This window comes from Sunxiuqinia indica, from assembly GCF_009847015.1.
GTDB classification, from domain to species: Bacteria; Bacteroidota; Bacteroidia; order Bacteroidales; family Prolixibacteraceae; genus Sunxiuqinia; species Sunxiuqinia indica.
Map to the genome: position 1 here is coordinate 576,715 of NZ_WVEM01000001.1, position 115,343 is coordinate 692,057.

96 protein-coding genes (2 of these 96 only partly in view) are annotated in these 115,343 nt (G+C 40.5%); 42 read left to right on the plus strand and 54 right to left on the minus strand.

Annotated elements, in window-relative coordinates:
• Both GR929_RS02315 and GR929_RS02320 read left to right on the plus strand, forming a co-directional pair.
• On the plus strand, positions 1-169 hold the 3' portion of the coding sequence (locus GR929_RS02315) for a DUF4270 family protein (protein ID WP_159517296.1). Its footprint begins 1,157 nt before the window's first position; only the last 169 of its 1,326 coding nucleotides appear in the window; its start codon lies off the left edge, out of view; it ends in the stop codon at positions 167-169.
• Between the two features lie 7 nt (positions 170-176).
• Positions 177-1,430 carry a type IX secretion system membrane protein PorP/SprF gene (locus tag GR929_RS02320; RefSeq protein WP_159517297.1) on the plus strand — a complete coding sequence of 418 codons (1,254 nt, stop codon included), beginning with the start codon at positions 177-179 and terminating at the stop codon, positions 1,428-1,430.
• A gap of 106 nt (positions 1,431-1,536) precedes the next feature.
• Here GR929_RS02320 and GR929_RS02325 read toward each other — a convergent pair whose 3' ends face one another.
• Entirely contained in the window at positions 1,537-2,265 is a 729-nt protein-coding gene (locus GR929_RS02325; RefSeq protein ID WP_159517298.1) for a LytR/AlgR family response regulator transcription factor, read from the minus strand.
• A gap of 52 nt (positions 2,266-2,317) precedes the next feature.
• The gene (locus tag GR929_RS02330) at positions 2,318-3,298 is read right to left on the minus strand and encodes a sensor histidine kinase (RefSeq protein WP_159517299.1); all 981 of its coding nucleotides are present in this window, start codon (positions 3,296-3,298) and stop codon (positions 2,318-2,320) included.
• A 532-nt stretch (positions 3,299-3,830) separates the two neighbouring features.
• On the opposite strand from GR929_RS02330, the gene GR929_RS02335 reads away from it, so the two are divergent.
• Positions 3,831-4,220 (plus strand): hypothetical protein, encoded by a 390-nt coding sequence (locus tag GR929_RS02335; RefSeq protein ID WP_159517300.1) that lies wholly within the window; start codon positions 3,831-3,833, stop codon positions 4,218-4,220.
• A gap of 68 nt (positions 4,221-4,288) precedes the next feature.
• Here the strand turns inward: GR929_RS02335 and GR929_RS02340 are convergent, their stop codons facing one another.
• The 19 genes from GR929_RS02340 to GR929_RS02430 form a co-directional block, all read right to left on the minus strand.
• On the minus strand, positions 4,289-6,424 hold the full coding sequence (locus GR929_RS02340) for a glycoside hydrolase family 97 protein (RefSeq protein ID WP_159517301.1): 2,136 nt from the start codon (positions 6,422-6,424) through the stop codon (positions 4,289-4,291).
• 25 nt (positions 6,425-6,449) lie between these two features.
• A complete protein-coding gene (gene treF, locus GR929_RS02345; protein ID WP_159517302.1) occupies positions 6,450-7,955 on the minus strand; it encodes an alpha,alpha-trehalase TreF in 1,506 nt (501 codons plus the stop codon).
• A 140-nt stretch (positions 7,956-8,095) separates the two neighbouring features.
• Positions 8,096-9,646: a RagB/SusD family nutrient uptake outer membrane protein gene (locus tag GR929_RS02350; protein ID WP_159517303.1), complete on the minus strand. Its 1,551-nt coding sequence runs from the start codon at positions 9,644-9,646 to the stop codon at positions 8,096-8,098.
• Positions 9,647-9,665: 19 nt separating this feature from the next.
• Positions 9,666-12,962 carry a TonB-dependent receptor gene (locus GR929_RS02355; RefSeq protein ID WP_159517304.1) on the minus strand — a complete coding sequence of 1,099 codons (3,297 nt, stop codon included), beginning with the start codon at positions 12,960-12,962 and terminating at the stop codon, positions 9,666-9,668.
• Positions 12,963-13,054: 92 nt separating this feature from the next.
• On the minus strand, positions 13,055-14,065 hold the full coding sequence (locus GR929_RS02360; RefSeq protein WP_159517305.1) for a FecR family protein: 1,011 nt from the start codon (positions 14,063-14,065) through the stop codon (positions 13,055-13,057).
• Between the two features lie 79 nt (positions 14,066-14,144).
• Positions 14,145-14,729 (minus strand): RNA polymerase sigma factor, encoded by a 585-nt coding sequence (locus GR929_RS02365; RefSeq protein WP_159517306.1) that lies wholly within the window; start codon positions 14,727-14,729, stop codon positions 14,145-14,147.
• Between the two features lie 208 nt (positions 14,730-14,937).
• The gene (locus tag GR929_RS02370; RefSeq protein ID WP_159517307.1) at positions 14,938-16,179 is read right to left on the minus strand and encodes a tetratricopeptide repeat protein; all 1,242 of its coding nucleotides are present in this window, start codon (positions 16,177-16,179) and stop codon (positions 14,938-14,940) included.
• Positions 16,180-16,231: 52 nt separating this feature from the next.
• The gene (locus tag GR929_RS02375) at positions 16,232-17,728 is read right to left on the minus strand and encodes a M56 family metallopeptidase (protein WP_159517308.1); all 1,497 of its coding nucleotides are present in this window, start codon (positions 17,726-17,728) and stop codon (positions 16,232-16,234) included.
• Positions 17,721-18,107 (minus strand): BlaI/MecI/CopY family transcriptional regulator, encoded by a 387-nt coding sequence (locus GR929_RS02380; protein WP_159517309.1) that lies wholly within the window; start codon positions 18,105-18,107, stop codon positions 17,721-17,723. Before GR929_RS02380 ends, GR929_RS02375 begins: the two co-directional genes overlap by 8 nt.
• Positions 18,108-18,487: 380 nt before the next feature.
• The gene (locus GR929_RS02385; protein WP_159517310.1) at positions 18,488-19,285 is read right to left on the minus strand and encodes an amidohydrolase; all 798 of its coding nucleotides are present in this window, start codon (positions 19,283-19,285) and stop codon (positions 18,488-18,490) included.
• A 68-nt stretch (positions 19,286-19,353) separates the two neighbouring features.
• Positions 19,354-20,037: a B3/B4 domain-containing protein gene (locus GR929_RS02390; RefSeq protein WP_159517311.1), complete on the minus strand. Its 684-nt coding sequence runs from the start codon at positions 20,035-20,037 to the stop codon at positions 19,354-19,356.
• An 81-nt stretch (positions 20,038-20,118) separates the two neighbouring features.
• Positions 20,119-20,769 carry a ferredoxin--NADP reductase gene (locus GR929_RS02395; protein ID WP_159517312.1) on the minus strand — a complete coding sequence of 217 codons (651 nt, stop codon included), beginning with the start codon at positions 20,767-20,769 and terminating at the stop codon, positions 20,119-20,121.
• 12 nt (positions 20,770-20,781) lie between these two features.
• A complete protein-coding gene (gene lipA / locus GR929_RS02400; RefSeq protein ID WP_159517313.1) occupies positions 20,782-21,645 on the minus strand; it encodes a lipoyl synthase in 864 nt (287 codons plus the stop codon).
• A gap of 115 nt (positions 21,646-21,760) precedes the next feature.
• Positions 21,761-22,642, minus strand: coding sequence for a fructosamine kinase family protein (locus GR929_RS02405; RefSeq protein ID WP_159517314.1), 882 nt, complete (start codon positions 22,640-22,642; stop codon positions 21,761-21,763).
• 98 nt (positions 22,643-22,740) lie between these two features.
• On the minus strand, positions 22,741-23,166 hold the full coding sequence (locus GR929_RS02410; RefSeq protein ID WP_159517315.1) for a DUF5606 family protein: 426 nt from the start codon (positions 23,164-23,166) through the stop codon (positions 22,741-22,743).
• A 101-nt stretch (positions 23,167-23,267) separates the two neighbouring features.
• Positions 23,268-24,155, minus strand: coding sequence for a tetratricopeptide repeat protein (locus tag GR929_RS02415; protein WP_159517316.1), 888 nt, complete (start codon positions 24,153-24,155; stop codon positions 23,268-23,270).
• A 211-nt stretch (positions 24,156-24,366) separates the two neighbouring features.
• Entirely contained in the window at positions 24,367-25,971 is a 1,605-nt protein-coding gene (locus GR929_RS02420; protein ID WP_159517317.1) for a fumarate hydratase, read from the minus strand.
• Between the two features lie 156 nt (positions 25,972-26,127).
• Positions 26,128-26,958 carry an aminotransferase class IV gene (locus tag GR929_RS02425; RefSeq protein WP_159517318.1) on the minus strand — a complete coding sequence of 277 codons (831 nt, stop codon included), beginning with the start codon at positions 26,956-26,958 and terminating at the stop codon, positions 26,128-26,130.
• Between the two features lie 245 nt (positions 26,959-27,203).
• Entirely contained in the window at positions 27,204-28,469 is a 1,266-nt protein-coding gene (locus GR929_RS02430; RefSeq protein ID WP_159517319.1) for a DEAD/DEAH box helicase, read from the minus strand.
• Between the two features lie 514 nt (positions 28,470-28,983).
• On the opposite strand from GR929_RS02430, the gene GR929_RS02435 reads away from it, so the two are divergent.
• Complete coding sequence (locus GR929_RS02435) at positions 28,984-29,583, plus strand: ClpP family protease (protein WP_159517320.1); 600 nt, start codon at positions 28,984-28,986, stop codon at positions 29,581-29,583.
• A gap of 79 nt (positions 29,584-29,662) precedes the next feature.
• Here the strand turns inward: GR929_RS02435 and GR929_RS02440 are convergent, their stop codons facing one another.
• Positions 29,663-29,833 carry a DUF362 domain-containing protein gene (locus tag GR929_RS02440; RefSeq protein WP_082326626.1) on the minus strand — a complete coding sequence of 57 codons (171 nt, stop codon included), beginning with the start codon at positions 29,831-29,833 and terminating at the stop codon, positions 29,663-29,665.
• 191 nt (positions 29,834-30,024) lie between these two features.
• Positions 30,025-30,681, minus strand: coding sequence for an endonuclease III (nth, locus tag GR929_RS02445; RefSeq protein ID WP_159517321.1), 657 nt, complete (start codon positions 30,679-30,681; stop codon positions 30,025-30,027).
• Between the two features lie 147 nt (positions 30,682-30,828).
• Here nth and GR929_RS02450 point away from each other — a divergent pair, with 147 nt between their 5' ends.
• Positions 30,829-32,697: an ABC-F family ATP-binding cassette domain-containing protein gene (locus GR929_RS02450; RefSeq protein WP_159517322.1), complete on the plus strand. Its 1,869-nt coding sequence runs from the start codon at positions 30,829-30,831 to the stop codon at positions 32,695-32,697.
• Between the two features lie 145 nt (positions 32,698-32,842).
• Here GR929_RS02450 and GR929_RS02455 read toward each other — a convergent pair whose 3' ends face one another.
• Positions 32,843-34,990, minus strand: coding sequence for a response regulator (locus GR929_RS02455; protein WP_159517323.1), 2,148 nt, complete (start codon positions 34,988-34,990; stop codon positions 32,843-32,845).
• A gap of 257 nt (positions 34,991-35,247) precedes the next feature.
• A complete protein-coding gene (locus GR929_RS02460) occupies positions 35,248-35,625 on the minus strand; it encodes a RidA family protein (RefSeq protein ID WP_159517324.1) in 378 nt (125 codons plus the stop codon).
• Between the two features lie 128 nt (positions 35,626-35,753).
• Here GR929_RS02460 and ligA point away from each other — a divergent pair, with 128 nt between their 5' ends.
• The 4 genes from ligA (at position 35,754) to nspC (ending at position 40,622) form a co-directional block, all read left to right on the plus strand.
• Positions 35,754-37,760 (plus strand): NAD-dependent DNA ligase LigA, encoded by a 2,007-nt coding sequence (gene ligA, locus GR929_RS02465; protein WP_159517325.1) that lies wholly within the window; start codon positions 35,754-35,756, stop codon positions 37,758-37,760.
• Between the two features lie 147 nt (positions 37,761-37,907).
• Entirely contained in the window at positions 37,908-38,426 is a 519-nt protein-coding gene (locus tag GR929_RS02470) for a DUF6913 domain-containing protein (protein WP_159517326.1), read from the plus strand.
• A 10-nt stretch (positions 38,427-38,436) separates the two neighbouring features.
• Positions 38,437-39,318, plus strand: a complete 882-nt coding sequence (dapA, locus tag GR929_RS02475) for a 4-hydroxy-tetrahydrodipicolinate synthase (protein WP_159517327.1) — start codon at positions 38,437-38,439, stop codon at positions 39,316-39,318.
• A gap of 161 nt (positions 39,319-39,479) precedes the next feature.
• A complete protein-coding gene (nspC, locus tag GR929_RS02480) occupies positions 39,480-40,622 on the plus strand; it encodes a carboxynorspermidine decarboxylase (RefSeq protein WP_159517328.1) in 1,143 nt (380 codons plus the stop codon).
• Positions 40,623-40,655: 33 nt separating this feature from the next.
• Here nspC and GR929_RS02485 read toward each other — a convergent pair whose 3' ends face one another.
• The 4 genes from GR929_RS02485 to GR929_RS02500 form a co-directional block, all read right to left on the minus strand.
• A complete protein-coding gene (locus GR929_RS02485; protein ID WP_159517329.1) occupies positions 40,656-42,287 on the minus strand; it encodes an ABC-F family ATP-binding cassette domain-containing protein in 1,632 nt (543 codons plus the stop codon).
• A 152-nt stretch (positions 42,288-42,439) separates the two neighbouring features.
• The gene (gene nqrF / locus GR929_RS02490; RefSeq protein WP_159517330.1) at positions 42,440-44,707 is read right to left on the minus strand and encodes an NADH:ubiquinone reductase (Na(+)-transporting) subunit F; all 2,268 of its coding nucleotides are present in this window, start codon (positions 44,705-44,707) and stop codon (positions 42,440-42,442) included.
• A gap of 339 nt (positions 44,708-45,046) precedes the next feature.
• Entirely contained in the window at positions 45,047-46,030 is a 984-nt protein-coding gene (locus tag GR929_RS02495) for an aldo/keto reductase (RefSeq protein WP_159517331.1), read from the minus strand.
• A gap of 202 nt (positions 46,031-46,232) precedes the next feature.
• The gene (locus GR929_RS02500; protein WP_201300876.1) at positions 46,233-46,712 is read right to left on the minus strand and encodes a hypothetical protein; all 480 of its coding nucleotides are present in this window, start codon (positions 46,710-46,712) and stop codon (positions 46,233-46,235) included.
• 1,092 nt (positions 46,713-47,804) lie between these two features.
• On the opposite strand from GR929_RS02500, the gene GR929_RS02505 reads away from it, so the two are divergent.
• Positions 47,805-48,554: a DUF6261 family protein gene (locus GR929_RS02505; RefSeq protein WP_159517333.1), complete on the plus strand. Its 750-nt coding sequence runs from the start codon at positions 47,805-47,807 to the stop codon at positions 48,552-48,554.
• 114 nt (positions 48,555-48,668) lie between these two features.
• Here the strand turns inward: GR929_RS02505 and odhB are convergent, their stop codons facing one another.
• Positions 48,669-49,946, minus strand: coding sequence for a 2-oxoglutarate dehydrogenase complex dihydrolipoyllysine-residue succinyltransferase (odhB, locus tag GR929_RS02510; RefSeq protein WP_159517334.1), 1,278 nt, complete (start codon positions 49,944-49,946; stop codon positions 48,669-48,671).
• Between the two features lie 6 nt (positions 49,947-49,952).
• Positions 49,953-52,685 carry a 2-oxoglutarate dehydrogenase E1 component gene (locus GR929_RS02515; protein WP_159517335.1) on the minus strand — a complete coding sequence of 911 codons (2,733 nt, stop codon included), beginning with the start codon at positions 52,683-52,685 and terminating at the stop codon, positions 49,953-49,955.
• Between the two features lie 336 nt (positions 52,686-53,021).
• Between GR929_RS02515 and GR929_RS02520 the strand changes: the two genes are divergently transcribed.
• Entirely contained in the window at positions 53,022-54,026 is a 1,005-nt protein-coding gene (locus GR929_RS02520; protein ID WP_159517336.1) for an alpha/beta hydrolase, read from the plus strand.
• On the opposite strand, the gene GR929_RS02525 is transcribed toward GR929_RS02520, so the two are convergent.
• The 4 genes from GR929_RS02525 to GR929_RS02540 all read right to left on the minus strand — a co-directional run bounded on the left by GR929_RS02525 (position 54,027) and on the right by GR929_RS02540 (position 58,445).
• Positions 54,027-54,782, minus strand: a complete 756-nt coding sequence (locus GR929_RS02525) for an FkbM family methyltransferase (RefSeq protein WP_159517337.1) — start codon at positions 54,780-54,782, stop codon at positions 54,027-54,029.
• A 308-nt stretch (positions 54,783-55,090) separates the two neighbouring features.
• On the minus strand, positions 55,091-56,386 hold the full coding sequence (gene rimO / locus GR929_RS02530) for a 30S ribosomal protein S12 methylthiotransferase RimO (RefSeq protein WP_159517338.1): 1,296 nt from the start codon (positions 56,384-56,386) through the stop codon (positions 55,091-55,093).
• A gap of 254 nt (positions 56,387-56,640) precedes the next feature.
• Complete coding sequence (gene ftsY, locus GR929_RS02535) at positions 56,641-57,591, minus strand: signal recognition particle-docking protein FtsY (protein ID WP_159517339.1); 951 nt, start codon at positions 57,589-57,591, stop codon at positions 56,641-56,643.
• Between the two features lie 95 nt (positions 57,592-57,686).
• The gene (locus GR929_RS02540; protein WP_159517340.1) at positions 57,687-58,445 is read right to left on the minus strand and encodes an XRE family transcriptional regulator; all 759 of its coding nucleotides are present in this window, start codon (positions 58,443-58,445) and stop codon (positions 57,687-57,689) included.
• 96 nt (positions 58,446-58,541) lie between these two features.
• Here GR929_RS02540 and GR929_RS02545 point away from each other — a divergent pair, with 96 nt between their 5' ends.
• A complete protein-coding gene (locus GR929_RS02545) occupies positions 58,542-59,840 on the plus strand; it encodes a putative DNA modification/repair radical SAM protein (RefSeq protein WP_159517341.1) in 1,299 nt (432 codons plus the stop codon).
• Positions 59,841-59,851: 11 nt separating this feature from the next.
• Positions 59,852-60,616, plus strand: coding sequence for a TIGR03915 family putative DNA repair protein (locus GR929_RS02550; RefSeq protein WP_159517342.1), 765 nt, complete (start codon positions 59,852-59,854; stop codon positions 60,614-60,616).
• 191 nt (positions 60,617-60,807) lie between these two features.
• On the opposite strand, the gene GR929_RS02555 is transcribed toward GR929_RS02550, so the two are convergent.
• From GR929_RS02555 to rpmB, 3 genes are read right to left on the minus strand one after another with little or no spacing between them, the layout of a single operon-like run.
• Positions 60,808-60,960 (minus strand): DUF4295 domain-containing protein, encoded by a 153-nt coding sequence (locus tag GR929_RS02555; protein WP_159517343.1) that lies wholly within the window; start codon positions 60,958-60,960, stop codon positions 60,808-60,810.
• Between the two features lie 8 nt (positions 60,961-60,968).
• Positions 60,969-61,151 (minus strand): 50S ribosomal protein L33, encoded by a 183-nt coding sequence (gene rpmG / locus GR929_RS02560; protein WP_053180834.1) that lies wholly within the window; start codon positions 61,149-61,151, stop codon positions 60,969-60,971.
• A gap of 11 nt (positions 61,152-61,162) precedes the next feature.
• Positions 61,163-61,405: a 50S ribosomal protein L28 gene (gene rpmB, locus GR929_RS02565; protein ID WP_159517344.1), complete on the minus strand. Its 243-nt coding sequence runs from the start codon at positions 61,403-61,405 to the stop codon at positions 61,163-61,165.
• 294 nt (positions 61,406-61,699) lie between these two features.
• Between rpmB and GR929_RS02570 the strand changes: the two genes are divergently transcribed.
• The 3 genes from GR929_RS02570 to GR929_RS02580 all read left to right on the plus strand — a co-directional run bounded on the left by GR929_RS02570 (position 61,700) and on the right by GR929_RS02580 (position 63,747).
• Positions 61,700-62,344 carry a peroxiredoxin gene (locus tag GR929_RS02570; protein ID WP_159517345.1) on the plus strand — a complete coding sequence of 215 codons (645 nt, stop codon included), beginning with the start codon at positions 61,700-61,702 and terminating at the stop codon, positions 62,342-62,344.
• Positions 62,345-62,444: 100 nt separating this feature from the next.
• Positions 62,445-63,260 (plus strand): CPBP family intramembrane glutamic endopeptidase, encoded by an 816-nt coding sequence (locus GR929_RS02575; RefSeq protein ID WP_159517346.1) that lies wholly within the window; start codon positions 62,445-62,447, stop codon positions 63,258-63,260.
• Positions 63,261-63,270: 10 nt separating this feature from the next.
• The gene (locus GR929_RS02580) at positions 63,271-63,747 is read left to right on the plus strand and encodes a DUF456 domain-containing protein (RefSeq protein WP_159517347.1); all 477 of its coding nucleotides are present in this window, start codon (positions 63,271-63,273) and stop codon (positions 63,745-63,747) included.
• Positions 63,748-64,021: 274 nt separating this feature from the next.
• On the opposite strand, the gene GR929_RS02585 is transcribed toward GR929_RS02580, so the two are convergent.
• From GR929_RS02585 to proS, 7 genes are all read right to left on the minus strand, one after another.
• Complete coding sequence (locus tag GR929_RS02585; RefSeq protein ID WP_159517348.1) at positions 64,022-64,957, minus strand: aldo/keto reductase; 936 nt, start codon at positions 64,955-64,957, stop codon at positions 64,022-64,024.
• 219 nt (positions 64,958-65,176) lie between these two features.
• The gene (locus tag GR929_RS02590) at positions 65,177-65,701 is read right to left on the minus strand and encodes an FMN-binding protein (protein ID WP_159517349.1); all 525 of its coding nucleotides are present in this window, start codon (positions 65,699-65,701) and stop codon (positions 65,177-65,179) included.
• A complete protein-coding gene (locus GR929_RS02595) occupies positions 65,692-66,852 on the minus strand; it encodes a hypothetical protein (protein ID WP_159517350.1) in 1,161 nt (386 codons plus the stop codon). The genes GR929_RS02590 and GR929_RS02595 overlap by 10 nt, the downstream gene beginning before the upstream one ends.
• 164 nt (positions 66,853-67,016) lie before the next feature.
• Complete coding sequence (gene tilS, locus GR929_RS02600) at positions 67,017-68,342, minus strand: tRNA lysidine(34) synthetase TilS (RefSeq protein ID WP_159517351.1); 1,326 nt, start codon at positions 68,340-68,342, stop codon at positions 67,017-67,019.
• Positions 68,326-69,561 carry a peptidase T gene (gene pepT, locus GR929_RS02605; protein WP_159517352.1) on the minus strand — a complete coding sequence of 412 codons (1,236 nt, stop codon included), beginning with the start codon at positions 69,559-69,561 and terminating at the stop codon, positions 68,326-68,328. Before pepT ends, tilS begins: the two co-directional genes overlap by 17 nt.
• A 3-nt stretch (positions 69,562-69,564) precedes the next feature.
• Positions 69,565-70,251 (minus strand): hypothetical protein, encoded by a 687-nt coding sequence (locus GR929_RS02610; protein WP_159517353.1) that lies wholly within the window; start codon positions 70,249-70,251, stop codon positions 69,565-69,567.
• 76 nt (positions 70,252-70,327) lie between these two features.
• The gene (proS, locus tag GR929_RS02615) at positions 70,328-71,803 is read right to left on the minus strand and encodes a proline--tRNA ligase (protein WP_159517354.1); all 1,476 of its coding nucleotides are present in this window, start codon (positions 71,801-71,803) and stop codon (positions 70,328-70,330) included.
• Between the two features lie 94 nt (positions 71,804-71,897).
• Between proS and GR929_RS02620 the strand changes: the two genes are divergently transcribed.
• The 5 genes from GR929_RS02620 to GR929_RS02640 all read left to right on the plus strand — a co-directional run bounded on the left by GR929_RS02620 (position 71,898) and on the right by GR929_RS02640 (position 78,040).
• The gene (locus tag GR929_RS02620; RefSeq protein WP_159517355.1) at positions 71,898-73,352 is read left to right on the plus strand and encodes a hypothetical protein; all 1,455 of its coding nucleotides are present in this window, start codon (positions 71,898-71,900) and stop codon (positions 73,350-73,352) included.
• 48 nt (positions 73,353-73,400) lie between these two features.
• Positions 73,401-74,846 carry an OmpP1/FadL family transporter gene (locus GR929_RS02625; RefSeq protein ID WP_159517356.1) on the plus strand — a complete coding sequence of 482 codons (1,446 nt, stop codon included), beginning with the start codon at positions 73,401-73,403 and terminating at the stop codon, positions 74,844-74,846.
• A 165-nt stretch (positions 74,847-75,011) separates the two neighbouring features.
• Positions 75,012-75,281 carry a hypothetical protein gene (locus GR929_RS02630; RefSeq protein WP_159517357.1) on the plus strand — a complete coding sequence of 90 codons (270 nt, stop codon included), beginning with the start codon at positions 75,012-75,014 and terminating at the stop codon, positions 75,279-75,281.
• Positions 75,282-75,312: 31 nt separating this feature from the next.
• Positions 75,313-76,017: a class I SAM-dependent methyltransferase gene (locus GR929_RS02635; RefSeq protein ID WP_201300877.1), complete on the plus strand. Its 705-nt coding sequence runs from the start codon at positions 75,313-75,315 to the stop codon at positions 76,015-76,017.
• A 10-nt stretch (positions 76,018-76,027) separates the two neighbouring features.
• Positions 76,028-78,040 (plus strand): DUF4954 family protein, encoded by a 2,013-nt coding sequence (locus tag GR929_RS02640; protein ID WP_159517359.1) that lies wholly within the window; start codon positions 76,028-76,030, stop codon positions 78,038-78,040.
• Between the two features lie 62 nt (positions 78,041-78,102).
• On the opposite strand, the gene GR929_RS02645 is transcribed toward GR929_RS02640, so the two are convergent.
• The 5 genes from GR929_RS02645 to GR929_RS02665 form a co-directional block, all read right to left on the minus strand.
• Positions 78,103-79,098 carry a hypothetical protein gene (locus GR929_RS02645; RefSeq protein WP_159517360.1) on the minus strand — a complete coding sequence of 332 codons (996 nt, stop codon included), beginning with the start codon at positions 79,096-79,098 and terminating at the stop codon, positions 78,103-78,105.
• The gene (locus GR929_RS02650) at positions 79,098-79,508 is read right to left on the minus strand and encodes an ExbD/TolR family protein (RefSeq protein ID WP_159517361.1); all 411 of its coding nucleotides are present in this window, start codon (positions 79,506-79,508) and stop codon (positions 79,098-79,100) included. Before GR929_RS02650 ends, GR929_RS02645 begins: the two co-directional genes overlap by 1 nt.
• A gap of 5 nt (positions 79,509-79,513) precedes the next feature.
• Positions 79,514-80,221 (minus strand): MotA/TolQ/ExbB proton channel family protein, encoded by a 708-nt coding sequence (locus GR929_RS02655; protein ID WP_159517362.1) that lies wholly within the window; start codon positions 80,219-80,221, stop codon positions 79,514-79,516.
• Between the two features lie 90 nt (positions 80,222-80,311).
• Entirely contained in the window at positions 80,312-81,688 is a 1,377-nt protein-coding gene (nhaD, locus tag GR929_RS02660) for a sodium:proton antiporter NhaD (RefSeq protein ID WP_159517363.1), read from the minus strand.
• Positions 81,689-81,884: 196 nt separating this feature from the next.
• Entirely contained in the window at positions 81,885-86,069 is a 4,185-nt protein-coding gene (locus GR929_RS02665) for a translocation/assembly module TamB domain-containing protein (RefSeq protein ID WP_159517364.1), read from the minus strand.
• 297 nt (positions 86,070-86,366) lie between these two features.
• Here GR929_RS02665 and tsaD point away from each other — a divergent pair, with 297 nt between their 5' ends.
• Positions 86,367-87,404 (plus strand): tRNA (adenosine(37)-N6)-threonylcarbamoyltransferase complex transferase subunit TsaD, encoded by a 1,038-nt coding sequence (gene tsaD / locus GR929_RS02670; protein ID WP_159517365.1) that lies wholly within the window; start codon positions 86,367-86,369, stop codon positions 87,402-87,404.
• Positions 87,405-87,463: 59 nt separating this feature from the next.
• On the plus strand, positions 87,464-88,444 hold the full coding sequence (locus GR929_RS02675; RefSeq protein ID WP_159517366.1) for a CobW family GTP-binding protein: 981 nt from the start codon (positions 87,464-87,466) through the stop codon (positions 88,442-88,444).
• Here the strand turns inward: GR929_RS02675 and GR929_RS02680 are convergent.
• From GR929_RS02680 to GR929_RS02690, 3 genes are all read right to left on the minus strand, one after another.
• Positions 88,421-89,347 carry an AEC family transporter gene (locus GR929_RS02680; protein WP_159517367.1) on the minus strand — a complete coding sequence of 309 codons (927 nt, stop codon included), beginning with the start codon at positions 89,345-89,347 and terminating at the stop codon, positions 88,421-88,423. The genes GR929_RS02675 and GR929_RS02680 overlap by 24 nt on opposite strands.
• A gap of 63 nt (positions 89,348-89,410) precedes the next feature.
• Positions 89,411-90,001: an HAD-IA family hydrolase gene (locus GR929_RS02685; RefSeq protein WP_159517368.1), complete on the minus strand. Its 591-nt coding sequence runs from the start codon at positions 89,999-90,001 to the stop codon at positions 89,411-89,413.
• A gap of 315 nt (positions 90,002-90,316) precedes the next feature.
• Positions 90,317-90,925: a histidine phosphatase family protein gene (locus tag GR929_RS02690; RefSeq protein ID WP_159517369.1), complete on the minus strand. Its 609-nt coding sequence runs from the start codon at positions 90,923-90,925 to the stop codon at positions 90,317-90,319.
• A 247-nt stretch (positions 90,926-91,172) separates the two neighbouring features.
• Here GR929_RS02690 and GR929_RS02695 point away from each other — a divergent pair, with 247 nt between their 5' ends.
• From GR929_RS02695 to GR929_RS02710, 4 genes are all read left to right on the plus strand, one after another.
• A complete protein-coding gene (locus tag GR929_RS02695) occupies positions 91,173-94,424 on the plus strand; it encodes a S41 family peptidase (RefSeq protein WP_159517370.1) in 3,252 nt (1,083 codons plus the stop codon).
• Positions 94,425-94,615: 191 nt separating this feature from the next.
• Complete coding sequence (locus tag GR929_RS02700) at positions 94,616-95,113, plus strand: RNA polymerase sigma factor (RefSeq protein ID WP_159517371.1); 498 nt, start codon at positions 94,616-94,618, stop codon at positions 95,111-95,113.
• A 4-nt stretch (positions 95,114-95,117) separates the two neighbouring features.
• On the plus strand, positions 95,118-95,723 hold the full coding sequence (locus GR929_RS02705) for a hypothetical protein (protein WP_159517372.1): 606 nt from the start codon (positions 95,118-95,120) through the stop codon (positions 95,721-95,723).
• A 189-nt stretch (positions 95,724-95,912) separates the two neighbouring features.
• Complete coding sequence (locus GR929_RS02710; protein ID WP_159517373.1) at positions 95,913-96,494, plus strand: PhnA domain-containing protein; 582 nt, start codon at positions 95,913-95,915, stop codon at positions 96,492-96,494.
• Positions 96,495-96,515: 21 nt separating this feature from the next.
• Here the strand turns inward: GR929_RS02710 and GR929_RS02715 are convergent, their stop codons facing one another.
• A complete protein-coding gene (locus GR929_RS02715) occupies positions 96,516-98,159 on the minus strand; it encodes a DUF5060 domain-containing protein (RefSeq protein ID WP_159517374.1) in 1,644 nt (547 codons plus the stop codon).
• Positions 98,160-98,383: 224 nt separating this feature from the next.
• Between GR929_RS02715 and ribB the strand changes: the two genes are divergently transcribed.
• The 15 genes from ribB to GR929_RS02790 all read left to right on the plus strand — a co-directional run.
• Positions 98,384-99,010, plus strand: coding sequence for a 3,4-dihydroxy-2-butanone-4-phosphate synthase (gene ribB / locus GR929_RS02720; RefSeq protein WP_159517375.1), 627 nt, complete (start codon positions 98,384-98,386; stop codon positions 99,008-99,010).
• A gap of 26 nt (positions 99,011-99,036) precedes the next feature.
• Positions 99,037-99,798, plus strand: a complete 762-nt coding sequence (locus tag GR929_RS02725) for a DeoR/GlpR family DNA-binding transcription regulator (protein WP_159517376.1) — start codon at positions 99,037-99,039, stop codon at positions 99,796-99,798.
• Positions 99,799-100,000: 202 nt separating this feature from the next.
• A complete protein-coding gene (gene glpK, locus GR929_RS02730; RefSeq protein WP_159517377.1) occupies positions 100,001-101,497 on the plus strand; it encodes a glycerol kinase GlpK in 1,497 nt (498 codons plus the stop codon).
• Positions 101,498-101,527: 30 nt separating this feature from the next.
• On the plus strand, positions 101,528-102,943 hold the full coding sequence (locus GR929_RS02735) for an L-fucose/L-arabinose isomerase family protein (RefSeq protein ID WP_159517378.1): 1,416 nt from the start codon (positions 101,528-101,530) through the stop codon (positions 102,941-102,943).
• Between the two features lie 11 nt (positions 102,944-102,954).
• Positions 102,955-103,830 carry a transketolase gene (locus GR929_RS02740; RefSeq protein ID WP_262886033.1) on the plus strand — a complete coding sequence of 292 codons (876 nt, stop codon included), beginning with the start codon at positions 102,955-102,957 and terminating at the stop codon, positions 103,828-103,830.
• 41 nt (positions 103,831-103,871) lie between these two features.
• Positions 103,872-104,822, plus strand: coding sequence for a transketolase family protein (locus GR929_RS02745; RefSeq protein WP_159517380.1), 951 nt, complete (start codon positions 103,872-103,874; stop codon positions 104,820-104,822).
• 18 nt (positions 104,823-104,840) lie between these two features.
• Complete coding sequence (locus GR929_RS02750) at positions 104,841-105,788, plus strand: D-ribose ABC transporter substrate-binding protein (RefSeq protein WP_159517381.1); 948 nt, start codon at positions 104,841-104,843, stop codon at positions 105,786-105,788.
• A 6-nt stretch (positions 105,789-105,794) separates the two neighbouring features.
• Complete coding sequence (locus GR929_RS02755) at positions 105,795-106,436, plus strand: DUF2291 family protein (protein ID WP_159517382.1); 642 nt, start codon at positions 105,795-105,797, stop codon at positions 106,434-106,436.
• Positions 106,417-107,952: a sugar ABC transporter ATP-binding protein gene (locus GR929_RS02760; RefSeq protein ID WP_159517383.1), complete on the plus strand. Its 1,536-nt coding sequence runs from the start codon at positions 106,417-106,419 to the stop codon at positions 107,950-107,952. The genes GR929_RS02755 and GR929_RS02760 overlap by 20 nt, the downstream gene beginning before the upstream one ends.
• Positions 107,953-107,962: 10 nt before the next feature.
• The gene (locus GR929_RS02765) at positions 107,963-108,937 is read left to right on the plus strand and encodes an ABC transporter permease (RefSeq protein ID WP_159517384.1); all 975 of its coding nucleotides are present in this window, start codon (positions 107,963-107,965) and stop codon (positions 108,935-108,937) included.
• A 45-nt stretch (positions 108,938-108,982) separates the two neighbouring features.
• Positions 108,983-110,437: a nucleoside hydrolase-like domain-containing protein gene (locus GR929_RS02770; RefSeq protein WP_159517385.1), complete on the plus strand. Its 1,455-nt coding sequence runs from the start codon at positions 108,983-108,985 to the stop codon at positions 110,435-110,437.
• A gap of 13 nt (positions 110,438-110,450) precedes the next feature.
• On the plus strand, positions 110,451-111,788 hold the full coding sequence (locus GR929_RS02775; RefSeq protein WP_159517386.1) for a pectate lyase family protein: 1,338 nt from the start codon (positions 110,451-110,453) through the stop codon (positions 111,786-111,788).
• A gap of 21 nt (positions 111,789-111,809) precedes the next feature.
• Entirely contained in the window at positions 111,810-113,255 is a 1,446-nt protein-coding gene (locus tag GR929_RS02780; RefSeq protein WP_235934021.1) for a nucleoside hydrolase-like domain-containing protein, read from the plus strand.
• Positions 113,256-113,260: 5 nt separating this feature from the next.
• Positions 113,261-114,583 (plus strand): DUF1593 domain-containing protein, encoded by a 1,323-nt coding sequence (locus tag GR929_RS02785; RefSeq protein ID WP_159517387.1) that lies wholly within the window; start codon positions 113,261-113,263, stop codon positions 114,581-114,583.
• Positions 114,584-114,802: 219 nt separating this feature from the next.
• Positions 114,803-115,343 carry the 5' portion of a hypothetical protein gene (locus GR929_RS02790; protein WP_159517388.1) on the plus strand. Its footprint extends 5 nt past the window's final position, so 541 of the gene's 546 nt are visible here — the first part of the coding sequence; it begins with the start codon at positions 114,803-114,805; the stop codon falls past the right edge of the window.

Sequence of the window (115,343 nt, forward strand, 5' to 3'; positions counted from 1 at the left end):
GTTTATCTCTTCTGCATTAGCAGGAGCTTATTACGATACAAATAATGGCTTATTAGTTACGGTTCCCTATTCCGATCTACTTTCAAAGGCTGACCAATTAATTTTAGAAGGAGAAAGTAGTAGCCGAAATAATCCAACCTTGAATCTCTATTTTTTAACTTTTGAATAATCAACCGATGCAAAAATATATCACTCAAACCCTATTAATTGGCTGTTTCGCATGCATTAGCTTTAACGGATCCAGTCAGAACAATACCAATTCACCTTACTCAATGTATGGCTTAGGTGAATTAAAATCACAAACGAATGCTCATACCTCTGCGATGGGTAACGCTGGAATAGGTATGCAATCGGATAATTTTTTGAATACGCTAAATCCAGCTTCTTACACGGGCATCGACAGCCTATCGTTTATTCTTGAAATAGGTATTAATGGAGAGTACTCCAATTATGACAATAGTCGCCATAAAGCCAACACTTTCAATGGGAATTTAAGCTATTTGGCTATGGGATTGAAAATTACTCCATGGCTAGCTACTGGATTTGGTCTTAATCCATACAGTTCTATCGGCTACGAAATAAATACAACGGGGTTAGTCGAAGGTGTTCAATTAGCATATCCGTTGGATATTACCGGATCGGGAGATTTAAGTCGAGTCTATTTTTCGACAGCAGTTCGTCCGTTGAAAAATTTGTCGCTGGGAATTGAGTCTTCCTTCATATTTGGAAATAAGAAACAAACACAGTATCACGATTTAACCAACCTGGGGATTACTTCGGTTTATAATGAGACAACAAATTACTTTCACAATTTCTATTTTCAGTTCGGGGTGCAATACCAACTTTTACTGAATAAAAATAATTCATTGAATTTTGGACTGATCTATTGTCCGAAACAGGAACTGGTCACCCACCGAGAAAACACCTCATATGACGAGAATGACATAATAATCGACTCAGAGGATGAATCAGAAGAGATGTTCCCAATTCCAGAAGAATATGGTCTTGGCGTGACTTGGCAAAAAAATGAGAAATTCCAATTATCTGTGGACGCCGGGCTTCAGCTGTGGTCAAACGAATCGTATAATACTGTTGGTGCTGACCTAGAAGACACGTATTATATAAACGGTGGATTTGAGTACAAACCAACCACTAATGTTTTAGCTGACTATTTTAAAAGAGTTAGCTATAGAGCCGGTTTTCAATACAATAAGTCGTATCTCAAATTAAGAGATATTCAGCTAGACGAAAAAGTCTTTTCTTTTGGACTAGGATTGCCGATTCAAAAGCAAAAATCAACGATTGATTTCAGTGTTGAGCTTGGGCAATACGGTACTAGTAATAAAAACCTGATCAAGGAAAGATTTGTCCGGTTAAAAGTCGGTTTCTCATTAAAAGACAATTGGTTCGTTCGAAGAAAATACAACTAGTAGCAAGCAAGTTGTCGCGCTATTTTCAGCGCAATACAAGTAAGCCCGGAAGAAATCTCCCGGGCTTTCATTTTGCTTTTCACTAAAACGTGAGCAGTTCGTTAAGCTACAATGCAAACTTATTAATTACCGAATTTTGAAAGTCACTCTTGTAACTCTCTCCTACGGGAATCCAGCGATCGTGAATAATAATTCTGTTTTTTGTGACTGATTTTATTTTGTTAGTATTCACTATAAATGATTTATGGACACGTAAAAATTTTCCGTCAGGTAAATTTTCGCTCATTCGTTTTAATGAGTTCAGCGTGATAACAGGCTTATCTTCATTCTGCATGTAAATCTTAACGTAGTCTTTTAAGCCCTCGATGTATAGAATTTGGCTCAATTTAATTTTAACTGATTTATAATCAGACTTTACCAAGATATACTCTTGATCGTTTTCTTGTAACGTAACATGATCATCTTCTTTTTGAGGACTATTTGTGGAGTAAATAGAATAAGCTTTATTAGCAGCTTTTAGAAACCGTGTAAATGAAATTGGCTTTAATAGATAATCTAATGCATTTAAATCAAATGCTTCCAAAGCGTGCTCCGAATGGGCCGTTGTAAAAATGAACATGGGCCTGTTTTCAAGGCTGTTTATAAATTCAATTCCCGAAACAGTTGGCAGATGTATATCAAGAAATATTAAGTCAATCGACGTCCTCTGAATAATATCCAGTGCTTCAAAAACTGAGTTGCATTTTTTCTCCAGTTTCAGAAACGGTATCATCTTAATATAATCTTCAACAATCTGCTGCGCCAAGGGCTCATCATCTATAATTAGACATTTCATTTTTTATTGATTTTAAAAGTGTAATCGATGTATATCTATATTCCGAAAAGAACTATGCTTCAGATAGCGAAAGTTTAAGTTCTACAGTATATTTATTGTCATTTGTAGTGATTGTTAACTCATGTCGACGTGGATAAACGAGATTCAGTCTTTTTTTGATATTTTTTAGGCCAACTCCATTATTTCCATTAGTTGATTTTGGCACTCTTTTAGCAATGGGGTTCTGAATAAAAAAAATCAATTCATCATCTCTAATCTCCAAGTTAATCATTATCTCTCCAGGCTGGGTATAATCAACTCCATGCTTAAATGCGTTTTCAAGAAACACTGAAAATAATAGAGGTTCAATTTGTTTTAACCCAGTATTTCCCTTAACATTAAATGACACATCAAACATTTCATTTAGCCTTATTCTTTGTAGTTCGATGTAGTTTTCTATATGAGCAACCTCTCTGCTTAGTAGCACCTTAACTGTGTCTGCCTCATAAATAATGTAGCGCATCAATTCCGATAATTTTAAAATGATTTCCGGTGTTTGATCCGACTTTTTCCTTGCCAACGCATAAATTCCGTTGAGTGTATTAAAGAAAAAGTGGGGATTTATTTGAGCCTTTAGAAATGAAAGCTCAGCGCTTAATTTCTGGTTTTCAATTTCTTTTAGCTGATTTTCATTTACAAACCACTCTTTTGTTCCATATATACTGGTACTCACAGCAATTGAAATTGTACTTAAAATAAGTATGCCAAAGTCAAAGAATCTATGCTTTCGCGCCGGTTTCACATCGACAAACGCCATTGAATTCTCTCGAATGGGAGGAGGTATGAATTCCTTTTTAAATCGAATGGGAGGAGGTATGAACTCCTTTTTAAATTCAGAGGGCTTAGGTTGGTTTAAAGTAGATAAACAATAAACAATTATTAATACGCCAATAACAGTGCCGGCGTATTCCTTAAATTTTCTGTTCGATAAAAATTGAGGAATTAATAAATAGTAATTCAAGTAAAAGATCGACACCAGTATTACTGCGGTCAATATCATATGCTTAACATCGAAAAAATCATTCAGATAGAAGAGTAACCATGGAAATACGAGCACAAACACGACACATATAAATAGGTGAAGTAATATTCTAAAATAATTATTTTTCAGAAGTCGTAACATGTTGATGGTCGTGATTATTTTCTTGGCAAAAATTGCTCTTTTCAACCTGTTAAAAAACTGTTTTAAGATTTTTTAAGGATGTTTGTTTTAATTAAACAATCCATAGCAATTCAGCTTCTTCGACTATGGTATTAGCTGACTAAGTTGTGAGAATTTGGGGAAATAGTCGAGATATAAGTATGTTTTCAATAACAGGGAATGAGATAAATTTAGAATATTAAATCTATAATATATTACAAAAATCGCCAAAGATCAATTTTCAGCTTACGTTAAGTGTACAACAATATCCGTGGTTAATTCATACCATTTAAATTTACTGCTAACTTTGCGCGCAATATTTAAAAATTATTCGAACAGCTTATTCTTCGAATTGTTATTATGAGATCAGTTAACAAATAAAAGTATGCTTGTTTTAGTAGGAATTTTAGTGGGATTGTTTTTGCTTTTAGCGCTAGGCACCTGGTTATCCAACCGTTTTGGGAAACAAACATCAGAACCGGAGGAAAAAACGAATATTTCTCTCGATTGCTGTGGCGCCCACGAAATATGCGACTTTGAAGAAATGCTCAATAACCCTGATGAGATTGTTTATTTTGAGGACGAAGAATTGGATCGATATAAAGGAGTCAATCCGAATGAGTATGAGGATGAACAAATTGATGAGTTTCGTGACGTACTTTACACCTTAGATGGTGAAGAAGTGAGAAAATGGCTATTAAGCATTGAGCGACGTAAAATTCAATTACCATCGGTACTAAAACAGGAAGCCATTCAACTGCTGGCTGAAGCATAAAAAAAGCATCGACCAGTTAACCGGTCAATGCCTTTGAAATCAAATTCTATTTTAGCTACATAATTTCGTTACATTTTTTTCATCTTCTTAGTTGACATCGTATCATCAACTTCAATTAAACTGATTGCATATCCCCCGCCCGGTGCGCAATATTGAGATAATTTACTCTTGCTATCAACTAAGTATTTCATAATCTGGTAAGCTTTCGGATTATCGCGATAGTGACTATCCTTTCGATCAGAATAAATTGTTGCGATGTATTTTTTCTTTGCTGGCAGAAAATCAAACGAAATAGTTGATTCCCGGGCATTTTCATCATTTGTTCGTCCAATAAACCAATTATCTGTCCCTTTTTCTTTCCGTGCATAAGTGATGTAATCGCCGGGTTCTGCCTCCAACACCTTGGTGTTGTCCCAATCAACCGGGACATCTTTTATAAATTGAAAAGCGTCCAGGTGCTTTTTATAATTTTCGGGCAAATCGGCAGCCATTTGCAACGGACTATACATGGTTACATACAGCGCCAGTTGACGTGCAATAGTTGTATTTACTTTCGATGTGTTATCGGGGTTTAACTGGCTGATATCCGTTTCAAATATACCTGGAGTATAATCCATTGGGCCACCAATCAGGCGGGTAAATGGCAATATGGTCGTGTGATCCGGATCATTGCCACCAAACGCTTCATATTCGGTGCCACGAGCTGATTCATTACCAATCAGGTTCGGATAAGTGCGGCATAAACCCGTTGGACGAACTGCTTCGTGCGCATTAACCATGATTTCATACTCCCCAGCTTTTTTAATCGCATACAAATAATGATTGACCAACCATTGTCCGTAATGTGTTTCGCCGCGCGGAATCATGTTACCAACATAGCCACTTTTTACAGCATTGTACCCATTATCAACCATAAACTGATATGCTTGATCCATGTGGCGTTCATAATTCCGAACAGATCCGGAAGTTTCATGATGCATCATCAATCGAACACCTTTGCTTTGAGCATAGCTTTGTAATTTTTTCACATCAAAATCGGGGTATGGCGTTACAAAGTCGAATACATAATCTTTCGACTTTCCGAACCAGTCCTCCCATCCTTCATTCCATCCTTCAACCAAAACGGCATCGAAGCCATGTTTTGCAGCAAAATCGATATACTCCATTACGTGCTCATTGTTTGCAGCGTGTGTTTTATTAGGAACCGTTTTTGAATAATCCGTTTCGCCTAATTTTACGCTTGGTAAGTCAGTGTATGCCCAGGTACTTTTCCCGGTAATCATTTCCCACCAAACGCCAATATATTTCACGGGCGTAATCCACGAAGTATCATCATAAGCACATGGCTCATTCAGGTTGAGCGTGATGTGAGACATTAGAATATCAGCGGCCTTATCGCTGGCAATAACGGTACGCCAGGGCGAATGGCAAGGTGCCTGCATGTATCCTTTATTTCCAACAGCATCCGGTGTCAAAAATGACTCAAAAATCATATTTTCATCATCCAGATTGAGGTGCATGCATGAATATTCGACTAAGGCTGCTTCGTGTAAATTGATGTATAAACCATCTTCGGTTTTCATCATTAAAGCGGTTTGCACTCCAGTTGGTGAAAAGGTTTGCTGTGAGACATTGTCTGTTACAGCATCAGTCATGACACCTCTGATTTCGGACAGTTTTGACTCTGTGTAATTATACTCCTGTGTATCAAAATCGCCAGGAATCCAGAAGGCTGTATGATCACCAGCCATCGCAAATTGCGTACGCTCTTCTTTTATAACAAAATAAATCAGGCTATCCTGCTCCGGGAACTCATAACGAAAACCAAGCCCATCATCGAATAAACGAAACCGGACAATAAGCTTACGATCAGATGTGGTCTGGTTTAAGTTGACTGCCATTTCATTATAATGATTTCTAATCTCACTCACCTCCCCCCAGACTGGTTTCCATGTTTCGTCAAACGTTGATCGGTTAACACTCGCAACTTCGAAGTTAGAGAGCAGCGATTCTGCATCTTTCAATTCAAGTCCTAATTTACTTTCCGTGATTACAGGCTTTTCTTTATAGTCTAATGCATAAGTAGGGATTCCTTGATCAACTGCAAATGTCAAAACGAAATTTCCACTTGGAGATTCCAGTTTCTCTGCTTTCAGGCTCCCTGAAATCAGTATTAATAAAATTGGGATTATTAGTTTTTTCATTATTTCGGATTAAAAAAATTAATTGTTACTCTTTTGTTTCACTCCAAAGCTTCAGAAAGACTCCGTTGGTCCAGCCGAAGCCATCTTGAGTTTCATATTCGCCACCACCACCACGACGACTCAGATCAACGACATCGTATTTTTCCATCATTTTCCCTGTTTCGAAATAGACTTTGATGTTTAGGTTTATCCAACGTTTTGCAATCTGTTTCGCTAAGTCGTCATAGCCATATTTTTGCAATCCGCGGTAAGCAACCCATTGCAATGGCGCCCAGGCATTTGGGTAGTCCCATTGCTGACCAGCTCCTTCAACCAAAGTTGTAACCACACCTCCAGGTTTCAGGAAATTAGCTTCAATTTTGTCTTTTACCAGCTCAGCCTGCTTTTTTGTAGCTAGATTGAAATAAAGGGGAAACATACCTGCCAACGTATGTTGTTTCGAAAATGATGCTGTTTTAAAATTGTAATCAACAAAGAAATTGGCCTGTTCGTCCCAACAATATTTCAAGATGAGATTTTTTCTGTTTTCAGCACGCTCTGCATAATCGTTCGCCTTTCGTAGTTCCATATTTAACTCATAAGCCTGCGAAATTGTCGATTCTAACTTGTACAATAAACAATTCAGGTCGACTGGTAAAAAATTGGTTGTTACGATAGTTTTCATGTGTTTGCCATCTTCAAACCAGCGGGTCGAAAAATCCCAACCCGATTCGGCGGCAGAACGGATATCGCGATACATGGATGAATCCCTACCCGCTTCTTCAAACAACACCACATCGTGTTTAAAGGATTCCGGTCGCGGCGTGTTCAATTCATCCCAGTACCGATTCAAATGGCCGCCTTCAACTTTCACTACTTTTTCACCTGTCATCCAATAGGTGTATTCTTTCTCTATAGCCGATAGGTAGTGCACCAGAATAGTTTCATCATTTAGTGTTTCGGCTAGCAACTGAACCATTAACGCAAAAAACGGCGGTTGCGAACGACTCAAATAATAGGTTCTGTTTCCATTGGGGATGTGTCCGTAATTCAGGATCAAGTATTCGAAGTTATCCACCATATTTTGAATCATTTCCACCTGATTATCCTCTTGTAAACCCAACATGGTAAAATAACTATCCCAGTAGTAAATTTCCTTAAAGCGCCCACCCGGAACAATGTACGCATGCGGCAAGCTGATCAACGACGAATACTGTTTGTGGCTTTTAGGTTGCTTTGTCAGGTTGTTCCACAGGTAGTGGATGTGCTGCAACATGGCTGTGGTGTCATGCTGAAGCGTATCAAAATAATGACCGACAAAATCCTTCAATTTAAAGTGTGATTGATCTTTTAATTCAGCATAGGCCCGTTTTACAGAATCGGGATCAACTTTCGCTGGACAATCTACAAATCGTTTTTGATCCTGAAAGATTTCTTCCATCTGAACAGCTTCAAACAAATCCGGGTATTTTTCGGTCGGGTTGATTTGTGAAAGTGCAGCCTGAGTTGTGAAAAGGATTATAACAACAGAATATTTCAAATTTAATTTCATTGTATTTGATTCAAGTGAAGACATGAAACGAGTATGTAAAAGCGAATACCCCCAGAAGAGCGATTACGAGTTCCATATGAAAATCGAAAACAGGCTGCTGTGCTATTCGATTCTCAGCAGCCTGTTTCTAATTATGTCATTTATTGATTTCCTAGAGTCGCGTCCAGGTTTTCGTTAACATCAGCAGCTGATGTTGGAACAGGGAATATTGTTCTAAAAGCTTCAGATGCTTCTTTTTCCTGATAAGCATTGGTAAATTTACCAAAGCGGATTAAGTCCTGACGACGCAGCCCTTCCCAATACAATTCGTAGCCTCTTTCGTCCAAAATGTCATCCAGAGTCAGTGAAGTTAACAATGGCAATGTTTTACCATCCATGTTTCTTTTAGCTCGTATATAATTGATGTCTGCTAATGCGCCGTCTTCGTCATCGCTTCTGAATTTGGCTTCAGCACGAATCAGATAAACATCTGAAATTCGCATGATTGGCACATCGTTTGGCGAACGGAACTGGTCAACGGTATTTGGATCAGGAGCAAACTTCATGACTCGAATACCTGCATTTTCAGGTGCACTTTGTATATCAATTTCAGGTACAAATACCAATGGTGTTGTATTATCTCGAAGGAATAATTCTGATCCATCAACAGCGAATTGTTGACCAACTAAGAAACCTTGATTAAACCCTGTAACGCTCTTAATTCCATCATCTTGAAAGCGTGCATCATTTTCAGTATCCCAAGTATTGAAAAAGGTTGATGTGGTTGATGGGCCATTCCAAATACTATTGAAATTACCAAATTCTTGACTGTAATGCAACGCAAAATTAGTCCATTGAACATCGCCGCCATAGTCAACCGCATCACTCATTGGCACTCTCAAAATAAATTCTGGGTGCTCAGCTACATCAAATTGAAACATGGACCAATAGTCATCAGCCACTGCATAATCTGAAGAACTTATTAATTGGTCGCAATAGCTAATGGCGTCGTTCCATTTTGCTTCTCCGGTGTACACTTCGTAATTCAAATATACTTTAGCCAGCAGTGTTTGTGCAGCACCAACGGTTGCCCGGGTTGATCCAACTTCTGATTTTGTTTTAAGGTTTGGTAGAATTGCTTTCAGCTCATCAATAATGTAATCAGCAGCCTCTTTACGGCTAAGCACTTCCGGAGAAGCAGAATAGTCAGTTTCGTCAGCAGCTCTAAAAGGAACTTGTCCAAAAAGGTCGTTGATTAAGTACATGTAGTAAGCACGAAGAAAACGAGCCTCAGTAATGAATAAATCGTTTGTTGTGCTTTGAGGAAATTGACTGATATAGTTTATGGCCGTATTGGCACGCGAAACTCCTTGAGTTAAATGATTCCAAACATTTTGGAAACGCATGTGATCTGAGTTCCAGGTATGCAAATGAAGTTGTTGCCAAGCACCGTTATCATACCAGTCGGTTCCACGCGTTGGAATAATCACCTCGTCAGTGGTTATTTCTTGCAGTCCCCAGTAGTTACTCCACTCAATGGTTCTTCTCAAACTTGCATATGGTGGATTGATCAATGCTTGCGCATTTGACGGATTATTGACAAGGTTGCCTCCAAGTTGCTCGTCAAGTACATTCTCTTCCAGATCAGTACAAGCTACAGTACTGAAAAGTGCCAGGATGGTACTAAATATGATGAATTTATATCGTTTCATTTTTTCTATTTTTTTAGGATTAAAATTGCAGGTTAACACCAAATGTAACTGTTGTTGGTTTTGGATATGAAGTGTAGTCGATTCCAAGAGATGGAATTCCGTCCACATTAGCATCTGAATTCACTTCTGGATCGTACCCGGTATACTTCGTAAATAGTAATAAATTATTACCGGTTACATATACTCGAGCTCTGTCTAACCATTCAATTGTTGTCGTTTTTAGCGTATAACCTAGAGTCAGGTTTGAAAGTCTGAGGAATGATGCATCTTCGATAAAACGAGATGAAAATGCATTTGAATTACCTGGATTTTCATTTGATTCAGCTACAGTCTTGGTTACATTGTTTCCTTTGGTAAATGGTCCTTTGGTATAAATAGCGTTGGCCGTGTTATTATATATCTCATTGCCTTCAGATCCATACCAGAACATACTTACGTCAAAATTCTTGTATGTTAATTTGCTACTTAAACTATAAGTAAAATCAGGCAGCGCTGATCCTAGATATTCTTTTACTTCAGATCCTTCAGCATCCGTTTTATAAGTGCTATAACCATCACTATCAAATCCCTCGAAAACCATTCCGTAGAACGTACCAACTGGCTCACCGTTGGTAATTACCTGAACCCGGGTACCCGTAAGCCCCTGACCTGCTGCACTACCTGTTTCTATGAATTTCACAGGGAGATCCTTCACTTCATTTTTAATATAAGCTAAGTTGATCCCCATATCCCAGGTTAAATCCTTTTTGCTAACCAAAACACCATTTATAGCAAGTTCAACACCGTTATTGATAATTTTCATATCGGGGACATTCAACCACTGAGTTTGTGTTGGTGCCGGAGCTTTTGCCGGAACTTCCAGCAGAACGTCTACCGTCTTTTTATTAAAGAAGTCGATAGCTCCACTAAGCCTGTTATTAAAAAATCCATAGTCAATTCCGATGTTTGTTTGCTGGGTTGTCTCCCACTGAATATCAGGATTTGGCGTACGCGTAAAAGTTATGCCTGGTAAAAATGATCCGCCTACAAACCAGTTCGCGTTAGCCTCTGTTCCCACTGACAGCAATGAAATCTTATCCGGAATTTCTTGATTACCTGTCAACCCCCAACCAACACGGAATTTAAGATTACTGATAGCACCGGCACTTGCCATGAAATCCTCTTCAATTACTCGCCATGCAAAAGCAGCCGATGGAAAAAAACCATACTTATTGTTTTCTCCGAATTTTGAAGATCCATCGGCACGTCCGGTAAATGTCAATAGATACTTGCTTTTATAAGAGTAGTTAATACGACCAAAGAACGACTGCAATTCGCGCTCGTAGGCTGAAGATCCAACTTCAGCTTGTGAGAAATTACCATAACCTAAATTGTCGGTGTATTTAAGATCGTCAACTTCAAATCCTTTAACATTCATCTCAGTTGTTGTCCCCTTAAATCCTTGATAAGCATGTCCTAGGAGAAAATTAAAGGAATGATCATCTCCAATATCTCTTAGATAGGTAATGTAGTTTTCAATCAGACGGTTAGTTGCTGAAACACCATTAATATCTGCCTCTCCTTTGTTTGACAGATAGCTGAGATCCTGATTTTGGTTAACACGTCGCTCAGCCACTGTTCTGTCGAGCCCAACATTAATTTTATAGGTAAGGTTGTTCGTGATTTTAAAATCGGCAGAGATATTTGCTAATATTCGGTCTGTTTGTGTAATATCATCGACTAAGTTCAACATCGCAACCGGATTTCTTTTTTCGGTTGAATGCTGGTAATAAGTACCATCTTCATTCTTAACCGGGAAAGTTGGATTCAGTTGCAAGGCGGACAAAATCAGGTCGCCTTCAAATCCGGAGCCTTCGGCTTCGGTGATTGGTGCGCGAGTATCTTCAACATGTGATGCAATGAGCACTCCTGTAAGATTCAAACGATCGTCAAAAGCTTTATGGGTAACTTTAATGCTTCCATTAATTTTCTCCATCGCCGTTGATTTGATGATTCCCTCTTGATTCAGATAACCTAATGATGTCTGGTAAGTAAACTTATCGCTTCCACCACCGAAGGATAAATTATGACTTTGAGTAATACCGGCTTGGTAAATCTCATCCTGCCAATCAGTACTCGCACCCAAGTCCAATAATTTTGATCCATCAGATTTAGTGAAAGACCGAAATTCACTGGCCGAAAGCAAATCCAGTTTTTCACGAATTTGAGAGACTCCGACATAGCCATCGTATGAAAGTGTTCCTTCTCCTTTTTTTCCTTTTTTTGTGGTGATTAGCACGACTCCATTTGCACCACGCGAACCGTAAATAGCTGTTGAAGAAGCGTCTTTCAAAATATCGATTGTTTCAATATCCTCAGGGTTCAGGAAGCTCAAGGGGTTTTTGTTTGACCCACCGCCATAACCGGCAGCGCCTCCTCCTTCAGGTGTAATATCCGTGTTATCCAAAGGAACACCATCAACTACATATAATGGTTCCTGTCCGGAACGAATGGAGTTAGAACCACGAATACGAACCGACATCCCAGTTCCGGGCTCTCCGCTGTTTTGAGTAATGTTCACCCCAGAAACGCGTCCTTGCATCATTTCAACAGGAGAAGTGGCCACACTTTTATCCATATCGTCAGACGTTAAACGGCTACTGGCTCCGGTGAGGTCACTTTTCTTTTGAATACCATAACCGATTGCAACAACTTCTTCCAGCCCGATGGTTTCCTCAGCCAGCGTTACGTTAATCACTTCCTGATCTCCAACCAAAACTTCCTGAGTTTTCATGCCAATAAATGAAAAAGACAAAACAGCATTGGCAGGAACTGCATCTAACTGATATTCTCCATCAAAATTGGTAATTGTTCCGTTTGTTGTCTCCTTTACAACAACACTTACTCCTGGTAAGGGGAATCCGGTATCGTCAACCACTTTTCCTTTTACGGGATGTGATTGCTGTCCGACTGTGCTTTGTTGATAAAGTACGATTCGCCGGTCGGTTACTTTATAGGATATTTCATCCTCATTCAGCAGTTCGCCTAATAAATCTTCAATGTCTTCATTCTCAACATTCAAATTAACAAGTTGGTCTAAGTCAATTTGATCGGCATTGTAAAAAAAGATGTAGTTCGTTTGATCTTCAATTTTGCGAAAAGCATCTTCTAAAGTCATGTTTTCGAAATTCATACTAAACTTAGTTTGCTGCGAGTAGCTTTTTGCAGAAACTTGAAGTAAGCCGAGTAGTACAATTAAAAATGTTAGTCGCATAATTCGCCATGTTTTAATCAAGCCATTTCTGGGAATGGCAAGACAATTCATTAATTTTTTCATAAATTTACGGTGCTTAAATTAATACTGTGAGTAGCGTTAGCTATTCGTTTTATTATTGCCCGGGGTGATGCGGGAACATCTACCCGGGTTTTTTATTTTTTACTTATCCATATTTCATCCTCATTTTTCTCAATGTTAATGGCAATTGTTAACTTGATGACATCAAAGAGTTCCTCAATTGCTTCATCCTGATAGACACTCCCTGAGTAGATTTCATTTTTCAGACTGGAATCTTTAAATCGAATTTCAACTTTGTACATGCGTTCGAGCGTTTTAGCCAATTCGCCAAGAGTTATTTTGTCGAAATAGTGTTCGCCGGTTATCCAGCGTTTCGTTAAACTGGCATCGGTTCGTATAATTGCATGTTTATGGTTGATTTTATCGAAAGTCCATTTGTCGCCCGGTTTTAGAATAACCGATTTTTTATTTTCCGTGATATGGTCAATCTCCACACTTCCTTCTACCAAAACAGTTTCAGTCTTCCGGTCATCTTCGTAAGCTTTTACATTGAACTCGGTTCCTAAAACATTCACATTCATATCTTTTGTGATGACTCGGAATGTGCGGGCTTTATTCTTTGTGACTTTAAAAAAGGCTTCGCCAACTAATTCAACTTCTTGCAAGGCGTTGCTATTAGCCAGGTGATATTTCAATTTAGAGTCATAATTCAAGGCAACAAAAGTTCCATCGGGCAAGGTTAATTCAGATTGTTGTCCTTTTGATGTTGCAATTTCAATCACATCATTTTGAGAATTGAAACCACTAAACAAGTGATACTCTCCCATCAAATAGGTTGAAACTCCAAAAATCAATAAAATAGAAGCTGCAGCTGTAATCTGGAAATTGCGAATAGAAAACACCTTTGTAGGGCGCTTTCTATTGTAAATATTTAGCGCTTCATGTTTTATTTGGTCAAATTCGGAAGCTCGAACGTGGGAAGCTTTTATGTCCTTTTTTTTGAATTTTAAAATATAGGAAACCAATAAAGCCAAAGCTGAATCAGAATCTTTCTGCTTTAATTGCTTATAATCTTTCAGCGATTCTTTCGAAACTTCACTCCGAAATTTCTTGTCGAATAATCTATCTTGAATGTCTCTTCCCATTTCGCTTTTATTGCTTGTGTACCCTAAAAAGCGAATGGGCTAAAAATATACCCTTCAAAAAATCATGCTGTAGAGCATGTTATCGGATGTGCATTCGCAAAAATAAGACTATTGAATCTTGATCAGAATCAATAATATCTCTTAATTTATTGATTGCCTTCTGAATAGCATTGCCAACTGACTGGTAATTTACCCCCATCAGCTCAGCAACTTCGGAGTTTGAAAGATTTTTATAAAACTTCAAGAATATCGTTTCCTTTTGACGGGGTGGAAGTTGATTAAGGGCTTGAGCTAGTTGATCCAATCTCAATTCCTTTTCTTCGCTGTCCACTTCTGTAGTGTATTCTAACCGAAAGTCAGCCAATAAATCGTCATTAAAATCGGCGCTAACATTTTTATTTTTTCGGAGGTTGGTAAAAATGCGGATGCGAAGTGATTTTAGCAGGTAAAACAAAATATTGTCGGTGGTTGAAAGCTTGTCTTTTTTTGAAGCCAATTCAAAAAATACGTCCTGAATACAATCTTTAATAAAGCTTTCGTCAAAAGTAAATCGATGCCCATATTCAAACATTTGCATGTGATAAGTATCGAATATATAGGAAAATGCTTTCTTGTCTCCCTGTTTAAAACGGCGCCAGATTTCAGAATCGAGATTTTTATCCATCAGGTGAAAAGGTTGCTCTTGGTTTTATTCTAATACGAAATTAGAATAAATTATCGAACAAAACGGATCACTCCAATTAATAAATAGTCGTTAAATGCTATTCCTGACTTTGGATAACAACAATTGAATTTACCTTCTTGTTATTGAGGCAATTCCAAACACTCATGATAAATAAGTTTATCGAAAAAACACGCTGAATTCCATTTACTTATTCTTCAAAGAAAAGTTCTTCTTTAATCCGTTTTAAGCGTTCCAGAGCATAATCTGCACTTTTAGCTTCTTCTCCCGCTTCTTGTAAATATTGTTGGTAGTAATTTAAAGCTAGTGTTTTATTGAAGTTGTATTCTTCATACGTAGTCGCAATTTCGAATAGCACTTCCACTTTTCTTGAATCTAATTCATAGGCTTTTTTATAACATTCAATAGATTTTTCAAACTCCCGCTGCGAACCATAAACTTGTGCTAAATGGTGATACATTTCAGGATGAAATTCGGGAATAGAAATGTAGATGGCAAAATCCAGATAGTTAGCCGCTAGTTTATAATGGTCAAGTCGTTTATGAGATACTCCAAGGTAAAAATTGACGTAAACATCGTTTGGAGCAACCGAATAAACCTTCTCCAGAATTTCAATGGCATCCTCTGTGTACTTGTTGTGATACAAACAAATACCATAGTTCAACAGAACAGGAATTAGCGTATCGTATTTAGACATGTATTGATCGTATAGTCTCTGAGCCATCTGAAAGTCCTTGTTCTCGAACGATGCATTTGCGGTTTTTAGATGAACGGCCCTGTTAGTTGGAAATTGATTTCCGGCCCGGTACAAGGTCATCATCATCTTATCTTTATCCTTCAGCTTTTCGTATGCTTTGGACAGATTTAAATACGCGCTCAAATCATTCGGATTTTGTTGCAGATAGTTGCCGTACAATTTAACAGCTTGTTTTAACGAATCGGCTTTAAATGCAGCCAGTGCGCTGTATTTATTATACATGAGATTGGTTGAGTCGACAGCCTGTATTTCTTGAAACTTGAGGTAAGCTTTTTGATATTCGTTCAGGTACAATAACGACTTCCCACATTCATATTTCAACAACAAATTTTCAGGCTGTAGCTGCAGGGCATGCTGAAAATCAACAACAGCATTTCCGTAATCCCCCAATGCCTGCATCAAATCAGCTCGGCTTGTCAGGTATTTCACATTTTCAGCATCCACATTTAATGCCTGATTTAAATCGTCCAGCGCTGCCGGATAGTCCATCAATTTTTGATGCGCCAAACTTTTTTTGAAATATAACTCTGCGGCTTGTGATTTTTCCAGTTCCTGATCGATTTGCTCAATGGCCTTGGAGTACTCTTGATTTAAAAGCAATAAATCAATTTTACTTTGAGCAAGTCCAACAAATGGAATAATTGTGAACAAAAGAAGAACTAGTTGTTTAAACATGCTTCGATGCGATTAAAAAAAGGACTTCCATTTTATTGGAAGTCCTAAATTATTATTGAAGTACAAAATTTATTGGCACCGTGTATGCAACAGCAACAGCTTGCCCTCTTTGTTTTCCGGGTTTCCATTGGGGTGATTGTTTGATTACTCGTATGGCTTCAGCATCCAACGAAGGAGTAACTCCGCGGGCGATTTTCGCACGACCTACTGTTCCATCTTTTTCAACTACAAAGCTAACATATACTTTTCCCTGGTACCTATTTTCTTGCGCAATGACTGGGTATTTCACCGATTTTGCAATGAACCTGCGTAGGGCTAATTCACCACCCGGGAATTCAGGCATTTCTTCCACAATATTGAAAACATCGGCATCCTGCTTATCAAACTCACCTCCATAAGCAACTACTGTTACGTCCTTCGACGCTTCATTTTTAACATCAGTCGCTCCAGATTTCAAGTTAATTTCGATAACCCCATTTTGAGCGAGATCGCCGTATTTCTGGGTATAGTATTCCTGTTTTTCTTTTACCACATTAACCGACTCAATGCTGGCTGGATCTAGTTTTTCCATCGCGTCCATATCGGCCATCTCACCGTCAATTAACACCAATGGCTGCTCTCCTGATACTGATTTTATTTGAACTCCAGTTTCAGGCTCTATAATTGCAGTTTCCTTATTTTCGCAAGCAAAAACCAGAATTAAGGCAACAGTCATAATTATTCCTGATAAATATCTGAATTTCGCTTTTTTTGAAGATTTTATTTTTGTCATCATTTTAAGTCTTGATTTTATTAAAGAAGAATTGAAATTATTGGCAATTGAAAATTGACTACCAATAAACTGGGTGACCAGAATTTTTTTATACTGACTGGTTTCCACCCCATTATTTAATACTGCCTGATCGGCCGTAAATTCATGGTTTTCTTTAATCACCCTTCTGAGTAACCAAAAGAATGGATTAAACCATTGAAAAATACTAATCAGCTCAAGTATTAAGATATCCACCGTGTGTCCCTGGCGAATATGTTCGCTTTCGTGTGCAAGCATTTTCTCCCAACCGGGAGTCGACTCTAGTTTTCGGCTTACAAACAAATAATCGAGGAAAGAATACGGGCTTGAATTGTCGTCGATATAAACGTATTTGATTCCATTTCTTTTTACAAGCTGGCTTTTTCTGATCATTCTGAAGACCTGAGAAATCCGAACGATGCCAAGTAAGGTAATAATAAGTGCTCCAGTAATGTAGCTGGCCAAAATTAACTGATTGGCGGTAATCCAACTAATTATGGAATGTGACAGTTCGGAGCTGTTAACAGTAATTGCATCCAGCATATTTGTTCCTTGTTGTGTTGCTAACAGCAATTGATCTCCGGCGACATAAACTTTTAAATGGAGCAGTGGCAGAACACTTGAAAACAGAATTGCGAAAAGCAAAAACAAACGGTTGATTTTGAAAAACGTTTCACGGTGTAAAAACACAAAATACACCAAAGAAAAAGCTCCAAGACTGATGCCCGACTCTAAAATGTAATTGATAAAACTATTCATCGCCTATGTTTTTTTTATTTTCAAGATCCTCTCCTACTTCTTTCATTAGCTCCTCAAGCTCAGCTATACTCATATTATCTTCGCGTGCAAAAAATGAAACCATTTCCTTAAAAGAATTGCTGAAATAGCCTTTCATAAAATTCTTCAAGTATTTCCGCGTGTATTCTTTTTTACTCATTAAAGGGAAATATCGGTGAGTTTTACCAAAAGCTTCATAACCAACGAATCCTTTTTTCTCAAGTATCCGAACGATTGTTGATACCGTATTGTATGCCGGTTTAGGCTCAGGCATCTGTTCAATCAAATCTTTCACAAATGCTTTTTCTAGTGTCCAAAGCAATTGCATCACTTGTTCTTCTGCTTTTGTTAGTTCTTTCATCTGACCAAAATTGTTTATTTATAAGGTATCTTATGGAATTCGCACGTTAGTCAATTACTCGTTGTGTTTTGACCAACCATGCTCGTTTCATCTCAATTAAGGAATTAAAATTTAATACGACACAAATATCAAACCAAAAATAACTAAATCGATAGTTTTTCAACTAAATTCTTAGTTGTGATATTGAAAAAAAATATACTCTTTGATGGATCACTTTTATTTCTCGTTTGAAATAGAAAGCTCATTTTTCTTATTCGGTTCATTTCTATAAATTTTATAATTTGATATTTCAAATCTATAACTAATTTTTTAGTTTTCAAACTAAGTGTTTAGTTATTGTGTCGAAATGAATATAGAAAACCAGTTAAGTATCTGATTAATCAATCGTTGACGGGATATGATAATTGAAAATCGTCAGCATCGGGTAACACTGGAAAGTTCTTTCGGAAACGCTCTAATGAGTTTTTCAAGAGTTTGGCTGATACAATTTGTTCTTGCTTTTCTTCACCAAGCTGCATTATTTTTCCTTTTGGATCAATCACACAGGTGTCACCCAGGTAATTAATCCCTTTAGCATCGGAACCAATTCGGTTGACACCTGCAACGTAGGCTTGGTTCTCAATGGCACGGGCTTTTAAAAGGATATCCCAAACCTGTCGGCGCGGTGCAGGCCAGTTAGCAACGTTGATCATTAAATCATAATCTCCAAGGTTTCGGCTAAAAACCGGGAAACGCAAATCGTAACACACTAATGGCAAAATACGAAAAGACTTAATTTTAAAAATCTTGCGTTCCTGTCCTGGAGTAAAATGGATATGCTCCTCTCCCATTGAAAACAGGTGTCGCTTGTCGTAGAACTCCAATTTTCCATCAGGAAATGCAAAAATAAAACGGTTGTAGAATGAATTGCCTTCCTGTATCATCAGGCTACCACTTATTACAGTGTGATTTTCCTTAGCCATCTCTTTCATCCAACTGACAGATTCACCATCCATCACTTCAGCACATTTAGTAACATTCATGCTAAAGCCAGTGGCAAACATTTCAGGGAAAACAACCAAGTCGGTTTCTTTCGGCAAATCTGCCAGAAGATTCTGCAAATGTCTGCGGTTATCTGTTGGCTTCTCCCAAGATAAGTCACATTGAATTAGAGAAATATGTAATTTTTCGTCAGACATAATTTGCATCTGTTAGATAGCGAATTTAAGATTTTTTCTAATCTTCAGCTGTAAACTGGGCCGTATATTTACCGATCAGTCCTTTCTTGTCCGCTGATCAACTCTTGATGAACATTTTTAGCTGAGGCAAAATCAGTTAAAAGGCTAATAGCAAGCTGCGTGGCTTCATCTAATAGCTGTTGACCGTTGTACGACACAATAATCATTAAAAATCGCTTGGTTTGATCGGTGACACCTGTTCGAACTGAATCGGATGTAGAAGTTCCGAAAGCGTTTTGCGAGTCTCTAAAAACAGGCATTCCTTCAATATTTAATTCGCCCCTTCCCAAGCCCTGATACGGTTCGTCTGCCTTCCCGATTCCCATTTTGATGGAGTCGTCAATCTTATCAAAATCGTAGCCGCCAATGGAAAAACCGGTACTAATGGAAACTAAATTGAGTAAATCAACTACATTATTTATTTGATACAATCCTTTGCCACTCACGACCCGGCGCAGCAATGCTTCGGCAGAAAGCCGATATCGCGCCGGATCTTTACCGCAGGCTTTGTAAGCTTTGCGTGCAGCTGCAATAGCATGGTTATGGCGAATGTCTTCAACATTCAACTCAGCCGTAAGTTTATCGCACGTTGCATTGATTTGCTCCCACAATTGAGTGCTTTGAGCGTTGACCTCCACATCGCATAAAATACACGAGAGATGAATGTCCGGGCAAGCTTGTCTCAATTCTTCTTCAATATCGATGTTAATCATGATACTTTATTTATAAAAGCATGGGTAACAAAAATAAGAAATGGAGATAAGTAAAGACGATAAAAAAAGGCTTATTCGAAATTAAAAAAAGACTTCGGTGCGAATATTTTCCGGAGCAACACCATAATTTTCTAAAATAGAAGTTACTTCTTCAATCATTTCAGAGTTACCACACAAGTAGCAAATGGTATTTTCATCCACCTTATTTTCTCTTAAATAGTAGGTTACCCGACCAAAATAGTTGCCTTTATCTTCGCGCGAAGTGCACAAGCAAATACGATTTGGGCAGAAAGCATCGCTACCATAAGCTTCATCAGCAAAATGAACACCGTGCAGCAGATGATAGTTCAGATTGGTGTAGCTTGTTGCAAACGAATGAAATGGACTTATTCCGGTACCCGTGGCAATAAATAAAACCGGCGCGTCTCCAAGTGACTGGTCATCTAGAATAAAAAAGCCTCGCGGACCTTCTATTTCAATTGAGCTACCGACTTTCAGATACCTCAGATATCGTGAAAAATCACCATCCTTAATTTCACGAACTAAAAAGGATAAGCGATCTTCCTTTTCAGAACTGTAGATTGAGTACTCCCGTCCCTCGCCTGTTTCCGGGTTTCGGAGAACAGCATACTGGCCGGGTTTAAAACTAAAATTATTTCGATCAAGGTGAATGAGAAAGGTTTCAGGAGTTAAGGTCTCAATCTCCTGAACCGCGTGTAAATTCTTTTCCATAAACTAAATTTTTCAGGCATTCACGTGCCTTTCCGCATGATAGGACGAGCGAACCAACGGGCTGCTCTCGACATAGCGGAATCCTCTTTTATAGGCTTCTTTTCTATAGGTTTCAAACTGTTCGGGGGTGATGTACTCCACAACCTTCATGAGATTTGGTGCCGGCTGTAGGTATTGTCCTAAAGTAAGTACTTTGCATCCGGCTTCTTTTAAGTCGTCCATTGCTTCAAGCACTTCATCATGAGTTTCACCAAGCCCCAGCATGATGCCTGATTTGGCAACTATTCCAGCTTCGGCGATGTACGATATTACTTTCAAGCTACGATCATAACGCGCTGTACTCCTGATTTTTGGTGTCAGCCGTTTCACGGTTTCCAGGTTGTGTGAAATCACCTCAGGCTTGGCGACAATGACTTGTTGCACCAACTCCTTTTTAGCATGAAAATCAGGAATCAGCGTTTCAATGGTGGTTTTCGGACTCAATTTCTTGATTGCTATAATTGTTGTTGCCCAAAACCTGGCACCTCCATCCGGCAGATCATCGCGGTCGACCGATGTAATTACGCAGTGTTTTAACTCCAAGGTTTTAATCGTCTCGGCCAGGCGTTGTGGTTCTTCCCAATCAACCGGATCAGGTATCAAATTTTTCACATAACAAAATCGGCAATTGCGGGTACATTTGTCACCCAAAATCATAAAGCTGGCAGTGCCGGCATTCCAGCACTCCCCTTTGTTGGGGCAATTACCGCTTGTACATATCGTGTTTAATTTGTGTTCGCCTATTAATCGTTTAACTTTCGAGTAGTTCTCGCCACTGGGAAGCTGGGATTTCATCCATCGAGGCAATCGCTCCCCTTTCTCCTTAATCTCTGCCATCTGTAAATAAGTTTTGACCTATAAACGTTAAAGACAAAAGCTTGTTTAAAAAAAGTTGAGATTTCTCTTTTTTTTAAGTTTGAAAAGGTGTTGCCAATATTTTTCGAATGGCCGATTACAAGTATTGTTTTGCAATGCGAAGAGCCTGGCTACCGTATGATCCGCCAAATAAATAATAGTGATTAAGGATGTGATATATTTGATAAAGTTGCACCCGTTCTTCCCATCCTGGATTTAATGGATACTCGTTTTGATAGGAGTTCCAGGTCGTTTGCGAAAAACCGCCAAACATCGTCATGATCGACAATTCCATTTCCCGGTCGGCATAGTACGAAGCCGGATCGATCAGAGCGGGACCTTTTTCGGTATATAAATAATTACCCGACCATAAGTCACCATGAATCAACGAAGCATCTGAATCGGATGGGATTAACTCGGGTAAACGTTCAACCAATTTAGTGTAAGTATTTTTTTCTGTTGAAGAAAGCGAGCGGGTTCTTTCAATCTTATCAACCAAATACATCACTCGCTGTTGTCCGAAAAAATCAATCCAGCTTTTAATCCATTGATTATTTTGCTTGGTTGCACCACAATAATTATCATGATAAAAACCAAAAGAATCATTGGTTTTACGATGCAACTGAGCCAATCCGATACCCAATTTTTCATCTTGAGATGAAGTATGTCCAGCGGGCAAAAAATCCATCAGCAAATACCCCGGAAGTTCATCACCTTCTTTTGCAAGAATAGGCTTGGGAATAATTAGATCTGCGAACTCTGCTTTACCTAGCTCTTCCAGCGCTTCGGCCTCGCGAATAAATAAATCATTGGGAGTACTGCTGTTCCATTTTAAGAAAAAATCTCCATGGTTTGTTTCCAACAACAAGCTGTTGCTAATGCACCCACCACCAATAGCTTGCCTGTTTTTGATGATGAGTTCTTTTTCAAACTTGTTTTGACATTTCTCAATAATTTGGCTGATTATTTTTTGCTCCATGCAAACAAATTTCAGCATAATAAAAAAAAGTAGCAAACCTGCTTTGTAAAAAAAGCATGATTTACTACTTCAATTTCTTATAGCAAACGAAATGGAAATTAAGCGTTCTTTTCCTCTTCGTTGATTTCAGCTTCGCTTGTTTCTTCTTCAAAGTTCAACAATTCCTTGCTTTGAAGCAGATTGTACCACTGAATGATTTTTTTCATATCAGACACATAAACACGATCCTTGTCGTATTCCGGAAGTATCTCTTCGAAGTAAGCTTTCAACTCATTTCCTGAGCCTATTTTGGCTACTGCTGCTCCATTTTCCTTTTCACTAATACTTTTCAATACTTCTTTTAGAGGAACTTCACTAGTTTCAGTAAAGATCGCAATATCCTCCAATGCACTGATTTTTGCAGTAGAGTAAGCCGGCATTCGTTTGCCAGTTACGAGTGATTCTACAATAATGCTGTTTTTTGCTTCGGCTACCAGTTTAAATAGGCCTGGCTGACCTGCTATAGACATAATTCCCTTTAACATACAATTTCAATTTAAAAACGTCGGCGAAGATAATATTTTCGAAGGATTAGTTCCAAATACACCGTCTATTTATAGTCACACAATAAATTACTTTAAATAAATTACTTTAGATATTTCCTGTAATAGTCAGCCGTTTTTGAGTCTTCAAAACGAGTGTAAATATTAACCAAATAAGTAGCATATTTGGGATCTTGGTCAATTTCCCACAAGGCTTTAAAGTATTTGGCTGCCTGCTGAAACTCGGCTGTCACTTTCTTTAATTCCTGAGTTAACTTTAGGTGCTGCATATGAGTTTTGTTTTTCTGATAAGCCTTCATTTCGCGTTGGTAGCGATCTTCTGCCTGATGGTAATACTTTGTTCCCAACCACTTTAATGCTTCAACGTGCTTCGGATTAACTGCCACCAGTGCTTGGGCTGCTGAATCAGCCTCCGCCTCATTATCCAATTGTTTCTGCATCGAGAAATAGGCATCCAGATGATTTTCGTCTTGCTTGTTTTCAACGCTCATTTCAGGCCAGATTTCGATGGCTTTTTCGCGTTGATTAATAGCGGCGTAAATTTCAAACAACCGGGTATTTACGCCGGCGATGTCTGGCTGATCCTGATAGTGGGTACGATAGTATTCCAGGGCCTCCAACTCCTTTGTCAGATTGTTTTTTTGCTTGTAAATTTCAGCCATGTCAAGATACATACCCGGATCGCGATAATTTAGGGTGGCAGCCTGATCGAACCATTTTATTGCTAAATCAGCTTGGTTTGCACGAAAAGCCATTTTCCCTGCTTCCGAATAATATGCCGGATTAATTTCATCTTCTTCCATTTGTTCTTTTTCAAAAAACAATCGCCAGTTTTCGGTTGCAGCCTCGTAATTTCCTTCGGCAACAGCTTGTTCTGCTATTGTTCGATACGATGTGGTGACTTTTGGAGTGCCGCATCCTGCAAATGCCATAAGAAGTATGATGAGAAATTTTCCTGTTTTAAAATTCATTGTTCAATTTTTTAGTTAAAACCGATCTAAGTAGCGCAACTATTGTACCAGCAGACTTCAATCGACTAGTTCAATTGCCAATTGGTCCGGTATTTCAGTTTTGAAAAGCAAAGGCAAAAGTGCGCAAATTAGTATAAAACAAAAGGCATTCCAGCAGTTTGGAATGCCTTAAAGTGAATTGATTATTATTTTTTGTCAGACTTGATCAAAATTAAAATTGCTTGAAAAAGTCGTTGCCTTTGTCATCAACGATGATGAATGCGGGAAAATTCTCTACACGTATTTTACGAATAGCTTCCATTCCTAATTCTTCAAAATCGACTACTTCAACAGACTTGATGCTACTTTTTGCCAAAATTGCAGCTGGGCCACCAATTGACCCTAAATAAAAACCACCATATTTTTGACAGGCATCAGTAACTTGTTGCGAGCGGTTTCCTTTCGCCAGCATAACCATTGAGCCACCCAGACTTTGGAACAGGTCAACATACGGATCCATGCGCCCGGCTGTAGTTGGTCCAAAACTTCCGGAAGCCATGCCTTGTGGAGTCTTCGCAGGACCTGCATAATAAACAGGATGCTTTTTGAGATACTCAGGCATTTCTTTGCCCTCGTCAATCATTTGTTTTAAGCGGGCGTGTGCCATGTCGCGAGCTACAATCAGCGTACCTCTCAGGTTTAAGCGGGTTTTAATGGGGTATTTGCTTAGCTCGGCCAACACTTCTTCCATTGGGCGATCCAGATCAATATCAACAGCAGCAGCGAGTTCCGGAGCTTGTTCCGGCAAGTACTTTGATGGCTCTTTCTCCAACTGCTCCACAAAAATACCTTCTTCGGTAATTTTTCCTTTTATGTTACGGTCGGCACTACAACTTACGCCCAAGCCAACAGGACAAGAAGCTGCATGCCTCGGCAAGCGAACTACGCGAACATCGTGTACAAAATACTTTCCGCCAAATTGAGCTCCAATTTCACTATCCTGGCAAATTTTCTGCACTTTTTCTTCCCACTCCAAATCGCGAAAAGCCTGACCGCCATCATTTCCTTCAGTTGGCAAATGATCGTAATATCCGGCCGAAGCTTTCTTTACGGTCGCCAATGTAGCCTCAGCCGAAGTACCACCAATAACCAGTGCTAAATGATAAGGTGGGCATGCTGAAGTTCCCAGATCTTTAATTTTCTCTTTCACAAATTTGGTCAGGTTTTCTTCGTTCAGCAACGACTTGGTTTGCTGATAAAGGAACGTTTTGTTACCCGAGCCGCCGCCTTTAGTTACAAATAAGAACTCGTATGCGTTTCCTTTCTCTGCATAAATATCGATTTGTGCCGGCAAGTTGGTTCCGGTGTTTTTTTCTTCAAACATTGAAAAAGGAACCACTTGCGAATAACGCAAATTGCGATTGAGGTAAGTATCATAAATACCTTTCGAAAGGTGTTCAGCATCGGTTGCACCGGTATAAACATCTTCACCTTTTTTAGCCACAACAATAGCCGTTCCGGTATCCTGGCAGGTTGGTAGTTCACCTTCTGATGAAACCACCTGATTCATTAGCATGGTGTGTGCTACAAAACGATCGTTGTCCGAAGCTTCTTCGTCACTCAAAATATGTTTTAATTTTTCCAGATGCGTTGGACGCAAATAAAAAGAAACGTCAGCAAATGCTTCCTTAGCAAGAATTTCTAGTCCTTTCGGGTCAACTTTTAAAATTTTACGGCCATCAAACTCAATTGTCGAGACGTATTCTTTGGTTAACAAACGATAAGGAGTGGTATCATTTAAGATAGGAAATGGTTTTTGATACTTAAATTCAGACATAGTATTGTGTAATTCAAAAAGGTTATTAATTAAATGGTCTATTCAAACGTTTTAGCCTATTTTTTCGAAAGGCTAGCAAATATAGGGATAATCAAAAAACATGCAGATTGATTTACCACATTTTTAGTTAAGGCCAGTCAATTCTTCATACAACCTTTACATTTTCTTGGCCTGTGCTTTTGCTAAATAAGACTCAACCAGCTTATTATAGGCGTCGATAAGCTTTCTCATGGGGTCGTGATTGACATTATACTTCTGACTACCAATGGCATAAATGGGCAATACCCTGGGCGAAGTTCCGGTAAAGAAAGCGGCATCGTAATCAGAAATAGATAAGTAGGAAACAGGCTTTTCAAAACGGTTGTATTTGAGTTCTGCCAAACACTCCAATACTTTCTGTCGGGTGATTCCGGAAAGAATATGTTCTGATGGTGCGGTATAAAACGTATCCCCTTTCACAAAAAAGATATTTGTGCGACTCCCTTCTGTTACATGTCCTTCTGAATCAACCAAGATTGCATCATAAATCTTTTCTTTCTGAATAAAACGGTTCGTTTCTTCCCGCAGTTTTTGCTGAACGATTTTAGCTTTCGGCATCGAACGCTCAAGCTCCATCAAACCTGCCTTAACTCCATTTTTATAATCATCGGTTGTCGGATAGTTATGAGGAATTAAATAATAAAACGCAGCCTGTTTTCCACGACCTACCTGAACCAATACTTTTATATTTCCCTCACGAATGTTGTTCGCTTGAATCAACTGCGCAATATTATCTTCAAACTGCAGAAAGGTAACATCTAGTTGAACTCCGGTTAATTGAGCTGATCTTTTCAAGCGATTATAATGTGATTCTGTAAATAAACAGACGGAACCGATTACCCTCAATACTTCATAAATTAGGATCGCATCAGACGCTAAAACTTCAACTTGATCAGTCCGAAATTTATGATTGTCTTTAATAAAATATTGTCCTTTAATATCTATCATGGTTTGATTATCAGCTAAATAGTGTAACACACGACATCAACCTCAATTTACGAAGCTTAGGTCTATATTGCAATAACGCTCAATACTTACTGATATTCTTATACGGGAGAATAAGAATGATGTTGAGACTAAAATTTTGGAACCGCTTTCAAACGAAAGTTGCGAACATACTGAGAGAGCTATGAGAAGAGTATATTGAAATAAAACAGACAAAAAAAGAAGCCATGTGTTGGCTTCTTTTCTGATTATCTTCGGTACGAGCGGGCTGAACCGTTTCGTTTCGGGGATTTGTTTCGAGAGGCGAAGTACTCCTGTTTGCGCTGGCGTTTTTCCTTTTCAAAAGCTTTCTTTTCCTTTTCGGTCATTGGCTTTTCTGTTTGCGGAAAAGGATTATTCTGTACCCTTTCAATTTTTTGATTAATTAGTCGTTCAATGTCGCGGATATACGCATTTTCCTCCGGCTCACACATAGATATCGAAATACCTTCTTCGCCTGCCCTGCCCGACCGTCCAATGCGGTGTACGTAGGTTTCAGCCACATTTGGTATATCGTAATTAATCACGTATTTCAGTTTATCGATATCGATACCACGGGCAGCAATATCAGTCGCTACCAGCACCCTTATTTCACGATCCTTGAATTTGGCCAGCGCCTTTTGCCTTTGGTTCTGCGCTTTATCTCCATGAATAGCAGCTGCAGCAATGTTCTGCTTTTTGAGGGTTCGCACAATCTTATCAGCGCCATGCTTGGTTCGCGAAAAGAGCAGCACCTGATCCAAATTCTGATCTTTCAAAATATGAATTATCAGGTCTTTTTTGTCGGCTTTATTCGTAAAATACAAATATTGCTGAATCGTATCGGCAGTAGACGACACCGGGCTTACCTCCACTTTTTTAGGATCCTTTAATATCTTATTTGAAAGCTCCACAATATTCGCTGGCATAGTGGCCGAAAAGAATAACGACTGCCTTTTGGATGGCAGTTTGGCAATAACTTTTTTGATTTCGTGTACAAACCCCATATCCAACATGCGATCAGCTTCATCCAATACAAAGTATTCGATGTGGTCAAGCGAAATAAACCGTTGATCCATTAAATCAAGTAATCGTCCGGGCGTGGCTACTAAAATATCGACACCTTGCCGTAAAACATTGGTTTGTGCTCCTTGTTTAACACCTCCAAAAATAACTGTATTCTTCAGTCCGGTATACTTTCCATAAGTTGAAAAGCTTTCACCAATCTGTATGGCCAATTCGCGCGTGGGCGTAATGATCAACGATCTCAACTGACGAGGCCGCTTACCTTCTCTTCTATCCAAAAAAAGATGCTGGAGAATGGGAATAGCAAATGCTGCTGTTTTCCCGGTTCCGGTTTGTGCACTGCCCAATACATCATGTCTATTCAGTATCAGTGGGATTGCTTTTTCTTGTATGGTGGTGGGGTTAACGTAATTTTCATCTTTGAGAGCCTTTAAGATCGGCTCAATCAGTTCTAATTCTTTAAATTGCATGTAATAAAATTTGTTCCCATCTGGAAATTAGCGAGAAACTTCGAGGGAGGTCAATAAAGGACACAAAGGTAGTATTTAATTTGAATGTGGGTAATAATCTAAGCAAACGTATTTGAAAAGAGCAACAATTAAGTATCTGAATATCAACAATAAATCTCACACCACCTACACAAGGAGGTATATCTAACTGATAATCAATAGAAAATAATTCGATGAAATAATTTTTCGTCATATGTTTCAGAAATGGTTGATTGTTTTAATGGAGAGAATTTAATGTTATTTCTTTCGAAGATATCGTGTTTGCTGCCATTGGCTACGTGTTTAGTAGAGATGAAGCTAGATTAATACAAACAAATATGGAGAACAAACCGACAGGAGTAACTCGCTTAATAAAGCTCATTCGCAATTAACTTGTAAATATATTTGCAACCGATTGAAGAGCATATGAGACTAAACTTCGCTGAAAAATGATTAATTTTAGTCCCATTAATGAATCAAAAAAAAGAATTATATTATGAACAATGATCGTATTTACTCTGCGAAGGAGTCTGAAGATAAAGACAAGAAACAATCGGTAAAACATCAAATAGAGTCTAACTTCCTGAAAAAAAGACAGATCTTCCTTTGGGGACCTGTTGATGACGAATCAGCCGAAGATATTGTCAGCAAGTTGTTGTACCTCGAATCGGTTGATGCCGGCAAACCCATTACCTTTTTTATCAATAGCCCGGGAGGTATGGTTACTTCAGGATTTTCAATTATGGATACCATGAATTTAATATCATCACCGGTTTCAACGGTCTGCATGGGATTAGCAGCTTCAATGGGATCGATCCTACTTTCGGCAGGCGAAAAGGGCAAACGATTTATTTACCCTTACGGTGAAGTAATGATTCACCAGCCCAGCATAGGTGCGCTGAGAGGACAAGCCAGCGATTTGGAAATTCATGCCAAGCAAATTATTAAAACAAAAAATCTATCGGCCGAAATTTTAGCGAAAAATACGGGCCGGTCGTTCGACCACGTCCTGGCCGATTTTGATCGTGATTATTGGATGAATGCTGAAGAGTCGGTAGACTATGGGATTGTTGATGGAGTTTATTCGATTGATTAATCATCCAAAACTTCCAAGTGAAAACAAGAAAAGCCCGTCATTTTGTAAAATGACGGGCTAATAATTTTATGCTGTCCGTTTATTCGGCAATCGAAATCGCGTCAACCGGGCAAACTTCGGCACAAGAGCCACAATCGGTACAAAGATCTGCGTCAATTGTATAAATATCACCTTCAGCAATAGCGTCAACTGGACATTCATCAATACATGTTCCGCATGCAATGCACTCATCTGAAATTACATAAGCCATAACACTTCTTTTTTTAAAGTTAGAGATTAGCAGCAAAAGTACAAAGTTTGGTATAAAATAAAAGAAATTGAGAAATAAATTTAGCGTCTATAAAATAACTGTTAAATCACAATTAAACCAGGTGTAAATGTGCCTCATTTTTCGTAGTGAGAAATCACCCAATTTTTAGCAAGAATAAGCTCAGTCAAATACTAGTTTGAATGTTCTACTTTTTGCTGCTTTTCAAAGTATTTGCAAACTTCGGTTAACCCGCACTTGTTGCACTTTGGAGTTCGTGCCAGGCAAGTATAGCGTCCGTGCAAAATAAGCCAGTGGTGAGCTAAAGGAACAATCTCACCCGGAAAATACTTCATCAATTCTTGCTCAGTAGCCAAGGGTGTTTTCGAATTTGTCGTCAGCCCTATTCGGTTGGCCACGCGAAAAACATGCGTATCGACTGCAAAAGCCGGCTTTTCATAAACAACCGAAGCAATCACGTTAGCAGTCTTTCGTCCCACCCCCGGGAGCTTTTGTAGTTCTACTACATCGTCAGGCACTACCCCATCAAAATCGCCAACCAGCATTCTAGCCATGCCCACTAAATGCTTGGCTTTGTTGTTCGGATAGGAACATGAACGAATATAATCAAACACTTCGGCGGGTTCAACTTCGGCCAGTTGCTCGGGCTTAGGAAATCGCTTAAACAACTCGGGAGTTATTTGATTGACCCGTTTATCGGTACACTGAGCCGATAAAATAACAGCAACTATTAGTTCATAGGGATTGCCATATTCCAACTCGGTTTCCGCAACCGGCATAGCTTTTTGAAAATATTCAATCACGCGCTGGTAACGCTCTTTCTTTTGCATGCTTATCTTCATTTAGAATTGTAGAAAACAAAAATAGAATTTCCAGTCGGAACAAACAGACCGGCATCTGGTTTATTTGATAGAATCAAAAAACGATAGTCTCATATTGCCAATATTAATTTCTATTTTTGCCCAAAATAAATAGATATGATCCCTTATTTACAAGCTGAGGCTATTTCGAAACGCTACGGAGAACAAATGTTGTTCGAGGCTATTTCATTTACCATTTTTAAAGACCAGAAAGTAGCTTTAATTGCAAAGAATGGTGCTGGAAAAACCACGCTTATGGAGATCATAGCCGGATTAGATACGCCTGATGAAGGTCAGATTACGGTAACCAACGATATTAAAATTGGCTACCTGAAACAAGACCCGGATTTGAACGAAAACCTAACGGTATTGCAGGAAGCCCTCCGGTCAGATAATCCGGCACTGGATGTAATTGCCCAATTTGAAGCGGCTGTAACACACAACAATCAAAAGGAAATTGAACAGCTGACTACAAAAATGGAAGAGCTGAATGCCTGGGACTTCGATGTTCGTGTTAAGCAGGTGTTGAGCCAGCTGAAGATCAATGATTTCGACCAGCCTATCCGGGAACTTTCCGGTGGTCAGAGAAAGCGACTGGCACTAGCCAACGTATTGGTAAACGAACCCGACTTGCTCTTGTTGGATGAGCCCACCAACCACTTGGATTTAGATATGATTGAATGGCTGGAAGTCTATCTGGAGAAAACCAATTGTACCTTGTTTATGGTAACACACGACCGTTATTTTCTCGACCGGGTTTGTAACGAGATCATAGAAATTGACCAGAACCAAACTTACGATTATCAAGGCAATTACAGCTATTACCTGGAAAAACGACAAGAGCGGATTGAGCAACAACAAGCATCGACAGAAAAAGCGAAAAACCTGTTGCGCACCGAGCAGGAATGGATGCGACGAATGCCCAAAGCACGCAGCCATAAAGCCAAATACCGGGTTGACGCATTTCATGATTTAAAAGAAAAAGCCGGGCAAAGCCGGCAGGAAGACAACCTGGAGTTGAATGTTGCATCAGCTCGTCTGGGAAATAAAATACTTGAGTTGGAAAACGTTTCAAAGGGATATGGCGATTTAAAATTGATAACCGATTTCAGCTACAAATTTTCGCGGTTCGAGAAAGTTGGAATCGTTGGAAAAAACGGGACCGGAAAATCAACTTTCCTTAATGTGATCACCGGTGGCGCGACTCCTGACTCCGGCTCCATTGACTGGGGACAAACCATCAAAATTGGGTACTATCGACAGGAAGGTATCGAGTTTAAGCCGGATGAAAAAGTCATCGACGTTATTAAAAACATTGCCGAAGTTGTAGAGTTTGAAGACGGCCAGAAAATGACGGCCAGCCAACTGCTAACGCGTTTCCTGTTCCCGCCCGAAGTACAATATAATTTTGTGGAGAAACTGAGTGGCGGCGAGCGTCGTCGGCTATACTTGTGTACCATTCTGATGGGAAACCCCAACCTCCTGATTCTGGATGAGCCAACCAACGATTTAGACATCATGACTCTGAATGTGCTGGAAGATTATCTGGCTGCTTTTGGTGGTTGTGTGGTTATCGTTTCGCACGACCGTTATTTCATGGATAAAATTGTAGATCACCTTTTCGTATTCGACGGTGAAGGGGCAATTCGTGATTTCCCGGGTAATTACACCATTTACCGAAATCAGCTTGAAGCCGAGGAAGAATCGCGTAAAAAAGCTGAAGCCGCATCGAAACCAAAACCAATTCAAGAAAAGCCAAAAGCAAAATCCTCTCAAAAGATGAGTTTTAACGAGAAGCGCGAGTTTGAACAATTGGAGCAAACCATCAAAGAATTGGAAACTGAAAAAAAGGAATTGGAAGTAGCCATGAACTCCGGTGAACTCTCAAACGATGATTTAATCGAGAAATCAAACCGGTTCTCAGAAATAACCGATGAACTTGACGAGAAAGAAATGCGCTGGCTGGAGTTGAGCGAAAAGAATTAACACCCAATCCCATTCCTGCAAAACCGAATATCCTTGGTCATCTAAAGCCAGGCAGAGGCCCATCTTGAAGTTTCTTGCTCAACAACTCATTGGTCCGTTTCAACGAAACGACATGCTAATGTATTGAAAAGCCGTTTTTATTTTACTAGTTCACAGTTAAATGCTTATTGATCAATTTTAACAGCAAATCTCGTTTTATGGGTTTCGCAATGTAATCAAGACATCCGGCATCAAGTGCTTTTTGTCGTTCGTCTTGTGCGGCGTAAGCAGTCTGAGCAATTATTCTCATGCCGGGCTTATTACGTAAAATAGCCCGTGTTGCTTCATAGCCGTTTAAGTCCGGTAAGCGAACGTCCATTAATATTAGATCAACCACTTGGGTTGACGCAATTTCAATAGCTTCTTCAGCATATTCAGTTGAAATGATATCAAACCCGGTATCCGCAAGTATTTCGTTCAGATACAGCGCATTGTAAGCATCGTCTTCAACAATTAGTAAGGTTTTGTTGGCAAAATAGGACTCATTGAAAATACTCGTAATCTGTGGATCAAGCTTCTCTGGAACAGCCTTTACATATTTGATTGTAAAATGAAAAGTTGTTGCTACCGTTTTTTCACTTTTAGGGATCCTGGAAGGCGATTCTAGCCACATTTTGCCACCCAATAAACCGGATAAACCCTTCGCTATTGATAAACCGAGGCCGGCACCTCCAATGTTTTTTACTGACCGATGATGTAATTGAGAAAAACGTTCAAAGATAAAATCTTGCTTGTCTGATGGAATTCCGACACCAGTATCTGAAACATAAAAGTGAAGTTGATTTTTCTCGAACCAGCATCCGAATTCAATAAAACCACTTGTAATGAACTTGAAGGCATTATCGATCAGGTTAATTAAGATTTGTTTGAGTTTTACTTTATCGGTTTTTATAAGCGCGTATGAGGGCTCACTTTGAAAATTATACGTTAAGGCAACGTGCTCCTTCTTGAGTCTGACTTGTTGTTCTGCAAAAAAGATCTGCAACTCGGCAAACAATTTAACAACATTGCATTCTTCTTCATTTACGGCTAATTGTCCCGACTCTATTTTTGAAATATCAAGTATGTCGTTAATGATTTCAAGCAGGTCGCTGCAGCTGTTATTTATTATTTTAGAATATCTTTCAACAACTTGCTGATTCCCATAGTTTTCAACCAATAAGTTAGAAAAGCCCATGATCGAATTCATCGGGGTTCGAATTTCGTGGCTCATATTCTGAAGAAAAGCTGATTTTAAGCGGTCGCTTTCTTCCGCCTTCTCCTTGGCTTTAAGAAGTTCTAATTCGGCAAGCTTACGAGAGGTAATATCACTACCAAAACAAGAGCCTCCAACAACTTGGCCCTTTTTTATTATTGGATTAAATTTCACCTGAATATAAAGCATACCATTATTTGTAGGAACAGCATCTTCGATCATAAATTGTTCATTGGCGAGTACCCGATCGTATCGAGGTTTCCAAAAAGGCCTCAATGCGTTAGGAAGTGCGTCAACCAAGTTAACGCCAGGCTCCAGAAGTACCCCGAAAGATTGTAAAAAATCTCTCTGGAAAACAGGATTGATATACAAGATCTCGTAGTTCTTGTTAAAAGCCCAAATGCTGTCGTTGGTTCCTTCGAGAATCGCGGTTATGCTTGCATTGTTTTCCTCTGCCGCTTCCTTTGCCTTGAGAAGCTCAGTTCCTGTCTTTTTCCGATCGGTTATGTTTCGAAAAATCCCCATCAAACACCGTTTACCTTCATGCATAACCTCCGAAGCCAGCACTTCAACAACAACCTTGGAGCCATCTGATCGAGAAACCAAACTTTCAACTAACCCGACAGGCTTTGATCCGATAACACCTTCGTAATATTTCTTGAATGTATCCTGATAATACTTTTCTTGATCCTTTGGGTGCAATTTCGATTGATGAAGGCCAATAATTTCGCTGTGTGGCAATTGTAGCAATTTCTCGGCAGCAAGATTGGCATCTACAATGATACCAGTTTCAATCTCAGCTATAAAAATAGCGTCGGCAGCATTTTCAAAAAGCTTTCTGAATTGCACTTCGTTTTCTTCAGCTTTCTGCTTGGCTGTTTCTAATTCAGAAATCGTGTCATTAGTCTCTTTAAGTTCCGTTTCTACACTTATACTTTTGCCTGTCGATGTAAATCCTGAATTCTGTTTTTCAACTGCCTGTTTTAATGAACTATTAATTCGCTTCAATTCTTGTATTTCTGCGATTAGCTCCTCTTTTTTCTTTTTACGATAGTTCATAACCCAGCATTCAGCAATTTTTATTGAAATATAGCGTTTTTTTTTATCGCATGAAATTTAGTTCTTACGAACAGAACCTTTTAGACGATATTGCTCACTATCTTCAAGGTCGTGCAAAAGACGATAAAGTGCACGTATGGCCGAAGCTCTTTTAAGCAGATTGCAATTACGATCAGTCAGCCGCACTCAGCCAAAGAAAACACCGGGATTGAATTCAGAAAGCAACGAAAGAGAATTGATTATCTGTAAAGTTAAACTTACTTTACAGCAATGGTTTCAATTTCAACCAGCACACCCAATGGTAACTCTTTAACTGCAAACGCAGCCCGGGATGGAGGATTCTCACTATAGTATTTCCCGTAAATATCGTTCATGGCTTTAAAATGTGCCATGTCACTGAGCAAACAGGTTGACTTGACAACATCGGCAAATGTGTAGTCGGCTTCGTTCAAGATCGCGCCAATATTTTTCATTACCTGCTCGGTTTGCTCTGTAATTCCGCCTTCAACAACTTTTGCAGTTGATGGATCGATTGGAACTTGTCCCGAAATATAAAGCGTGTTGTTCACCTCAATAGCCTGACTATATGGCCCTATTGCTGCAGGTGCATTGGGAGTAGAAATTATTTTTTTCATTTGATCAATTTTTAATTTATTAGAATCGTATTTTTTAAAACCAGAGATCAATGATCTCCATACAATTTTACAAATAAACTAATTTTCATACGGACTTGTTTTCGTATTTTTAGAGCAAATTTGAAATTATGACTTTCGGAACCATTAAAGAGCAAATTGAAAAGCTTCGTAAAGAGCTCGAAGAGCACAACTATAATTACTATGTACTGTCGGCACCAATTATTAGTGATTTTGATTTTGACATGAAGCTCAAAGAGTTGGAGAAACTCGAACAAGAACACCCGGAATTTCACGACGCGAACTCCCCTACCCATCGTGTTGGAAGCGACATTAATCAGGAGTTTACTCAGGTAAAGCATAAATACCCCATGCTCTCGTTAAGTAATTCTTATTCGAAAGATGAATTGCAGGATTTTGATACCCGGGTTCGTAAGTTAATTGGCGACGAATTTGACTATACCTGCGAGCTAAAATTCGATGGTGCATCGTTGAGTTTATGGTACGAAAACGGGGAGTTAGTAAAAGCCGTCACCCGGGGCGATGGAGAAAAGGGAGACGATGTAACTGCCAATGCGCGGACTATTCGCAGCATTCCTCTGAAATTAAAAGGAGACTCCTACCCTGATTCATTTGAAATTAGAGGCGAAGTTTTACTACCCTTTCAGGTGTTTGCGGAGTTGAATAAAGCCCGTGAAGAAGCTGGTGAGCCGTTGTATGCGAATCCGCGAAATACCGCATCCGGTTCGTTAAAAATGCAGAACTCGGCAGAAGTTGCCAGGCGTAAGCTCGATGCCTATTTCTACTACGTACTGGGTGAAAATCTGACTAAAGATGGCCACTTTGAAACGATTCAGGAAGCAGGCAAATGGGGGTTCAAAATTTCAGAATACACAACGAAATGTAAAAACATTGATGAAGTTTTCGACTATATCAATCACTGGGACAGTGCCCGATTCGACTTGCCGGTGGCAACGGATGGAATTGTTATTAAAGTCAATTCGCGCCGCTTGCAGAACAACCTGGGATTTACCGCAAAATCGCCCCGTTGGGCTATTGCCTATAAGTTTACAGCAGAACAAGTCAGCACTATGCTGGAGTCGGTAAGTTACCAGGTAGGCCGAACCGGAGCGGTAACGCCCGTAGCCAATCTAACACCGGTATTATTGGCAGGAACCACTGTTAAGCGGGCTTCTCTGCACAATGCCGACATTATTGAAAAGCTGAACTTGCATGTGCAGGATGTTGTTTTTGTTGAAAAAGGCGGCGAGATCATTCCTAAAATTGTGAATGTTGATGAATCAGCGCGGAAACCCGAAGCTGAAAAAATTGAATTTATCAAGCATTGTCCTGAATGTGGCACCGACTTGATCCGAACCGAAGGCGAGGCAGCACATTATTGTCCAAACGAAACGGGCTGTGCGCCGCAAATAAAAGGAAAGATTGAGCATTTCATTAGTCGCAAAGCCATGGATATTGATGGCTTGGGACAAGAAACTGTTGAATTGCTTTTCAATGAAGGATTGATTAATAATAGTGCCGATTTATATAATCTTAAAGCCGAACAACTGACGAGTCTGGAGCGAATGGGAGAAAAATCTGCCAATCGAATTTTAAAGAGTCTGGAAGAATCTAAATCAATACCTTTCGAACGAGTTTTATATGCATTGGGTATTCGTTATGTTGGTGAAACTGTTGCTAAAAAACTAGCCAATAAACTGGTTGATATAGACACAATAATCAATTCGAGCTATGACGAATTAGTAGACATTGATGAAATTGGGGGGAGAATTGCAGAAAGTATCCGATCGTTTTTCGACAATGAAGACAACCAGTCAATAATTCAAAGCCTTAAAGATCAAGGACTAAAATTCAAACTAAGCGAAAGTAATTTAGAGGGGCGAAGTAATAAACTGGAGGGATTGAGCATTGTCATTTCCGGAACATTCGAGAAGCACTCCAGAGATGAATTGAAAAAGTTGATAGAGAAACATGGTGGCAAAAATACAGGTTCGATCTCGAAAAAGACTTCGTATTTATTGGGTGGCAGTAATGTAGGTCCTTCCAAACTGGAGAAAGTTGAAAAATTAGGTGTTCAGGTTATTTCCGAAGATGATTTTTTAACGATGATTCAATAAACCAAGTTCAGTTATCCGGAGTTCGTTCTATTTGGAGTGTTCTGTGGAACTTATTTTGACTTCAAAGTCCGGTTCTCAAGGAAACGATTACTTTTAATTTAATCGTACTCGGCTTATCACAAACAATTTCTTATTTTTGTCACGTCTATGAGTTTCAAAAATCAATTCATCAGCTGGCTGCTTAAGCGCAAATGTCGTGAGTTCAAACGATCGGTTCAGGTTATCAACCTCAATCATGCGAAAACAGCAGGCGTTCTTTGGAAAGTAGATGACCGGGAAGTTTTCAATATGCTGGCTCAAGAACTTAAAAGCCGCGGAGTGCAAGTCAATAGCTTGTGTTTTTCGGAACAACGTGGGTCGGTGCAAGGAGAAGCGGTTCTCACCAAAGATGATTTTTCAATGTTTGGCAAGGTGAAAAACGAAGAAATTGCCCGATTTATCGATCAGAAATTTGACATTCTGCTTGACATTAGCTTAAGTTCAGGGATTGAATTGCAGTATTTGCGTTGCTTGTCGAAAGCTAAATTTAAAGTTGGCTGGTCAGCTAAAACACCTGACTATTTTGATTTGAGTATCGACATCAGCAAGCGAAAAGAACCCGGTTTTTTGGTAGAGCAAATGCTCTATTATTTAAGTGAGATAAACAAAATAGAAACAAATAATTAATTATTCTAATATGACACACCCGTTTAAAGGAGCCGGAGTTGCTTTAGTAACTCCATTTAAGGAAGATAATTCAATTGATTTTAATGCCTTGGAAAACATTGTTGAAGATCAAATCAGCAACGGCATGGATTACTTGGTTGCTCTCGGAACAACTGCCGAAACACCAACTTTGTCTTTGGAAGAGCAAAAGGAAGTGGTTGCATGCATTAAAGCCAAAAACGATAAACGGGTTCCACTGGTTTTAGGAGTGGGTGGCAACGACCCATACAAAATAATGCTTCACATTCAAGCGACTGATTTTTCTGATATTGACGGCATTTTAAGTGTTACACCATATTACAACAAACCTTCGCAGGAGGGATTAATTGAGCACTACAAATTAGTTTGCAAGACCAGCCCTGTGCCTGTTATACTGTACAACGTACCTTCGCGTACAGGTGTTAATATGAAAGCAAAAACCTCCATTCAGGTTGCCAAAGAATGTCCAAATGCTATTGCCATAAAAGAGGCGTCAGGTATTTCATCTCAGGTAGCACGAATGGTGAAACACGGTCCGGAAGGATTTGCGGTTATCTCGGGCGACGACGTGCTGGCATTGCCCATTATTTCGGTTGGTGGTATTGGTGTAATTTCGGTTACAGCCAATGTTTTACCAGGCAAATTAAGCCAACTGATTCATTTTGCAAATGAAGAAAAATTTGCCGAAGCCCGGGAACTTCACTTGCAGATGATCGACTTTTTCAAGCTGTTGTTCCGCGAAGGAAACCCCGGAGGAATAAAAGCAGCGATGGAAATTGCAGGCAAAGCTAAAAACATTGTTCGCCTGCCGAGTTATCCAATCAGCCAAAAGCTATACGGCGAAATTGAAGCTGAATTGAAAACATTACTTTAAGAAAAGCCACAGACGTTATATCAAGGAGATGCATGACAATGTATCTCTTTTTTTACTTTCAAGAATCATTTCTCCGTCGAAAAATCTATAAATCTACCGTCTTCTCAAGCCCGTATATTTTCTTAATTTGCAAACTCAAAACTTTATAATAATCCGCAACAATGATTGATTTAAACGCGATACCTTCACCTTGCTTTGTATTGGAAGAAAAATTACTTCGTAAAAACCTGGAGTTAATTCGTTCAGTTGCCGATGCTTCTCAAGTAGAAATCATCGTGGCGTTCAAAGGATTTGCGATGTGGGGTGCTTTCCCAATCGTTCGGGAATATTTCAACGGAGCCACGGCCAGCTCGTTGAGCGAAGCAAAACTCTGCCACGAAGAAATGAAAAGTCTGGCCCATACCTATGCCCCGGCATATGAATCCAATGAGTTTGCTGAGATCATGGAGCATTCAAGTCATATTACCTTCAACTCGCTTAGCCAATTTGAGCGTTTTGCTCCACAAGTCAAACGGTCAGAACGCCAGATATCGATGGGACTCCGAATTAATCCGGAGTATTCCGAAGTAGAAACCGAATTATACAACCCTTGTGCTCCGGGTTCCCGACTGGGAGTAACTGCCGAACAACTTCCCATTCAACTACCCAAAGAGATTGAGGGATTACACTTTCATACACTTTGTGAGTCGGGCTCCGAAGATTTAGCTAAAACGCTGGCAGCTGTCGAAGAAAAATTCCACCGTTACCTACCTCATTTAAAATGGCTCAATATGGGAGGTGGTCATTTGATGACCAGAAAGGGCTACGATGTTGAACGCTTGATTAAGCTGTTGAAAAACTTCAAATCAAAATACCCCCAGCTACACATCATCCTGGAGCCGGGCAGTGCTTTTGCCTGGGAAACCGGTTTTTTAAAAGCCATAGTATTGGACCTGGTTGAAAATAAGGGAATCAAGACAGCGATGCTCAATGTATCGTTTGCTGCACACATGCCCGACTGCCTTGAAATGCCCTACCAGCCACGAATTCGGAATGCAAGTTCAACACCAATTACCGGCAAGCCAACCTATCGGATGGGAGGAAATAGCTGCCTGAGTGGCGATTATATTGGCTATTGGTCGTTTGATGACGAGCTTAAAATTGGTGACTCCATTATTTTTGAAGATATGATTCACTACACGATGGTGAAAACAACGTTCTTTAATGGTGTAAAACATCCATCAATTGGAATCATCCGGGCAGATGGTGAGTTCGAATATATTCGCCGGTTCGGGTACGAGGATTATAAAAATAAATTGAGCTAAAAAAGCCCCGCGTTTGCGAGGCTTTAATTTCAATTAAGCTGTTACTTTATTTTTCTGATACATTCGATTGCGTTGTTCGCGAATTTCATCGCTACTGATGTAATCGTCATATTCCATTTGTTTATCGATCGTTCCATTCGGAGTCAACTCAATAATCCGGTTACAAACCGTATGAATAAACTCGTGGTCATGCGATGACATCAGGATGTTACCTTTAAACTGCGTCAGGCGGTTATTAAAGGCCTGAATTGATTCCAGATCCAAATGGTTGGTTGGTGTGTCCAGCATCATCAGGTTAGCGTTAGCCAGCATCATTCGGGCAATCATACAGCGCATCTTCTCTCCTCCCGACAACACCTTTGTATTTTTGAAAATCTCTTCGCCTGAGAATAACATTTTCCCCAGATAGCCACGCAGAAACTGCTCACTGGTATCTGAACTATATTGAGCAAGCCAATCAACCAGCGACAAATCTTTATCAAAAAACCTGGAACCATCCAAAGGCAGGTAAGCTTTGGTTATTGTCACTCCCCAGTCAATATTGCCGCTATCCGGCTGATCGTTGCCGTTCAAAATCTCAAAAAGAGCTGTCATGGCACGAGGATCACGCGAGAGAAAGACAATCTTGTCATCCTTTTCAACAGTGAAACTCACATCCTTGAAAAGCAGATCGCCACCAGCCGATTTACTCAGGTTGTGTACTTCCAATACTGAATTACCCGGTTCGCGCTCTGGAGTGAAAATAATTCCGGGATATTTCCTGGTTGATGGTTTAATTTCATCAACATTCAGTTTTTCTAACATCTTCTTCCGGCTGGTCGTTTGTTTCGACTTTGCCACGTTAGCCGAGAAGCGTGCAATAAATTCCTGCAATTCCTTTTTCTTCTCCTCCGCTTTTTTATTCTGTGAAGCTTGTTGTCTCAATGCCAGCTGGCTTGATTCGTACCAGAAGCTATAGTTACCGGCAAACAACTGCACCTTGCCAAAATCGATATCCACCGTGTGTGTGCAAATGGCATCTAAAAAGTGCCTGTCGTGAGAAACCACCAGGACTGTTTGATCAATGTTTGACAAGTAATTTTCCAACCAGCTTACCGTATCTAAATCCAGATCATTGGTTGGCTCATCCAGTAACAGGTTGTCGGGTTTGCCAAATAAAGCCTGTGCCAGCAATACTTTTACTTTTTCTTTACCACTCAGCTCTTTCATTATTTTGTAATGAAGATCTTCAGCAATTCCTAATCCACTAAGCAAACTGGCAGCGTCACTCTCCGAATTCCAGCCATCCATTTCAGCAAACTGATCTTCAAGCTCTGAAGCTTTAATTCCATCAGCCTCCGAAAAATCTTCTTTCATATACAGTTGATCTTTTTCAACCTTAATTTTCCAGAGCTGCTCATGTCCCATCATCACGGTATCTAAAACCGGAACTTCATCAAACTTCTGGTGATCCTGACTCAATACCGAGAGCCGTTCTCCTGAGCCAATGCTCACATTTCCAAAAGTTGGATCTTGCTCGCCGTACAACATTTTTAAAAATGTAGATTTTCCGGCTCCGTTAGCCCCAATAATTCCGTAGCAGTTACCTCCTGTAAATTTCAGGTTAACATCCTGAAACAATACTCTTTTCCCAAACTGAATTCCTAAATTCGATACTGTAATCATCTATTCGCTTCTTAATATTTTGTGATAGAGCTGCGCTCTAATAACAGCGTGCAAAAATACACGAAAATTAAAGAGCCCAATACTTAAATGACTTAACTTGATGGTAATTTAATCTTTAACGTGTATTCGAAAGCTCATCGCGACATAAGATCTCAACTGAACTCATCGTAGGAAATCAGCTCGGCTGGCACCTTTAATTGGCTCAACATCGCCAGCGTAGCTTTAATCAAGGCAGGAGGTCCGCATAGGTAGTATTCGATGTTCCCGGGATTTGTGTGCGACTGAAGGTACCGGCGACTGACAACATCATGAATAAAACCAAGGTCTCCGTTCCACTGGTCATTCTCACGAGGTGAAGACAAGGCGACATGAAATGAGAAGTTCTCATTTGTTTGTTCCATTTCTTCGAAGTATTCGTTGTAGAACAAATCATCCAGTGCTCGGGCGCCATACCAAAAACTAAGCTTGCGTTTCGTCTTTTTAGTTTCCAGCAAATAAGACAGATGAGCCCGAAGTGGCGCCATTCCGGCTCCGCCTCCAATATAAACCATTTCACGCTCGCCTGGCTTGATCAGGAAATCGCCGTGAGGAGCCGTCAGCTTCACCTGATCTCCCGGCTTCAGATTGAACAGATAGCTTGATCCAATCCCCGGGGAAACATCCGTTCCGGCGGGAGGTAATGAAAGCCTGACATTAAACTTGATTGTTGTATCAACTGCCGGATTGGTTGCAAACGAGTAATTTCTTTTCACATAAATTGAATTTGATGCATGCAAGCCGAACAAATCGTTTTCCTCCCATCGTTCAGCAAATGGCGTTTGAACATCAATCGTTTTAAAACCAGCTTCGTAGGGCGGAATGATAAACTGAGCATATTGCCCGGGCAAATAGTCGATAACACCGTCGTCGGTTTTTTCCAAAACCAATTCTTTAATATAGGTGGCTACATTCTTATTGCTAACCACCCGGTAGGCCACTCCCTCATCCAACAACGCATTTTTTCCCTGATCATCGGGCAGGTCAACATACAAATAGAGTCTCCCCTGCTCCTCTTCGATCTGATACGTATTCAAACCAACGCAGACCGGCGTTCTGGCAGGAGATCCATCGGCCAACTTGAACCGTCCGTTGTGTTTCGGACATTCAATAACATCGCCCAAAATAATGCCATCCGACAGGTGCGTATTGCCGTGGGTACACATGCCATCAGTTGCATAATAGGCACCATTGGCATGATAAACAGCGTAGGTACGCTGCTCAAAATCGAACCGTACAATTTCCCCCTCAGCTAACTCTGATGCCTTACAGATCTCAATTTTACCGTTGTACCAATGTGCTTTGTTGCCAACAATAATGTCAGGCTGCTCGTCATGTTGACCCGAGCGCTCCGGCAGTTTCCGTTCTACATAGTAGTATGGGTCCTTCACTTGTTTCAATATGGCGGGGATAATTTCTTTGAAGGTTTCAATAATCCCATTGTAGGGTTTCGGACAATCGTCTTTAACCAGTTCGTGCAACTGAGGCAGGTTGTGGTAAGGTACCAGTGGAAACATATGGTGCTCAACATGGTAATTCATGTTCCAGTACAGGAATCGGTGAACCCGGTTCATGTACACCGTTCGACAATTCAAGCGGTGGTCGAGCACATTTTCCTGTAAGCCGGCATGCTGAGTAAATCCGTAAACGGGCATCAGCCAGGTGCCAAACAAGGTTGGCAAACCGATAAACATTAAAGGCAGAATGGTTCCGTAAAAAACAGATAGAAAAATGACAAACAGGAAGATAGAAACATATATCCGGGCTTTAAATATCACCTTCCGCCATTCCCTTTCCGGCACGTAAGTAGCAACTTGCGGATCGATTCGGCCGCTGGCATGGGTGATCATTTTCTTAAATTCGGGAACAGCACTTGCAACACCGAAAAAAGTCAAGATAATCTGTTTGATATCCGGAGGACGTGGAACAGCAATTTCAGGATCGCGACCCCGGATAATTGTATCGCTGTGATGCCGGGCATGACTGTATCGCCAAACGGTTGACTGACGCAAGACCATAAACGAGGAAATTTCGTACAGGACGTTGTTCATCCAGTCGGTTTTAAACGCTGTGCCATGACTGGACTCGTGCCAGCGTGAATCGGAAGTAGAAGCATACAATACGCTATAGACGATGTACGGAAAAGCAACATACCACGCCCCCCACCATAGATAAACCAGGTAGCCGGAACCGAAAATCAAACCAAACCACAACAGGGTATCTCTAATTGCCGGGCCATCTTTCCGAACCAACAATTCTCTCATTTTATCTTTAGGAACCGGACTGGTGTACCACTGGGCATCGGCCAGTCCTTTTTCTACGGCGCCCTTCGACTCAGCACCAATCAAGCTATAATCCCTATCAGTATCGCTGTTACTGCTCATAAGTCCCATTTTTATCTTCTGTGCGAGATCAGCTTGTTACTCAAGAATTCATCAAATAACCCTTAGGCCCACTGGCCTGGCATTGATTCTTTCGTATTCGGTACAGGCTGCATAACAATACAAACCAACATCGGGAGCTCTCTGACAAACTCCTGAACCGACTGCATCTCATTAAGACTGATATTTTGCCTCCACCACTTGAGGTGGATATTCAATTTAATCTTCAAACAGACAGACGAAATTTTAGTTTAATCTGAAAATGAAGCACAAAAAAACTCCTGCTGCTCAAGCAACAGAAGTTTGTACCAAAATCTATCGAATGCAATTATTTCTTCAAGCTTATAATTTGGCTACCTCGTCGTTAATAAACTTCAACTCTTCGCTGGTCAGGTCAAATGTTGCAGCAAATGCGTTTTGTACCGCTTGGTCTTCATTTCGGGCTCCTGCCAGGGCAATGGTTATTCCGTCTCGTTCAAGGGTCCAGCGAAGGACTAATTGAGCCAAGGTCACTCCACGCTCATTGGCAATGGGTCTGATGGTCTCCAAAAAATCGTTGGTCTTTTTAATGCTTCCGTCCGTAAAAGATGGATTCTCTGCCCGGTGATCACCTTTTGGAAAGTGCTGCCCCGGCTTCATCTTTCCGGTTAATAAGCCGCGCTCCAGCGGACTGTAGGCCAATACCGACTTTCCATGACTCTTGCAATACGGAACTGTTTCTTCTTCAATACCACGGTTAACCATGCTAAATGGAATTTGATTTGAGACCAGCTTCGTTATTTTTTCGGCTTCAGCCATCAAACCGGCATCGTAATTACACACACCAACATGGCGCACTTTACCTTGCTCTACCAGCTTGTTTACCGCTTCAAAGGTCTCCTCGACAGGCGTTTTCGAATCGGGCCAGTGAATTTGGTACAGATCAATATAATCCGTATTCAGACGCGTCAGGCTTTCTTCGCACTCTTTGATAATACTTTCCTTTCCGGCGTATTTATAAATATCAATCGGTTTTCCGTCATTGTCTTTACTCTTGAAATAAAAGTCTCCTTTATCCCAATCCCAGCGCAATCCAAACTTGGTTAAAATCTGAACTTTATCCCGGGGAATTTTCTGAATGGCTTCACCTACAATCTCCTCACTGGTTCCCTGCCCGTAAATTGGTGCGGTATCAATGGAGGTCACTCCGGCATCGTAAGCCGCTTTAATGGCTTTTACAGCCTCGTTTCGATCGGTCCGGCCCCACATCCATCCACCGGCAGCCCATGCTCCAAAGGTAATGGCTGATAGTTTTAAGTCTGAATCTGCAAGTTGTCTGTATATCATACTCTCTTCTTAATTGATTGGTTCTTTCTATTCGTACTATAAAAATAAGTCACAGACCATATTGATTGTTCATTTTTTAACATTTGGATTGACTTGTATCCGGTAAAATGAAGAGAGCAATCGCCGCTTAAGACTTCAGCAAAAGCAAAAAGACCCCATAATGGAGTCTTTTCAACCAATGCAATTATCGATTTTAACTTATTTAGTTGGTATAAGCTATTCTTCGGGATGCTTTTCTCAGCAGGATATTAATCAAATCTTCGGTACTACTTCCAATGGTACCGTTCAGAGCCTTGTTGTAATTGATTAAAACGTCTCCATCAGCAGCATTATGGATATACATATTCATGACAGCTTTGTTTGTACTACCCCAGAAACCTACTAATGCGCCCAATACGATAGATGCACCTTCTGACATCGGTTTATTTGTTTCAAAAGTGCCGGAAACCAATGCGTCTACTTCTAATAATTTTGCTATTTCTTCGGGGGTGTAATCTTTCATGTTTTCATAAGTAATACCATTTCTTTTTAATAGCGCATTGGTTTTATTAGGATCCTGAACTTTTACCGTAAGCTGTCCTCTTTTTTCCCGTTTCAGAAACCAGGAGTAAAACCCCGTTTGCACACTCTCCCCTTCTGACTTTTCCATTCGATCAAGCTGTTCCGGAGAAATATTTTTCATCTGTTTGGGACGTAAGGTCACAGAAGATTCGAACGGTATTATCGCTATGATTTTATGATCCTTCGCGATTTGTTCGAAATTCGGATTTTCATAAAGATGTGTCTGCGCAAAAACAGAGAGGCTAAACAGACAGGCGATCAGAGAAAACATTAATTTATTCATAATAAGAAGTAATAAGTGAATTTTAAGTTAGCTTAAAGAGTTTTTTTAAAAAAAATCGAGTAAATATAAATCTATTTACCTAAAAATAGAAAGGTGCGTATTATTTAAATTCGTTCCAGTTAAATGGCATCTGGTTTCTGACAAAAATTCATTAAAACGAAGAAGAAGCAAACTAAAACCGGCAACGATTCACATAAACGGAGGTGCTAACCACAGCTAGTGTTGTTTAATCCTTTCCTAAATTAGTATGTGCCGACAGCAATATAAGATAATCCTATTGACACATCTAGCGCCAATAACGGCTCAGCGCCAGGTCTGCGAGTCTCAAAAAGCCTAATCGGCTGAAATACAGAGGTCCCCCATGGCGTGGTTGGAGGTTTCAAACGCGTTTTATTGGTTCGTTGCCTGCGTGGGCATGGTTTCAAACGCGTTTGTTATGGCCAGCTGCTCCATGGAGGCCTGATCAAACGCGTTTGCTCTCATCTCCATGGGGCGGTTTATGGTTTCAAACCTGTTTTTTGCGAATACCACGGCCGTGGGCATGTTACAAAATGCGTTTGGAGGCCTAGCCACGCTGCCGGGCATGGTACAAAACGCATTGCACCGTAAAGCCACGCAGCCTGGCAGCTGCTAAAAACGGTTTGCTCCAATAGCCATAAGCAGATGCCTCTTGTATTTTCTGTTTTGTTGCGATGGGTGCGTCATTTTTTATGGTACTGACCAATTGGCTGCCGTAAATCGTTTCATGGTAACACCTCTCACACAATTATGAACTTAAGATTGTTATAGAACATCTTTCAGGCTCTTGACTTTTATTAACATATGATTTAATTTTATTCAGCCAAACCTCCTAAAGCATCCAAGGTTAATTAATCGAAATAGAAAAAAAATCAACCGTTTATATTTTTATCAACCCTAAAACAAGTAACAATGAAGAAGATTAATGCCGTCGTTTTTAGCCGTTTTCGGAACAACGATCATTTTCAGTTTATGACCGATTTTAAAGCCCTGGTGAGTCGCACAACTCCTGAGGCATTAAACATTGAAAACCTGAACACCGAGTTTAACGAAGCCTTTACGAGTTTAAACAATGTTTTTAAAGTTGACGAAGGAAGTGTACTAACCGCTGCGATTGGTGGTGCCGATGAAGATCGCGACCGCTTTTGGAGCGCCTTGTCCATGCGTATTCGGGCAACACTAATGGGACCTGTTGAAGAAGAAGTTGAAGCCGCCGGGGTTCTTCAGCGGGTGTTCGATTTGTATGGTAATGTACGTCAGCTGTCGTTACCCGAAGAGTCGGCTGCCCTGAGCAACCTGGTTGAAGATTTGGAGCAGGAGGACAATGCAGCACTTTGCAACATCGTAGGAATAACGCATTGGGTTGCTGCATTAAAAGAGCAGAATGCATTGGTTCAGTCGTATATGCAAGAACGCAGGCTGGAAAATGCTCAAAAAACAAGCGGTAGCGTGAAGGCTGCCCGCGAGGTGATCGATCCGGTTTATGAGAAAATTGTTTCGCGGATCAACGCCCTGGTTGAGCTGGACATGGCGACACCCGAAATAACTGAATTTGTTGTTTTACTAAATAAACAGATCAAGGAATTTGAAGAACTTTTAGCCATGCGTCAGGGACATCGGAATAGTGACGAAGACAGGCCGATTCCTCCTACCCCTCAGTAAAACGGGCAAGTAGTTGTTCTGTCAGAATAAAAAAGGCATCCTCAAAACTCAGGATGCCTTTTTATTTTCGTATTGACCGGATACCCTTATAAACGGTCGATCATTGCTTGTTTTTTACAAATTAAGTAGCAGTTCTTCCGGATTAGCGCCATCGTTTAATAAGCGTTCCGGGTTTTCAATCAGTTCTTTTAACCTGACTAAGAAACCAACGGAGTCTTTACCGTCAATGATGCGATGATCGTACGACAGCGCAACGTACATCATGGGGCGAATCTCCACTTTTCCGTTAATGGCTACCGGACGTTCCACAATGTTGTGCATGCCGAGAATAGCCGACTGTGGTGGATTGATAATTGGTGTTGACAGCAACGAACCAAAGGTACCGCCATTGGTAATGGTAAATGTTCCGCCTGTTAATTCTTCAACCGAAATTTTCTTATTCCGGGCTTTTTCAGCCAGGTCTCTCAGGTCTTTTTCAATTTCCGGAACCGATTTACTTTCGGTATTACGAATAATGGGAACCATCAGTCCCTTTGGAGTTTGAACAGCAATACCTACATCAACAAACTGTGGGCTTACAATTTCTTTGCCGTCAATCATCGAGTTAACAGACGGATGGAAATTCATAGCAGCGGCCGCCGCTTTGGTGAAAAATCCCATAAAGCCAAGCTTGAAACCATGCTTTTCAATAAAGCGGTTCTGATGTTTTTTGCGTAACTCCATAATCCGGCTCATATCAACTTCGTTAAACGTAGTGAGCATGGCCGTATCGTTTTTTACTGCCACCAGTCGTTCGCTCAGTTTCCTGCGCAGGGAGCTCATTTTACTACGTTCTTCTTCGCGCGAAAATTTCTTTTTGGGTGAAGCATGGTCATCTTCGGCCGGAAGCTCCATTACCGCTTCAACCTCTTTTTTCGAAATACGCTTTAAGCCATTTAGCACATCGTCGAGTGAGAGGTTATTCTCTTCCATCATCTTTTTAGCGACAGAAGTTGTTTTCACATGCGATTGATCTTCGCTACTCTGCTTCGTTTCAGACTTCGACTCTTTTGGCTTAGCTTCGTCTTTTTTATCCTCTTGTTTCTCTTTTTTGGGACTTTCGTCCTTTTCGGTTTTATCCGAATCCGGTTCTTTTTTCGAACTTTCTTCGGGCTTTTCCGAGGTATCGATGGTGCAGGCAACTGCCCCCACTTCAATTGTATCTCCCTCTTCAGCTTTAAAGCTAACTTTTCCGGCTTCCTCTGCAACGAGGGTCAATGTTGCTTTGTCTGATTCAATCTCGGCGATCTCATCATCTTTATCAACGACAGAACCATCTTCGACTAACCACTTCCCTAACTCAACTTCTGTAATTGATTCTCCGGGTGTTGGTACTTTTACTTCAATGATCATGGTTTTTTATGCTTTTGCTAGTTCTTCTTCACTAAATATTTTTGTCAGGAGCTTATTTAATCTCAGGTTGTGCTGCTTCAACAAACCACCTGCGGGGCTGGCACTTTCTGAACGGGCAACAACTTCGAACGGAATGTGGCTTAGTTTTCTGGAAAGAAATGGCCATGCTCCCATATTGGCCGGTTCATCCTGCGCCCAAATAATGCGTTCCGCTTTGTTGTATTTAGCCAGCATGTCGTCAATCTGATTAACCGGCAATGGGAATATCTGCTCCAATCGCACAATCGCGGTTGTGCTGTTTCCCATGTCCACTCTCTTTTTAATCAAATCGTAATATAACCGTCCCGAGGTAAATACCAATTGCTTGACTTCTCCCGCGCTGACCAGTTTATCGTCGATTATTTCCTGAAAATGACCGTTACTCAACTCTTCCATGGTGGAATTAACCATTGGATGACGCAACAGACTTTTGGGTGTAAACACAATTAGTGGCACACGTATGTTCCATGTCAGGTGTCGGCGAATCAGGTGAAACATATTGGCCGGATTTGTGGGCACCACCACTTGCATGTTGTTATTGGCTGCCTGCGCCAAAAAGCGCTCAATGCGTCCGCTGGAGTGCTCTGGTCCTTGTCCTTCGTAGCCATGTGGCAGGTAAAGCACCAGGTTATTATGCAATCCCCATTTTTCAATAGCCGATGTGATGTACTGATCAACAATGACCTGAGCAACATTATGAAAATCTCCAAATTGTGCTTCCCATACTGTTAATGCATCCGGCTGAGCCATTGCATAACCATATTCAAACCCCATCACACCATACTCCGATAGCAACGAATTGTATATATGAAAAGGAGCCTGATCCTTGGCGACATGCTTCAAGGGGAAATATTTTCCATCGCCATCCTCATAAACAAAAACAGCATGCCGGTGAGCAAACGTTCCCCGCTCGCAGTCCTGTCCGCTAATACGCACGGGGTGACCTTCGGAAACCAAGGTACCATAAGCCAGTAGTTCGGCCATTCCCCAATCAATCCGGTCGTCCAGGATCATCTGCCGGCGGTCGGATAAGATCCGGTTTATTTTACTGAAGAACTTTCGTCCTTTCGGGATCGAATTAATTTTTTCGGCAAGTTCAACCAATTTTTCTTTATCGACACCGGTTTTCACCACCTGACAGAAGTTGGCTTCTGTCGTTTTTTCAAATGGTTCGTATTCGTCTACCAGAAACTGTTTAATCCTTAGTTTCTCAATTTCCTCCGAATCTTTGTATTTCGAATTCATCAAATCATCGAAGGCTTTAATTTCGCTCTTCACTTCTTTTGATGAGTAAATGCCTTGCTGAACCAACTGTTCCGCGTAAATGTCCCTCGGGTTTTTATGGCTCGAAATTGCCTGGTAAAGTAAGGGCTGGGTAAAACGAGGCTCATCACCTTCGTTGTGTCCATATTTCCGGTAGCACAAAATATCGATAAACACATCCGAATTAAACTCCTGCCTGAACTCCATCGCCAGTTTAATGGTGTAAATTAACGATTCAACATCATCGCCATTGACGTGAAAAACCGGCGAACGGGTAACTTTGGCAATATCGGTACAGTAAGTACTCGATCTGGCATCCAGGTAGTTGGTGGTAAAACCAACCTGGTTATTAATGACCAGGTGAATGGTACCTCCGGTTTTATACCCTTTCAGGTTAGCCATTTGAACAACTTCATAAACAACCCCCTGAGCGGCAATTGCAGCATCGCCATGGATGACAATTGGAGCAACTGAATCCACATCTCCATCATACAATGAATCGATTCGTGAGCGAGACAGTCCTTGAACCAGTGGTCCCACCGCTTCCAGGTGTGAAGGGTTTGGCATGAGGCTCAACTTCACCTTTTTGCCATAATCAGACGTCACCTCATTTTCGAATCCTAAGTGATATTTCACATCACCAAGCGAGATGTCTTCTTCATATTCGGTACCATAAAATTCCTTGAAGATATACTCGTAAGGTTTATTCATGATGTTGGCCAGAATGTTCAACCGTCCGCGGTGTGCCATACCAATCACAAATTCACGAATTCCCAGTTCTGCTCCTTGTTCAATAACAGCATCCAATGCCGGAATTAAAGATTCAGCCCCTTCGAGTGAAAACCGTTTTTGTCCAACGAATTTTTTATGAATATAGCTTTCAAAGCCAACCGCCAGCTTCAAATGATAAAAGATATGCTTCTTCATCTCAGGGGTAAACTCCTGCGAATTCTTAGAGGCTTCCATTTTCTTTTGGAGCCAGGAAACCACTTCCGGATGGCGCATAAAAACATATTCAACACCAATTGAGTTACAATAAGTAGCCTCCAAATGGGCAATAATGTCTTTCAATTTTGCCGGTCCGATACCAATATTATTTCCTGCTTGAAATTCCTTTTCCAAATCACTTTCTTCGAGTCCGAAGTTCTCAATGGCGAGTGTTGGAAAGTACTCTCTTCGAGCACGAACGGGGTTTGTCTTGGTAAATAGATGGCCTCGTTGGCGATACCCATGAATAAGGTTCAGGATTGCAAATTCCTTGTCAATGTGCTGGCTTCCCTGGAATTTACTTGATTTATAATTTGTTCGGGCTAATTCGTAGCCTTTAAAAAAATGTCTCCAGCTTTCTTCTACGCTATCAGGATCATTTATATAATCCTGATAGAGTTCTTCAACAGCGGCAACCTCTTGATTACCTACTTGCGAAAATTTGTCCATATTTGGTAGTTCGATTGAAATGGTCTTGTAAAAATAATGTTTGTAGATTAACAAACCATCTCTTTCTAATGTTTATAAGGTTTTCAAGTTTTAATGAATGATTTAAAGCTCTTCTTTTGATTTTCGAATTTAATCCTTTCCCCGCTCAATCTCGAGAGACAATAGAATAGCGATTATGAAATCTCAGGTTTATCTATCAAACATAGCCAATTGCTGATTCGGAATGATCAGTCAACTATATGAAGCCATTAACAAAGCTTGGAGGTTTGATACGAACCGTGATAACGCTTAATTCATCAAAACAATTAATTTTACAACGAATAAAAAATTCAACTTATGGGAAAGCTCTTTCGCATCGCTATCGCATTTATTCTGTTTGCTGTGTTCATCTACTGGGCAGGTCCAAAACCAGATGCACCAACATATAACAATAAGATGAAGGAGCTTAACCTTTCAATTGACGGAGTTGAAGCCTTTTTGCGCGAAAAAGAACGAAAACTTCCGGTAAAGCCCAATAATGAATCGCGTGTGGTTTGGGCAAACGATAGTTTGAAGAACAAAACAGATTACTGTTTACTTTATCTTCATGGTTTCTCGGCATCAGGCTATGAAGGCCAGCCAACCCACGTCAATTTCGCTGATCATTTTGACGCTAATGCTTACATTCCCCGGCTGGCATCTCATGGGCTCGATGTTACGGAGCCCCTACTTGACATGACACCTGAGCGGCTGTACGAATCGGCAAAAGAAGCCCTTCTGATTGCTAATCTCCTAGGTGAGAAGGTGGTTATTATGAGTACCTCTACCGGAGGGACATTGTCATTAAAACTAGCGGTCGAATACCCGGAACTGATGGAAGCGTTAATTCTTCTGTCGCCCAATATTCAGATTAATAATTCGGCTGCATTCCTTCTGTCAAAGCCGTGGGGCTTACAAATTGGCAGGAAAGTTAACGGTGGAAAATATCGCTATGTGAACAAAAACTCAGAGGACGAAGAATGCAACTACTGGAACTGCTTTTACCGCATGGAAGCAACAGTTTACCTGCAGCAGTTAGTAGAAACAACCATGAATGAAAAGCTATTTAACCGTGTAAAGCAGCCTGTTTTTCTAGCTTATTATTATCAAGATGAAGAACACCAGGATGAAACAGTGCGGGTTGATGCGATGCTAGACATGTTTGAGCAACTCGGCACTCCGGACAACCTGAAACAAAAGCAAGCGTTTCATGCTGAAACCCATGTTATTGGCTGTGAAATGTTCTCCAGGACTCAGCCGGAAGTGGAACAGGCATGTATTCGTTTTGCTGAAGAGGTATTAGAGATGCATTCTGACGATTAACTATTTTCTAAAAGTCTGATATTGACCTGCCGTAATACAGAAGGTGTTTAATGTGCCTGTACCTAAACTAAATTCTCGATTGTTGAAAGCATAAAACTGATATCCGAGCGGTTTTAAAAACTGCATAATTTCTTCGGTGATACTCTCAATTAGCAAGACGGGGTGATGCCTCTTCAATGTCTCGATACCCCCTTTTAATACTTCCAGCTCATGACCTTGCACATCAATTTTAACAAAGTAAGGATTCAGTTGAAAATCATCCAACTTCCGAACCTGACAGGTCATTTTTTTTATTGAAAGGTCTTTGTCGCGAAACCTCCAAAGCCTGTCCTTTAGCCAATCTCTGGCTTCCTCATAGTGAAAAGACGATAGCCCATCAAACATCCAACGTCGGTAAAAAGGCACGAACAACGTGAGGTCTTCATTTTCACTTCCCAGTCCAAAGTTATGCAGTTCCAAACGTTCCTTCGAAATGATTGGATTACGCTCAATCTTTTTAAAAACCCAGGGGTTAGGTTCAAAAGCAATGATTTTATTGGACAATCGCTCTTCAATCAGCATCGACAAGATCGCTTCTCCCCGATTTGCACCAACATCAACAAAAACCTGGTCAGCCCGGGGATTAAACAACTTCAACGCATTGAAATCTTTTTCTGAGGGAGATTTCAATCTTTTAATCCAGATAAACTTGAGATTAAAACGGAGATCGTGCAAAAAGGGGAAAAACGTTTGAACAGACCTTAAAAATCTTTTCATCTCATTAAAATTGACTATTTCATTTGCATTCGATGTAACTCACGATGAATTTTAATATGCTTGTTTGGGAATTTTCACATCTTAAAATTCATGTTCGTTTCATTCAATAAAAAATTTAAGCCTGAATTCGATGAATCCAAGCTCATTAAATAACTTTCGTTTAGAACTGAAAGATAAAAATTTTCGGGCTGATTATTATTCCCGGCATAAAATAATTCAAGCTATGGAGCCGGAAGTTGACTCCATGCCTTTTCATTTAGCCACAGCTGCTTGTTGCTCTAAAAAAAAATCAAATTGATTTCTTATGCTCAGGCCAGATGACCGATCAAGTCGAATTCAGTAGAATCAGTAATATTCACTTGATAAAAATTGCCAATTTTAATGCTGTCATTTTTTTCAACCAATACTTCACCATCGACTTCCGGAGAGTCATATTCACTGCGGCCAACAAAGTAGTCAGCTTCCTCGCGATCAACCAGAACATTTAAAACCTGCCCGATCTTCTTCGTATTCAACTCTTCTGATATTCTCTGCTGAATTTCCATAAGCTCAGCGGCACGTGCTTGTTTTACGTCTTCAGGAACATCGTCGGTATACATTTTAAATGCATAAGTGTCGTCTTCATCTGAATATGCAAAAACGCCCATGCGATCGAACTTCTGCTCTTTTACGAAGGCTTTCAGTTCCTCAAAATCCTCATCAGTCTCACCCGGGTGTCCAACCAGGAATGTTGTTCGCAAGGCGATTCCCGGTACTTCTTCCCTTATTTTTTTGATCAGGTCAATGGTTTCCTGTTTGGTTATTTTTCGGCGCATACGCCCCAACATGGGGTCGCTGATGTGCTGAAGTGGTAAATCTAAATAGGTTGCAACATTTTTTCGTTCGCGGATAACCTTTAGCAAGTCCATCGGGAATTTTGACGGATAAGCGTAATGCAAGCGAATCCATTCCAATCCATCAACATCTGCCAGTTGGTCTATCAGTTCGGCCAGCTTACTTTCGCCATACATATCAATTCCGTAGTACGATAAATCCTGAGCAATAACCAGTAACTCTTTGGTACCGCCTTCAACCAGATTTTTAGTTTCTTCAACCAAACTCTCGATGTTACGTGATTTGTGAATGCCTGTAAATTGCGGAATGGCACAAAAAGAACAGTGACGATTACAGCCTTCACTAATTTTCAGGTATGAAAAATGAGTTGGTGTAGTTCGCACCCGATGATACATCTTTTGCTCAAAAAAGTCTGCATTCAGATCTTTGATAACTTCTTTGAAATCGAACTTGCCGTAATATTTGTCTACTTCGGGAATTTCCTTTTGCAGGTCTTCCTTATAACGAGCCGACAAGCATCCCATAACCAAAAGCTTATCCAGCTTGCCTTTTTTGCGGTCTTCCACGTGGCTTAAAATCGAGTTGATCGATTCCTCTTTGGCATCCATGATGAAACCACAAGTATTCAAAATAACAATATTGGCATCATCATCTTCACTATCATGAACAACCTTAAAACCATTCAGATCCAGTTGACTCAATAACATTTCCGAGTCAACCAGGTTTTTTGAACATCCTAAGGTGGTAATATTTACTTTTCCTCTTTTCATGTGTTTATAATTGTTTATTTTTTGCAACACATGGAACTCGCTTTAAATAATCATGCTCCTGTGTGTAAATATTTTTACATGCTCGTTTCATCTTTATATATCTGCTTTTTTCCTACCCTACAACAAACAAAACCGGAGGTGGTTTGCATATCTCCATGCGAAATCAATTCATCCAAAACTTGTTTCGGGATCGATTTCAAGAACAAATACTGAAACAAGTTCAGCATGACCTTCTTAAAAGGGGTATGACATTACTATGAAAACAATGAATCTACGAATTCTTTTCTGCGGAAAATTTGAAGGTCTTCCATCTTTTCGCCAATGCCGATGTATTTAACAGGGATTTTAAATTGGTCTGAAATACCAATCACCACACCTCCTTTGGCTGTTCCATCAAGCTTTGTTAGTGCCAAGGCTGAAACTTCTGTAGCTTTGGTAAATTGTTTGGCCTGTTCAAAAGCGTTTTGACCGGTAGAACCATCCAGAATCAGCAAGACTTCGTGCGGAGCATCGGGCACAATTTTCTGCATGACCTTTTTGATTTTAGACAACTCGTTCATCAGGTTTATCTTATTGTGCAAACGACCTGCGGTGTCGATAATTGCCACATCAGCACCTTGCGCTTTGGCCGAAGCCAGTGTGTCGTATGCCACTGATGCCGGATCAGATCCCATGCTTTGTTTTACCAAAGGAACATCGACCCGTTGAGCCCAAATTTCAAGCTGATCAATAGCCGCCGCGCGAAAAGTATCTGCAGCACCTAAAACAACCTTTTTACCAGCTTTCTTAAAATTATAGGCCAGTTTGCCAATGGTCGTTGTTTTTCCAACTCCATTTACACCAACAACCATAATCACATGAGGAGTATGGGTCGTTGGAAGATCAAAATCTGCTTCGTCTACCGTGTTATTTTCTTCCAACAAGGCAGCGATTTCTTCTTTTAATACGGTATTGAGTTCATCAACACCAAAATACTTATCTTTTGAAACCCGTTCTTCAATACGCCTAATAATCTTCAGAGTCGTATCAACACCAACATCCGATGTAATTAATACTTCTTCCAGATTATCAAGGACTTCGTCGTCAACTTTAGATTTGCCTGCAATGGCTCGCCCCAATTTCTTAAAAACATTTTCCTTGGTTTTTGACAACCCCTGATCCAGGCTTTCTTTTTTCGATTTAGTAAATGATCCGAATAGACCCATAGTGTTCTGATTTTGAGTGGCGCAATTTACAAAATTTGAATGACATAAATTAATTAAAATAGACAGGTCTAAGAAAGAGTTAACACGGGCGAAACTCAGGATTTACTCAGTTTCCTGATTTCTTGCTTCATTTCATCCAGAACCGCTGAGATGTGCTTGGTTCCATAAGATTCTGGTTTAGGTAATTCAAAGCTTAAAACACCTTTTGCCCGCCAGAGTTCGAGTACTGAATTCGAGTCGATAAAATAAGCTTCGTATTCCGGATTATCCGACTTTAATAAAAGCTGTCCGTTTTCTTTCAGATACACTCTTTTATATACTAATCCTTCTTCCTTGGTTACGAGGATATATGGCTGGCCCTCCTTTAAATCATCCACATCCGCAATAAATTCACAAAACACGTATGAACCAGGCTGTACCGGCAACATGGAGTCTCCCTTTAGCTGAAACACACGATAGGTGCGCTCGCGCGACAATTCAGGGACAGGCATAAAAAAGCGCGGCAGTGATCCAATATATTGGGGGTCGGCAAATCCATTTAAATAACCGGCTGATGCTTTGACCGGTACGATTGGAATCAACTCATCATTTTGCTGGTCGACCACCACCGAAAGCACCTGCAGAGATGATTTCGGAACAGGTTTCTGCTTTTCTAAATCGATGCCTAATAAATCATCAACCGACAATTCCATTAGGGCCGCAAGTTGCTGTATGACCTGTATTTTAGGGGTTGCCCTCCCCTCTTCATATGAGCCAATTAGTGCCCGTTTCACAAGCAGCTTATCAGCCAGTTGTTGTTGCGTCCACTTTTTGGCTCTCCGCAAGTATTTGATATTCTGAGCTAAATAATTCATTAAAACAAATCTATCTAAAAATATTAGCAAATGCTAATTTAATTAGTATTTTTGATGTGCGTTTCGTTTGTATAAACACCGTAAAGATAAAAGTTCATGCAGGAAAAGGTTCAGCAAAAACTAAAAATATTAGCAGATGCCGCAAAGTTTGATGTTTCTTGCGCATCAAGTGGCAACAGCCGGAAGAACAAGGGAGGAATTGGCAATGCCGTTGCTGCAGGAATCTGTCACAGTTTTACGGACGACGGACGATGCATTAGCCTGTTTAAAATACTGATGACCAACAATTGTATTTACGACTGCGCCTACTGCATCAACCGCCGTACAAACGATCGTCCAAGAGCAACATTTACCGTTCAGGAGATTGTGGATCTGACAATAAACTTTTACCGGCGCAACTATATCGAAGGGTTATTTCTAAGTTCAGGTGTAATTAAAAATCCTGACTATACGATGGAGCGAATGATGCTGGTGGCAAAAAAACTAAGATTGGAAGAACGTTACTTTGGCTACATTCATATGAAAGCCATTCCGGGAGCCAACCAGGATCTCATTCAACAGGCCGGCAAGTATGCTGACCGATTGAGCGTAAATATTGAAATCCCTACTGAATTTCAATTGAAGAAGCTAGCTCCGGAGAAGAACTACCAGAGTGTGTTACAGCCGATGAACCAGATTAAAGAAGGCATTCAAATTTATAAGGAAGAGAGAAAGAAATACCGACGAATTCCCAAATTTACGCCAGCAGGACAAAGCACTCAACTAATTGTTGGGGCAACCCCCGAAAGCGATCGACAGATTCTTCAACTCTCTTCCAGCTTTTACAATCAGCAGCAGCTAAAGCGGGTTTATTATTCAGGTTACCTTCCGGTAAATGAATACGACAAACGCCTCCCTGCGATGCAATCGCCACCATTGGTTCGCGAAAACCGCTTATACCAAAGCGATTGGCTGATGCGCTTTTATCAGTTCTCTGCCGACGAAATCCTAACGGAAGAGCATCCCTTTCTGGATTTAGATGTTGACCCCAAGTTAGCCTATGCGCTGAGAAATCTTCACATGTTCCCAGTAGACATCAACCGGGCCGACTATCCGTTGATTTTGCGGGTGCCCGGCATCGGTGTCCAGTCGGCCAAAATGATTGTTGATGCCCGCCGCTTTCGACGACTAACAAGCTACCACCTCAAAAAAATTGGAGTGGTGATGAAACGGGCTCAGTATTTTATTACCTGCAACGAACTTGCAGGACGAGTGCTCGATTGGGAACCGTCGCGTTTGAAAAGCCACATTGTAGCCGAAAGCCAAATGAAGAAAAGGAAAGCCGGTGACACCCAACTGATGCTATTCCCGCCCCAAGCTCGGATAACAGGACAGCCAAAACAACTTTATTTTTAAAATTAAATCCGATGGCTTATATCGTGTACGATGGCAGTTTTGAGGGTTTTTTAAGTGTTGTTTTTCATTGCTATCAGTACAAAATAACACCAAGCGATATTTGTAAAGACGCCAATTTCCAGGATATTCTTTTTGCTGATAAGGAAACTGTTGCAACTGATGAACAGCGTGCAGCAAGAGTATGGAAAGCGGTTCAAAAAAAACTCCACAAACGCAACAAGCAACTACTCTTTAAAGCTTTTTTATCCGAAGAGACAGACATTGAATTGATGCTTTACAGGTTTATTCGCCGGTTGCTTGACTCTAACTTTAGTATTGAAACCGACTATGGAGACACAAATGTGCTACAGCTTAAAAAACTGGAGCGAAAAGTTATGCAGGAGGCTGCCCGTATGTTACAGTTTGTTCGGTTTCAGGAAACGAAAGATGGCATCTTCTTCGCCCCCATTGAACCGGCATACGATGTGCTTCCATTTGTTATCCGGCATTTTAAAAACCGATTTGCAGACCAACAATGGTTGATTTATGATCTGAAACGGGACTATGGATTTTTCTACGATTTGAAAAAGGCAGAGGAGGTTGTATTATCGGAGAAGTCGTTTTCAACAACCGATGGCAAAGTTGACTCCAATTTTTTAGAGGAAGACGAAGTAGCCTACCAAACTCTCTGGAAGGACTACTTTAACAGCATTAACATAAAGGCCCGTAAAAACTTAAAACTGCAACGCCAGCACATGCCTCGAAGGTATTGGAAGTTCTTGCCAGAAAAGCAGTAATGCAACGGTTCCCCTTGAGGTATTAGCATGCCATGTCATCCTGAACTTGTTTTAAGATCCTTACGCCTAGCGCCTTTAATATCACTAAAACAGATTTCGAAACAAATTTTAATAATGCTCAATAGAGGAGGTTAAAACAAAAAAGCTTCTATCAACTGATAGAAGCTTTTCTGTTTAGCAAACAAATATCTTTACTTTTTAAAAAAGTCTTTAACCATTTCGTTAGGAATGATATCTTCCTGAAATGTATACGCTCCGGTTTTATCAGATTTTACCATCTTTATTACTTTGGCATGTCCTTTACCGGCTCCTTTTTGTAGTGATGCAACTGCTTTCTTAGCCATATCTCAATTTATTTAATTTCGCGGTGTACAGTTACTTTTTTCAAAACTGGGTTGTATTTCTTCAACTCTAAGCGATCAGGAGAATTTTTCCTATTCTTAGTTGAAATGTAACGAGATGTTCCTGGTACGCCACTGTCTTTATGCTCAGTGCATTCCAAAATAACCTGTACCCTATTACCTTTTTTAGCCATTTTCTACGCTTTTAAATATTCGTTACGAATCCTTTTTCTTTAGCTTCTTTCAAGGCATTGGTCAATCCTTTTTTATTGATTGTACGAATACCTGCAGCCGAAACTATTAATGAAATCCAACGATCTTCTTCTGGAAGATAGAATTTCTTCTTGAACAAATTCGGATAAAACCGACGCTTAGTTCTTCTTTTAGAGTGTGAAACATTGTTTCCCACCACTACTTTTTTTCCAGTAACTTGACAAATTTTTGACATTGTCTTATTTTTTATTCAGAATCACACATTTTTCAAACAGTTCGCAAAATAAGTGCTTTTTCCTGAGAAAATCAAATAGATTAAAAACTTTTTCACGCTTTTATTAACAAGTAATTGTTTAAAAATCAAAAAGTTTTTTCATCCGCACTTAAGAGAGATTATTTTTTTCAGGATGCCTCTTAGATCGAGGACGACAAAGATAGTCATTTTTAACAGTAAAATCATGAACTAATTCAACAAGCTATCAGTTGTAAAATAATGTTCAGTATTTTCTAAATCAAAAAAAATAAAACCATGGAAGAACAAATTAATCAAATGCCACGAATTGGTGACCTGGCTCCCGATTTTGAAGCAAACACCACCTTTGGACCAATTAAATTCTCGGAGTACAACAAAGGAAGTTGGGTCATTTTGTTTTCTCACCCAGCAGATTTCACACCAGTTTGCACCACTGAAATGAGTGGATTTGCAGTGCGCAGCGACGAATTCAAAGCACTGAACACCAAGCTTATTGGTTTAAGTATCGACAGTATTCATGCCCATGTGGCCTGGGTTAATAATGTGAAGAAGCATAGCGGAGTGCTTTTCAATTTTCCGATTATTGCTGACATCGATATGAAAGTATCTAAACTTTATGGCATGCTTCAGCCCAACGAAAGTGAAACATCTGCCGTGCGTGCTGTATTTATCATTGATCCCACCGGAAAGGTGCGGTTGATGATGTACTATCCATTAAATGTTGGCCGAAATATGAATGAGATCGTACGTACGTTAAAAGCCCTTCAAACTTCGGACAAGCATGGTGTTGCACTTCCCTTAAACTGGGTACCCGGTGAAAAAGTAATTGTGCCACCACCAAAAACAGTTGAAGAAATGGAAGCACGGGAAAAATCAGATTATGAAATGATGGATTTTTACCTGGCTAAAAGAGATTTATAGATCATACCAGAATTTCACTTAACGGGAAGTACGAAATACGTGCTTCCTGTTTTATTTTATCGAAAAGTCAGCTACTTTTAGAGCAACCATAAATTAATTGATGAATTCATCAGGGAACAAATATTATCCAACCATTCTTGGCGCTGCCCACTTGGTTATTCTTTACATCTTTATCCAGACAATCGTCGACTTTCCCCTGGCGATCTGGGATTACTATCATGGCACTGAGTTTTTGTCAAATCCAGTTAAGAAGATTGTCCTCTCGTTAGGCTCTATTTTGTTTATCCTGTATTTTGCCTATCGAAAAGCCAAAACCAAACTCAAAAATTTATTCCCATTGAAATGGTTCAACCCGCTGATTTTTATCCCAATGATTACGTTTCTGGCAGCAGCTCATGTTTTCCTGGGGGAGATCAATCGCGAGGTAGAGCAGCTCATACCCGCCCCTCCCTGGTTTTGGGAGCTCTTCAACCGGATCTTTGAGAATGATTATGGTTTTTTGGGTGCTGTTTTGAAAGTCGCTGTAATTGCTCCTATTGTTGAAGAACTCATCTTTAGAGGAGTGATTATGCATGGATTAATGCGTAACTACCCAAAGATTATAGCCATTTTTGTATCAGCTCTGTTTTTTGCCTTGTTTCATTTAAACCCCTGGCAATTTCCGGCTACTTTTCTACTGGGACTGCTGCTTGGCTGGGTGATGGTAATTACCCGCAACATTTTTGCTTGTATACTAGGGCACTCCATAAATAATTTGTTGGTTCTGTTATCAATTGAATATTGGGACGAAATTAGCCAATTTTCTTTTTTCTTACTGGAGCAAAAAGAACAACTGCACATAAGCTACCTGGTAGCCGGTATTAGCGTGGTGTTTATAGGGTTGCTGGCCACTTTTAGCCGCAAACATACTACTTAGCAAACAATCGATGGATTATATCTTAATTTTTCTGGGAATCGTGATGATGGTATCGGGTCTGCTGGGTTGCATACTGCCTGTATTGCCGGGGCCTCCATTAAGTTATATTGGCATACTGCTACTTCACTTCACCGAAAAACATCAGTTTTCTTCCAATTTTTTAATTGGCTGGGCCGCAATTACCATTATTGTGTATTTATTAGACTACCTGATTCCGATATGGGGAACCAAGCGGTTCGGTGGCAGTAAACGCGGTATTTGGGGAAGTATAATTGGCTTAATGATCGGCATGTTCGTTTTTCCTCCTATCGGTATTATTGTTGGGCCATTTGCCGGAGCAGTAATTGGAGAGCTCAGTGAAGGCAAACAATCCAAAGAAGCATTTCGATCCGGCTTGGGATCATTTATTGGATTTTTAGTGGGCACCCTATTGAAACTAGTTGCTTCTGGGATGATGACCTGGTATTTTATTGCCGAGATGATCTAACTCAAGCCAAACAATCAGTTTTGAAAACGAACGGAGAATTTGAGAGAGACAAAATAATTGAGTTGCCCGTTATGTATGACAGGAATCGAAATTATCGATTTCATAAGTTGAGTATTATGCTAATCCCAGACGATGATGAGTACCGATAGTCAGGTAAAGATAAAGTGCTTAGTGCCTTGACTCCGTTTACGGTGATAATCGCCGGAGCTAGATCAGAAGAACCATATGATATTAAATCGGCAAAATAACAGAATCGAAAATTCACACGATAAATCTATACTTTATCCTTATACCATTCGTGTTTTCCACCTTGAGCATAGTCATAAGTCTTGTTTAACAAGACTTCGATTTCTTTCTCTGTCATAGGTTCAAAATTACGTGTAATCTCCAAGTTGTGTCGCAAATGTTCAAGATTGTTCATTCCGGAGACGAGTGTCGAAACAGGCAATGTCATTGAAAAGCGCAAACACTCTTCAATTGATGCGATCTTTTCGTTTACAATAGCTCCGGAAGCGACTGATTTCATGCCTATAATTCCTATGTTTTTTTCCTGAAGGATCGGTATAATTTCTTGTGAAAAGCTCAAGTAATGATGGTCCAACACGTTGATCGGCATTTGTACTGTCTCCCAATCAAAGCCTTTATCAAGCATGGCTTTATGTATATCTGGCCGACTATGCCCGGTGAAACCGATATGGCGGATAACACCGTCTTGTTTCTTCTTTTGCACAAAGTCAAGTACACCGCTTGAATAGATTTTATCTACCGCGTCAAGACTTTCAATTTCATGAAATTGCCATAAATCGAGGTAGTCTGTTTGTAATCTTCTGAGGCTGGTTTCCAAATGCTCCTGTGCCGTTTTTACATCACGACCATGATGCTTGGTCATCAAAATAGCTTTCTTGCGATAACCATCCAACAGTGCTTTACCCATTAGCTCTTCACTGCGCCCGCTATTATAATGCCAAGCATTATCGAGAAAATTGACGCCGCTGTCGAGAGCTTCACGAATTAGTTTTACAGATGTTTCATCACTAATATGACGATCACCAATATGGTGACCTCCCACACCTATCAACGAAACATCGAGATTGGTTTTACCTAGTGTCCGGTAAGGAATTCCATCTTTTTTAAACGATGATGATAATCCAACCATAGACATTCCGGCCACGGTTGCTGCAGTATTTCTAATAAAATCACGACGTTTCATAACTTTTTTTTGTTTTATACAACAACATGACTATCAGATTGTTTTAAACAGGACAATCATCAAAACAGCATTTTGAACCCAAGTGCTATCCGTTAATAACACCTTAATTGCTTTTTGTAATACAAAAAGTTAGGGTTTACAACTGATTTTGAATCAATTGGAGGGTGGCTATTCGGGCTTCAAATCACGATTTCTGAACGCCAATTCACGTTCACCATCCTATAAATTAGAATTCTGTAATCGAATTGTTATTTCGCGAATACCTTTCGTTATAGAACCTGCTGATAGCGTTGCGCCAGAAATAGCTTGCACTTCGTCGCCGTAATCGAGGTCTCCACCATCGTAGCCAGTAAACTGATTTAACCAACGTTTTGACTGGATTTCTCCACCATGATCGGAATAGTACTTCATCACCCGAACGAATTCTACTTCCCGGTCTTCATTATAATACACGAGGTAATAAAAATGATCGTAACGTCCCATTCCAACTGCTGAAACGACATATCCCAAAGGCTCTCCTTTTTTTGCTAAGCGAGAAACCCCTTCAATATAGTCGCTCTTTAATCCGGGGGTTGTCACGGGAGTCAATTCCAAGTCTGAGCGATCGACATCAAATTCTTTCGACAGCAGTTTTAGCACCTTCTTCGACTCCTTTCCGCTCAATCCTGCTGCGGAAAGATAAGCCTGCCCACTTGTGAACGCAAGTAGGCAGGCGATAGCTATGAAAAATTTTCTTAGAACCATATTCCAATTCCTAAATTCAATTGCGTTTTGGAATCATCAGAAGCTTCGTTGCTAAACCATTGCATATCGGCTTTTAATACGGCTCCCGGTGACATCCACCAACCAATACCGGCAGTTACGTCGGTACGATCGTAAGCCAGGTTTTGCGTAATCCCTTCAACCTCCTGATGCGTGTTGTACTTTTCGTATCGTGCAAATGGAACCAGTTTCTGATCTGTGTTCTTCGAGTTCAATAAATCATATCCGGCTTCCAGATAGTAACCAAACAGCTGGCTTCCCAAATCTTTCCCCGTAAATGCGTTGTACTGATCAGTGTTATTTAGTGACGCGTAATTTATCTGACCTCTAAATACCCAACCGTTTGTCGAATACCGACCATCAAACCCAATCATGTTAATCCCTATAACTGATGAGTCAGCCATAGCTTCCAAGGCAGTATTTCCTTTTTCGATTCCATCGTAAAGGCTGGTTTGTGTTTCACCCAAATAAGCGCTAAAGCCAAATTTTAATCCGGGAACTCCATAGTAGTCAAACTTTGCAGCCAGATTCGGATGTGTAAAAATTGATTCAGCTCCTTTTTGACGTCCTTTACGGAAAGCATCGGTACCACGCAATACACCGCCATCATCGTAACTCTTAAATCCGTTAACCACGTATACCTGGTATTTTAAATCCAAATTCTGAATATTCCCAGTAAATCCTGCACCAATTTCCCGCCAGGTTGTAGGTACAATTTTACTATCCAGATTAGGACGTTCAACGCCATTATAAGTAGCCGGCTCGTGGTATTCATTGGTAATGCCCATGGGAATCAGCAGTAGACCTCCACGAAAACTCATCCAATCGTTTACACGATAATTCAGGAAAGCCTGCTCTACAAATACTTCTTTTACATGCTCATATTCAAGCTCGGTTACAAACTGGGTGCGCTCGTTAAAACGGTAAGCAAACATCATAACCAAACGATGTACATCCATATTTCCATTTTGATGAACATCAGACGATAAGGGCTGATTATAATCGATTTGGGCGTACCCTCCAATACTTAATCTGTCTTGCGACTCCAACAACTTCTCTGCTGTATTCTGCCCATTTACTAACAAAGCTGAAATTCCAGTCAGCACTACTACAAGTAAAACTCTCATTCTCATATCAAGATCATTTAAATTAAAAGGTGAATTTATACACCTGCAAATCTAGATGTAGCTGGGAAAGCTGACAATACCAAGATGTTGGGATATTTGCGGAGAAGTGAACCGAAGGTGAAAACTTCTATCATCAAAAGGCAACAGAAGAATTAGTGGTTTCATAGGAATTAGAGAGAAAATCGAATTCGATATACAGCATCGGTATTTTTGTTGATTTTAAAGCGATTATCAATGCGATGACCCACAATCCAAACCACCTTGCCACCACTATACAAAATCCAGGCATCTTCTTTTTCGGGAATGGAGAATTTTTTGTCAATAAAAAAGTCGCTTAGTTTTTTAAAACCGGTCATCCCAAGCGGTTGAAAATATTCACCCTGCTCCCATTTTTTTAGCATCAATGGAAAGTCTAGCTTATCGAAGTCGAGGTCAGCAATATTTTTTTCTCTTGAAAACTGAAACTGCTCATCCTTTCGAAGTTTTGAGAACTGCATCTCAAAGGGAACGGCTATCGACAAACAATCCTTTTCAATATAAAAGCGCTCCTGCTGATCTTCTGCTCGGGGAGTCAGAATAAAAACCTCACGATCTTTTACCAATCGATGAGTCTCGGTATAAAATATTTTACCGGCTTCGGCCTGCAACAATTGGCTAATTTCAAAAACCTGATCAGCATTAAACCCAAAAGGATGAAGCACCTCAAAAAGCAGGCTCTCAGCAAATGGCGATTGTTCGAGGTAAGCAATATTCAAATGCAAGTTATCCCCCACTTTGCTCATAAACCGAGTCATTTCTTCATCAATTTTAGCCTGATAAACCTGCTCTGTTTGTTTTAAAATACCCGCCGTTTTGGCAGCGTTCGACTTAAAAGCCGGATTAATTTGTTCCAATAATGGAATGATTTGATGCCGCACCAGATTACGCTGATGAACCAGTTCTTTGTTTGAAGAATCCTCATGAAAAGGCACTTGATTCGTCTGGGCATACTCCCGGATTTGCTTTCGTGAAGCAAACAACAACGGACGAACTAACCGGCCTTTCTTTGGATGAATTCCAGACAAGCCTCTAATGCCCGTCCCGCGGCTCAAATTAATGAGCATGGTTTCCACCAAATCATCTTGATGATGCGCAGTCAGAAGGAAGTCGTATTTTAACGAGTCCATTAACTCGTAAAACCATTGGTAGCGCAATTCGCGTGCGGCCATTTCAATTGAAATACCTTCCTGCAAAGCAAACTCGCGAGTTTCGAAAGTTTTTACATACAACTCCAACCCATGTTCGCCACAATAATCACGCAGAAAAACTTCGTCGCTGTCAGACTCGGTACCACGAAGTTTAAAGTTGCAATGAGCAACAACAAAGTCATGCCCGATTTGCCTAAACAAATCGAGCATAACCATGGAATCGCAGCCTCCGCTAACAGCAAGGATTAATTTACTGTCAGAAGCAAGCAATTCTTCTGTCGCAATATATTTTTCAAGATTTTTGAGCATCTCCTAAACGAACAACCTTTTCACAGATACGAATTATTACTTCAACCGCTTTTACCATCGAATTAACCGGGATATATTCGTAAGGACCATGAAAGTTATGCCCTCCGGCAAAAATATTTGGACAAGGCAGTCCCATATAAGATAAGCGAGAACCATCGGTTCCTCCACGAATAGCTTTAATTTTGGGGTCAATACCAATTTCGGTCATGGCATCCTCTGCCAAGTCAACGATGTACTTTACCGGCTCTACCTTTTCGCGCATGTTGTAATACTGATCAACCATTTCAAGGTCAACTGTTCCCTCTCCATAAATTTGATTCAGATAGCTGCAAGCCTGTGTAATTGTACTTTTACGATGATCGAATAGCTTTTTATCGTGATCGCGGATGATGTATACCAAACTTGACTTTTCCGTACTTCCCTGAAAGGAAACACAGTGATAGAAGCCTTCGTACTGCTCGGTATACTCCGGACGTTCCTGAGCAGGCAGCATCGACATTAATCGATTTCCTACTTCTATGGCATTGATCATTTTATTCTTGGCTGCACCAGGATGAACACTTCGTCCATTAATGGTTATTGAGGCCATTGCTGCATTGAAATTTTCATACTCCAGCTCACCAATTTCTCCCCCATCGAGCGTATAAGCAAATTCTGCACCAAATTTTTCTACATCAAAATAGTCAGCTCCTTTGCCAATCTCCTCATCCGGAGTAAAGCAAATCCGTACTTTTCCATGTTTTATTTCTGGATGACCATTCATATAAGCCACTGCAGTCATAATTTCTGCCACTCCTGCTTTATCATCAGCCCCCAACAAGGTAGTTCCATCAGTAGTGATGATTTCCTGTCCAACGTAATTCAATATATCAGGAAACCGATCGGGTGATAACACAATTTTATCATTCAATTGAATATCGCCACCTTCATACTTGCGAATCTGAGGGTTCACATTTTCTCCTGAAAAGTCAGGGCTGGTATCCATATGAGCAACGAAGCCAATAACCGGACATTTTTCAGCAGTATTCGAAGGCAAAGTTGCCATTACATATCCATATTCATCTTTTTCAACCTCTTCCATTCCAATGGCTTCCAATTCAGTAACGAGCTTATCTGCAAACTCCAACTGTCGCGTTGTACTTGGAAATGTTTTACTAGCAGAATCGGAAGTCGTATACTCTTTGGCGTACCTGATAAATCGATCAATTACTTTTTCCATATTTTAAACATCATCTGAGTTAAACTTGAAACCAACACGTTTGCCGGTCTTTATTTTTGAATGACTGATTTCTTCCTTCATTTGTTCAACCGAAGCAATCTTCACCTGATCGTAAGGAGGGACAAGAAGATCGAAATCAACTGCATATTTTATTGCTGTTTCTAATATTTGTTTGAACGTATCACGAGTTACTACATCGTTTCCAAAATCCTTTACCAACTCTCCTGATTGTCGTTTCCCTTCGACGAAGAAGTGGTTTTCCTGATTAATAAAAACCCGGGCTATCAAATAACCAAGATCCTGCAACCGATTATATTTAAACGAATCGGACAAAAAGTTGTAAATATGAATGACACCACAATAACCATTCATCGGACTATTTTTAACGTAATCAACTTTCCATATCGGATGTTCCCGGTTAAAAATAAAAACATTGGAATGCATACTAAAAACCAATAAATCACCAGCTAAGCGAAACTCAGCTTCAAAAGCTCCTTTCTCATTAAAAGCCGGCAAAATCTCCTTATCAACTCTGCCTTCCAAAGCCGACTGATATTCGCTAACCAATTCTTTCAAAACCTCTTTAAGTAAGTTGAATGACGTCAGTGTATTGTTATAAGCTAATTGTTTGACATTCGACTTGCTAACAATCGATTCGTATGGTAACTTTTTTCCGGCACTTTTCTTCATCGCTTAGATTTTTCATAAAAATAAGAAAAGCAGCCAAGACTGACTGCTTCCTTTTATCATGTTATGCAAAAAAAATCTAATATGCCAGGGCAAATAATACGCGTTGCGATGATGGGTTTCCTGTGTAAATACACTTTCCTTCCTCCTTTTCACCCTCAAAAGGAATACAACGAATGGTTGCTTTTGTTTCATCTTTAATTTTCTGCTCCGTTTCAGGAGTTCCATCCCAATGTGCCAAAATAAAACCACCCTTGCCATTCAACACCTCTTTAAACTCCTCGTAAGTATCCACCTTAGTGGTGTGATTTGTTCTGTAATCAACAGCTTTTTGATAGATATTTTGTTGGATTTCCTCTAACAAATCGACTACATGTTGATCGATATTATCGAGTTCAACCACATTTTTCTCCAGCGTGTCACGTCGTGCAACTTCCACGGTTCCGTTCTCTATATCACGCGGTCCAATTCCCAGACGTACAGGGACTCCTTTCAATTCATACTCGGCAAACTTCCAGCCCGGCTTTTTAGTGTCCGCATTATCGTATTTCACAGTAATGCCTTTGGCTTTTAGTTTCGTGATAATTTCATCAACCTTTTCATTGATAGCAGCAAGCTGTTCATCTTTACGATAAATTGGTACAATAACCACCTGAAATGGAGCTAACTTTGGAGGTAATACCAAACCGTTATCGTCGGAGTGAGCCATAACCAAAGCCCCCATCAAACGGGTTGAAACCCCCCAACTGGTTGCCCAAACATAATCGTCTTTCCCATCACGATTGGCAAATTTAACATCAAAAGCCTTTGCGAAATTCTGGCCTAAAAAATGCGAAGTGCCCGACTGCAATGCTTTTCCATCTTGCATTAAAGCTTCGATGGTATAGGTTTCCAAAGCTCCGGCAAAGCGCTCATTTTCCGACTTGGCTCCCTTGATTACCGGCATTGCCATAAACTGCTCTGCAAAATCGCCGTAAACATTAACCATTTTTTCAGTCTCTTCCAACGCCTCGGCTTCCGTTGCGTGTGCGGTATGCCCTTCTTGCCAGAGGAATTCTGCCGTACGCAGGAATAAACGCGTACGCATCTCCCAGCGCACAACATTGGCCCACTGATTACATAGAATTGGCAAATCGCGATACGATTGAATCCAGTTTTTGTAGGTATTCCAAATAATAGTCTCCGAAGTGGGACGAACAATTAATTCTTCTTCCAGTTTTGCATCCGGATCAACAATAATTCCATTCCCTTCCGGATCATTTTTTAATCGGTAATGCGTAACTACGGCACACTCTTTGGCAAAGCCTTCAACATGACTGGCTTCTTTACTAAAAAACGACTTCGGTATAAACAACGGAAAGTAAGCATTTACATGCCCTGTTTCCTTAAACATGCGATCCAGCTCAGCCTGCATTTTTTCCCAAATGGCGTAACCATAGGGTTTGATTACCATGCATCCACGCACAGCCGAATTCTCTGCCAAATCAGCCTTTACAACCAATTCGTTATACCATTGAGAATAATTTTTACTTCTGGGGGTTAATTCTTTAGCCATATCTTTTGTTTTGGTATGGTATTTGCTTCTTTTGTATTGATTTTAAAAGCTACAAAGTAAATAATTTATTTTTAAAGATACAGGAGGTCTAGTTATGAAAGCAAAAGTTACACTCATCTCAGCATTAGTCGTGTTGCTAGGTGCATGTTCTACCGGAACATACGTAACCGACAGGTACGATGACATCTATTTTACACCCGGTGATGTTCCGCCTCCCGCAGTTATTGAAAGCCCTGCACAACAACAGAATAGATCAGAAGTGGTCTCGAGGCAACAGGTAATTACGGAGTTGGAGGAAAGTGGAGAAGGATCCAAAACCTTGAAGAATCACATTTTTGAAAGTGATGACCAATACGCTGATGAATTGGTTTACGACATGGATAACATGGAGTTGATGGATTCTGACACAACGATTTATGAAAATGATGGAGACATCGACTATGTTATAAATAATTATTACGATGCCGACGAGCTGGATTACGCTTATCGGATCAATCGTTTCCATCGTCCATTTTTCTATGGTTCGTTTTACAGCCACAGCTGGATGTATGATCCGTTTTATTACGATCCATACTACTATGGAGGATACTACGGAATTGGATATTATGGAGGTGGTTACTATGGAGGATATTATAATCCCTGGGGATCAAGTTGGTACAGCCCATATTACTCAATTGGATACAACTGGCACAGCCCTTATTACGGTTGGGGATACCCTTCTTATTATGGTGGATATGGGGGCATTTGGGGACACCCTCACTACTATGATTCTGACAGATATGAATATGGACAAAGACGCCCATCATACAGCAATATTGCAAGAGGAGGAGGATCATCAGTAGGAAATCGAGTTGGAACTAGCAGAAACAACAACTTAAAAAGAACGTCGACTCAAGATGTCGGAAGTTCTCGTCGAACAACATCATCTGGAGTGAGCAACAGCGGACGTCGAGGAACATCAGATGGTAGTAATACGACCAAGAGTGCCACCATCTTAGAGAAAAGAAGAACAATTTCTTCAGGTCAAGTAAGCAATTCAGGTCGAAGAGGTACATCAACCGGTAGCTCAACTACAAATTCAGTAAGGAGTAGCTCAAGCAACCAACGTACTTATCAACCTCGAGTCAATTCTTCTCAAAGTAGAGAATATACTCCCAGTTACAGTAAACCAAGAACTGTGACCCGATCAAGTTACAATAGCAACAACTATATTAAACCAAGAACATCTACCTACAGTAAACCAAGTACAAGTAGTAGTTCAAGGAGGAGTACTGCCACGCCTAGCAGTTCAAGCAGCTACAAGAAAACTTATCGGTCGAGTTCAACCTATAACAGAGGGTCAAGCACCAGCAAAAGCAGCAGCTCTACCTATCGCTCAGCACCTTCAAGAAGTAGTAACAGTGGAAGCAGTTATCGTTCAAGCGGAAGCTCTTCATCCAGAAGCAGCTATAGCAGCCCTTCAAGAAGTAGCAGTAGCGGAAGTAGTGGTAGCAGCCGATCTTCAAGCTCCGGATCCAGTTCAAGATCTAGTGGCAGTGGTAGACGTTAAAAAAGACTTATTATTCAGACATCATTGTTTATCAAATTTGATTCAGTCATGAAAAAAACACGATATATATTTATTGCGATGCTTTTAATGAGCACAATGGCAATGGGACAAAATCTAGTCGATGGACTTAGATATTCAGATAACAGAATACAGGGAACTGCTCGCTCAGCGGCAATGGGAAATGCCTTTGGCGCGTTGGGTGGTGACTTCACTTCAGCGAGCATTAATCCGGCAGGGCTTGGAGTATACAGGAGTAATGAATTTGTAATAACTTCTCAGTTTGGAAAAACAGCAGTCGATGCGACTTATCTGGGACAATCGGCTTCTGACTCTAAATACAATTTTAGCGTACCTAATATTGGATACGTGGCCTCTATTGGAAATGAAAATAGCTTAGGCGGTTCGCTGGTAGGACTTACTTTTGGAGTTGGTTACAATCGGCTCAATAATTTTAACATGAAAAGAATGGTTGAAGCAGATAATGCAAATTCAACCTTACTTGATAATTTTGTTGCTAATGCCAACGACAATAACTGGAGTAATTTTTATGAGGAACTAGCCTGGCAAACTTTTCTGATAAATGAGGACGAACTAGGTTATCACAACGTAATAGATGATGAAGGTTACGGACAGTCTCAACGTAAGTCATTTACACAAAAGGGAGCACTTGATGAATTTATTCTGTCATTGGCCGCTAACTTCAACCATAAGTTTTATCTTGGTGCTACAGTTGGAATTCATAATGTAGATTTTACGGAAACAACTAGTCTACACGAATACGGTACTAACAATAATGATGTTTTCAATGAGTACACCTTTAATACTTACCTAAATACAACCGGAACAGGATTCAATGTAAAATTGGGTGCTTTATATAAACCGATAGATGCACTGCGTCTTGGAGTTGCTATCCATACGCCGACATTTTATAGATTACATGATTCTTTCGATAACTCAATGTACTCGTCCCTAAATTTTGAAGAGGGACAATATTCAGCTTTGTCTCCATTGGGTGATTATGACTACGATCTGGAAACACCGATGAAAGCAGTATTTAGTGCGGCTTACATTATTGGAAAATCAGGTATTCTAAGTGTTGATTACGAATATGTAGACTATTCAACAATAAAATTAAGTGATGGTGGAAATAGCTATGACTTCTTTGACGAAAATCAAGAAATTCAGAATGTATATAAATCTGTTGGTAATCTTCGCATAGGCGCAGAGTATCGCCTTTCTGGAGAATTTAGTTTAAGAGGCGGTTACGAATACCGCCCAAGTCCAATCAATAGTAGTTATCAACCGGGATTCAGCGACCCCAAATATTCTTCTTTCTCGGGCGGCTTAGGTTACCGACAAGGAAATTTCTTCCTGGATGCAGCATATAAACACGCTTTGGATGATAACTATGCAGAAGTTTATACAGGATCTGATTTGGCAAATTATGAAATCACTAAAGATCAGTTTATACTAACACTTGGATTCAAATTTTAAAAAATCACGATAAGTAATTTAAACGCCGGTAATTCCGGCGTTTTTTTACGAACCACCCAGTGTATTTATCAATAATAAAAGGCAATTGTTTATAAATATTTGTTGCCGGATTAGGTATAGAAGATTAAAACGTCGTAAATTGAAATAACCAATCAAAAGAAAAAGATGGTTAAATTTAAGGAAATAAACTATCAAGAGTCTCTCAATCTATTCAAACAAGCAGACCATTTGGGTAAGCGTTTACGATTAGGCGATTTCACGACTTCGCAGTGGTTGCAGAAAGAAAATATTAATTTATATGAGATAAAAACAATCTCAAGTAACTACCCCGATTTAAAAATTTTCATTATTGGAGAAGGCGAATCCGAAGGTTTCTATATTTATTCCCAAAAACAAGAAACTTGTTTTAAATTTGAAGCTGAATTATCTTATTAATTAACAGCTTAAATTTCTTATGATTTCTCACATGCAAGATCCTATTTCTCAAGGTGTTTTCAATTATCATTATCATCGTGACAATTCTCCAATTTTGATTCATTCTGATGGATTTGATACCGATGAAGTACTCCCCTCCTATTTTTTCAGAAATTATAAGCAAATGCCCAAACTAGAGCAAAAAGCGCTTGATTTAGCATTTGGTCGGGTATTAGATGTTGGAGCTTGCGCTGGTTGTCATTCTTATTATTTGCAAAACAAAGGATTTGATGTAACTGCTTTGGAGCAGTCGCATATGTGTTGTCAGGTGATGAACGACCGAGGAATAACAAATGTCAGCAATACAAACCTGTTTCATCTCGAAAATGAAAAGTATGATACAATTCTTCTTTTGATGAATGGAACCGGGATTGCAGGAACGCTTAACAACTTAAATCTTTTTTTTAAAAAGCTACGTAGTTTACTCAATCCAAATGGGCAAATATTGATTGATTCATCTGATCTTATTTTTTTATATACTGAAGAAGACGGTTCAGCCGTTATTGATATTGCAGCAGATAAATATTATGGAGAACTGACGTTTCAAACAGAGTATAAAAAACAGAAAAGTTCAACTTTTCCCTGGCTTTATATTGATCAGGACTTACTAAAGGAATATGTCAAAAAGAGTCAGTTAAAAGTTTCTCATATTTTCAAGGGAGATCATTTTGACTATCTCGCAAAAATCACCTATTAAACAACACGTTATGCCAGAAAACAGCTATCGAAAACTAACAAAATCCGAAATACTACAACTTGAGAAAAATAATTCTAAGGCCGATAATTGGTCAAACATTGAGGTAAAAGATGGTTTCGATCCCCAAAGAGTTGAACATTGCCGCTTTTCTGGAAAGGTGCGCATAGGACAACTCAATCAAGCCATCACATTCTATGGGAACATAGAAAAAGCATGCGGACTTTATAACACCCATATCCACAACTGTACCTTAGGCGATAATGTTTTTATCAGCCATGTCAAAAACTACGTTGCCAATTATATTATCGAAGATCATGTTGTTATCGACAATACTGATCTTATTGCAACAGAAGGAGAGTCTACTTTTGGTAACGGCATTCAGGTTGCTGTGTTGGATGAAACGGGCGGGCGACACGTACCCATTTACGACAATCTTTCGGCTCACTTAGCATACATCGTAGCTTTTTATAAACACCGACAACCGTCGATTGACAAGATCGAAAAACTGATCGATAACTACACCGAAAGTATTACATCAGATTTTGGTATTATTGGACAATACGCCCGAATTTCAAATTGCAAAGAAATTAGAAACGTAAAAATTGGAGCTTACACGCAGATTGTAGGTGCCAGTAAAATCATTAACGGTTCTATAAATAGCAACGAAGCTGCACCAGTGAAAATTGGTCACGATGTCATTCTAAAAAATTTCATTATTTCATCCGGCTCCGAAGTGATTGATGGCGCCATTGTATCAAGCTGCTTTATTGGACAGGGATGCAAACTTGGCTCACAGTATTCGGCTGAGAATTCGCTGTTTTTTGCCAACTGTCAGGGTTTTCACGGCGAGGCTTGCTCATTATTTGCCGGCCCGTACACTGTCACTCACCACAAATCAACCTTACTTATTGCTGGTATGTTTTCGTTTTGTAATGCGGGAAGTGGATCAAACCAAAGTAACCACATGTATAAATTAGGACCTATCCATCATGGAGTAGTCGAGCGTGGTTCTAAAACAACCAGCGATTCTTACATTTTATGGCCGGCCAAAATCGGACCATTTACAATGGTTATGGGTCGTCACTATAAAAATAGCGACACCTCTGAAATGCCTTTTTCTTATTTAATTGAAAACAAAGACGATAGCTGGTTGTCGCCGGGAATGAACCTCAAAAGTGTGGGAACGATACGCGATGCGATGAAATGGCCTCGACGCGATACACGAACAGACCCTAAAAAAATGGACTGCGTTAACTTTAACTTATTGAGCCCTTTCACCATAAAAAAAATGGCACAGGGTATTCAAAAGCTAAAGGAAATACAGCGGATTTCAGGCGAAACCTCCGAAGTTTTTTCATACAATAATACTAAGATTACGCATAGAGCTTTAAAAAGGGGGCTCGAACTCTACCATATGGCGATCATGAAATTCGTGGGAAACTCAATTATCACTCGTTTAAATACCTGCACCATTGAGACTCCCGAAGCTATGAAAGCTTGCCTTAAAGCCGACTCATCAGCAGGGCAAGGTGACTGGATTGACTTAGCAGGACTTATTGCACCCAAAAATGTGATAAAAGAAATGCTTGATCAGGTTGAAAACAAATCGATCAACCAACTGGAAGAAATAGAAAAAGTATTCTACTCGTTGCATGATAATTACTATAATATGGAGTGGAACTGGACAGTTGATTTTATTGCATCGTATTTTGGGAGACCGATTGAAGAAATGGAGGTCAACGATATTATCGACATCATTAAAGAATGGATTCGAAGTGTTGTTGAAATTGACAAGATGCTATACTCAGATGCAAAAAAAGAATTTAGGCTCGAATCAATGACAGGCTTTGGAATTGATGGAGACCACAAGGTCAAACAGCTTGACTTTGAAAATGTAAGAGGAAAATTCGAGAGTAATGACTTTGTAAAAGAAATCTTAAATCACATTGAACGGAAAACAAACCTGGGAAACAAGGTTGTCAATAACTTAAACGAACTTCAGAACTCACCGAAAACTGTTTAACCCGTTTCCCGACAAAGAATATAAAAAACAGAGAGGATTTAACTTTAAATCCTCTCTGTTTTTTAGTCTAATACAAATCGGTAAGTAATGGTACCCTGCTGAAAAGCCGGGGCCTTGTCGTCAACGTTAAAGCGAGCTTTTAAAGCTGCTTGCTTCGCTGCGTTAAGCAATTGTGAGTTATAGGTTGTCGAACCGCGTACGCCAGGCTCAGCACTGGTCACCTTGCCGTATTTATCAACTGTAACTTGTACCACAACAACTCCTTCTTCATTCCCCGGATAATAAGGCTTGGGAAGAGATTGAGCTGAACGTCCGGCAAGACTATACGAAATACCATCTCCTTGCCCGCCACCGTCTCCATAATTGTCCGAATTAGCTGATCCATTTGGAGATCCTTGATTGCCTCCGGGGAAAGAAACTCCTTGCCCGGTGCTTTTCGAATCATCGGCCCCTGCTCCACCAGAACCAAAAGCACTGGAAGCCCGGTTGTTAATTTCACTAATTTTTTGCTGCTCAGCTTCTTTCCGCTGGCGTTCCTCCTCTGCTTTTCGCCTTTTTTCGGCCTCTTCAGCCAATCGTTGCTGCTCCAATTTCTCCTGACGCTGGCGTTCTATTTCTACCTGACGTTGTATCTCAAGTTCTTTTTCCCGCTGCTTACGAAGTTCTTCTTGTTTGCGTTTTTCTGCTTGCTCTTGCTGACGCTTAAGCTCCTCTTCTTTTTTCTTTTTAGCAGATTCAATAGCTACAGTTTCTTCGTAATCCTGAGTCATTACTTCCTCTTTTGCCTCTGGTTGTGAAACTTGGGGTTGTGGCTGTGGAGGTGGTGGTGTTACTTTCTTTTTTTCTTGCTGAACGACAGGAGGAGATGATTTACGACCAGGTGCCGGTTCTTTGATTCCACTTCCTTGCTCCGAATTTCCAAAATTCACCAATATTCCTTCTTCTCCTGGCAATGGTAGTGGTGTAAAAAAGCCAAACAGAAGTAACAAGATTAGAACAATAACGTGAACAACAATTGTCCCTATAAAACCTCTTTTATGTTTCGAAAAATAACTCATTAACGTCCTTCCGGTGCAGTAGCCAAAATCATTTTATACTTATTGCGTTTAGCAATATTCATCACCTTTACAACCTGCTCAATTGGAACTGACTTGTCAGCGTGTAAGGATACATAAGCCTCAGGGTTGTCGCCAATAGCTTTTTGCAACGCAGGTTCAATTTCATGAAACGCAACACGATCTACATTTTCGCCTGTATTGACATAGTACTTCAGGTCAGCAGTAATCGAAACAGTCGTCATTGGTTTAGCCGCTGTTTGATTATTACTCTGAGGTAAGAGCAACTTTAGTGCGTTGGGTGCAATCAAAGTTGACGTCACCATAAAAAAGATCAGCAACAAAAATACAATATCAGTCATTGAAGACATGCTGAAACTTGCATTGACTTTATTTCTACGTTTTAATGCCATTGCGTTTATTTAGCTGGTTCATTCAACAAATCAAGAAATTCAGATGTTGCTGCTTCCATTTTAAAGATTACTTTTTCGACATTGGCAACTAAAATATTGTACGCAAAGTAAGCGATAATACCAACCGTCAAACCAGCAACAGTTGTCACCATCGCTTGATAAATGCCCGAAGAAAGCAAGGTTACATCAATGTTGTTCCCTGCATTAGCCATATCGTAAAACGCCTGAATCATCCCAATTACAGTTCCCAGGAAGCCAATCATTGGAGCACCTCCGGCAACACTGGCTAATACCGGCAAGCCTTTTTCCAATTTCGATATCTCAAGGTTCCCGATCGTTTCAATGGCGGAATTAACATCGGACATTGGTCGCCCAATTCGGCTAATTCCTTTTTCAATCATGCGTGCAGTTGGTGTTTCCTGCGAGCGAGTAAGCGCCAACGCAGCATCAACTTTCCCTTCGGTAATGTATGTTTTCACTCTGTCGAGCAAGGTTTTATCAACTTTGCCAGCTTTTTTTATGGCAAAATACCGGTCAAAAAAGATAAATACAGCAACTAACGAAAGGGCTATAATGGGAATCATGATCCACCCACCTTTAATTGCAATATCAAAGAATCGAGTTACAATTCCATCTTGTTGAGCTGATTCTGCAAGAGCTTCGGCACCTTCGCCGGCCGCATTAGAAACTTGTAAAAAAATATATCCAAACATAAGTTTTCATTTAGAAGAACATATAAAAAACGCGGTATAATACTAATTATTATACCGCGCAAAAATAATGATTATTTACAAAGTATCTACTTATAATCCGAACATCATATAATAGACTGCCGCACCTGATAAATACCCAACAATTGCGAGCAAGGAAATCTTTTTTATATACCAGATAAAATCGATTTTCTCTAATCCCATAGCAGCAACTCCGGCGGCAGACCCGATAATTAAGATACTACCTCCGGTACCAGCTGTATAGGCAAGAAATTCCCAGAAAGCACCATCTTGAACAAAACTAGCTAAATAGCCGGTTGCAGCAGGATCTGCAGTAGGATACATACCCATTGCACCTGCTACAAGTGGCACATTATCAACTACTGATGAAAGTACCCCAACTGCCAAGTCTATCAAATAAATATTCCCAAGTTTCTCGTCCAGATACTGAGAAAGGAGATGCAGGTGCCCCGCCGACTGAAGTGAAGCAACAGCTGAAAGAATACCCAGAAAGAAAAGAACTGTAGGTACGTCTACTTTGCGAAGTACAGCTGTAACCTTCAACCGATGTTTTATTTCTTCGGGTTTGTCTTTATGCATAATTTCGGAAATGACCCACAATACCCCCAGCGACAATAACATGCCCATGTATGGTGGTAAATGCGTTATTGTTTTAAACACGGGAACAAAAAGCAACCCGAAAACACCAAGGATGAGCATGAAAACTCGCTCGAACTCGGTTGTTAAATCAATTTCTTCATTCTCTACAACTGGTCGTTCTACGTCGCCTTTCATTGTAAGTGACAATATCCCAAGAGGGACAACCATACAGACTAAACTTGGGAGTAGAACACCTTCAATAATTCGTGCGGCTGTAACTTGTCCTCCAATCCAAAGCATAATTGTGGTTACGTCTCCAATTGGAGACCAGGCTCCACCGGCATTAGCAGCCAACACAACCATACTCGCAAAAAACCAACGTGTTTCTTTATCATCAATCAACTTCCGAAGCAAGGCGACCAACACAATTGTTGTCGTCAGGTTATCAAGCAGTGCAGACATAAAAAAAGTTAGGAAACTCAAAATCCACAACAATTTTATTTTATTGGTTGTCTTGATTTTATCAGTTACTACTTTAAATCCTTCATGTTGATCGACTACTTCAACGATGGTCATTGCACCAAGGAGAAAGAATAGGATTTCACTAATTTCGCCCAAATGGTGAACGATTTCAGAATCAACAATAAACTCGTGTATAGACGCTTCCAGCAAGCCAATGTGACCATGTGCAAAATTTGCCCATGACGGGCTGAACCCCATAGCTAAGATATCTTCGGCGCCAATAGCATAAATAACCCAACAAAGCGTCCCTATAATTAATGCTGAAGCTGCTTTGTCAACTTTGAGCGGATGTTCTAATGCAATGGCAATGTAACCAAGCACAAAAACAACGACCATTAAAATAAACATGGAAATAGTTTTTAGAAATTAGTAAAAAAAATTTCGCGCAAAGGTAAAGGTCCAATGAGAATACAGCTTAATTTTTTGAAAAAAAGCAATTGTGCATAATAAATTTAACAGAGTGATGTCGAAAGAAAATTGCTTTTAATTATTTTTTGTCTACTGAAGTATCCGGTTATTTGAAAAACGATAGCAGGATTATTCGTTAATCCTCTCCTTTTTTTCCCCACAGGCGTTTGAACTTTTGCCAAAGCTCGTTCCAGCTATTATAATTTTCACGATACGAAAGACCTATTCCCTGGGTATAAGGTGACGTTTCGTAGATCAGATTGTCATTTGATCGGTTGTATGCTTTGAGTTGTAGTTTTCCGTTATTGGTCAGCTTAACGTTCAAATCAAAATCACCAACAATGTTATTGTTGTTCGAACGATTGACAGTGGATGTATTGTTACCAATGTTTCCATTAATTGTAACCCGATCGTTAAACATTTGGGTACTTAAAGCCAATTCAATTTCATCATTGGTAATCTGATTTCCCGGGCGATAATTAACACCAATGTCCCAATCGTTGCTAATCTGCGACAACCAGTTGCTTAATTGATTTGAGAACAACTCACTTGCTGTACTTCCAACCACATTGGTATTTGATGCTTGATATGAACCCCGCAGGTAATCGGGAGTATAAAAACGTCCCAAAACCAACAACGATAATATCTGCTTGTTCATCTCCTCTTCGGTACTAAAAAACTGTTGAACCTGATCTTTTATGCGGTCTTCGGCAGTGGGGAATTTAATATCAAACGTAATTTTCGGATCATTCAGGTTTTCGGTTAGATAGATTTCACAGGAAACAGGAATTCGCTGAGAGTAATCAATATTCTCAACCGAGTTTGGAAACAATTCGGTCAACGATGCTTTTAGCCGATAAATGGCATTTAAATCGATTGTTGCATTGTATGGATCACCATTCCAAAGGATCGTGCCACCACGGGCAATTTCGAATCTCTTATTGATCACATTTTGCAGTGTAAACAGATAGTCTCCTTGTTCTACGCGGTATTCGCCAAACATCACAATATTAAAGTCAGGGTCAATACGAACCTGCAAATCACCACTTCCTCTGGAGCGGATAACATCACCAATTTGCGAATTATAAATCAGTTGAACCTGAGCCTCGGGCGTGATATCGATATCAAATTTCATATTCAAATTCGACTTATCCTGCTTTACCCGACGTTCGACTTTCTCGCTTTCAATATTGCTTTTATTAACAAACCTAATGAAGTCATACTCCTGGGCTTCCTCATTGTAGTCCAGTGATATATTTATGTCGGTTCCACTTAAAGTAGCCGCATTAGCCGATAATAAGACATCCCTTCCATGACCGGTAATTTCAAAATCACCATTCCCAAACACTTTCCCGTAAAATCGCTCATTATCTTTCACTGTCGTATTCATGGCTAAAATTCTTGGCGAGCTAAGCGACAAATCATAATCCATATTCTTGAAATTATCATGTCGTATAAAACCATCAAACAGTCCAGTATTCCCTTGATAATCTGCTATTTTTATCCGATCAAAAATAATTGAATCAGAACGAAATTTAACTGTATCACTAAAATAGTAATAAACCTGAATAGCATTTATTGACAGCCCTGCATCCAGTCCGAGCACATCGCCATCCATCAATATCTTTTCTGGTGTCCCGTGTATCCAAACATCTCCTGTGCCTCGTCCCTGAATATTCTGAAAAGTGTTTTGAAGCACCGGCTGAAGAATTGCCAGCGATAAGTCATTCAAGCTTACTGTAAAGTCAAGCGAATCGGTACCTGGAGTGTAAGCGCCAGATGCAAATAGAGACTGATGGCTTTTAGTGTCAATAGTCAACTCCGCGTTTATTTCTTCTGAATCGCGGTCCCATTTACTCACCACACTCACGTTGCCAATATCATGTTGCCGGTAACTAAGATCGCTTATCGTTAGATCCGACAGAAACAACGCTCGCTCGTATATATCAAATGCACTTGCCGACCCATTGATTGTTCCTTTTAGCTCAGCATCCTTACTTGTAAGCAAATTGATATTGTTCAGATTCAAATTGTCAAGCTTCACATTTAGCCGGGCATTCTTATCTTCCGAAATTGTGCCATTGACAGAGAGCCGTTGCGATTGATTTGAGATTTCGAAACCATCGACAGCTATTCTACTTGAATCTATCGTAATCGTAGCCGGATGAACCTGCCAAAGTGTATCAGCAATGTATATTTTCGACGGGGTTACTTCAATTTCAACATGTGTTTTATTATAATCCGTTTTAGTGAAATCAACCTGCGTTTCCAACTCTCCGCTATATGTTTTTTGGTGAAAATTGTTCCAAACCAATTTTGAATTTAAGCGGTCGTCCGAAGCATCGGCCAGAATAGCCAAATTATAAAGACGTTTATTCTCATTGAGCTGCAATTCCTCCAAGCGATTTTTCAGTTCCAGCTTTTCCCCTGAATGAACAGATAACGTATAGTTATTCAAAATAAAGTTGCGGTATTCAATGCGCGGAATATCAGCCACAAAATCCAGAGACATTTCAAGGTCATCAAAATGTCCGCTAATCACGGAAGGGCCTATAAAAAGGTTCGGCATGAATGTTTTGGTTAGCGGCTCAGTGTTCTTTATCGTCACATCAAAGTCGAATTGATTGGCATGCAAATCTTCATCAACTTTTAGCCCTGCCGAAGGTAAATACTGAGCTAGCAAATTTCTGAAGCTTTTAGAAATCGTACGAAAAGAATAATTTCCGGCAATATCCACATCAGCAAAGTCTGACCGAATCTGTAAATGTGGGTGTCCCTCATAAAACGTGCGAACACTTAAACTACTTAGCTTTATCGTATCATTTTCATTGAGGTACCGTCCTTCATCTACCCAAATATTACCATCCAGGTTGTCGATATTGTTTCCTTTAAAATTAGCACTCAAAGCCATTGACAAGATCGACTTTTCATGCTTCGTGTCAAGATTTAATGCTTTAAGATTTGCCTGATCCAATACCATTTCAAAATCGAAAGCCGGAATTGGCGCATTAAAATCAAGCTTCCCGGCAAAATTGGCATCCAAATTCGGATCTTTGATTGTAAAATCTCCTTCGAATTTTTCATCCTGAATCGTTCCATCCAAACTCAGGTTTTTAAATTTGTAGGCATTAAATATCAGGCTATCAACAACTCCATCCAGCGCAACATCAAATGCCCGATTTGCTTTATCATACGAACCATCTACCTGTCCGTTAAAGGTTAATTCTCCAAAACGCTTTGATTGTGTAAATTTTCCTAATTTAAAATTAACGGTCTTTAAATGCCCGTTAACTTTTAGCAAATCGCTTTCCGAAGGCAAAAATGACAAGTCCATTTTTATTTGGCCAAAATTGGAACGTACCGTCCCATAGGCCACAAAATCACTTAAGAAACCGGTAAAATTACCTTCATAGTGCACAATTCCAGCATCATGAAGCAATGGTGAAAAGGTCAGATAATCAGCCTTCGCAGAATACGGTAACCGGATTTCACTCAAGTCGTTAAAATCCGCAGTTGACTTTTTCAGATCGAGCAAAATATAGGTCTGATCAAGATTGGGTAAGCCATTGGTGTAGAAATCGCAAACCAGATTTGTATTTTGTCCGATCTTCATTTCCAAGTCTTTGGCTTTCAGGTCGGCAATCGTACCATAAACATGACCTGATAAATTTATTCGTAAATCCATTCCGCGTAAAGCCGGAACAAACTGTCCTACATCTACAAAATCCAAAACCGATTTTTTCAGGTCAACATCGAGTTTTAAAAACGAAAAATCTTTCTCTTCATGCATCTCTGACTGATCCAATGAAATATCTGCGTCTGCAATTACTGAATGAGGGGTTAACACTTTTAAGTCGTTCAGTTTAATCACATGATTTGACGAAACAACCCGAGTACTTAAAGAACTCAGTAAAAAAGATTTGTTATCGTCCAGCGAAAGCTTGTTAATTTGGAAAGCCAACGAATCTTGGTTCAGCACAAAATCAGTTACATCAAGCTGCACATTATGCAGGTCTATTGCATTCGACAATTCCATATTGGAATACGAGTACCCAAGGCGGGTATCGCTAAACAAAAAATTCTGACATTCAAAACTCCAGCTATTGGTTGTTGGTTTATCCGATCGCAAAGCGTCGAGTACAAATTTGTAATTTGGAACCTGATCTTCAGTGAATGAAACAAACAACCTGGTTTTTATCATTTCAAGCGAAGACAGGTTAATAATCCGTCGTTTATACGTGAACTGATCGATTGAAGCAACCATTTTATCCACGTAAAAAAGGGTATCTTCCTGCTGATCTTCTATCAAAAATTCATTCAATATCACTTTATTAAAAAAACGAATATCAATACTCTTCAATGTAATGTGCGTGTTCAGCTTTTCTGAAAGCCGACTTGCAATTTGCTTAACCAAAAAAGTCTGGACCGTACTGGTTTGAAAAGCCAGATAAGCAGCAAAAAACAGGATCGCTATGATCCCGAAAAGCCAGAGTGCTATTTTGAAAGATTTTTTAATATTTTTGAGCCTTTAAGTTTCAGAAACAAAATAAACTAAATTCCTTGTAAATCGTTAGGTTCAACAGATAAAATAATTGAAATCTACCTTGAAAGTTGATTCATGAATAACAAAAAAGATATAATCATTTTAGGAATCGAGTCATCATGCGATGACACATCTGCCGCTGTCATTAAAAACGGTGTTTTATTGTCTAATATTATAGCCAGTCAAAAAGTTCACGAAGCTTACGGTGGTGTTGTTCCCGAATTGGCTTCGCGTGCGCACCAGCAAAATATTGTTCCTGTTGTCGATCAGGCATTAAAACAAGCTAACGTTAACCGGGATGAAATTTCAGCAGTTGCATTTACTCGTGGCCCAGGACTCCTTGGCTCACTGCTAGTTGGGACTTCGTTTGCCAAAGGTTTTTCGTTAGCATGCGGCATCCCGCTAATTGAAATTAACCATCTGCAAGGGCATGTGTTGGCTCATTATATTCAGGAAGAAGGAGTTGAATTTCGTGAGCCAAAATTCCCACATCTTTGTTTATTGGTGTCGGGCGGAAACTCGCAAATCATCTTGGTGAGAGACCATTTAAAAATGGAAGTTATTGGCCAAACCATTGACGATGCAGCCGGAGAGGCATTTGACAAGTGCGCCAAAGTAATGGGAATGCCATACCCCGGCGGTCCGCTGATTGACAAGCTGGCCAAAGAAGGAAATCCGGACGCTTTTGAATTTGCAAAACCACGAATCAAAGATTTGGATTACAGTTTTAGCGGACTAAAAACCAGTTTTTTGTATTTTCTGCGTGACCGACTTAAAGAAAATGAAAATTTCATTGAAGAGAATCAGCGAGATTTATGTGCTTCTCTGCAAAAAACAATCATCGATATTTTGATGCACAAATTGGTTAAAGCTGCCAGGCAAACAGGGATTTCAGAAATTACAATTGGCGGTGGAGTTTCAGCGAATTCAGGATTACAAAACGCCATGAAAAAGGAAGCCCAAAAACGAAATTGGAATATCTACATTCCCAAATTTGCCTTTACCATGGACAACGCTGCCATGATTGCCATTACCGGCTACTATAAATTTCAAAAGAATCAGTTTGCCAAGCAAGATGTTGTTCCGTTTGCACGCATGAACATTAATGATTAGAAGTTTATCTGCTTCAACGACCATCCGTCAGTTAGTTCTAAAAATCTAAAACTTAGAATTTGGAAACAAACACAAAAATACCGGTTGTTTTGGTAACCGGCTTTTTAGGAGCCGGCAAAACTACTTTTATCAACGAAGTAATTCGCAAACATCAGCACCTGAAATTGGCACTGGTTGAAAACGAATTTGGTCAGCAGTCAATCGATCAGGATTTGATTGTTGGTATGCGCAGTGAAAACATTTTTGACCTGAGCAACGGATGCATCTGTTGTTCTATTTCCAACGAGTTTTCGCTCACTTTACTCGATTTGGCAGACAAGGCCGGAGAGATTGATTATTTGCTAATTGAAACCACAGGAATTGCTGACCTTGCGAATGTGATAAAACCTTTTTTCGACGACAAGGAGCTGAAAGAGAAATATACCCTTAGCGGAAGTATTTGCTTAGTTGATGCCCAGAACTTTGAACAGCAAATGAGCGAACGTGAACAGCAAATGCAAATTATACTGAGCGACTTGCTGGTTATTAATAAAACCGACACCATTGCGGAAGAGAAAGCACAGGAAAACATCGAGAAGAAATTGAAAGCGTGGAATGGAACAGCCCAGCTTATTTCAGCTGAATATGGCCAAACTGATCAATTTCAGTTAGCAGATTTCGCGGAACAAGTGCAGAGTGAAATAGAACGGAAAATGGCGAAACCACTGATGTTTCGCTTAGTTGAGTCGAAAAAGTACACCACCTTTACGCACGAATTTTCCGGATTCATCAAATTTGATCGCTTTAAATACTGGTTCGATTACTTTGCCTCTATCAACCAACTCGAGATTTACAGAATTAAAGGAATTCTTTTCACCCAAGATACCCCAAATAAAATTGTGATTCAGTCAGTTGGTGGAGCGGTAAATTATGCTGAAGGAAGTATGATCATGCCCGGCGAAGAACCCAAGAATCGACTGGTTTTTATTGGAAAGGAAATTGATTTTGAACGAATCGGCTATGAACTCAACGAATATTTAACCAAGGATTTGAATCCATAAAGGAAGAGTAAGTACAGATAAAACGGTACTTAAGACAACAACTTTCGAGGCAAAAGAAGCATTCAAATTATATTTCACCGATAAAACATAAGGAGTTAATCCCATTGGCATGGCAGCTTCCAATACACTTGCCCGCATATCAAAAGAAACACCGACTAGTTTTATAACTCCCCAAAAAAACATCGGCAGCAAAAACAAAATCACCACCGAAAAGGCTGCTACAGGAAGCCACTCTTTTAGTTCACCCAGAGGATGAGATCCTAAAAATAAGCCTAACGAAAATAAAACCACCGCAGTAACTGACATCGCAAATAAATCGAGACTTTCAATAAGGACTTGTGGCATTTCAATGTTAAAAACAGAGACAAACAGACCCAGAAAAACAGCAATTAACAACGGATTGGTCAATAGCCGTTTCGCTACCTTCGATACTTTCACTGTCTCCTCTCCTTTTAATTCAACCAAAACAATCCCTAAGGTAAATAGCCAAAACAGATAGATTGCAGAAATTAAAGTGGATTCAGCTAAAACTGATTCGCCATATACATTTACAAGAACCGGGATTCCCAGGTAGGCTACGTTGCCAAACGAAAAGGCCAAAACCAATGTTCGCAAGGTGTTGGCAGACAAACGAAATACTTTAGCGACGGGAAAAGCCAGCAACATACTAAATACAATATAAGCTGAGTTCCATCCAATGAATCCGAGATATGCACTTAACGGAACGTCCAGTTTGAACAGCGCAACCAAAATGAGTGCGGGAAATCCAATCCAGAGTGCATAATCATTTAAAACACCAATCCATTCCTTTTTAAACGATTGGGTGCGACTAAATAGAAATCCTGCCAAAACCGCTAAAAACAAAGGCAATACCGTAACAAAAGATAGCAAATAGTTTTGCATAGAATGAGAGCTGGAAAAGGTAAAATTGCTCAAAAAGAATTAGTTTTTATTTTGACTGTGGAACTAATTTTCTAGAAAAGGGCGAACGTCAGTTAAAAACATACCTGCCGTTTTTGCAGCCTGCATCCCTAAAACTCCATCTTCGTAAACGTGGCATTTTGCAGGACTTGTATTGATTAGCTCCGCACACTTTAAAAAAGTCTGCGGTTCCGGTTTGTGCTCGGTTACATCGTCGGCTGTTACAATCGCATCAAACTTGTCGTAAATACCCAAGGCCTGCAATTGTAGTTCAGCACTTTTTCGATTTGCTCCAGTACCAACAGCCATCGGAATTTTCCCATGGTATTTGTGTACCAAGTTTACCACCAAGTCATGTGCGCGAAGACCTCCAAGCATTTCCCAAAATGTTTGTTGCTTCATCTTTACCATTTCTTCCGGATCAGCACCTTCCAACTGGTTGTCTTTTATAATGCGATACGCAAACTGAATAGTCGGCATTCCGGTTAATTCGTAAACAATTGCCGGATCAAACTTACAATTGTATTTTTCGCAAACAATCTCCCAAGTGGCTATATGCACCGGGAGCGAATCGGACAAGGTGCCATCTAAATCAAAAATTAATGCCTCAGCATCCGGATGTTTATCAAGCTTCATGATAGTTTCCCTTTCTTATTTTGGTCGAAATTACATATTTTTTCAAGGATCAAAGGAATACCATCCATTTGGAAACAACATTAGCCATAATTTAAAAATGAATTAATTTTAATCATCAACGAAAAAAGAATTCATCTATTCCCCGGGAACTTCGTTAATTGCATTTCTCAACTTCTCGCCCAAAAAAATATAGAGATCGACCAGAGATCATTCTCGTAATAAAGTTTGATTTAAAAATTAACCGCGAGCATTTATATTGAACTCAATACCGTTCCAAATTAAGGCGAAGTGTGACGCAAGATTCCGGCACCTTATTTATGAAAACGACTGATTCGTTTGAGGCGTATTTATGTCCAAATGGTCGGTGTTGTTAATTTCAAGGAAACGATGATTGCCATCAGGGTGCAGTTCAATACGACTAAGCGAAGTATTTTTACTGGCATCCCATGAAAAATAATCGGAGGCCGGCTTGTTTTCAATTACAGTGCGAAACGCCCGCAGCAATCCTCCATGAGTAACTGCCGCAACACGTTTACCGTCGTAATGTTTCAGTAGTTTCTGAATAAAACCGGAAGCTCGTGTCATCATATCTTCATTGGTTTCCGAACCTTCAGGCAAATACTCCCATCTCCAGTTTTTCGGAAATGGTTTGCCTTCCCACAGGGGTAATGATCGCTCACGCAACAACGGATCTGTTTCCAACTTTAAGTCAGGATGGAACTTTAAAATTTCATTAGATGTGTCAACTGTTCGTTTCAAATCACTTGAAATCAAACCATCCAGCGGTTCACTCCGTAGTTTCAACGCCAGTTTCTTTGCTTGCTGAACTCCCAAATCGGACAATTGACCGTGTTGTTGTCCCTGACAAATATTGTTAGCATTCTCAATGGTTTCTCCGTGACGAATAAGTAAGAGGTGAATCATAATATCTGTTGACTATTCAATAAAACTGACTAAAATTGGTGCTCACAAAATAGGACAATGATTCGGGATTTATGTTCAGACTTTTAACAAAACCCCTTCATCGCAAAAAGAAATAACTTTTTGGCAATACTACCTGTTAACAATATTAATATTGACGTATTATTTCTGTAATGATATGACAGAAATAACACCAATACTAAATACTGAAACACAACAACTATATTAAAGAAAATTAAAAGTGAAAAGTATGATTAGAAATTTTTATGCATTGATTTTTATCCTTCTACTCGTTTCGGGTAGTATTTCTGCACAACCCGAAGAAGCAAGACTTCTACGATTCCCAGCTATTTCAGGCAATCAAATCGTGTTTACCTACGCTGGCGATTTATACACGGTGCCGGCTAATGGCGGCACAGCCCGAAAGCTCACCAACGACATTGGCTTTGAAATGTTTGCCCGTTTTTCTCCCGATGGAAGCCAGCTGGCATTTACTGGTCAATACGATGGCAACACCGAAGTTTTTGTAATGCCGGCTACGGGCGGCTCACCCCGAAGGTTAACCTATACGGCAACACTGAATCGCGATAAAATATCAGATCGGATGGGGCCAAACAACATTGTAATGAGTTGGACGCCCGATGGGAAAAACATTATTTACCGATCACGCAAGCAAACTTTCAACTCCTTTAAAGGGCAGCTGTTTAAAATAGCAGCCGAAGGTGGATTGTCAACAGAACTTCCTTTGTCAGAAGGAGGCTTTTGCAGCTACTCGCCTGATGGCAAAAAATTGGCTTTCAATCGGGTTTTTCGCGAGTTCAGAACCTGGAAATATTACAAAGGTGGAATGGCCGATGATGTTTGGACTTTTGATTTCGACACGAAGGAAGTCAGCCAAATTACCGACAATGATGCACAGGATATCTTTCCAATGTGGGCTGGCGACGAGATTTTTTTTCTCTCAGACCGCGATCGCACGATGAACCTTTTCGTTTATAACATCACAACTAAGACAGTAGAAAAAGTCACCAATTTTACTGAATACGACATTAAATTTCCATCGATTGGTGGCGATTACATTGTTTTTGAAAATGGCGGTTACATCTACAAAATGAGCGTTAAAGACAAAACGCCCGTTAAAGTTCCGGTACAAATTGAGAATGATTTTATTTATGCACGAAACGAATGGAAAGATGCAGCGAAACACATTACCGATGGCGATATTTCGCCAAACGGCGAGCGAGTAGTCTTTTCAGCTCGTGGCGACGTTTTTAGTGTCCCTTCTGAAAAAGGAATTACTTACAATCTCACGAAAACTCCGGGGGCGCACGAACGAACTGCAGTTTGGTCTCCCGATGGGAAGTACATCGCTTACCTTTCTGATAAATCAGGTGAATTTGAAGTTTACATCGAAGATCAAAAAGGCAATGCCGAACCAATTCAGCTGACGAAAAATGCAGATACCTACAAATTCAGTCTGGAATGGTCGCCTGACAGCAAGAAAATTATGTGGTCGGACCGGAAGCTGCGGCTGCGGTATGTTGATATCGACACCAAGAAAATCACAACAGTGCATCAGGCTGAATACGGTTTAATCAGCGCTTACAACTGGTCGCCCGACAGCAAATGGATAACCTTCAGTTTGCCAACTGACAACCAGTTCTCCAAAATTGTAGTTTATAATCTTGACAGCGAGAAGCTACATGACATTACCGACAATTGGTACGATTCAGGCTCTCCATCTTTTTCAAGCGATGGCAAATACATCACTTTTGTTTCGGCGCGCGATTTTAAACCTACCTATAGTTACACGGAGTGGAATCACGCCTACGAAAACATGAGCCGGGTATATCTGACCATTCTGTCAAAAGATACTCCTTCGCCTTTTGCCCTTCAAAACGATACGGTAAAAGTTGACAACAACAAGGATGACAAAGAGAAAACCGACGAAAAATCAGAAGGTAAGAAAGAGGACAAAACAATAAAAATCGATTTCGATGGACTTTCAAACCGAATTATTTCTCTTCCAATTGCGGCATCAAACTATTACAATGTGGCTTGCGTGGGAGACAACGTTTATTACTATGATTATGGCGATGAACGGAATGCCAAGGTGTATGACCTGAAGAAAAAGAAAGAAACGATACTTGGTGATTTCAACTTTGGAATCTCGGCCAATCATAACAAGATGTTGGTTGTTCAAAAGAAAAAATGGGCTGTTATTGATCTTCCATCTTCCAAAGTTTCTTTTGATGAAACGATCAATCTTTCGAACATGAAAATATGGGTTGATTATCAGGCTGAATGGAAGCAAATTTACGACGAAAGCTGGCGACAAATGCGTGACTTTTTCTACGTTGAAAATATGCACGGACTAGACTGGCAAGCCATGCACGACAAGTACGCAGTTTTAATTCCTTATGCCCGCCATCGAGACGATTTAACTTACCTTATTGGCGAATTAATTGGCGAATTAAACGTAGGTCACGCCTATGTACAAAGTGGCGACCGTCCCGAACCCAAACGAATAAAGACAGGACTGTTGGGAGCCAAAATTAGTACTGATCCCTCTGGCTATTTTAAAATTGATCGAATACTGGATGGCGCCAATTGGAGCAAGCAACTCCGTTCACCCTTGCAGGAAGTTGGGGTCAACGCTCAGGAAGGCAATTTCATTATTGCTATAAACGGCCAAAGCACAAAAAATGCTGAAAATCTTTTTGCATTGCTTGTAGGAAAAGCTAACAAAGAGGTGGAGTTAACCTTTAACAGTAAACCAACAGAGGAAGGAGCACACAGCGTGCTAATTACTCCAATTGCCGACGAGTCGAGCTTGTATTACTACAACTGGGTTCAGGACAATATCCGCAAAGTAAATGAAGCAACAAACGGAGAAGTTGGTTATATTCATGTCCCCGACATGGGGCCGGATGGACTGAATCAATTTTCCAGATTGTTCTACCCGCAGCTCAACAAAAAAGGCTTAGTGATTGACGACCGCGGCAATGGAGGCGGTAATGTTTCGCCCATGCTTATTGAACGATTGCAGCGAGTGGCTCAACGAGCCAATACCCGTCGAAATTACCCTCATCCGACTCCTGTGCCCAACCAAATGCTACTCGGCCCCAAAGTGTTGCTGATCGACAAATATTCAGCATCAGATGGCGATCTTTTCCCTTATGCGTTTAAACACTATAAACTGGGCACAGTTATCGGAACGCGCAGCTGGGGAGGCGTAGTAGGCATCAGTGGTTCACTGCCATTTATAGACGGTGCAGAACTTCGCAAGCCGGAATTTGCCTCTTACTCGGCAGAAAAAAGTGAATGGATAATTGAAGGGTATGGTGTTGATCCTGATATTGTTTTGGATAATAATCCGTATCAAGAGTACTTGGGAAATGATGCTCAATTGCAAAAAGCCATTGAAGTCATCAAAGAAAAAGTAAAAACCGAATACAAACCGCTGCCTGCAATTCCTGAGGCACCGGACAAAACAAAATAAGTATTTCATACCAATTCTATTAAAGGAGGCCAATCGGCCTCCTTTTTTGTTTTTCAACATTTCGTAACACAATCATTCTATCTACCTTTATATTCAGCTGGTTATTGGCTAATAAAAAAAGCTTCACACAAGTGTGAATTTTTGATGGTTCGTGCGAATAATAAAGTAAAGAAGTTTAAAACCGAAGAACATTGGAAAAGTCATCATCACTCGAAGAGCAATTTATCGACCTTCTGGAAAAAAACAAGAAGATTATTTATAAAGTCTCCAACCTTTACGGGGAGCACACCGACGACCGAAAAGACCTGAGCCAGGAAATCATCCTTCAGCTTTGGAAGGCGTTTCCGAATTACGATAGTCGATATGCTGTTTCAACCTGGATGCACCGAATTGCACTGAATGTGTCGATTTCGTTTATGCGAAAAGAAAAAACACGAAAAAAAACAGTCGACAGCTATCAGTCAGATCAAAGTTTGCTGAATTGGGACACCCAAAAAGAAGACGAACGACTAACACAGGTTTACCAGATTATTAACCAGCTGAAACCATTCGACAAAGCCATTATCATTCTTTATCTCGAAGGTCACAAAAACAATGAAATATCGACTATTGTAGGCATTTCCGAAACCAATGTCGCCACTAAAATAAATCGGTTAAAAAAGAAAATAAGTTCAAACTTTAAATCATAAAGAAATGGATTTTCAAGAATTAAATAACATTTGGAACCGTGCAGACGAAAGCCTGGAAACCAATCTAAAAATCAACAAAGCCATGTTTAAGGAAGTAAGTATTCAAAAAGTAAAATCGAAATTGTATGAGCTAAAACTCAGTAGCTGGATCGAAATCGCTTTTAATATTCCATTTGCTCTCTTTCTTATTGGTTATGTCATCGATCAATTCACGATCATAAAATACTCCGTTCCGGCATTTTTACTGCTTCTTATTTCGTTATTTGGTCTGACTTTCAGCGGCTATAAGCTCTACCTGTGCTATCGTCGCATTCATGCCAGTCAGTCACTGATTGAAACTCAAAAAAGCATTGAGAAATTGAAATATTATGAACTGATGGAGAAAAACCTACTGTACGTTATTATTCCACTTTTTTCAACTGCTTTTTTAATCGTCATGGCACAAAGCATTCTGAATATCGATTTATACCAATACAGCAATTGGTTAGCCCTTCAAGCTGCTAGCAGTGTAATTGTTGCGTTAATCATTGTCTTTATTCTGAAGAAATTTCCAAATAAAAAAATACAGGAATCCTTGTCTTTTCTTAAAGAAATTAACGCAATCGAATAATCAGGAAAGAAACGATATAATTTAAAACGAATCATTTTCAAAATATGTTTCAGGCATTTATAAAGCATTAAAGCGTAGTAAGTATCTGACTAAAAAGTCTTAATGATTATTACCCGATTTCAATTGATAAAAGTATCTTTGACGCCCTTAAAGGTATATCCAATCAATAATTTTAATAAATAACAACAGATGAGTCTGGAGAACGAATTAATGGAGCGCAGCGGTTCAACCTGCGAACTGTGTGGATCAAACATCGAACTGAGTGTTTACCAAGTACCACCAAAAACAAATGCTACTGCTAGCGAAAATATACTCCTGTGTAACAAGTGTGTGGCGCAAATTGAAGATGCTGAAAAGATCGATGTAAACCACTGGCATTGCCTGAATGACAGCATGTGGAGCCAGATTCCAGCAGTGCAGGTAATGGCTTGGCGTATGCTAAATAAGTTGCGCGGCGAAGGCTGGGCTCAAAACCTAATCGACATGCTTTACCTGGAAGAAGAAGTGATGGCATGGGCAAAATCGGGCGAACCGGTAGCTACAGAAACCAGCGGTCCGAAACACATCGACAGCAATGGAGTACCCATTGAAGCCGGCGACACCGTCGTATTGATAAAAGACTTGAATGTTAAGGGAACGAGCTTTGTTGCCAAACGCGGAACAGCTGTTCGCGGCATTTCGTTGGTGCACGATAACCCCGAACATATTGAAGGCCGCGTAAACGGTCAGCAAATTGTGATTCTGACCAAGTTTACCAAGAAAACGAATTAAAAGCCCAATAAACGCTGGTGATTATTTTCTGATCACCAGCGCCCAATCAACGGACTGGTCAGGAGCTGTGAAATCCACCGGCTCATCTCCATTTGCCTTAATAATCTCTTTCAACGTCTTTTTATCCCCTGTCTCTGTGTTTAGCCAAAAGTTATTGGAGTAGGTTCCTGATTCCAATTTTAACGAAAACGGCTCACCTCTGGGAGCAAAAATCAAATATTGCTCACCCGGCTCAGCTAGCGCGTAAACCTGTAGTGCAGAATGATTCGACAGCAACTGATCACCTGGGGCCATCCGATAGAAAGCCAACTCATTTGTCATCAAATCGCTTAAAATAGAAATGTATTTTTCTGACAACTTGTAGGGATTCTCATCATAAAACGGAAGTCCTTCCGGACCCTTAGCCATCAATTCGTACTCACTGGCATGACCACACCAGGTAAACGAAGCTCCGGCGGTAGCACAAGCCCAAACCGAACGCCGAAGATCATCTTGTGTTGCTCCGGTTCGCTCCTGCCAAAATCGCCGCCACAAAGCATTTCCTTCAATCATATAAACCGGCTTACCTACATAGCCCAGCAAACATGCCATGTGATGTGTCCAGGGTTCTTTCCAAAGATGTCGCTCTTCGTTTTTATCAGGAGCTGCTATCTCATGATTCTCGACAGCAGCAAAAGTATATTCCGGCAAGTGGAAAAAGTTTTCTCGTGGAAACTCATCCTCATAAGTACACAGATGCTCAAATATGTCGTATTGATTGATTAGGCGGGCAAAACCCAACTCTTCGTCTTCGCGGTTTCCCGGGATTTCCCATACATAATTCCAGCCGGCAAGATTAGCAAAGGGAGCCAGCCGGGCAACCATGTAACGTACAAAAAAATCCTTTTGCGTCGAGCTCAATTTCTTCCAGGCTGGAGCATCGTTTTTACTTCCATCCACCCCTAAAAACATATGCACGCCAATATCCTGTTGATTAAACCATCCAAGGTGTTTTTCCATCCGATGCCAAACGTCAAGCTTCATTGTTTCATCAACTTTCCCTTCCTCGTAAAGAGCCAAATCTAATGTTTCCGGCTTTGGGCCATCATTGTAGTATTGCTCGAAACAACAAAGTGAAAGTAACCAATTTACCTGAACATGATTGTATCCATGCTCCTTCAACTTACCATACACATTTTCTACAATCCAGTCGAAATCCTGAGCTATTGAGCCATGCCCGGTTTCGTAGTACGATTTCAACCAAACAGGCTCGGTTCCGCTGTACGCAAACCAGTGCGGGTTTTTATCGTAAGGTTTCAAAATTCCCTTTCCGGCACCTTCGGCAGTGCATTCAAAACGACCATCTCCTCCCTGAGTGCCATCCGACCAACGATAAACATATTTCCATATTCCTGTTTCGTTGGGCATAAATCGCATTTTCCAAACATTACCTTCATCCATGTCTCCACCGCCCTTCCCATCACCATCAAAGAATCCGCGAAAATCAAATAATCTTCCTGAGGGTGCTTGATATTGCACAAGGAGCTCAACATCAGTAAATCGATTCTGATAAACTTCATTATTAATGACAGAAGTTTCAAAAAGGCGATAGAGACTCACGGGATTAGCTGCAAATAAAGAAGTTATTTGAACAAAAAGCAGTAGCAGAATAGCAATCTTTTTCATAAAAAGGCTCATTACTATGTGTTGAATATGAAGTTGTAAATAATGGATCAAGATATAGAAAAAAACAGAAAAACAAATAGAAACGAAAATTAATGAAAAGCCCCATTTGACCTATAAAACACACAATTATCTCATTATCTTACAAATAGACACTATTTACATCTTCTTTCTTTTTGCTTCCTTTTTATTTATCTATATTTGCGTTTCCAACCTATATTATTTAAATGAGTAAGTTTCAACATCACGAGATAGAGGAAGCAATTGAAGATATTCGTCAAGGGAAAGTAATTATTGTTACTGATGATGAACATCGCGAGAACGAAGGTGATTTTATTGCAGCTGCAGAATTAGTAACGCCCGAGATTGTCAATTTCATGGCTAAAAACGGAAGAGGACTTATTTGTGCTGCGGTAACCGAAGAACGATGTAGCGAACTGGAACTTGATATGATGGTAACTGAAAACACGGCATCGCATAGTACCAATTTCACGGTTTCAGTTGACTTACTCGGACAGGGATGTACGACCGGCATTTCGGCACACGATCGTGCTAAAACCCTCAATGCGCTGGCCAATGAATCAACTCAGCCGGAAGAACTCGGACGTCCCGGGCATATTTTCCCAATTAAAGCACACCCAGGTGGACTTCTTGCAAGGCCAGGACACACCGAAGCATCGGTAGAGCTCCCAAAACTTGCCGGATTAAAACCGGTCGGGACATTGGTTGAGATTATGAATCCGGATGGAACGATGGCACGTTACCCCGACTTGCTGAAGCTTTCAGAAAAACTAAGCATCAAATTAATCACGATTAAAAACCTGATTAAATACCTGAAATTAATTAGCGAATAATACGAATTTAAAATCCCCTAAATATCATGCTACCAAATCAACGTCGCGAGAAAATACTGGAAATGATCCGAGAAGACGGACACGCCAAGGTTCTTCAACTTAGCAAAATCTTTAAAGTAACCGAAGTAACGATTCGTCAGGATCTGGAAAAACTTGAAAAGGACGGGTACATTGAACGGGAGCATGGAGGCGCTTATTTGAAGGACATTGGATTAAATGTAAAAAACATCGCCCTTCAAAACCAGGAATTTCTGGCAGAGAAAGCTGCCATTGCAAAAAAAGCTTTGGCACATATCAACGACGGAGACACCATTATTCTGGATTCCGGCTCCACAACAACGGAGATCGCTAAAATCATCAGTGGGTTTAAAAATCTAACCGTAATTACAAATTCACTCAACATTGCACTAATACTTGGTGCCGACCCCGAAGTTAACCTGGTACTTACCGGCGGTGAATTTAAAGCACCAACACTCTCATTAACAGGACAGAAAGCGGCCGACTTCTTCAATGATCTTCATGTTGACAAGTTATTCCTGGCTACTGCCGGAATCACCTTGAAGTCAGGACTCACCTACCCCAGCATTAGCGACATCTGTGTAAAACGATCCATGATTGAATCAGCCAACGCTGTATACCTAGTTGCCGATTCCAGCAAGATTGGGAAAAGTTCCTTTGCCAGCCTTGGAGCACTTTCGCTAATTGACTATTTGATTACAGATTCAAAAATTAGCGAGGATGAAATAGAGATGCTCCAACGAAACGATATTAAAATGATTCTGGCTTAGAAGATTGCCCTCAATTGACAAGATTACTAACGAATTATATTTAAGCACTTTAAAGTAAACAAGAAGATTTTTCGATTTCAAAACATTTCCTCGTTCTTTCTTTTATTTTCGATTATTTTCTTTTATTTTTGTTTTCGAAAATTAATGAAAATCCCTCCTGTTTGTGTTTGACTCGCGGTAGGGTATAAATTCTTAAACTTAAATGGATAAGTCGAAAAAGTACATTTTAGCCATTGACCAAAGTACTTCAGCTACGAAAACAATCCTTTTCAATCAAAAAGGAAAACTTGAATTCCGAAGTACCATACCACACCAACAATATTACCCTCAGCACGGATTTGTAGAACACGATCCCATTGAGATTTTCAACAACACAATATATGCAATCAGGGAAACTCTTGCGGCAGCTAATTCTACCGAAGATGAAATTGCTTGTTTAGCAGTTACAAATCAACGGGAGACGGTGATGATTTGGGACAAAACCACCGGAAAACCGGTTTATAACGCTACGGTGTGGCAATGCCAACGCGGCACACCTTATTGTGACGAACTAAAAGCTAAAGGATACAGTAAGCTGATTCAACAAAAAACCGGATTAATTATTGATCCGTATTTTTCGGCCAGCCGCCTGCACTGGATCATGAATAATGTAGAAGGCTTGCAGGAAAAAGTTCAAAAAGGTGAGCTCTTGATGGGAACCATGGACACATGGCTTTTGTGGAAACTAACCAATGGCAAAGTCCATGCAACAGACTATTCGAACGCCTGCCGAACTATGCTTTTCAATATTCACACGCTCGAATGGGATGAAGAACTGATTGAACTATTTGATCTCCATAAAAATATGTTTCCGAAGGTTCGGTTCAGCAATAAGATTTTTGGTGAAACCGATTCTTCTGTCATTTTTGAGAATCCGGTTCCAATTGCCGGATTATTGGGCGATTCGCACGCTGCCCTATTCGGACAAAATTGTTTTAGTCAGGGAATGGCAAAAGCAACTTACGGAACAGGATCTTCAATCATGATGAACATTGGACTGGAGCCATTAGAATCTCCTGAAGGACTGGTCACCTCCATTGGTTATGGAATCGACCAATCTATTTACTATGTTTTCGAGGGAAATATTCACTGTACCGGAGATACACTCAACTGGCTAAAGAACGAAGTTCAACTGATCAACGATGCGTCAGAAACAGAAGCTCTGGCAACGTCAGTAGAAAACAACAATGGAGTTTACCTGGTTCCTGCCTTTGTTGGGCTGGGCGCTCCGTACTGGGATAATCAAGCTCGAGCCTGTCTATCAGGGATGCCACGAAATACAACCAAAGCCCACATTGTTCGCGCAGCCTTGGAAAGCATCGGATATCAAGTAAAAGACCTCATCAGCTTAATGGAAGAAAAAGGTGGCATTCAATTAAAGGAATTACGAGCCGATGGTGGGCCAACCCGAAATGATTTCTTAATGGAATTTCAGTCCGGCATTTTGAACCGAAATGTTGCCCGCTCCGAAATTGAAGAAGTTTCGGCACTCGGAGCCACATTTATGGCGGGACTAGCAGTCGGGTTCTGGAAGGACCTGGCGGAGATCCAATCGCTTCGTGAGGCTGGAAAGCTTTTTGAGCCAGCAATGGATCAAGATAAAATAACAACCAATTACTCCGGATGGAAAAAAGCAGTTGAAAGAGCCCGACTAAATTAACAATCAAAAAAAAATTAAAAACGTTATACAATGAATCAAAAGAAACAAACATTTGGCGTAATCATCGCCACGCGCAACATTTTCAATGCTCAGTTGGCTGTTGATGCTCGCAAAAAAGTATTGGAGAAATTAGACAAGATGGGCTTTGGAACAGTAATCCTTCCCGAGTCAGAAACCCCTACCGGAAATATTGAAGGATATGCAGACGCTGTAAAATGCGCTGATCTATTCAAAAAAAACAGCGACATTATCGAAGGTATTGTTGTTGTTCTGCCAAACTTTGGTGATGAATTGGGAGTTGTAAACTCCATAAAACTATCAGGTTTAAAGGTTCCTGTTTTGGTGCAAGCTTGCGACGACGAAAACGACAAAGTTGACGTAAAAAGCCGGCGTGATGCGTTTTGTGGGAAATTGTCCGTTTGCAACAATTTCTACCAATACGATGTAAAATTTACAGATACCATTTACCACACTTATAGTATCGACAGCGCAGAGTTCACCAAAGACCTGGTCAAGTTTGCTGGTATTTGCCGCGTGGTAAAAGGACTGAGCAACTTGCGTGTGGGTGCAATCGGCACCCGCCCTATTGGTTTCCAAACCATGCGTTTCAGCGAAAAGCTGTTGCAGAAATTTGGCATTACGGTTGTTCCTGTTGATATGTCTGAAATTATTGCCGCAGCCAACAAGATTGATGAAAATGATCCGGCAGTCGTGGAAAAAGTAAAAGCAATTCAAGCTTACGGAAGCTGTGCGATCACGGCACAAAAGAAGATTGCAAAACAAGCTCGTTTTGGTTTGGCTGTTGAAAACTGGATCAACGAAAACGATATTGACATTTCGGCTCTTCAATGCTGGGAGTCAATCGAAAAAAATTACGGATGTGCTGCCTGCGTCACAATGAGCATGATGGGTGAAAAACTGATGCCATCGGCTTGTGAAGTGGATGTTGCAGGAACTATCTCTATGTATGCGCTGGCTTTGGCAGCTCAAACACCTTCAGCCATCCTCGACTGGAACAACAATTTCGCCGAAGACCGCAACAAGGTCGTTTGCACGCACTGCAGCAACTATCCGAAATCATTCTTCCAAAACGACATTGAAATTGGCAGCCTTGACGTACTCGGCACTGTGCTTGGCAGCGAAGATACCTTTGGTGCTGTAAAAGGAAAAGTAGCAGCTGGAGACATGACCTATTTCCGTATTTCAACTGATGACAATAAGGGATTAATTAAAACCTATTTAGGTGAAGGTACAATGACCGACGATCCTTATGGAATGGATGGAGGAATTGCAGTTTGTGATATTCCGAACCTGCAAAACCTGATGAAGTATATGTGTAAAAATGGATTTGAACACCACGTAGCGATGGTGCGCGGACATGTTTCTGAAATTTTGGAAGAAGCAATTGGCAACTACCTGGGATGGGATATTTACAAACACGAATAAGAGCGTTTTAATTGATTAGAAAAGAAAATAGGATGCAAGAATTCACAGATCTGGAGCTAAAATTAAAATCTGTCAAGTACAGAAAAATGCTCCTTAAATATATCAAACAAGCCAAAGCAGGTCATACCGGCGGAAGTTTATCATGTACCGACATTCTAAATGTGTTGTACAATGATGTGCTGAATGTTTCACCCGAGAATTTCTCTGACAAAAACAGAGATCGTTACATACAGAGTAAAGGACACTCGGTTGAAGCGCTTTATGCCGTGCTTGCTGATCGGGGATTTTATCCTGAAAGTGACCTGGAAACCATGTGTCAGTATCAATCTAAATACGTGGGACATCCAACACGAAAAGTAAATGGCATTGAGTTTAACACCGGAGCTCTGGGGCATGGTTTGCCGATCAGCGCAGGCATTGCATTGGCAGGGAAAAAGGATAAAGCTGCCTACAAAGTTTTCACTTTAGTTGGTGACGGAGAATTAGCGGAAGGATCAAACTATGAAGCTGCGATGATGGCAGCTCATTATAAATTGGATAATCTGGTGGCTATATTGGACCACAATGCTTTGCAAATAACAGGTCCAAACCGGGAAGTCTGTAGCCCTTACCCCATCGATGAAAAGTGGAAAGCCTTTGGATGGCATGTTATTTCAATTGACGGAAACAGTATTTCAGAACTTCGTGAAACGCTGAATAATATTCCGGCTGAAGTTGGAAAGCCAACTTTTATTATTGCCAATACCGTTAAAGGAAAAGGCGTAAGCTATATGGAAAATGAAAAGAAATGGCACCACGGTGTTCCGTCAGATGACGAATACGAACGAGCCATACAAGAGTTGAGCACAGAAGAAGAAGAGTTAACAAAACAGCTCGTCACAGACTAATTCGAACAACTCTTTTTATTCAAATATTTAGAACTAAAAAAATGACTTTAAAAGCATTAAATATGGGGCGTGCCAATTTAGAAGAGTTTTCGGCAACGCTTATTGAACTAGGGGAAAAAAGCAAAAATATTTTGGCTGTCACCAGTGACTCAAGAGGTTCCGGCAAATTGGGTCCTTTTGCTGAAAAACTACCCGAACAAATTGTTGAAGTAGGCATTGCCGAGCAAAACCTGGTTGGAGTATCCGCAGGATTGGCCTCCGCCGATAAAAGCGTATTTGCAGTTTCTCCGGCTTGCTTCCTGGCAACCCGATCACTGGAGCAAATAAAAAATGATGTCGCTTACTCTAATCAGCCGGTTACATTGGTTGGAATTAGTGCCGGAGTAAGCTACGGTGCTCTGGGAACAACCCATCATTCATTACACGATGTTGCCGCACTAAGGGCTATTAATAACATACAAGTTGTGGTACCTGCCGATAATTTTGAAACTCGGGAGGTTATTATTGCAGCAGCCAAATCTGAAAAACCAATTTTTCTTAAATTTGGTAAGAAAGCAATGCCAACGCTTCCTCGTGTTAAAAATGAATTTGAAATTGGGAAAGCATCAACCATTTGCGAGGGAAGCGATGTAGCTTTCATTGCTTGCGGCGAAACCGTTGCCCCATCCTACGAAGCAGCACAACTATTAGAAAAGGAAGGCATTAGCGCCGAAGTCATCAGCATGCATACCATTAATCCGTTGGACAAGCAAGCTGTTATTGATGCGGCAAAGAAATGCAAAGTTATTGTAACCGTAGAAGAGCATAGTATCTATGGAGGCTTGGGCGAAGCGTGTGCCTCGGTCTTAATGCAGGAACAAATAGTAAAGCCTTTTAAAATAGTTGGAATTCCGGATGAAGATACCGTAACTGGTTCGCAAGGAGATATTTTTAAGCACTATGGAATTACAGCTGAAGGATTGAAAGAAACCACCCTAAAATTACTGGAATGAAAACAATAACTTAACTAAATGACATACAAATCGAACCTAACTAAACAAATTCTACTGCTTATCTTTTTATGTGGCTTTCTAGGCTGTTCTTCTACAACTCAAGAAAACAAGCAGAAAAAGATAGCAGTTGTTATATCTACACTGAACAATCCATGGTTTGTTGTCTTGGGTGAATCAGCTGCTAAACGAGCACAAGAATTGGGCTATGAAACTCAAATTTTTGACTCTCAAAACAACTCGTCCAAAGAAGCTGAGCATTTCGATAACATCATCGCCATGGGTTACGATGCAATTCTTTTTAACCCAACAGACGCCGATGGTTCAGTTTTAAATGTTAAACGAGCCAAAACTGCAGGGATCCCTACCTTTTGCATGGATCGTGAGATCAATTCTCAAGATGCAGCCGCCTCCCAATTACTTTCTGATAGTTTTACCGGCTGCGTTAAACTAGGCGAATATTTCGTCAGGCAAATGAACCAAAAGGGCAACTATGTTGAAATTCTGGGTCTGGTGGGAGACAATAATACCTGGAACCGATCCAATGGTTTTCACAGCGTGGTGGATGAATTCCCGAAATTGAAAATGGTAGCGCAACAAAGTGCTGACTTCGATCGAAACAAAGCCATGGATGTGATGGAAACCATCATGCAGGCTCAACCAAATATTGACGCCGTATTTTGTGGAAATGATGCGATGGCACTGGGTGCCTACCAAGCAATTCTGGCTGCCGGAAAAGCGGATGAAATAAAGGTCTTTGGGTTTGATGGTTCAAACGACGCAATACGTGCTATTGCAAATGATAAAATAGCGGCAACCGTAATGCAGTTCCCCGTTTTAATGGCTCATAAATCTGCTGAATTTGCAGATCAAACCATCAAAGGTCAAGCTCAATTCAGCAACAAAATGCCGGTTGAAGTAGAATTGGTTACCAAAGAGAACATTGAAAAATACCTCCCTGAAAATTAGCACCTTATGAAAAAAACGTTGAATTATATCGTTGGGAGCATTGGCATTTTACTTATTATCTTTCTTTCATTGAAGGTTGAAAATCTGCAGGAACATCAGGCGAAAGCACCGACCACAATTTTTGATGCCAACGAATATGCCAATCATTTCTGGACTGAGAAGTTGCCACAGCGTATCAGTGAAGCTCCTGATGCAAATTTGCTTTTAACCAAGTTGAATGAAAACCCGAATATGGCGATCAGTACTTATGGCAAAAAGTTGGGCATTTCGAAAACCTACTATTTTTTGTTCCAGGGAAACGGAGTCATCCAAGCTATTGATGATGAATATCTATCAGTCGTATTGAATAATACACAGGATACGCTGCATATTGCGACAGCTTTTATCTTTGGAAATGCCGTTCGCGACGGCTCAGGATCAGTCAACATTGATAATTTCATCAATATGACTGACTTTAATAATGTGTCCATTGCCATCAATAAATTGGTAAAAGAGAAGATCGTTCCCCGTCTAAAAAAATCAGCTGCAATAGGCAAAGAAATTGACTTTGCCGGAGTCGCTGAACTGAGAGAGGACCAAGCAATCCCCGAAATACTGAGCATTATTCCTGTAAAAGCAAATATTTCTGATGGAAAAACAGAACAATAAGGAGCTGCCCATTCTCGAAGTCAGAAATGTATCCAAGAACTTCTCAGGTGTTTATGCCTTGCAAAATGTAAATCTGGATATTTACCCCGGGCAGGTGACCGCTATTATTGGAGAAAACGGAGCAGGAAAGTCAACCCTAATGAAAATCGTATCCGGTGTTTATCCGGACTATGAGGGCAATGTTTTGCTAAACGGCAAAAAAGTCAACTTCAAAAATCCGAAAGAAGCCGGAGAACAGGGAGTGGTAATTATCCACCAGGAATTGAACCTGATCCCCTACCTCAGCATCGCCGAAAACCTGTTTCTGGGAAATGAAATAACCAATCGTCTTGGCCTGTTGGACTATCCGGCAATGCACAAACAAGCAAAAGAATTACTCAGCCGTCTTCATTTAGATATTCACCCATCGACTCCACTAAACCAGCTGCGCGTCGGGCAACAACAATTGGTTGAAATAGCGAAAGCCCTTTTGCTTGACTCCAAAGTCTTAATTATGGACGAACCAACCTCAGCGATCAGTAATCATGAAGTTGAGCTACTATTCAAAATCATTAACGAACTGAAATCAAAAGGAGTAGCTATTGCCTACATTTCACATAAACTCAAAGAATTGTTTGAAATTGCAGATCGGTATGCCGTGTTGCGCGATGGACAAAGCATGGGATCTGGAATGATGATGGGCACTTCGCAGGATCAACTGATTCAATTGATGGTCGGACGTGACTTGAAAAACAGTTTCCAAAAAGAGAAGACAATTAGTGCCAATGAAGTTTTAAGTGTTGAAAATTTGAAATTTCAGAATCCGGAAAATAAAAAGGACTACCTGGTAAACGATGTCAGTTTTTCACTCAAAAAAGGTGAAATACTGGGAATTTGTGGATTGATGGGTGCCGGCAGAACCGAAGTTCTGGAAGCCATTTTTGGATTGCACCCGAAGTATGTTTCTGGAAAAATCACGATCGACGGGAAAGAACAAAAAATAAGAGATGTAAATGATGCTATCGCTGCCGGCATTGGCCTTGTGCCTGAAGACCGCAAAGTACAAGGGCTCGTTCTAAATATGAATGTGGCGAAAAACACAAGCATGGCCAGTTTAGATGAGATCTCAAAATTCAACTTCATCAATCAAAAACGAGAGGCAAAATTAAGTAAGCATTTTACAGAGAAATTGAATACGAAAGTCTCCTCACCCAAGCAGACTGTTGAAAAGCTAAGTGGAGGAAACCAACAAAAAGTAGTCATTGCAAAATGGCTGGCTACAAACCCAAAGGTTTTGCTATTGGATGAACCAACACGCGGAATTGACGTTGGTGCCAAAAGCGAAATTTATAAATTGATCAACGAATTGGCCTCGCAGGGAATGGGAATAATAGTTGTATCCTCTGAACTCCCGGAAATATTAGCCATTTCTGATAATATTCTCGTCTTATCCGAATCGAAACTAACAGCTAAACTAAGCCGGGGCGTAGCATCAGAGGAAGTCATCATGAAAGCAGCCCTTCAAGAAAAAGAATAACCCTAAACTTATGAATACAACTAGTTTAAAACATAATCTGATTAAATTCCAATCCATGATTGCCTTGGTGATCATGTGCATTGCATTGAGCTTATTGTCTGACCGTTTTCTATCTCCGGAAAACACCTGGAACGTGATGCGGCAAATCTCAGTCAACATGGTTATTTCCGTTGGAATGACTCTGGTGATATTAACTGGTGGAATTGATCTTTCTGTTGGTTCAATACTGGCTTTGGCGGGAGCTGTTACTGCAGGCATGCTAAAGTTTGGAGCCGAATTTACGGATATGAACCTCTACATTGGATTCACGCTTTTAGGAGCTTTGGTTGGAGGAACATTGGTCGGTACTTTCCTGGGGTGGTTTAATGGATTCACCATCACTAAATTTAAGGTTCCGCCATTTGTCGCCACCCTTGCCATGCTAACTATTGCGCGAGGATTAACGATGCTTTGGACCGGCGGCTTCCCAATCACAGGACTGGGCGACAACATGGCTTTTATTGGAACCGGTTGGTTTTTAGGTATCCCCATGCCCGTGTGGATTTCGGCAATAATAGTACTGTCGGCAGTAGTTTTAACAAACAAAACAAAATTGGGACGTCATATTTACGCCATCGGAGGGAATGAAACTGCTGCCAAGCTTTCCGGCTTGAAAATCAAAAAGATTAAAATCATCGTTTATTCCATTGCCGGTGCGCTGGCCGGAATCGGAGGCATTCTGGTTACATCACGGCTCGATTCGGCTCAACCTAATGCTGGCTTCGGTTTCGAACTCGACTCCATTGCAGCGGTGGTCATCGGGGGCACTTCTCTTTCAGGAGGAAAAGGAACTATTATGGGTACGGTTCAGGGAGCATTAATTATTGGTGTTTTAAATAACGGATTAGTGTTGCTTAACGTATCCCCCTTTTGGCAGCAGGTCATTAAAGGTTTTGTAATACTGCTTGCTGTGGTTATTGAAAAATTTAACTCGAAAGAGGAATAAAATAATAGTTAAACATCATGTGAAGTAACTTAAGGAGGAAAACTTATGAAAAAATACAGAACCTTAGTGCTGCTAACCATCGCCTTATTCGGAGCATGTTCAACACAAAGTTCTTTCAAAGACAATACAAAACCACAAAAAAAGCCAAGAGTAATCGTGACATCCGATGGCGAGATCGACGACGAATGTTCCATGGTTCGTTTTTTACTGTATACCAATGAATGGGACGTAGAAGGAATCATCACCTCTAGTTCGCAATATCACTGGCATGGACATCGGTGGGCTGGCGACGACTGGCTTGATCCTTACCTCGAAACGTATTCCGAAGTTTACCCTAATTTGATTACACATGATGAAGACTACCCAGCTCCGGACTACCTGAAGTCTGTTGCTTTCCTTGGCAACGTTGAAACCGAAGGCGAAATGGATTCCATCACGCCAGGTTCACAACACATTGTAAAAGTTCTGCTTGATGAATCAGATGACCAACCAATATGGTTGCAGGCATGGGGAGGCACAAACACCATTGCCAGAGCACTGAAAACAATTGAAGAAGACCATCCCGATAAAATGGAATATGTGGCTAATAAAATCCGCTTCTTCTTCATTTGGGAACAGGATTCTACCTACCAGGCATATATTCGTCCTAATTGGGGCAAATACAATATCCTGACGATTATATCAGATCAGTTCGAAGCAATTGCATACCGGTGGAAAGATGCACAACCGGAAGAAATGCATCCCTATTTTGAAGGAAAGTGGATGAAAGAATACATACTGGAAAACCACGGCCCGTTATGTTCGCTCTACAAAGCTCACAATGCAGGTGAGAGTGAATTTGAGGAGGGAGATTTCAGGTCTGAAGGAGACTCTCCGGCTTTTTTGCATAACATTCCAATCGGACTCCGCAATATGGAATCACCAGACTACGGCGGATGGGGTGGACGATACGTAAACGTCCGCAGCAATACGTGGCTCGACCCGGTGCCTGTTGAAGGCTACGAGTATCCGGAAGGAAGATGGTACTCGAATACAGCGTGGGGTCGAAATAGTTCCAGATTGGGAGCAACTGCATCCACAAATAAAAATCATGCAGAATATTTTAAACCCATATGGCGATGGTCTGAAGTCATGCAAAAGGACTTTGCAGCTCGCGCCGACTGGTGCGTCAAATCATATAATGAAGCGAACCACCCTCCTATTGTCAAACTTCAAACACCCTTAAATGCAGCAGCAGAACCGGGCGATTTAGTGGAGCTGAATGCACAAGGAACCACTGATCCTGATGGCGATAATTTATCGTATCGATGGTGGCAATACCAGGAAGCTGACACATACGAAGGAGCCTTGGAGATCAGATCCTCGAAAGAACAAAAGGCCTCTTTTGTTGTTCCTGGCGACGCATTGCCAGGAGAAACAATACATATGATCTGCGAAGTGACTGATGACGGCAGCCCTGCATTAACAAGGTATCAGCGAATCATTATTACGGTAAAATAGTAAAATCAATTCTATGAAAAATTTAATCGCAAGTGTAATACTCCTGTTACTCCTTACCTCAACTAGCGTTGGTCAGCAACTGGCATTTCCTTCAGCAGAAGGGTTTGGAGCTTATTCGAAGGGGGGACGTGGTGGAGCCGTTTTGTATGTCACCAACTTAGACAACGATGGCCCCGGAAGTCTGCGCTGGGCGATAGATCAGCAAGGACCTCGCACTGTCGTGTTTGCAGTATCGGGAACCATTGAGCTTAAAGACAGGTTGACCATCGAAAACCCTTATATCACCGTTGCGGGGCAAACCGCTCCGGGAGATGGTATTTGTATAAAGGGTGAAACGGTTCGCATCGAGACGCATGATGTCGTCATCCGGTATATCCGGGTTCGCCTGGGCGATGGGATGCAGGGTCAAGGCAGCCTTCAGGGCAAGGATGCCATTAGCATCTCGAAAGGTAAAGATATCATTGTCGACCACTGCTCGGCCAGCTGGAGCCTGGATGAGATATTATCGACCTCCACCCATCATCCGACCCTTACTCGTGTAACGGTACAATGGTGTTTCATTACCGAAGGACTGAATCCTGACAATCATGGTTTTGGTTCGTTAATTCGCGGTACCGGAGGAGCACAATACAGTTACCTGTACAATTTATACGCCCACAACAAAGGTCGCAATCCACGTCCCGGAAACTATGACTCTAACCCACACAATGAAGATCCGTTGGGCTTACTGCTCGATTTCAGAAACAACGTAATCTATAACTGGGGTGGAACACATGCCGGATATAACGCTGACACAAAAAGCGTAACCCGCTTAAATTATGTCGGCAACTACTTAATTCCAGGTGCCGATTCAAAAGCAACAGGTATCGCTTATTCTACCGGCTCTCCCTATAACCGGGCCTATTTTGAGGGAAATTACTACGACGGGAAACAGCCAAACGATCAATGGGAGTTAGTAAAATTCAACGACAGCTGGATCAACAACGAAATTAAAGCATACAAGCAAAACAAGCCCTTTGAAACTGGTCCGGTCAACACAGAAAGTGCCCGATCAGCCTATCACCGAATACTTGCAACAGGAGGAGCTACTTTACCGAAACGTGATTCCGTAGACCAGCGTATCGTGAACGATGTCAAAAACAGAACAGGTAAAATTATTGCAAGTCAACTCGAAGTGGGCGGTTGGCCAAGGCTAAACTCCTCACAGCCTCCTTTAGATACCGATCATGATGGAATGCCTGATGAATGGGAAGGTAAAAATAGTCTTGATCCAAAAAATGCAGATGACAGAAACAAAGTTGGAGAAAATGGATTTACCATGTTGGAAACATATTTAAATAGTATCAATTAAGAGATCGCAAAAAAAACAACTATGACATATCGAATGAACCTCCTCAGATTAGCTATTTTGAAGTTTGTGTTTTTGGCTATGCTTTGCTTTGCAGTTACAACCGCCTCAGCTACTGAAAAACCAAGATTGGTTGTACTCACCGATATCGGTGGCGATCCGGATGACCAGATGTCGATGGTGCGGCTGATGACTTATGCCAATCATGTTGACATCGAAGGGCTCATTGCAACGCCAAACGCTGGTCCGAAAAAAATCTATCCGGAGTACATTGAAAAGATTGTTTCAGCATACGGACAAGTTCGCCCAAATTTGGAGTTGCACGAGCCCGGATTCCCTACCGAACAGTACCTGCTGGATCGTATTTCGCATGGAGTGCCGATTGATGACATGGAAGGTGTTGGCGAAGGAAATGACTCTCCGGGTTCGGAACTTTTAATCCGTGTTGTTGACAAGGAAGATGACCGTCCTGTTTGGGTCACTGTTTGGGGAGGACCCAACGTACTTGCCCAAGCCCTCTGGAAAGTTCGTGAAACACGGACACCTGCGGAATTGGCTAAATTTGTTGCAAAACTAAGAGTCTATGCGATATCCGACCAAGATAACAGTGGCCCGTGGATTCGTAAAGAATTTCCGGAGCTTTTCTACATTGTCACACCGGGAGTTAATGCGGGCGGTGGCTTTCATCATGCCACCTGGATTGCCATTGGCGGTGATAAATTTCATGGTCGTTTCGATGGCGCCGACTTCGATTTGGTCACTAACGAATGGCTTGACCGCAATATTCGCGACAAAGGTCCCCTGGGAGCGGTTTATCCACATTGGGAATACATGATGGAAGGTGACACTCCTTCGTTTCTTTATCTGATAAACAACGGACTAAATAGTCCCGAGCATCCCAATTGGGGTGGCTGGGGCGGTCGCTATGAGCTTTACACCCCAAAAACTGAAAAGTGGTTTCTGGAACCTGAAACACGGCCGATCTGGACCAACGTTCAGGATGAAGTATTGGGCAAAGATGGCGAATGGCACACCACCAATCACGCCACAATCTGGCGCTGGCGGGAAGCCTACCAAAATGACTTTTCGGCTCGCATGGACTGGACCATCCTCCCTTACGAAGAAGCCAATCATCCACCGATCGTTAAGCTTGATCATCCGGCTTACATTGAAGCGAAACCGGGAGAACGCATTGAACTTAGCGCCACCAATTCATCTGATCCGGATGGCGACGCGCTGTCTTTTGAGTGGTTTTGCTACGAAGAAGCAGGAACCCGTGCCATGTCCAATTCCCGCACCGGAGTTAAGCATGAAATTTATGGTTTCGATCAGCCACAGGCCAGGCTGACAGTAAAAACCAGCCGGGTGATGCCACCGGGAAAAGGAACCATGCACATCATACTGGCTGTAACCGACCATGGAACACCTCGGTTAACGCGTTATCAACGAATCATTATTAACGTCAACTAATCATCATGCATACCATAATCAAAGTGTCTTCAATCTTGTTTGTTTCCATTCTATCTGTTTTTTTTATTCAGTCCTGTCATTCGGATAACAAAGCAAAATCGCCTGCTTCAGAAAAAGGAAACCGCCATCGTGTCCTTGTGTCTTCAGACATTGGAGGAACCGACCCTGATGATTTCCAATCTATGGTTCATCTCCTGTTATATGCCGACACGCTGGACATTGAGGGAATCATTTCCTCTCCATACGGTCCCGGAAAAAAAGAACACATCCTGACTGTTATCGATCAATATGAAAAGGATTTCCCAAATTTGAAGACTTACTCAGCGAACTACCCTACCGCGGACTCACTTCGGCAAATATCCAAACAAGGCTCTGAAGAAATGGTTGGGTATCGTGGCATTAGCAAACCCTCTGAAGGTTCAGAATGGATTATTCAGTGTGCCCGTCGTGATGATCCGAGGCCGCTGTACGTGTTAGTCTGGGGCGGCTTGGAAGACTTGACACTGGCGCTTCACGATGCGCCCGACATTCTTCCGAAACTTCGTGTCTTTTGGATTGGCGGCCCAAACAAAAAATGGAGTCCGGATGCTTACCAGTACATCGTTGAAAACCACCCTGATCTTTGGATTATTGAATCGAATGCCACTTACCGCGGATGGTTTACAGGAGGTGATCAATCGGCAGAGTGGAGTAACGATGGTTTTGCTGAGAAATACATTAAAGATCACGGTGCCATGGGAAACTTCTTTATGACACAACTGGGAGGCACCATAAAAATGGGTGATACGCCTTCACTGGCTTGGGTATTGAATAGCGCCAATCCGGAAGACCCAACAACCCCCAATTGGGGAGGGCAATATATAAAAGCATGGGATCGCCCTTACGACCTGTTTACGAAGATGCCTACTGAAAGAGACAGTATTCAAGAGTTTGCAATTCTTGAAATTGCGCTACCTATTGGTACTAACTTACCCGAAAAACCGGAAGCTTATCTTAACGTTGACAATCAATCATTAAGTGGACATTTTGCAGAAGATGAAACTGTTCGTTTTCGCTTTTCGCCTAAAAGTGCAAAAACCTTTGCATTTGAAATTAAAAGTAATATTCCTGATTTAAATGGTAAAACCGGAAAAGTAACTGCTGTCATCCCATCTCCGGAATTAGCCAATCAACCTTCTGATAAGTATTCAAACTGGTGGACAGACAATCCCAACCCGGAATTTATGGTGGGTGATCACATTGGAGCCAAAACGGTAAGCAAGTGGAGAAAGGAGTTTTTAACTGACTTTGCCAGTCGAATGGATCGTTGCCAAACTCCTAATCGGTAAAAATAATCGATGTAATATTTCTCGCTGGTAGTAATAAACAGGTCTGTTTTCAGTACAATAGTTTAGTAAATCAAAGAAAAAACTATTCTTTATTAAACGCACAAAAATATTAATTATCTATACTTGTTTTAAATTAGATTGCACTGTAGAATTAAAGCTTAACATGGTTGCAGTTTTTTGATAATCGTTATAACTTTAATGGACGAAAGTCACCATACAATGAAAAATATAATCAGCCACAATAACACGAGCTTTGATTTCTTAAAAGGTTCCTCCGAGTTTCTAAATCTGACTTTAAACAACATTAGTAGTTGCGTCTTATTACTCGATAAGAATATGGAACTTCAAGCTTTTAATGATTCACTACGTTCTATTTTTTCGAACAGGGAGAATGAAGATTTGCTCTATGTTCGTTGTGGAGAAGCAATAGGTTGCGCGCACAACGTAGAAGAAATGCAAAGATGCGGTGAAACCAATTATTGTAAATCATGCTCGTTAAGAGAATCCGCAATTATCTCATATTATGAGAACAAGCCTATTTTCAAGGAAAAAATATCACGTGGATTTTACAATTCAAAAGGAACAAAGGAATTGAAACACCTCCAATTTTCAACCCGAAGCTTTAAATTTCAAGAAGAGCGCTACATCATCATGATTATTGACGACATCACCGATTTGACCAATACAAAAGAACAAGTCAATACGCAAGAATCCGCAATCAAAGAACTACACGCACAGCTGCTCAAATACAAAAATATCG

Excerpts from the sequence above, each read along its gene's own strand:
- GR929_RS02405 (WP_159517314.1), bottom strand. The coding sequence starts at position 22,642 with ATGGAGCAAAAAATAATCAGCCAAATTATTGAGAAATGTCAAAACAAG.
- GR929_RS02440 (WP_082326626.1), bottom strand. The coding sequence starts at position 29,833 with ATGGCTTATGTAATTTCAGATGAGTGCATTGCATGCGGAACATGTATT.
- GR929_RS02715 (WP_159517374.1), bottom strand. The coding sequence starts at position 98,159 with ATGAAAAAGATTGCTATTCTGCTACTGCTTTTTGTTCAAATAACTTCT.
- nth (WP_159517321.1), bottom strand. The coding sequence starts at position 30,681 with ATGCAAAAGAAAGAGCGTTACCAGCGCGTGATTGAATATTTTCAAAAA.
- rpmB (WP_159517344.1), bottom strand. The coding sequence starts at position 61,405 with ATGTCAAAAATTTGTCAAGTTACTGGAAAAAAAGTAGTGGTGGGAAAC.
- GR929_RS02495 (WP_159517331.1), bottom strand. The coding sequence starts at position 46,030 with ATGATATACAGACAACTTGCAGATTCAGACTTAAAACTATCAGCCATT.
- GR929_RS02430 (WP_159517319.1), bottom strand. The coding sequence starts at position 28,469 with ATGCAATTTAAAGAATTAGAACTGATTGAGCCGATCTTAAAGGCTCTC.
- GR929_RS02635 (WP_201300877.1), top strand. The coding sequence starts at position 75,313 with ATGCAAGATCCTATTTCTCAAGGTGTTTTCAATTATCATTATCATCGT.
- GR929_RS02555 (WP_159517343.1), bottom strand. The coding sequence starts at position 60,960 with ATGGCTAAGAAAGCAGTTGCATCACTACAAAAAGGAGCCGGTAAAGGA.
- GR929_RS02435 (WP_159517320.1), top strand. The coding sequence starts at position 28,984 with ATGAACAATGATCGTATTTACTCTGCGAAGGAGTCTGAAGATAAAGAC.
- GR929_RS02500 (WP_201300876.1), bottom strand. The coding sequence starts at position 46,712 with ATGAAAAATATTTCTCCGGAACAGCTTGATCGAATGGAAAAGTCAGAA.
- GR929_RS02685 (WP_159517368.1), bottom strand. The coding sequence starts at position 90,001 with ATGAAGCTTGATAAACATCCGGATGCTGAGGCATTAATTTTTGATTTA.
- nspC (WP_159517328.1), top strand. The coding sequence starts at position 39,480 with ATGATTGATTTAAACGCGATACCTTCACCTTGCTTTGTATTGGAAGAA.
- GR929_RS02420 (WP_159517317.1), bottom strand. The coding sequence starts at position 25,971 with ATGTCTGAATTTAAGTATCAAAAACCATTTCCTATCTTAAATGATACC.
- GR929_RS02690 (WP_159517369.1), bottom strand. The coding sequence starts at position 90,925 with ATGATTCACCTCTTACTTATTCGTCACGGAGAAACCATTGAGAATGCT.
- GR929_RS02575 (WP_159517346.1), top strand. The coding sequence starts at position 62,445 with ATGAATTCATCAGGGAACAAATATTATCCAACCATTCTTGGCGCTGCC.
- GR929_RS02415 (WP_159517316.1), bottom strand. The coding sequence starts at position 24,155 with ATGAATTTTAAAACAGGAAAATTTCTCATCATACTTCTTATGGCATTT.
- GR929_RS02735 (WP_159517378.1), top strand. The coding sequence starts at position 101,528 with ATGAATCAAAAGAAACAAACATTTGGCGTAATCATCGCCACGCGCAAC.
- GR929_RS02695 (WP_159517370.1), top strand. The coding sequence starts at position 91,173 with ATGATTAGAAATTTTTATGCATTGATTTTTATCCTTCTACTCGTTTCG.
- GR929_RS02425 (WP_159517318.1), bottom strand. The coding sequence starts at position 26,958 with ATGATAGATATTAAAGGACAATATTTTATTAAAGACAATCATAAATTT.
- GR929_RS02320 (WP_159517297.1), top strand. The coding sequence starts at position 177 with ATGCAAAAATATATCACTCAAACCCTATTAATTGGCTGTTTCGCATGC.
- GR929_RS02375 (WP_159517308.1), bottom strand. The coding sequence starts at position 17,728 with ATGAATAGTTTTATCAATTACATTTTAGAGTCGGGCATCAGTCTTGGA.
- GR929_RS02365 (WP_159517306.1), bottom strand. The coding sequence starts at position 14,729 with ATGGATAAAAATCTCGATTCTGAAATCTGGCGCCGTTTTAAACAGGGA.
- GR929_RS02645 (WP_159517360.1), bottom strand. The coding sequence starts at position 79,098 with ATGAGTTATTTTTCGAAACATAAAAGAGGTTTTATAGGGACAATTGTT.
- GR929_RS02770 (WP_159517385.1), top strand. The coding sequence starts at position 108,983 with ATGAAAAAATACAGAACCTTAGTGCTGCTAACCATCGCCTTATTCGGA.
- GR929_RS02710 (WP_159517373.1), top strand. The coding sequence starts at position 95,913 with ATGAGTCTGGAGAACGAATTAATGGAGCGCAGCGGTTCAACCTGCGAA.
- GR929_RS02765 (WP_159517384.1), top strand. The coding sequence starts at position 107,963 with ATGAATACAACTAGTTTAAAACATAATCTGATTAAATTCCAATCCATG.
- GR929_RS02655 (WP_159517362.1), bottom strand. The coding sequence starts at position 80,221 with ATGTTTGGATATATTTTTTTACAAGTTTCTAATGCGGCCGGCGAAGGT.
- GR929_RS02570 (WP_159517345.1), top strand. The coding sequence starts at position 61,700 with ATGGAAGAACAAATTAATCAAATGCCACGAATTGGTGACCTGGCTCCC.
- GR929_RS02680 (WP_159517367.1), bottom strand. The coding sequence starts at position 89,347 with ATGCAAAACTATTTGCTATCTTTTGTTACGGTATTGCCTTTGTTTTTA.
- ftsY (WP_159517339.1), bottom strand. The coding sequence starts at position 57,591 with ATGGGTCTATTCGGATCATTTACTAAATCGAAAAAAGAAAGCCTGGAT.
- treF (WP_159517302.1), bottom strand. The coding sequence starts at position 7,955 with ATGAAATTAAATTTGAAATATTCTGTTGTTATAATCCTTTTCACAACT.
- GR929_RS02380 (WP_159517309.1), bottom strand. The coding sequence starts at position 18,107 with ATGAAAGAACTAACAAAAGCAGAAGAACAAGTGATGCAATTGCTTTGG.
- GR929_RS02545 (WP_159517341.1), top strand. The coding sequence starts at position 58,542 with ATGCAGGAAAAGGTTCAGCAAAAACTAAAAATATTAGCAGATGCCGCA.
- GR929_RS02385 (WP_159517310.1), bottom strand. The coding sequence starts at position 19,285 with ATGTCTGACGAAAAATTACATATTTCTCTAATTCAATGTGACTTATCT.
- GR929_RS02515 (WP_159517335.1), bottom strand. The coding sequence starts at position 52,685 with ATGGACAAATTTTCGCAAGTAGGTAATCAAGAGGTTGCCGCTGTTGAA.
- proS (WP_159517354.1), bottom strand. The coding sequence starts at position 71,803 with ATGGCTAAAGAATTAACCCCCAGAAGTAAAAATTATTCTCAATGGTAT.
- GR929_RS02785 (WP_159517387.1), top strand. The coding sequence starts at position 113,261 with ATGCATACCATAATCAAAGTGTCTTCAATCTTGTTTGTTTCCATTCTA.
- glpK (WP_159517377.1), top strand. The coding sequence starts at position 100,001 with ATGGATAAGTCGAAAAAGTACATTTTAGCCATTGACCAAAGTACTTCA.
- GR929_RS02610 (WP_159517353.1), bottom strand. The coding sequence starts at position 70,251 with ATGAAGAAAAGTGCCGGAAAAAAGTTACCATACGAATCGATTGTTAGC.
- GR929_RS02460 (WP_159517324.1), bottom strand. The coding sequence starts at position 35,625 with ATGAAAAAAATAATTTCTACTCCCAATGCACCTGCAGCAATAGGGCCA.
- odhB (WP_159517334.1), bottom strand. The coding sequence starts at position 49,946 with ATGATCATTGAAGTAAAAGTACCAACACCCGGAGAATCAATTACAGAA.
- ribB (WP_159517375.1), top strand. The coding sequence starts at position 98,384 with ATGAGTAAGTTTCAACATCACGAGATAGAGGAAGCAATTGAAGATATT.
- GR929_RS02525 (WP_159517337.1), bottom strand. The coding sequence starts at position 54,782 with ATGAAAAGATTTTTAAGGTCTGTTCAAACGTTTTTCCCCTTTTTGCAC.
- GR929_RS02455 (WP_159517323.1), bottom strand. The coding sequence starts at position 34,990 with ATGAACTATCGTAAAAAGAAAAAAGAGGAGCTAATCGCAGAAATACAA.
- GR929_RS02340 (WP_159517301.1), bottom strand. The coding sequence starts at position 6,424 with ATGAAAAAACTAATAATCCCAATTTTATTAATACTGATTTCAGGGAGC.
- rimO (WP_159517338.1), bottom strand. The coding sequence starts at position 56,386 with ATGAAAAGAGGAAAAGTAAATATTACCACCTTAGGATGTTCAAAAAAC.
- GR929_RS02650 (WP_159517361.1), bottom strand. The coding sequence starts at position 79,508 with ATGGCATTAAAACGTAGAAATAAAGTCAATGCAAGTTTCAGCATGTCT.
- GR929_RS02485 (WP_159517329.1), bottom strand. The coding sequence starts at position 42,287 with ATGATTACAGTATCGAATTTAGGAATTCAGTTTGGGAAAAGAGTATTG.
- GR929_RS02625 (WP_159517356.1), top strand. The coding sequence starts at position 73,401 with ATGAAAAAAACACGATATATATTTATTGCGATGCTTTTAATGAGCACA.
- GR929_RS02355 (WP_159517304.1), bottom strand. The coding sequence starts at position 12,962 with ATGAAAAAATTAATGAATTGTCTTGCCATTCCCAGAAATGGCTTGATT.
- GR929_RS02390 (WP_159517311.1), bottom strand. The coding sequence starts at position 20,037 with ATGATTAACATCGATATTGAAGAAGAATTGAGACAAGCTTGCCCGGAC.
- GR929_RS02775 (WP_159517386.1), top strand. The coding sequence starts at position 110,451 with ATGAAAAATTTAATCGCAAGTGTAATACTCCTGTTACTCCTTACCTCA.
- GR929_RS02780 (WP_235934021.1), top strand. The coding sequence starts at position 111,810 with ATGACATATCGAATGAACCTCCTCAGATTAGCTATTTTGAAGTTTGTG.
- GR929_RS02335 (WP_159517300.1), top strand. The coding sequence starts at position 3,831 with ATGCTTGTTTTAGTAGGAATTTTAGTGGGATTGTTTTTGCTTTTAGCG.
- GR929_RS02520 (WP_159517336.1), top strand. The coding sequence starts at position 53,022 with ATGGGAAAGCTCTTTCGCATCGCTATCGCATTTATTCTGTTTGCTGTG.
- lipA (WP_159517313.1), bottom strand. The coding sequence starts at position 21,645 with ATGGCAGAGATTAAGGAGAAAGGGGAGCGATTGCCTCGATGGATGAAA.
- tsaD (WP_159517365.1), top strand. The coding sequence starts at position 86,367 with ATGAATAACAAAAAAGATATAATCATTTTAGGAATCGAGTCATCATGC.
- GR929_RS02620 (WP_159517355.1), top strand. The coding sequence starts at position 71,898 with ATGAAAGCAAAAGTTACACTCATCTCAGCATTAGTCGTGTTGCTAGGT.
- GR929_RS02410 (WP_159517315.1), bottom strand. The coding sequence starts at position 23,166 with ATGTTAAAGGGAATTATGTCTATAGCAGGTCAGCCAGGCCTATTTAAA.
- nqrF (WP_159517330.1), bottom strand. The coding sequence starts at position 44,707 with ATGAGCAGTAACAGCGATACTGATAGGGATTATAGCTTGATTGGTGCT.
- rpmG (WP_053180834.1), bottom strand. The coding sequence starts at position 61,151 with ATGGCTAAAAAAGGTAATAGGGTACAGGTTATTTTGGAATGCACTGAG.
- GR929_RS02595 (WP_159517350.1), bottom strand. The coding sequence starts at position 66,852 with ATGAGAATGAGAGTTTTACTTGTAGTAGTGCTGACTGGAATTTCAGCT.
- dapA (WP_159517327.1), top strand. The coding sequence starts at position 38,437 with ATGACACACCCGTTTAAAGGAGCCGGAGTTGCTTTAGTAACTCCATTT.
- pepT (WP_159517352.1), bottom strand. The coding sequence starts at position 69,561 with ATGGAAAAAGTAATTGATCGATTTATCAGGTACGCCAAAGAGTATACG.
- GR929_RS02725 (WP_159517376.1), top strand. The coding sequence starts at position 99,037 with ATGCTACCAAATCAACGTCGCGAGAAAATACTGGAAATGATCCGAGAA.
- GR929_RS02580 (WP_159517347.1), top strand. The coding sequence starts at position 63,271 with ATGGATTATATCTTAATTTTTCTGGGAATCGTGATGATGGTATCGGGT.
- GR929_RS02630 (WP_159517357.1), top strand. The coding sequence starts at position 75,012 with ATGGTTAAATTTAAGGAAATAAACTATCAAGAGTCTCTCAATCTATTC.
- GR929_RS02640 (WP_159517359.1), top strand. The coding sequence starts at position 76,028 with ATGCCAGAAAACAGCTATCGAAAACTAACAAAATCCGAAATACTACAA.
- GR929_RS02590 (WP_159517349.1), bottom strand. The coding sequence starts at position 65,701 with ATGGTTCTAAGAAAATTTTTCATAGCTATCGCCTGCCTACTTGCGTTC.
- ligA (WP_159517325.1), top strand. The coding sequence starts at position 35,754 with ATGACTTTCGGAACCATTAAAGAGCAAATTGAAAAGCTTCGTAAAGAG.
- GR929_RS02550 (WP_159517342.1), top strand. The coding sequence starts at position 59,852 with ATGGCTTATATCGTGTACGATGGCAGTTTTGAGGGTTTTTTAAGTGTT.
- tilS (WP_159517351.1), bottom strand. The coding sequence starts at position 68,342 with ATGCTCAAAAATCTTGAAAAATATATTGCGACAGAAGAATTGCTTGCT.
- GR929_RS02450 (WP_159517322.1), top strand. The coding sequence starts at position 30,829 with ATGATCCCTTATTTACAAGCTGAGGCTATTTCGAAACGCTACGGAGAA.
- GR929_RS02760 (WP_159517383.1), top strand. The coding sequence starts at position 106,417 with ATGGAAAAACAGAACAATAAGGAGCTGCCCATTCTCGAAGTCAGAAAT.
- nhaD (WP_159517363.1), bottom strand. The coding sequence starts at position 81,688 with ATGTTTATTTTAATGGTCGTTGTTTTTGTGCTTGGTTACATTGCCATT.
- GR929_RS02540 (WP_159517340.1), bottom strand. The coding sequence starts at position 58,445 with ATGAATTATTTAGCTCAGAATATCAAATACTTGCGGAGAGCCAAAAAG.
- GR929_RS02350 (WP_159517303.1), bottom strand. The coding sequence starts at position 9,646 with ATGAAACGATATAAATTCATCATATTTAGTACCATCCTGGCACTTTTC.
- GR929_RS02585 (WP_159517348.1), bottom strand. The coding sequence starts at position 64,957 with ATGAAACGTCGTGATTTTATTAGAAATACTGCAGCAACCGTGGCCGGA.
- GR929_RS02360 (WP_159517305.1), bottom strand. The coding sequence starts at position 14,065 with ATGGGAAGAGACATTCAAGATAGATTATTCGACAAGAAATTTCGGAGT.
- GR929_RS02755 (WP_159517382.1), top strand. The coding sequence starts at position 105,795 with ATGAAAAAAACGTTGAATTATATCGTTGGGAGCATTGGCATTTTACTT.
- GR929_RS02470 (WP_159517326.1), top strand. The coding sequence starts at position 37,908 with ATGAGTTTCAAAAATCAATTCATCAGCTGGCTGCTTAAGCGCAAATGT.
- GR929_RS02505 (WP_159517333.1), top strand. The coding sequence starts at position 47,805 with ATGAAGAAGATTAATGCCGTCGTTTTTAGCCGTTTTCGGAACAACGAT.
- GR929_RS02745 (WP_159517380.1), top strand. The coding sequence starts at position 103,872 with ATGACTTTAAAAGCATTAAATATGGGGCGTGCCAATTTAGAAGAGTTT.
- GR929_RS02370 (WP_159517307.1), bottom strand. The coding sequence starts at position 16,179 with ATGTTTAAACAACTAGTTCTTCTTTTGTTCACAATTATTCCATTTGTT.
- GR929_RS02705 (WP_159517372.1), top strand. The coding sequence starts at position 95,118 with ATGGATTTTCAAGAATTAAATAACATTTGGAACCGTGCAGACGAAAGC.
- GR929_RS02395 (WP_159517312.1), bottom strand. The coding sequence starts at position 20,769 with ATGGAAAAGAATTTACACGCGGTTCAGGAGATTGAGACCTTAACTCCT.
- GR929_RS02750 (WP_159517381.1), top strand. The coding sequence starts at position 104,841 with ATGACATACAAATCGAACCTAACTAAACAAATTCTACTGCTTATCTTT.
- GR929_RS02325 (WP_159517298.1), bottom strand. The coding sequence starts at position 2,265 with ATGAAATGTCTAATTATAGATGATGAGCCCTTGGCGCAGCAGATTGTT.